The 113348-nt window shown below is 52.1% G+C and carries 116 protein-coding genes (1 of these 116 only partly in view); 30 read left to right on the forward strand and 86 right to left on the reverse strand.

Translation table 11 applies throughout. The features are described from left to right. Window positions 1-245: 245 nt before the first annotated feature. From EVJ24_RS01640 to EVJ24_RS01660, 5 genes are all read right to left on the reverse strand, one after another. Complete coding sequence (locus EVJ24_RS01640) at window positions 246-1556, reverse strand: arabinan endo-1,5-alpha-L-arabinosidase (protein WP_131439064.1); 1311 nt, start codon at window positions 1554-1556, stop codon at window positions 246-248. Window positions 1557-1572: 16 nt separating this feature from the next. After that, window positions 1573-2973: an arabinan endo-1,5-alpha-L-arabinosidase gene (locus tag EVJ24_RS01645; RefSeq protein ID WP_131439066.1), complete on the reverse strand. Its 1401-nt coding sequence runs from the start codon at window positions 2971-2973 to the stop codon at window positions 1573-1575. A gap of 71 nt (window positions 2974-3044) precedes the next feature. Next, window positions 3045-3887: a carbohydrate ABC transporter permease gene (locus EVJ24_RS01650; protein ID WP_084812969.1), complete on the reverse strand. Its 843-nt coding sequence runs from the start codon at window positions 3885-3887 to the stop codon at window positions 3045-3047. A 72-nt stretch (window positions 3888-3959) separates the two neighbouring features. Beyond that, the gene (locus tag EVJ24_RS01655) at window positions 3960-4856 is read right to left on the reverse strand and encodes a carbohydrate ABC transporter permease (protein WP_131439068.1); all 897 of its coding nucleotides are present in this window, start codon (window positions 4854-4856) and stop codon (window positions 3960-3962) included. Window positions 4857-4924: 68 nt separating this feature from the next. Continuing rightward, window positions 4925-6274, reverse strand: coding sequence for an ABC transporter substrate-binding protein (locus EVJ24_RS01660; protein ID WP_131439070.1), 1350 nt, complete (start codon window positions 6272-6274; stop codon window positions 4925-4927). A 367-nt stretch (window positions 6275-6641) separates the two neighbouring features. Between EVJ24_RS01660 and EVJ24_RS01665 the strand changes: the two genes are divergently transcribed. Next, window positions 6642-7766: a GntR family transcriptional regulator gene (locus EVJ24_RS01665; RefSeq protein ID WP_071398300.1), complete on the forward strand. Its 1125-nt coding sequence runs from the start codon at window positions 6642-6644 to the stop codon at window positions 7764-7766. Between the two features lie 27 nt (window positions 7767-7793). After that, the gene (locus tag EVJ24_RS01670; protein WP_131439072.1) at window positions 7794-8414 is read left to right on the forward strand and encodes a YesL family protein; all 621 of its coding nucleotides are present in this window, start codon (window positions 7794-7796) and stop codon (window positions 8412-8414) included. 50 nt (window positions 8415-8464) lie between these two features. On the opposite strand, the gene EVJ24_RS01675 is transcribed toward EVJ24_RS01670, so the two are convergent. Continuing rightward, window positions 8465-9061 carry an FMN-binding negative transcriptional regulator gene (locus EVJ24_RS01675; RefSeq protein ID WP_131439074.1) on the reverse strand — a complete coding sequence of 199 codons (597 nt, stop codon included), beginning with the start codon at window positions 9059-9061 and terminating at the stop codon, window positions 8465-8467. A 167-nt stretch (window positions 9062-9228) separates the two neighbouring features. Here EVJ24_RS01675 and EVJ24_RS01680 point away from each other — a divergent pair, with 167 nt between their 5' ends. The 5 genes from EVJ24_RS01680 to EVJ24_RS01700 all read left to right on the forward strand — a co-directional run bounded on the left by EVJ24_RS01680 (window position 9229) and on the right by EVJ24_RS01700 (window position 12193). Continuing rightward, window positions 9229-9900, forward strand: a complete 672-nt coding sequence (locus EVJ24_RS01680) for a haloacid dehalogenase type II (protein WP_131439076.1) — start codon at window positions 9229-9231, stop codon at window positions 9898-9900. 29 nt (window positions 9901-9929) lie between these two features. Further along, the gene (locus EVJ24_RS01685; protein WP_131439078.1) at window positions 9930-10544 is read left to right on the forward strand and encodes a flavodoxin family protein; all 615 of its coding nucleotides are present in this window, start codon (window positions 9930-9932) and stop codon (window positions 10542-10544) included. Between the two features lie 87 nt (window positions 10545-10631). Continuing rightward, window positions 10632-10991, forward strand: a complete 360-nt coding sequence (locus EVJ24_RS01690; RefSeq protein ID WP_131439614.1) for a DUF2200 domain-containing protein — start codon at window positions 10632-10634, stop codon at window positions 10989-10991. Next, window positions 10991-11419 carry a DUF1801 domain-containing protein gene (locus EVJ24_RS01695; protein ID WP_071398306.1) on the forward strand — a complete coding sequence of 143 codons (429 nt, stop codon included), beginning with the start codon at window positions 10991-10993 and terminating at the stop codon, window positions 11417-11419. Before EVJ24_RS01690 ends, EVJ24_RS01695 begins: the two co-directional genes overlap by 1 nt. 111 nt (window positions 11420-11530) lie before the next feature. Beyond that, on the forward strand, window positions 11531-12193 hold the full coding sequence (locus tag EVJ24_RS01700; RefSeq protein WP_071398307.1) for a TVP38/TMEM64 family protein: 663 nt from the start codon (window positions 11531-11533) through the stop codon (window positions 12191-12193). A gap of 23 nt (window positions 12194-12216) precedes the next feature. On the opposite strand, the gene EVJ24_RS01705 is transcribed toward EVJ24_RS01700, so the two are convergent. Beyond that, complete coding sequence (locus EVJ24_RS01705) at window positions 12217-13926, reverse strand: methyl-accepting chemotaxis protein (protein ID WP_071398308.1); 1710 nt, start codon at window positions 13924-13926, stop codon at window positions 12217-12219. A gap of 219 nt (window positions 13927-14145) precedes the next feature. On the opposite strand from EVJ24_RS01705, the gene EVJ24_RS01710 reads away from it, so the two are divergent. Then, a complete protein-coding gene (locus tag EVJ24_RS01710) occupies window positions 14146-15672 on the forward strand; it encodes a methyl-accepting chemotaxis protein (protein ID WP_161568720.1) in 1527 nt (508 codons plus the stop codon). A 37-nt stretch (window positions 15673-15709) separates the two neighbouring features. Here the strand turns inward: EVJ24_RS01710 and EVJ24_RS01715 are convergent, their stop codons facing one another. Next, the gene (locus tag EVJ24_RS01715; protein WP_131439081.1) at window positions 15710-16570 is read right to left on the reverse strand and encodes an SDR family oxidoreductase; all 861 of its coding nucleotides are present in this window, start codon (window positions 16568-16570) and stop codon (window positions 15710-15712) included. 148 nt (window positions 16571-16718) lie between these two features. On the opposite strand from EVJ24_RS01715, the gene EVJ24_RS01720 reads away from it, so the two are divergent. The 5 genes from EVJ24_RS01720 to EVJ24_RS01735 all read left to right on the forward strand — a co-directional run bounded on the left by EVJ24_RS01720 (window position 16719) and on the right by EVJ24_RS01735 (window position 19854). Next, a complete protein-coding gene (locus EVJ24_RS01720; protein ID WP_070328136.1) occupies window positions 16719-17156 on the forward strand; it encodes an Rrf2 family transcriptional regulator in 438 nt (145 codons plus the stop codon). Window positions 17157-17294: 138 nt separating this feature from the next. After that, on the forward strand, window positions 17295-17483 hold the full coding sequence (locus EVJ24_RS01725; protein ID WP_071398311.1) for a hypothetical protein: 189 nt from the start codon (window positions 17295-17297) through the stop codon (window positions 17481-17483). Window positions 17484-17684: 201 nt separating this feature from the next. Next, entirely contained in the window at window positions 17685-18602 is a 918-nt protein-coding gene (locus tag EVJ24_RS01730) for a TerC family protein (RefSeq protein WP_131439083.1), read from the forward strand. A 96-nt stretch (window positions 18603-18698) separates the two neighbouring features. Beyond that, window positions 18699-18872, forward strand: coding sequence for a hypothetical protein (locus EVJ24_RS15330; RefSeq protein ID WP_161568721.1), 174 nt, complete (start codon window positions 18699-18701; stop codon window positions 18870-18872). A 265-nt stretch (window positions 18873-19137) separates the two neighbouring features. Further along, the gene (locus EVJ24_RS01735; RefSeq protein ID WP_131439085.1) at window positions 19138-19854 is read left to right on the forward strand and encodes a peptidoglycan DD-metalloendopeptidase family protein; all 717 of its coding nucleotides are present in this window, start codon (window positions 19138-19140) and stop codon (window positions 19852-19854) included. 40 nt (window positions 19855-19894) lie between these two features. Here EVJ24_RS01735 and EVJ24_RS01740 read toward each other — a convergent pair whose 3' ends face one another. Then, window positions 19895-20758, reverse strand: coding sequence for an SDR family oxidoreductase (locus tag EVJ24_RS01740; protein WP_236637514.1), 864 nt, complete (start codon window positions 20756-20758; stop codon window positions 19895-19897). 178 nt (window positions 20759-20936) lie between these two features. On the opposite strand from EVJ24_RS01740, the gene EVJ24_RS01745 reads away from it, so the two are divergent. Further along, complete coding sequence (locus tag EVJ24_RS01745; protein WP_236637515.1) at window positions 20937-22064, forward strand: sensor histidine kinase; 1128 nt, start codon at window positions 20937-20939, stop codon at window positions 22062-22064. Window positions 22065-22105: 41 nt separating this feature from the next. Here EVJ24_RS01745 and EVJ24_RS01750 read toward each other — a convergent pair whose 3' ends face one another. Next, window positions 22106-23548: a carbon starvation CstA family protein gene (locus EVJ24_RS01750; RefSeq protein ID WP_131439088.1), complete on the reverse strand. Its 1443-nt coding sequence runs from the start codon at window positions 23546-23548 to the stop codon at window positions 22106-22108. A 247-nt stretch (window positions 23549-23795) separates the two neighbouring features. Here EVJ24_RS01750 and EVJ24_RS15405 point away from each other — a divergent pair, with 247 nt between their 5' ends. Further along, window positions 23796-23942 (forward strand): hypothetical protein, encoded by a 147-nt coding sequence (locus tag EVJ24_RS15405; protein WP_201740341.1) that lies wholly within the window; start codon window positions 23796-23798, stop codon window positions 23940-23942. Between the two features lie 49 nt (window positions 23943-23991). After that, window positions 23992-24144 carry a hypothetical protein gene (locus tag EVJ24_RS15335; RefSeq protein WP_161567338.1) on the forward strand — a complete coding sequence of 51 codons (153 nt, stop codon included), beginning with the start codon at window positions 23992-23994 and terminating at the stop codon, window positions 24142-24144. 11 nt (window positions 24145-24155) lie between these two features. Here EVJ24_RS15335 and EVJ24_RS01755 read toward each other — a convergent pair whose 3' ends face one another. Genes EVJ24_RS01755 through EVJ24_RS01775 form a run of 5 tightly spaced genes read right to left on the reverse strand, consistent with a single transcriptional unit; the run spans window position 24156 to window position 29620 of the window. Continuing rightward, the gene (locus EVJ24_RS01755) at window positions 24156-25769 is read right to left on the reverse strand and encodes an alpha-glucosidase (protein ID WP_131439091.1); all 1614 of its coding nucleotides are present in this window, start codon (window positions 25767-25769) and stop codon (window positions 24156-24158) included. Between the two features lie 50 nt (window positions 25770-25819). Next, entirely contained in the window at window positions 25820-26470 is a 651-nt protein-coding gene (gene pgmB / locus EVJ24_RS01760) for a beta-phosphoglucomutase (RefSeq protein WP_131439093.1), read from the reverse strand. 12 nt (window positions 26471-26482) lie between these two features. Next, window positions 26483-27307 (reverse strand): carbohydrate ABC transporter permease, encoded by an 825-nt coding sequence (locus EVJ24_RS01765; RefSeq protein WP_131439095.1) that lies wholly within the window; start codon window positions 27305-27307, stop codon window positions 26483-26485. 13 nt (window positions 27308-27320) lie between these two features. Continuing rightward, window positions 27321-28286, reverse strand: coding sequence for a carbohydrate ABC transporter permease (locus tag EVJ24_RS01770; RefSeq protein WP_131439098.1), 966 nt, complete (start codon window positions 28284-28286; stop codon window positions 27321-27323). 56 nt (window positions 28287-28342) lie between these two features. Further along, window positions 28343-29620 carry an ABC transporter substrate-binding protein gene (locus EVJ24_RS01775; protein WP_071398319.1) on the reverse strand — a complete coding sequence of 426 codons (1278 nt, stop codon included), beginning with the start codon at window positions 29618-29620 and terminating at the stop codon, window positions 28343-28345. Between the two features lie 232 nt (window positions 29621-29852). On the opposite strand from EVJ24_RS01775, the gene EVJ24_RS01780 reads away from it, so the two are divergent. Then, window positions 29853-30869 carry a LacI family DNA-binding transcriptional regulator gene (locus tag EVJ24_RS01780; RefSeq protein ID WP_131439100.1) on the forward strand — a complete coding sequence of 339 codons (1017 nt, stop codon included), beginning with the start codon at window positions 29853-29855 and terminating at the stop codon, window positions 30867-30869. Here the strand turns inward: EVJ24_RS01780 and EVJ24_RS01785 are convergent, their stop codons facing one another. After that, window positions 30870-31580: a DUF1189 family protein gene (locus tag EVJ24_RS01785; RefSeq protein ID WP_131439101.1), complete on the reverse strand. Its 711-nt coding sequence runs from the start codon at window positions 31578-31580 to the stop codon at window positions 30870-30872. A gap of 172 nt (window positions 31581-31752) precedes the next feature. On the opposite strand from EVJ24_RS01785, the gene EVJ24_RS01790 reads away from it, so the two are divergent. Together EVJ24_RS01790 and EVJ24_RS01795 are read left to right on the forward strand one after the other, a co-directional pair. Then, on the forward strand, window positions 31753-34092 hold the full coding sequence (locus EVJ24_RS01790) for a glycoside hydrolase family 65 protein (RefSeq protein WP_131439618.1): 2340 nt from the start codon (window positions 31753-31755) through the stop codon (window positions 34090-34092). Continuing rightward, window positions 34089-35366 carry a glycoside hydrolase family 32 protein gene (locus EVJ24_RS01795; protein ID WP_131439103.1) on the forward strand — a complete coding sequence of 426 codons (1278 nt, stop codon included), beginning with the start codon at window positions 34089-34091 and terminating at the stop codon, window positions 35364-35366. The genes EVJ24_RS01790 and EVJ24_RS01795 overlap by 4 nt, the downstream gene beginning before the upstream one ends. A gap of 30 nt (window positions 35367-35396) precedes the next feature. Here EVJ24_RS01795 and EVJ24_RS01800 read toward each other — a convergent pair whose 3' ends face one another. The 7 genes from EVJ24_RS01800 to EVJ24_RS01830 form a co-directional block, all read right to left on the reverse strand. Next, window positions 35397-36077 carry a glycerophosphodiester phosphodiesterase gene (locus tag EVJ24_RS01800; protein WP_131439105.1) on the reverse strand — a complete coding sequence of 227 codons (681 nt, stop codon included), beginning with the start codon at window positions 36075-36077 and terminating at the stop codon, window positions 35397-35399. A 1-nt stretch (window position 36078) separates the two neighbouring features. Then, window positions 36079-37386 carry an ABC transporter substrate-binding protein gene (locus EVJ24_RS01805; protein WP_131439107.1) on the reverse strand — a complete coding sequence of 436 codons (1308 nt, stop codon included), beginning with the start codon at window positions 37384-37386 and terminating at the stop codon, window positions 36079-36081. Window positions 37387-37401: 15 nt separating this feature from the next. Then, complete coding sequence (locus EVJ24_RS01810) at window positions 37402-38211, reverse strand: carbohydrate ABC transporter permease (RefSeq protein WP_131439109.1); 810 nt, start codon at window positions 38209-38211, stop codon at window positions 37402-37404. Further along, the gene (locus EVJ24_RS01815; RefSeq protein ID WP_131439111.1) at window positions 38208-39113 is read right to left on the reverse strand and encodes a carbohydrate ABC transporter permease; all 906 of its coding nucleotides are present in this window, start codon (window positions 39111-39113) and stop codon (window positions 38208-38210) included. Before EVJ24_RS01815 ends, EVJ24_RS01810 begins: the two co-directional genes overlap by 4 nt. Beyond that, complete coding sequence (locus EVJ24_RS01820; RefSeq protein ID WP_131439113.1) at window positions 39110-40201, reverse strand: ABC transporter ATP-binding protein; 1092 nt, start codon at window positions 40199-40201, stop codon at window positions 39110-39112. The genes EVJ24_RS01815 and EVJ24_RS01820 overlap by 4 nt, the downstream gene beginning before the upstream one ends. Then, window positions 40198-40785, reverse strand: coding sequence for a glycerol-3-phosphate responsive antiterminator (locus EVJ24_RS01825; RefSeq protein ID WP_236637516.1), 588 nt, complete (start codon window positions 40783-40785; stop codon window positions 40198-40200). Before EVJ24_RS01825 ends, EVJ24_RS01820 begins: the two co-directional genes overlap by 4 nt. 202 nt (window positions 40786-40987) lie before the next feature. Then, a complete protein-coding gene (locus tag EVJ24_RS01830; protein WP_131439117.1) occupies window positions 40988-42469 on the reverse strand; it encodes a cryptochrome/photolyase family protein in 1482 nt (493 codons plus the stop codon). Window positions 42470-42544: 75 nt separating this feature from the next. On the opposite strand from EVJ24_RS01830, the gene EVJ24_RS01835 reads away from it, so the two are divergent. After that, the gene (locus tag EVJ24_RS01835; protein WP_131439119.1) at window positions 42545-43174 is read left to right on the forward strand and encodes a class I SAM-dependent methyltransferase; all 630 of its coding nucleotides are present in this window, start codon (window positions 42545-42547) and stop codon (window positions 43172-43174) included. A gap of 81 nt (window positions 43175-43255) precedes the next feature. Here EVJ24_RS01835 and arcC read toward each other — a convergent pair whose 3' ends face one another. The 13 genes from arcC to EVJ24_RS01895 all read right to left on the reverse strand — a co-directional run bounded on the left by arcC (window position 43256) and on the right by EVJ24_RS01895 (window position 57158). Beyond that, window positions 43256-44218, reverse strand: a complete 963-nt coding sequence (arcC, locus tag EVJ24_RS01840; RefSeq protein ID WP_131439122.1) for a carbamate kinase — start codon at window positions 44216-44218, stop codon at window positions 43256-43258. Further along, window positions 44215-45015 carry a DUF2877 domain-containing protein gene (locus tag EVJ24_RS01845; RefSeq protein ID WP_071398328.1) on the reverse strand — a complete coding sequence of 267 codons (801 nt, stop codon included), beginning with the start codon at window positions 45013-45015 and terminating at the stop codon, window positions 44215-44217. The genes arcC and EVJ24_RS01845 overlap by 4 nt, the downstream gene beginning before the upstream one ends. Continuing rightward, entirely contained in the window at window positions 45012-46283 is a 1272-nt protein-coding gene (locus tag EVJ24_RS15410) for a DUF1116 domain-containing protein (protein ID WP_071398329.1), read from the reverse strand. Before EVJ24_RS15410 ends, EVJ24_RS01845 begins: the two co-directional genes overlap by 4 nt. Before the next feature lie 12 nt (window positions 46284-46295). Next, window positions 46296-47987, reverse strand: coding sequence for an acyl-CoA synthetase FdrA (gene fdrA, locus EVJ24_RS15415; RefSeq protein WP_201740333.1), 1692 nt, complete (start codon window positions 47985-47987; stop codon window positions 46296-46298). A 12-nt stretch (window positions 47988-47999) separates the two neighbouring features. Then, a complete protein-coding gene (locus tag EVJ24_RS01855) occupies window positions 48000-49241 on the reverse strand; it encodes an MFS transporter (RefSeq protein WP_051121426.1) in 1242 nt (413 codons plus the stop codon). A gap of 125 nt (window positions 49242-49366) precedes the next feature. Continuing rightward, window positions 49367-50050, reverse strand: a complete 684-nt coding sequence (locus tag EVJ24_RS01860; RefSeq protein ID WP_131439124.1) for a response regulator transcription factor — start codon at window positions 50048-50050, stop codon at window positions 49367-49369. Window positions 50051-50053: 3 nt separating this feature from the next. Further along, entirely contained in the window at window positions 50054-52543 is a 2490-nt protein-coding gene (locus tag EVJ24_RS01865; RefSeq protein WP_161568722.1) for a sensor histidine kinase, read from the reverse strand. Between the two features lie 180 nt (window positions 52544-52723). Next, complete coding sequence (locus tag EVJ24_RS01870) at window positions 52724-53002, reverse strand: hypothetical protein (protein ID WP_131439128.1); 279 nt, start codon at window positions 53000-53002, stop codon at window positions 52724-52726. Window positions 53003-53059: 57 nt separating this feature from the next. Next, the gene (locus tag EVJ24_RS01875; RefSeq protein WP_131439130.1) at window positions 53060-54109 is read right to left on the reverse strand and encodes a C45 family autoproteolytic acyltransferase/hydolase; all 1050 of its coding nucleotides are present in this window, start codon (window positions 54107-54109) and stop codon (window positions 53060-53062) included. A gap of 63 nt (window positions 54110-54172) precedes the next feature. Further along, complete coding sequence (locus EVJ24_RS01880) at window positions 54173-55912, reverse strand: methyl-accepting chemotaxis protein (RefSeq protein ID WP_201740334.1); 1740 nt, start codon at window positions 55910-55912, stop codon at window positions 54173-54175. A 94-nt stretch (window positions 55913-56006) separates the two neighbouring features. After that, entirely contained in the window at window positions 56007-56459 is a 453-nt protein-coding gene (locus EVJ24_RS01885) for a hypothetical protein (protein ID WP_131439132.1), read from the reverse strand. An 11-nt stretch (window positions 56460-56470) separates the two neighbouring features. Continuing rightward, a complete protein-coding gene (gene fabZ, locus EVJ24_RS01890) occupies window positions 56471-56893 on the reverse strand; it encodes a 3-hydroxyacyl-ACP dehydratase FabZ (protein WP_070328162.1) in 423 nt (140 codons plus the stop codon). Window positions 56894-56906: 13 nt separating this feature from the next. Further along, window positions 56907-57158 carry a DNA-directed RNA polymerase subunit beta gene (locus EVJ24_RS01895; RefSeq protein WP_131439134.1) on the reverse strand — a complete coding sequence of 84 codons (252 nt, stop codon included), beginning with the start codon at window positions 57156-57158 and terminating at the stop codon, window positions 56907-56909. A 203-nt stretch (window positions 57159-57361) separates the two neighbouring features. On the opposite strand from EVJ24_RS01895, the gene mscL reads away from it, so the two are divergent. Then, window positions 57362-57742 (forward strand): large-conductance mechanosensitive channel protein MscL, encoded by a 381-nt coding sequence (gene mscL, locus EVJ24_RS01900; RefSeq protein WP_131439136.1) that lies wholly within the window; start codon window positions 57362-57364, stop codon window positions 57740-57742. A gap of 17 nt (window positions 57743-57759) precedes the next feature. Here mscL and EVJ24_RS01905 read toward each other — a convergent pair whose 3' ends face one another. From EVJ24_RS01905 to EVJ24_RS01920, 4 genes are all read right to left on the reverse strand, one after another. Continuing rightward, on the reverse strand, window positions 57760-58863 hold the full coding sequence (locus EVJ24_RS01905) for a glycerate kinase (protein ID WP_236637517.1): 1104 nt from the start codon (window positions 58861-58863) through the stop codon (window positions 57760-57762). Window positions 58864-58926: 63 nt separating this feature from the next. Beyond that, window positions 58927-59712, reverse strand: coding sequence for a flagellar hook-basal body protein (locus tag EVJ24_RS01910; protein WP_070328166.1), 786 nt, complete (start codon window positions 59710-59712; stop codon window positions 58927-58929). A gap of 11 nt (window positions 59713-59723) precedes the next feature. Next, entirely contained in the window at window positions 59724-60497 is a 774-nt protein-coding gene (locus EVJ24_RS01915; RefSeq protein WP_236637519.1) for a flagellar hook-basal body protein, read from the reverse strand. Between the two features lie 158 nt (window positions 60498-60655). Further along, window positions 60656-62587 carry a sensor histidine kinase gene (locus EVJ24_RS01920; protein ID WP_131439140.1) on the reverse strand — a complete coding sequence of 644 codons (1932 nt, stop codon included), beginning with the start codon at window positions 62585-62587 and terminating at the stop codon, window positions 60656-60658. Between the two features lie 189 nt (window positions 62588-62776). Between EVJ24_RS01920 and EVJ24_RS01925 the strand changes: the two genes are divergently transcribed. Both EVJ24_RS01925 and EVJ24_RS01930 read left to right on the forward strand, forming a co-directional pair. Next, a complete protein-coding gene (locus EVJ24_RS01925) occupies window positions 62777-64585 on the forward strand; it encodes a sensor histidine kinase (protein ID WP_131439142.1) in 1809 nt (602 codons plus the stop codon). Continuing rightward, window positions 64566-65330, forward strand: coding sequence for a response regulator (locus EVJ24_RS01930; protein WP_131439144.1), 765 nt, complete (start codon window positions 64566-64568; stop codon window positions 65328-65330). The genes EVJ24_RS01925 and EVJ24_RS01930 overlap by 20 nt, the downstream gene beginning before the upstream one ends. Before the next feature lie 31 nt (window positions 65331-65361). On the opposite strand, the gene EVJ24_RS01935 is transcribed toward EVJ24_RS01930, so the two are convergent. From EVJ24_RS01935 to EVJ24_RS02010, 16 genes are all read right to left on the reverse strand, one after another. Beyond that, the gene (locus EVJ24_RS01935; RefSeq protein ID WP_131439146.1) at window positions 65362-66123 is read right to left on the reverse strand and encodes an SDR family oxidoreductase; all 762 of its coding nucleotides are present in this window, start codon (window positions 66121-66123) and stop codon (window positions 65362-65364) included. Between the two features lie 4 nt (window positions 66124-66127). Next, complete coding sequence (locus EVJ24_RS01940) at window positions 66128-66559, reverse strand: DUF4275 family protein (protein ID WP_161568723.1); 432 nt, start codon at window positions 66557-66559, stop codon at window positions 66128-66130. A 167-nt stretch (window positions 66560-66726) separates the two neighbouring features. Continuing rightward, window positions 66727-67713, reverse strand: a complete 987-nt coding sequence (mreB, locus tag EVJ24_RS01945; protein WP_071398347.1) for a rod shape-determining protein MreB — start codon at window positions 67711-67713, stop codon at window positions 66727-66729. A 75-nt stretch (window positions 67714-67788) separates the two neighbouring features. Next, the gene (murA, locus tag EVJ24_RS01950; protein WP_131439150.1) at window positions 67789-69090 is read right to left on the reverse strand and encodes a UDP-N-acetylglucosamine 1-carboxyvinyltransferase; all 1302 of its coding nucleotides are present in this window, start codon (window positions 69088-69090) and stop codon (window positions 67789-67791) included. Window positions 69091-69302: 212 nt separating this feature from the next. Next, complete coding sequence (locus EVJ24_RS01955; RefSeq protein ID WP_071398349.1) at window positions 69303-69548, reverse strand: DUF1146 family protein; 246 nt, start codon at window positions 69546-69548, stop codon at window positions 69303-69305. A gap of 204 nt (window positions 69549-69752) precedes the next feature. Then, window positions 69753-70943 (reverse strand): EAL and HDOD domain-containing protein, encoded by a 1191-nt coding sequence (locus tag EVJ24_RS01960; protein ID WP_236637520.1) that lies wholly within the window; start codon window positions 70941-70943, stop codon window positions 69753-69755. A gap of 188 nt (window positions 70944-71131) precedes the next feature. Next, window positions 71132-71542 carry a F0F1 ATP synthase subunit epsilon gene (locus tag EVJ24_RS01965; protein WP_071398351.1) on the reverse strand — a complete coding sequence of 137 codons (411 nt, stop codon included), beginning with the start codon at window positions 71540-71542 and terminating at the stop codon, window positions 71132-71134. A gap of 28 nt (window positions 71543-71570) precedes the next feature. After that, window positions 71571-72989: a F0F1 ATP synthase subunit beta gene (gene atpD, locus EVJ24_RS01970; protein WP_071398352.1), complete on the reverse strand. Its 1419-nt coding sequence runs from the start codon at window positions 72987-72989 to the stop codon at window positions 71571-71573. A 34-nt stretch (window positions 72990-73023) separates the two neighbouring features. Next, window positions 73024-73881 carry an ATP synthase F1 subunit gamma gene (atpG, locus tag EVJ24_RS01975; RefSeq protein WP_131439154.1) on the reverse strand — a complete coding sequence of 286 codons (858 nt, stop codon included), beginning with the start codon at window positions 73879-73881 and terminating at the stop codon, window positions 73024-73026. A 36-nt stretch (window positions 73882-73917) separates the two neighbouring features. Further along, the gene (gene atpA / locus EVJ24_RS01980) at window positions 73918-75426 is read right to left on the reverse strand and encodes a F0F1 ATP synthase subunit alpha (RefSeq protein WP_016510234.1); all 1509 of its coding nucleotides are present in this window, start codon (window positions 75424-75426) and stop codon (window positions 73918-73920) included. An 18-nt stretch (window positions 75427-75444) separates the two neighbouring features. Continuing rightward, window positions 75445-75978: a F0F1 ATP synthase subunit delta gene (locus EVJ24_RS01985; RefSeq protein ID WP_070328178.1), complete on the reverse strand. Its 534-nt coding sequence runs from the start codon at window positions 75976-75978 to the stop codon at window positions 75445-75447. After that, window positions 75978-76505: a F0F1 ATP synthase subunit B gene (gene atpF / locus EVJ24_RS01990; protein ID WP_016510248.1), complete on the reverse strand. Its 528-nt coding sequence runs from the start codon at window positions 76503-76505 to the stop codon at window positions 75978-75980. Before atpF ends, EVJ24_RS01985 begins: the two co-directional genes overlap by 1 nt. A 71-nt stretch (window positions 76506-76576) precedes the next feature. Further along, window positions 76577-76789, reverse strand: a complete 213-nt coding sequence (atpE, locus tag EVJ24_RS01995; RefSeq protein WP_035386543.1) for a F0F1 ATP synthase subunit C — start codon at window positions 76787-76789, stop codon at window positions 76577-76579. An 81-nt stretch (window positions 76790-76870) separates the two neighbouring features. Then, entirely contained in the window at window positions 76871-77608 is a 738-nt protein-coding gene (atpB, locus tag EVJ24_RS02000; RefSeq protein WP_016510243.1) for a F0F1 ATP synthase subunit A, read from the reverse strand. Continuing rightward, window positions 77608-78036, reverse strand: coding sequence for an ATP synthase subunit I (locus tag EVJ24_RS02005; RefSeq protein ID WP_070328179.1), 429 nt, complete (start codon window positions 78034-78036; stop codon window positions 77608-77610). The genes atpB and EVJ24_RS02005 overlap by 1 nt, the downstream gene beginning before the upstream one ends. Next, window positions 78033-78260, reverse strand: coding sequence for a hypothetical protein (locus EVJ24_RS02010; protein ID WP_071398354.1), 228 nt, complete (start codon window positions 78258-78260; stop codon window positions 78033-78035). The genes EVJ24_RS02005 and EVJ24_RS02010 overlap by 4 nt, the downstream gene beginning before the upstream one ends. Window positions 78261-79015: 755 nt before the next feature. Here EVJ24_RS02010 and EVJ24_RS02015 point away from each other — a divergent pair. Together EVJ24_RS02015 and EVJ24_RS02020 are read left to right on the forward strand one after the other, a co-directional pair. Continuing rightward, a complete protein-coding gene (locus EVJ24_RS02015) occupies window positions 79016-80140 on the forward strand; it encodes an ABC transporter ATP-binding protein (protein WP_131439156.1) in 1125 nt (374 codons plus the stop codon). Next, window positions 80137-81723 carry an ABC transporter permease/substrate-binding protein gene (locus tag EVJ24_RS02020; RefSeq protein ID WP_131439158.1) on the forward strand — a complete coding sequence of 529 codons (1587 nt, stop codon included), beginning with the start codon at window positions 80137-80139 and terminating at the stop codon, window positions 81721-81723. The genes EVJ24_RS02015 and EVJ24_RS02020 overlap by 4 nt, the downstream gene beginning before the upstream one ends. Window positions 81724-81815: 92 nt before the next feature. On the opposite strand, the gene EVJ24_RS02025 is transcribed toward EVJ24_RS02020, so the two are convergent. The 10 genes from EVJ24_RS02025 to glyA all read right to left on the reverse strand — a co-directional run bounded on the left by EVJ24_RS02025 (window position 81816) and on the right by glyA (window position 92323). Continuing rightward, entirely contained in the window at window positions 81816-82967 is a 1152-nt protein-coding gene (locus EVJ24_RS02025) for a GGDEF domain-containing protein (protein WP_236637521.1), read from the reverse strand. Between the two features lie 149 nt (window positions 82968-83116). Continuing rightward, entirely contained in the window at window positions 83117-83746 is a 630-nt protein-coding gene (gene upp, locus EVJ24_RS02030; RefSeq protein WP_035386536.1) for a uracil phosphoribosyltransferase, read from the reverse strand. Between the two features lie 142 nt (window positions 83747-83888). Beyond that, window positions 83889-85241: an endo alpha-1,4 polygalactosaminidase gene (locus EVJ24_RS02035; protein ID WP_161568724.1), complete on the reverse strand. Its 1353-nt coding sequence runs from the start codon at window positions 85239-85241 to the stop codon at window positions 83889-83891. 332 nt (window positions 85242-85573) lie between these two features. Continuing rightward, the gene (locus EVJ24_RS02040) at window positions 85574-86815 is read right to left on the reverse strand and encodes a hypothetical protein (protein WP_131439160.1); all 1242 of its coding nucleotides are present in this window, start codon (window positions 86813-86815) and stop codon (window positions 85574-85576) included. A gap of 155 nt (window positions 86816-86970) precedes the next feature. Further along, entirely contained in the window at window positions 86971-87642 is a 672-nt protein-coding gene (locus EVJ24_RS02045; RefSeq protein ID WP_236637522.1) for a hypothetical protein, read from the reverse strand. A 116-nt stretch (window positions 87643-87758) separates the two neighbouring features. Then, window positions 87759-88997, reverse strand: a complete 1239-nt coding sequence (locus EVJ24_RS02050; RefSeq protein ID WP_131439623.1) for a sensor histidine kinase — start codon at window positions 88995-88997, stop codon at window positions 87759-87761. 2 nt (window positions 88998-88999) lie between these two features. Continuing rightward, entirely contained in the window at window positions 89000-89677 is a 678-nt protein-coding gene (locus tag EVJ24_RS02055; RefSeq protein ID WP_131439626.1) for a response regulator transcription factor, read from the reverse strand. A 72-nt stretch (window positions 89678-89749) separates the two neighbouring features. Continuing rightward, on the reverse strand, window positions 89750-90019 hold the full coding sequence (locus EVJ24_RS02060; RefSeq protein ID WP_131439162.1) for a hypothetical protein: 270 nt from the start codon (window positions 90017-90019) through the stop codon (window positions 89750-89752). Window positions 90020-90127: 108 nt separating this feature from the next. Further along, entirely contained in the window at window positions 90128-91066 is a 939-nt protein-coding gene (locus EVJ24_RS02065; protein WP_131439164.1) for a hypothetical protein, read from the reverse strand. A gap of 3 nt (window positions 91067-91069) precedes the next feature. Continuing rightward, the gene (gene glyA / locus EVJ24_RS02070; protein WP_131439166.1) at window positions 91070-92323 is read right to left on the reverse strand and encodes a serine hydroxymethyltransferase; all 1254 of its coding nucleotides are present in this window, start codon (window positions 92321-92323) and stop codon (window positions 91070-91072) included. Between the two features lie 130 nt (window positions 92324-92453). On the opposite strand from glyA, the gene EVJ24_RS02075 reads away from it, so the two are divergent. Next, window positions 92454-93239, forward strand: a complete 786-nt coding sequence (locus EVJ24_RS02075) for an alpha/beta hydrolase (RefSeq protein WP_131439168.1) — start codon at window positions 92454-92456, stop codon at window positions 93237-93239. A gap of 39 nt (window positions 93240-93278) precedes the next feature. Here EVJ24_RS02075 and EVJ24_RS02080 read toward each other — a convergent pair whose 3' ends face one another. The 10 genes from EVJ24_RS02080 to rho all read right to left on the reverse strand — a co-directional run bounded on the left by EVJ24_RS02080 (window position 93279) and on the right by rho (window position 101532). After that, the gene (locus EVJ24_RS02080) at window positions 93279-93821 is read right to left on the reverse strand and encodes a TIGR01440 family protein (protein WP_199749328.1); all 543 of its coding nucleotides are present in this window, start codon (window positions 93819-93821) and stop codon (window positions 93279-93281) included. After that, window positions 93818-94258, reverse strand: coding sequence for a ribose 5-phosphate isomerase B (gene rpiB, locus EVJ24_RS02085; protein ID WP_070328195.1), 441 nt, complete (start codon window positions 94256-94258; stop codon window positions 93818-93820). The genes EVJ24_RS02080 and rpiB overlap by 4 nt, the downstream gene beginning before the upstream one ends. Before the next feature lie 4 nt (window positions 94259-94262). Next, on the reverse strand, window positions 94263-94763 hold the full coding sequence (locus EVJ24_RS02090) for a low molecular weight protein arginine phosphatase (protein WP_131439172.1): 501 nt from the start codon (window positions 94761-94763) through the stop codon (window positions 94263-94265). Window positions 94764-94784: 21 nt separating this feature from the next. Further along, window positions 94785-95795 (reverse strand): L-threonylcarbamoyladenylate synthase, encoded by a 1011-nt coding sequence (locus EVJ24_RS02095; RefSeq protein ID WP_131439174.1) that lies wholly within the window; start codon window positions 95793-95795, stop codon window positions 94785-94787. After that, window positions 95761-96633: a peptide chain release factor N(5)-glutamine methyltransferase gene (gene prmC / locus EVJ24_RS02100; protein ID WP_131439628.1), complete on the reverse strand. Its 873-nt coding sequence runs from the start codon at window positions 96631-96633 to the stop codon at window positions 95761-95763. Before prmC ends, EVJ24_RS02095 begins: the two co-directional genes overlap by 35 nt. Further along, entirely contained in the window at window positions 96633-97703 is a 1071-nt protein-coding gene (gene prfA / locus EVJ24_RS02105; protein WP_071398373.1) for a peptide chain release factor 1, read from the reverse strand. Before prfA ends, prmC begins: the two co-directional genes overlap by 1 nt. A 112-nt stretch (window positions 97704-97815) precedes the next feature. After that, window positions 97816-98427 carry a thymidine kinase gene (locus tag EVJ24_RS02110; RefSeq protein WP_070328199.1) on the reverse strand — a complete coding sequence of 204 codons (612 nt, stop codon included), beginning with the start codon at window positions 98425-98427 and terminating at the stop codon, window positions 97816-97818. 116 nt (window positions 98428-98543) lie between these two features. After that, a complete protein-coding gene (locus EVJ24_RS02115) occupies window positions 98544-99767 on the reverse strand; it encodes a cation:proton antiporter (protein ID WP_131439176.1) in 1224 nt (407 codons plus the stop codon). 99 nt (window positions 99768-99866) lie between these two features. Further along, window positions 99867-100109 carry a type B 50S ribosomal protein L31 gene (locus EVJ24_RS02120; RefSeq protein WP_021066109.1) on the reverse strand — a complete coding sequence of 81 codons (243 nt, stop codon included), beginning with the start codon at window positions 100107-100109 and terminating at the stop codon, window positions 99867-99869. An 82-nt stretch (window positions 100110-100191) separates the two neighbouring features. Beyond that, window positions 100192-101532: a transcription termination factor Rho gene (gene rho, locus EVJ24_RS02125; RefSeq protein WP_070328201.1), complete on the reverse strand. Its 1341-nt coding sequence runs from the start codon at window positions 101530-101532 to the stop codon at window positions 100192-100194. A gap of 378 nt (window positions 101533-101910) precedes the next feature. Between rho and EVJ24_RS02130 the strand changes: the two genes are divergently transcribed. Further along, entirely contained in the window at window positions 101911-102606 is a 696-nt protein-coding gene (locus EVJ24_RS02130) for a C40 family peptidase (RefSeq protein WP_131439178.1), read from the forward strand. Between the two features lie 47 nt (window positions 102607-102653). Here EVJ24_RS02130 and EVJ24_RS02135 read toward each other — a convergent pair whose 3' ends face one another. The 6 genes from EVJ24_RS02135 to fsa all read right to left on the reverse strand — a co-directional run bounded on the left by EVJ24_RS02135 (window position 102654) and on the right by fsa (window position 107901). Then, window positions 102654-103139, reverse strand: coding sequence for a DUF421 domain-containing protein (locus EVJ24_RS02135; protein WP_236637523.1), 486 nt, complete (start codon window positions 103137-103139; stop codon window positions 102654-102656). Between the two features lie 56 nt (window positions 103140-103195). Beyond that, on the reverse strand, window positions 103196-103966 hold the full coding sequence (locus EVJ24_RS02140) for an ABC transporter permease (RefSeq protein ID WP_131439182.1): 771 nt from the start codon (window positions 103964-103966) through the stop codon (window positions 103196-103198). Next, window positions 103956-104882: an ATP-binding cassette domain-containing protein gene (locus EVJ24_RS02145; RefSeq protein WP_131439184.1), complete on the reverse strand. Its 927-nt coding sequence runs from the start codon at window positions 104880-104882 to the stop codon at window positions 103956-103958. The genes EVJ24_RS02140 and EVJ24_RS02145 overlap by 11 nt, the downstream gene beginning before the upstream one ends. A gap of 102 nt (window positions 104883-104984) precedes the next feature. Further along, on the reverse strand, window positions 104985-105953 hold the full coding sequence (gene glpX / locus EVJ24_RS02150) for a class II fructose-bisphosphatase (protein WP_131439186.1): 969 nt from the start codon (window positions 105951-105953) through the stop codon (window positions 104985-104987). Window positions 105954-105970: 17 nt separating this feature from the next. After that, window positions 105971-107224 (reverse strand): UDP-N-acetylglucosamine 1-carboxyvinyltransferase, encoded by a 1254-nt coding sequence (gene murA / locus EVJ24_RS02155; protein ID WP_131439188.1) that lies wholly within the window; start codon window positions 107222-107224, stop codon window positions 105971-105973. Between the two features lie 26 nt (window positions 107225-107250). Then, the gene (gene fsa, locus EVJ24_RS02160; protein ID WP_131439190.1) at window positions 107251-107901 is read right to left on the reverse strand and encodes a fructose-6-phosphate aldolase; all 651 of its coding nucleotides are present in this window, start codon (window positions 107899-107901) and stop codon (window positions 107251-107253) included. Between the two features lie 46 nt (window positions 107902-107947). Here fsa and EVJ24_RS02165 point away from each other — a divergent pair, with 46 nt between their 5' ends. Next, complete coding sequence (locus EVJ24_RS02165; RefSeq protein ID WP_131439192.1) at window positions 107948-108136, forward strand: hypothetical protein; 189 nt, start codon at window positions 107948-107950, stop codon at window positions 108134-108136. On the opposite strand, the gene fba is transcribed toward EVJ24_RS02165, so the two are convergent. The 3 genes from fba to EVJ24_RS02180 form a co-directional block, all read right to left on the reverse strand. Continuing rightward, window positions 108119-108973 carry a class II fructose-1,6-bisphosphate aldolase gene (gene fba / locus EVJ24_RS02170; protein WP_131439194.1) on the reverse strand — a complete coding sequence of 285 codons (855 nt, stop codon included), beginning with the start codon at window positions 108971-108973 and terminating at the stop codon, window positions 108119-108121. The genes EVJ24_RS02165 and fba overlap by 18 nt on opposite strands. A 155-nt stretch (window positions 108974-109128) precedes the next feature. Beyond that, a complete protein-coding gene (locus EVJ24_RS02175) occupies window positions 109129-109491 on the reverse strand; it encodes a response regulator (RefSeq protein WP_236637524.1) in 363 nt (120 codons plus the stop codon). A gap of 107 nt (window positions 109492-109598) precedes the next feature. Continuing rightward, the gene (locus EVJ24_RS02180) at window positions 109599-109943 is read right to left on the reverse strand and encodes a YxeA family protein (protein ID WP_161568725.1); all 345 of its coding nucleotides are present in this window, start codon (window positions 109941-109943) and stop codon (window positions 109599-109601) included. A 111-nt stretch (window positions 109944-110054) separates the two neighbouring features. Between EVJ24_RS02180 and EVJ24_RS02185 the strand changes: the two genes are divergently transcribed. After that, on the forward strand, window positions 110055-110495 hold the full coding sequence (locus tag EVJ24_RS02185; RefSeq protein WP_131439198.1) for a hypothetical protein: 441 nt from the start codon (window positions 110055-110057) through the stop codon (window positions 110493-110495). A gap of 44 nt (window positions 110496-110539) precedes the next feature. Here EVJ24_RS02185 and EVJ24_RS02190 read toward each other — a convergent pair whose 3' ends face one another. Continuing rightward, a complete protein-coding gene (locus tag EVJ24_RS02190; RefSeq protein WP_131439200.1) occupies window positions 110540-112195 on the reverse strand; it encodes a glycerol-3-phosphate dehydrogenase/oxidase in 1656 nt (551 codons plus the stop codon). Between the two features lie 257 nt (window positions 112196-112452). Here EVJ24_RS02190 and EVJ24_RS02195 point away from each other — a divergent pair, with 257 nt between their 5' ends. After that, a protein-coding gene (locus EVJ24_RS02195; protein WP_131439202.1) for an NADH-dependent flavin oxidoreductase crosses the window boundary here: on the forward strand, window positions 112453-113348 show its 5' portion. Its footprint extends 220 nt past the window's final position; only the first 896 of its 1116 coding nucleotides appear in the window; its start codon is at window positions 112453-112455; the stop codon falls past the right edge of the window.

Raw genomic sequence — 113348 nt, forward strand, 5'->3', positions numbered from 1 at the left:
TGAAAAAAATAAAGTGTGTGGGCACTCCTCTCCCTTTCATCCGTACAACTATTCAAATAACGCGCTTGATTCATACAGAAAACAAAAAGATACAATCAAGTTGTACGTATAACTTACACCTTGATTGTATCAACTATTTTAAATTAATCAACTGTTTTCAACATTTCATTCGAACATTTTTGTAATGTTTCTGAGCAATTTGTGACATGCCGCTTAAAATGAATCGACAGAAGTTGTACGGATATTTATAACTTTTTGCCGATAAAGACATGACCTTGGTCAGACAATCCGGCAAATACGAGCGTCTCTCGCCAATTTTCCCAATCCCAGCCCGGTAACACATACCAAGTGATTCCTTCGGGACCGTAGAGCTTGATGCTCGCATCCGCCAGTTTTTCAAACCGTCCTCGTTCGCCATGCTCCGTCACGAACGTCCCGTCAGCCAGGAGTTCAATCTTACTCGAATGTAGGACGCCATGGTACGTCCGGTCCATGTAAATCCACTCCCACTCTCCGAAGAGTTCTTGCATCTCGACAGGACGTTCCGTTTCCCCGGCATATCGTTCCGGAGATACGAGCGGCCAGCCCGACTTCGTCCAGATGATTTTCCGGATATGCAGCTCGTGCCAATGCGGATCTTGCTCACCTCTGACGTGATGGACGAGATAATCATCGTCCCCGTCTTGTAAGACGGAGTTATGCCCAGGCCCGACCCAGCCCTCATTATCCCCGAACCGATAGCCGCCTAAAATCTTCATGCCAACTTGTTGCGGGTCGATCTCGAGGTCGGTCATGACGTTCCCATCAAAATCGACGTACGGTCCGGTGATCGAAGTCGATCGGGCCACACGGATGTGATAGTCCTTGAACAAGGAGTCGTAAGAGACGAACAAGTAGTAGTGACAATCTGTCTCTCGATAGACGATGTACGGTCCCTCGACCGCCCCTTCGACACGTTGATCTCGTTTCGCGATCAACGTCTCTTCACTCCCCGGACGTTTCTTCCCCGTCTCCGGGTCGACCGGGAACACGTACAGCCCACCGAAAAAACTACCGTAGACGAGCCACGGATCCCCATGCGCGTCGAACGTGATATTCGGGTCGATTGCATTCGGCCCCGACGTCCCGGCCTCACTTTTCACCACGAGCCCGTGATTCCGCCACGGTCCATCGATCGTTTCCGCGCTGGCGACACCGATATAAGAACGCGTCTGTCCGAACTGTGAAGCTGCATAATACATGACGTAGCGGCCACCCATGAATACGACTTCCGGCGCCCAAAGTCCCGGCGCACCGGTCCATTCCACAGCCTCGTGCGGAAGCTCTTCAAGCGCCAAGCCGACATATTCCCAGTGGATCAAGTCCCGCGAGCGACGCACTTGAATCCCGCCGTTGATTTGATGCCCATGGGCAGCGTCCGTCGAGAACACGTAATACCAGTCCCCGACTTTGATCGAGGCCGGGTCGTGGGCGTTGTGCGTGCCCCACATCGTTTCATTCGTCAATCGTTCCAACACATAGCGTTCTTCTCGGTTTGGACTGTTCAATTTTTGCATGGTCCCTCTTCTCCTCTTATCGTTTTTTGCCCCATACGGCGGTGCCATCCTCGCTCAGGCCAGTGAAGATGATTGTCGGTTCCCAAGTCTCCCAGTCCCAAGCCGCTCCGACTTGCGCCTCATACGTCTCCTGTCCGACTTGGACCTCGAGGACCGAATCATTCAATTCCCACGACCCGTCCCCGTCTTCGAGCGTTCCGCCTCGTTTCAACGTCAATACACTCGAGGTTTGCTGTCCGTCGTCAAACCGTGGGAACGTGATGACGTCCCAATCCCCGACCAGGTGCGTTTCGTCGACCTCGATATCGCTCTCCCCCGCATAGCGTTCGGGCGAGACGACCGGCCAACCGTCTTTCGTCCAATACACTTTCCGGACGTGCAGCTGTGACCAGTAGATATCTTCACTCGGCCGCGCCTGATGCAGCACGAACGTATCGGTCCCATCTTGTAAGAATGCGGAGTGACCGGTCCCGACGTATCCGTCATCTCCTTCGAAACGATACGGCCCAACGATTTTCATGCCCGTATCAAACGACTCATCCGATTCGTCTCGTAAGTCCCGGCCAACCGAATCGACGTACGGTCCCGCAATCGATTTCGAGCGACCGATCCGGACGTTGTACGTATCCTCCAACCATCCATACGACACCATCAAATAGTAATAGCCCGTCTCGCCGTTATATAAAATTTCTGGCCCTTCGATACCCATCGACATGTCTTTCCGCTTGGCGAGCAGTGTGCCTTCTGACGACTCATCCACTCGTTTTCCTGTGTCTGGGTCAATCTCCGTCAAAAAGATTCCGCCAAAGTACGAACCATACGTCATCCACCATTTGCCTTCCGCATCTTGCGTCACGTGAGGATCGATTGTATTGGCGACACCCCCGTCACCTTCTTTCGATGCGATGACGGCGCCCTCATCTTCCCAAGGTCCTTCAATCGTTGTCGCAGTCGCTAGCCCGATATACGACGTTCGACTCCCGACCCCTGAGACAGAATAGTATAAGTGGAATCGATCTCCGATTTTCGTGATCGCCGGGGCCCAAAATGTGTTCCCGCCGGCCCAAGCGAACGCCTCCTCAGACACTTGATCAAACACACGACCGACGAATTTCCAATGAACCAGGTCGGTCGATTTGCGGATTTGAATGCCGGGCGTCGGAGGACTTCCTACCATGTAATCCGTCGAAAAGACGTAATAGGTGTCTCCGTCTTTCAAAATCGCCCCGTCATGCGTGAAGTTCGTCGTCCACTCACGCTCTTTGTTGAGCACCTCCGGCGTCACATCGTCCACTTTCTTTTCAAACGGTGCTTTCGGGAGTGCTAAATCATTGATTGACGCACTCGTCGTCCGCCAGAAAAAGATTCCTCCGATTGCTACGGCGAGTAGTGTTAGCCATACCATCATTTTTCTCATGTTAAATCCCCTTTCTCCATCAAAAAGGCACCCGCCTTTTTAAAAGACGGGTGCCTCTGTCCTGTCACACCTCAGCCCTTCACACCAGAGATCGCAATCGACTCGATGATCTGTTTTTGGAAGATCATGAAGACGAGCAACATCGGGAGTAATGCCACGACAGACGCGGCCATGATTAACGGATAATCACTTTGAATTGCATAAGATGCGTTAAAGTTCGCGATGACAAGTTGAAGCGTCTGTTTCTCCGGCGAGTTCAAATAGAGAATCGGCCCAAGATAGTCGTTCCAAATTGCCATGAACCAAAGAATCAACTGCGCGGCCACGGCCGGCTTGATTAACGGGAAAATAATCTTGTAGAAGATTTGGAAGTACGAGCACCCATCAATCTTCGCTGCTTCGATAATCGAGTTCGGGATGCTGTTCAAAAATTGGCGCAAGAAGAAAATCATAAAGATGTTCCCGAATAACCCAGGCACAATTAACGGTAACAGCGTATCCACCCAGCCGATGCTCGAGAACATCATGAACTGGGGAATCATGAGCACCGGGTATGGGATCATGACAGAAGCGAACAAGAGAAGGAAGATTTTATTCTTGCCTCTGAAGTTCAACTTCGCGAAGGCGAACGCCGCCAAGCTTGACGTGAACGTCCCGACAATCGTGACGGATAATGCGACAATCAAACTGTTTGATATCCCTGACAACAGCGGACCCATACTCCAAATTTCCGTGTATTTACTAAACGAAATATCAGTCGGGATCCATACCGGCGGGAGCGCGAATACATCTTCTTTTGATTTTAGTGACGTCGACACCATCCAGAGCAGCGGCGCGATCATGACGACCGCTCCGATGGATAGGAAGATAAAAATGAAGAAATCCGTGATCCGATCCTTCTTCTTCACCGACATCGTTTCCACGTTCTCTTTTTTCCGTGAGAGAGCTAATTGCATGGTTATTCTCCTTTCCTATACGCGAATCGCTCAATCAAGATCGAACGATGATTTTTCATTCATCCGGAATTGGAGCAACGTGACGATGAAAATGAAGAGCCCAAGGACGAGCGCCATCGCCGAAGCGTAACCGAGTTGGAAGTTCCCGAACGATTTTTGCCAAATATAGAAGACCGCAGAGGCAGACGAGTACTCCGGACCCCCGGTTGGTGTCATGACGTTGATTTCCGTGAAAATTTGCGCTCCACCGATGATGTTCGTCACGATGATGAAGAACGTGACCGGTTTGACCATCGGAAGCGTGATGTGCCAAAAGCTTTGCCAAGCGTTAGCTCCATCCAGTTTTGCCGCTTCATAAAATGATTTCGGAACACTTTGGAGCGCCGCCAAATAAAGGAGCATCGTATAGCCGAGCCCTTTCCAAATTGCCATGAGGATAAGCGCCGGCTTGACGGTATCCGTATTTTGGAGCCAGTTCGGCCCATCGATGCCGATCAAAGCCAAAAATTGGTTCACCAATCCGTAGTCTCCGTTGTACGCCCATTGCCATAAAATCGATACGGCGGCAATCGACGAAATGACGGGAATGTAGTAAATCACGCGGAAGGTATTCGTCCCAAAAATCCCTCGATTCAACGCAAGAGCGAGCATGAGCGCGAGGGCGATTCCAATCGGGATCCCAATCATCATAAAGAGCGTGTTGTACATCGATTTATAAAAATATTCATCTTGGAACAAGTTAACAAAGTTCTCAAACCCGATAAATTTCATTTGACCGAGACCGTTCCAATTCGTGAAGGCGCCGTAAACAGAGTACATCAACGGGACGAACGCGAAGAGGAAAAACCCAATGACCGGTGCCGCAACGAACAGATAGGCGTATCGCTGCTCTGTTCGATATAACTTAGAAATCGATTTTGTCTTCATTGTTCTTCCATCCTTTCAACGTCAGAGACGCGGGTGGCGAACATCGCCACCCCGTTTCGACTCTCTGATCAGTTCGCCTGTTTCTCTTGTTCGATCGCCGCATCGAGCAATTTCTGCATCTTCGGCTGCGCCGTCTTCACATAGTCTTCAACCGACGTTTTGCCGTCGAGGACAGGCTGGATGTTTTTGAAGAACTCGTCATACCATTCTGCCGTGTATGTTTTCTCAGCTGGGAAGCCGCGGCCATAGTCATTGATCAAATCAAGGAACTCTTGTTTGTTTTCTGGTTTGATCGACGTGTCAGCCGCCCAGTTGTCTGCAATTTCCATACTGTTCGGCAATTGGACTTGCGCATCTACGAGCGCCTGTTGTCCTTCTTGGTCGGCAGACAAGTACATGGCTAGTTCCGCTGCTTCTTCTTTATGTTTCGTCGTTGAACCGACACCGATTCCGAGCGAACCGACCCATCCTGATGCTTTACCCGTCGAACCGGCTGGCCACGGAAGTAAATCATACTCAAATTTCAGCTGTTCTTTAAATGCCGCCATGTCCCAAGGACCGACCGGGAAGAAGGCAAGTTGTCCTTTCAACCAACGTTGGTACGTGTCGAGCGTCTGTGTTTCCCCGATCGACGGTGTGATACCATGTTTCAACTGCTGGTCGACGAAGAACTGTAACGCTTCGATGAATTTCGGATCATCGATCGTCACTTTCGTGCCGTCCTCGTTGATCCAGTCCGCCCCATTGCTCCAAACGAACGGCTGAAGTGCCCAGTTTACGTTGAAGCCAGTGCCGTATTGATCCATTTTTCCGTCACCGTTCGTATCTTTCGTCAACTGTTTGGCAACGTCCACGAACTCATCCCATGTGTACGGTTTGTCTTTATCCGGAAGCGCAATGCCCGCGTCTTCGAACATCGTCTTGTTGTAGCCGAGTGCGAACGGTCCTAAATCTTTCGGCAGTCCGTAAATTGCGCCTTCTCCAAGCGTCTCACCATCGAAGCGATACTTGTCGACACCCTTCTCCCAAATATCGTCCAACTTGACGTCTTCTGAATTTTCAACCGCCTCTGTGATATCGAGTAGCACACCCGAGTTTACGTATGCTTTCACTTGGGCAGGATTATAGAAGAAGACGTCCGGAATCTTCCGACCCGCGATGGCCGACTTGAGTTTTGTATCGTACTGATCAGGGGCCGTCTGGACCATCGTCACCTTCACGTCTTTGTTGGCTTCTTCAAAACGTTTCACCGTCGCTTGATAGGCTTTTAACTCTTCTGGATTTCCACGGAACATAAATGTCAGTTCAACTTTTCCATCAGCGCCTGCCTCATCTCCCGAACAGCCGGCGAGCGCCAAAGAAGTTGTCATCAGTGCTGACATCGTTAACGCAAACATTTTTTTCGATTTACGATTCATTGTGAATTCCTCCATCACTTTATATTCATGTGCAAAGCATGATAAAGATGTACGTACATGTTGAGTTAAATAAAAAAGCAAACTGTATAATGAAGCCCACACAACACTATACATTTACTCACCAACAAACCGATATAGTTAGTAATGAAAGCGTTTTCTGTACAATTTGAGTCTATTACACACGTTCGGACATGTCAATTCGATTTTTATGTATTTTTGTATTTCGTACGTACATATTCAAAGAAAATTCAGATGCTTTTTTTGCTTATTCATAGTAAATGGTACATTTGTTTGTTAGTATGTAAGTAAGATTATATCTTGTACGTATGAGTTTCCTGACGTACATGAAAGAAAGCAGGGACGCCAGATGGCACAACGCACAAAGTACAATATGGTCAAAGATCATATTCTTGAATGGATAAAAGATGGAACGGTACGACCAGGTGAAAAAATTCCTTCTGAAAATGAATTGGTCCAATCCTTTGGAGTGAGCCGTCACACGATTCGACAAGCTGTTGGGGAATTAGTGAACGAAGGCTATCTTTACCGTGAACAGGGCTCGGGCACGTACTGCTCCCTTGTCCTTCCGACCTCTACTCCCCAAACGATCGAACGTTCGGGCAATGGTAAAAACATCGGGGTCATCACAACCTATATGTCCGATTATATCTTCCCGTCTATTATCCGGGGGATTGAATCACATTTGGCTTCGAAAGGATATACGTTGACACTGTCTTGTACGGATAACAATGTCGAGAAAGAAAAGCAATGTCTCGAAATGATGTTAGATCGTCAAATCGACGGGCTGATTGTCGAGCCGACAAAGAGCAGTAGCTACAATCCGAATATCAAATATTATTTAGAACTCGAACAACAGCATACTCCTTATTTGATGATTAACCAATACTATTCGCAACTAACGCCTCCATACTTGATCATGGATGACGAAAAAGGCGGATTCTTGGCTGCTGAACACCTGATCAAACTCGGTCACGAGCGCATCATGGGACTTTTCAAAACGGACGACCTCCAGGGAGTCCACCGAATGCGTGGCTTCATTCGAGCGTTCCGGGAATACAACCTTCCCTTAGAGCCAGAATTAATTATAACGTATACGACAGAAGAACTTGTGCCTTCTTTTTATGACGTGATTCATCAAGTATTTCAAAACGCGGACGAGAGACCTAGTGCAATCGTCTGTTACAACGACCAACTCGCCCTCAACGTACTGGACCAACTAAGAAGCCTGCGTCTCTCTGTCCCGCAAGATGTCTCACTCGTCGGATATGATGATTCCGTACTCGCAGTCGCGACGGAAGTGAAATTGACTTCTATCGTCCATCCTAAACAAGAGCTGGGCCGTGCCGCAGCCGAGTGGATCATTGCGGCTGTCGAGAAAACAGAGACACCACCGTCACATACGTATGAACCTGAATTGATTGTCCGAAACTCGACCGCACCCTATAATCGTCTCGAATCTAAATTAGGCTGATTCACCCCTAACTTCTTGGAGGTCATCATGAACTTAAAGCATGAACACAACAAATTATTCCAAGTGCTCGAATTTGTCACCAGCCTGGTTCAACTGAACGTGGTCTTTTTACTGAGCATTTTGCCTCTCATCACACTGTTCCCAGCCTTATACGCCTTGAACGCTGTCACACGGCAATGGGCGGTCAACCAAGATTACAGCGTGTTCCGCGCCTACTTCCGCTTTTTTAACGAAGGAGTGCGCCGCCATTACAAGCTCGGTGCCGTCTGGACCTTGTTTCTGCTCATCTTGTTGATCGACTTTTTACTCATTCGTCAAATCGATGCGTGGCAAACGATGCTCTTTACGGGTCTGTTCGTGATCGGCTTTGTCTTCATCGCTCTTTCCTTGTTCCTGTTTCCGATTTTGACGCATTACGAAATGAAGACGATGGACGCTTTGAAATTGGCGCTATTCAGTATCATGCGATACGGATATATCATCGTGCTCGCGCTTCTGTTATTCACGGCACTCGGCATGCTCGCGTACCGGTCACCACTCTATTTGTTGTTCGGCTTTTCATTTATCGTGTTTTTGACGACGAAATTGTACCTTCACCAGTTAGACCGCACCATCACGAGCCAACATGCCGATCTCGAATCGTCATGAAACAAACCCTGACCTCATCTGCGTTTTCGGTCGCGCAGACGAGGTCAGGGTTATTTTTTATGTTCTCGCATCACGTCCGCTAGCGGACACCCTGCTTGCTCGAGCTCGGAGACGATGCGATTGTAGTCGGCTTCATTTCGATTTTGACTCAACTTGAACGCCGCCTGCATTTCATCGATATCGATACGGAAACCTACAACGCCATGCTTCTGTCGCTGCACGGACTCGGACAGCTCTTCCCAGATGACGGCGTTCTCTCTTTCCTTTTCATGGTCACGGAGTAGCCCGGCCAGATCTTCCTCGAGTTGTTCCGCGTTCAGGATAGTCGCCTGTCCATATGCATGGACGACCTGATAGTTCCACGTCGACACGTCCTCGTGGCCATACAAGGACGCCGAGATGTAGGCGTTCGACCCTTGAACGATGACGAGCACCGTCTGGTCTTCGATCGTCTGCCATTGCGGGTTGTTTTTGGCGACGTGCGTCGTGAACCAGATTCGACCGTCCGCTTCATGAAACCGGAGCGGCACGTGCGTCGCAATCGGCTTCTGTCCGTCATGCGTGACGACAGTACCGAACGGATGGGCTTTCAAAAAAGCGTGGACTTCTTCAGCGTCGTTGACGGCGTATAGCTTTGGGACGTACATCGAATTCCTCCTCCATTGTTAGCTAGCTTATAAACAAAGCGGCTCATCACATTAAGAACTAACACAAACTTACTCGACGAAGCCGCAGACTTCAACTTATCGGACGTGTTTCTAATCTGTCTGTCGGGTATAGGGAAAAGGACGACTGACACTATAGGAGGAATTTGATGAAACCGACAATTCAAGCATTCGTATTCGATGTGTACGGGACGCTGTTCGATGTCCATTCCGTCAAGGCGGCGTGTGACGAACAGTTCCCGGGGAAAGGTGACCAGATCAGTCAGACGTGGCGCACGAAGCAACTTGAATATTTCTTCATCCGTCAGATTTCGGGCCGCTACGAAGACTTCTCGGTCGTCACACGTGACGCCTTGCGTTACGCCTTAGCTACGGCCGACGTGAGCGCATCTAGCGACGTCGAGGATGCGCTCATCGCCACGTATGCGGAGCTCTCGCCATACGAGGAAGTCGAGGACGTGTTGAAGCAGCTGCGGGACACCCAGACCGTCGTCTTGTCGAACGGGACCGCTGACATGCTTGAACAATTGATTGCGAACGCGTCGTTCACCGAACTGTTCGACGAACTCGTCAGCATCGACGGCGTCAAACAGTTCAAGCCGTCACCTGCCGCCTATATGAGCTGGTTCAAGACGACCGACTTGAAGCGGGACGAGGTGCTGTTCATGTCTTCGAACGGCTGGGACATCATCGGCGCCAAGAACTTCGGCTTCCAGACGGCGTGGATCAATCGTGACGGCAAGCCTTTCGAAACGATGGATGTGCGTCCAGACGCGGTCTACGACGACTTGACCGGAATTTTGGAGTGGAGAACTTCCTAACGTCTTGCTTTTGAGAAGGAGGAATCGTGATGAAGGCACTATTTTTGAACTGTTCGTTGAAAGGCGAAGACACGGTATCACATACGGAAGGTCTGATGAAGGACATCATCCCCCACTTTGACAAACTCGGCGTCGAGTCAGAGATCGTCCGCGTCGTCGACTACGACATCGCTTTCGGGGTGACCGAGGACGAAGGGGCTGGCGACGAGTGGCCGCAACTCTTCGCCAAAGTGAAAGCCGCCGACATCCTCATCATCGGGACGCCGCTTTGGCTCGGGGAGAAGAGCAGTGTCGCCACCCAAGTGATCGAACGGCTATACGGCGGGAGCGGGCTGAAAAATGAACACGGTCAAGCCATCTACTACAACAAAGTCGGCGGTGTCGTCGTGACGGGCAACGAGGACGGGGCGAAGCACGCCTGTGCCTCAATCCTGTACGGTTTGTCCCATATCGGCTTCACTATCCCACCGAACGTCGACGCATACTGGGTCGGCGAAGCCGGTCCGGGCGACTCGTACCTCGACGCCGGCCGCGACAACGCCTTCACGAAAAAGAACGGACAGTTTTTAGCGTATAACCTTTATCATTTCGCGAATCTATTGAAACAACATCCAATCCCGGCCAAAGGAAACATCATGCCGTGACCGACCAAGGCGATGAATCCATGGACGGAGTGATCGTCTTTTGTCGTTTTGTGCGAAAGTAAAATATCATCTACGAAACGAGGAGATATTATGGCACACCGCATCTACACGACGAGCTTCGCGAGCGTCTATCCGAGTTACGTCGCGAAAGCCGAACGGAAAGGCCGGACGAAAGACGAGGTCGATACGATCATCCGCTGGCTGACCGGCTATGACGAGGCCGGGCTCGAGCGGCAACTCGAGGCCGAGGTCGACTTCGATACGTTCTTCGCATCGGCCCCTGACATGAACGAGGATCGCGCTCTCATCAAAGGCGTCGTCTGCGGCGTCCGCGTCGAGAATGTCGAGGAGCCGCTCATGCGCGAGATCCGTTACTTGGACAAACTCGTCGATGAACTGGCTAAGGGCAAGGCGATGGCGAAGATTTTGCGAGGGGGCGAACAGTAATGGACTATACGACACTCGTCGATGACAAACGGCTCGACAGCTTCATCCGCTTGATTGACGTGATTGATGCGAACTTACCGGACGGCTTTGAGAAGACGACCGACGGCAAAGGCGTTCATTATGTCGTGCCATTGTCGATGTACCCGCCCGGTTATCACGTGACGCCGGGTACCCCGTTGCCGTTTATAAGCGTCATCGCGCAAAAGAATCATGTCGCCTTGTATCATATGGGTGTCTACGCCGATGAAGACGTGTTGCATTGGTTCGAGCAGGCATACGCCGAACGAGTGCCGACGAAGCTCGACATGGGCAAGAGCTGCATCCGCTTCAAGAACGTGCTGCATATCCCATACGATTTGATCGGCGAGCTCGCCGCGAAGATGACGCCGGAGCGCTGGGTCGAGCTATATGGAGGAAACCGGGGATGACCGTAATGGTCGTCTCTTTTTTCGGCACATTTTGTAAGCTTGGTTACCGCTCTTGAATCGCCCGCTATTGTATGCTGAAAAGAGATACACTCGTCGAAAGGAGGACCCGTCATGCCACGCCCGCTCAAAATCAGTTTGATGCTCGTCCTGTTCGGGACGATCTTTTACATCACCCATTTCCATTACGAGCTTCGCCCGTCCGACGTCCGGGACATCGTCTTGTCGTTCGGCTGGTGGGGACCGCTCGTCTTCTTCTTGATCTATGCGATTGGCCCGCTCGTGTTCTTGCCGACGTCCGTCTTGTCGCTCGGCGCCGGTCTCGCATTCGGTGTCTGGCCCGGCGTCCTCTATATCCTGTTCGGTGCGACCGCGGCGGCGGTGACCGGCTACGTCATGGCTCGGCTGTTCGGGCGTTCGGTGCTCAAGGTCGAGAAGTATCCGTGGTCAGAGAAACTGTTCACCCAGATGGAGGCGCGCGGCTTTTTATACGTTTTCGTGCTGCGCCTGATTCCGCTCGTCAGTTTTGATCTACTCAGTTACGCCGGTGGCATCGCGAAAGTGCGGTTCAAGTCATTCCTGCTCGCAACCGTGTTCGGGATGATCCCCGGAACACTAGCCTACAGTTTTTTAGGGGCTAGCCTCGCTTCAGGGAGCGTGACGACGATCTTCATCGCCGCCCTCGTCTTCGTAAGTCTACTAGGCGTCACCTACTATTTCCGGACTCCGGTCAAGAAGTGGCTCGGGCTAACATCTGAATCAACAAAAAACGGATGAGGCGGCTGCCTCATCCGTTTGCTTTAGACGTTGAATCGTCTCGTCATCTCACGCATTTCGTCTGCCATATTCGACAGTTCTTGCGCCGACGCCGTGATTTCTTCCATTGATGCCATCTGTTCTTCCGTTGCCGCCGATGTGTTCTCGGTCTCGGTCGCCGTCGTCTCGGTGATGCCTTGAATCTCATGCACCGATGTCAACACTTCGGTCGCACCTGCCGCCATCTCTTCGACAGCACCAGACACTTCCTCGACTTTCCGGCTCACTTCTTCAATCGCAAGCTTAATCTCATCGAACGCCGTCCCTGCCTGTTGGACGTTCGTCACGCTATGCGCCATATCATCCTCGACGACATGCATCGTCTTGACGGCTTGTTTCGTCTCCGTCTGTGTGTCCGTAATCAGCGACGCGATCAACTTCGTTGCGACGGCCGACTCTTCGGCGAGTTTTTTCACTTCGGAGGCGACGACGGCGAACCCGCGTCCATGATCACCGGCCCGGGCCGCTTCGATGGCTGCATTCAACGCCAGCAAGTTCGTCTGCTCGGCGATGCCTGAAATCGTTCCGGTAATTGTTCCAATCTCTTGGGAACGGACGTCGAGTTGTCCGATGACGTGTTGGAGTGTTTTGACTTTCTCATTCATCTCCTCGAGCTGTGTCTCGAGCGTCTCGATCAAGTCATTCCCGGTACCGACTTTCCGGAGCGCCCCTTCCGAGAGCTCTGTCATCTGTTGGGCGCTGCCCGAGACGTGATGGATCCCGTTCGTCAGGTCAGTCAGTGTGCCGTTCGATTCTTTCACCCGCGTCAATTGACGGAGCGACCCTGACGCGATTTCTTCCATCGTGACCGCGACCATCTCGGTCGCTTTCGTCGTCTCTTCGACGTTCGATTTCAAATCATCGGACGACGTCGCGACGCGCCCGGCGGTCGAAGTGACATTCCCGATCAACTGACGGAGACTATCTTTCATTTCATTGAACGAAGTTGAGAGTGAACCCATCTCGTCCCGGGACACGTACGTGCTTTCGACCGTCAAATCACCGGCACCGGCCCGACTCATCAGTTTGTTCAACTCACGAATCGGTCGGACGATCAGTTGTGTGATGTAGATGCCGAGCGCCATCGATAACGCTCCGCCAATCGCGACGAGTGCCCAAAAGGTGAGGACGGATCGTTCGCGGTCTGCTTGCATCGTCGCACTCGCCGTCTCTGCTTCTTGATTGATCCCGTCCATGACGAACGTCGCGGTTTCGACTAATTTTTGTCGGACCGGTCTCAATTCATCCGTATAGACACGGTAAGCGGCCGTCTTCTCATTACGCAGTGCTGGTTGCGTCACCGCGTCCACACCTTCTAGGTAAGCTGCCGACTCCTCTTTCAAACGTTCCATAGCGGTTACGAGTTCTGGGTCATTGGACTGGAATGACGTCTCGAACGATTCTAAATTATTGAGGATGCTGTCGCGTCTCTCAGTAATGTTGCCTTGAAGTTCCTCGTTTCGAGCGCCCTCTGTGACCAACATGAGTTCTAGCAGATGACCATCAAGCGCCCGGTTGTCCGTCCGGATTTGTCCTAAATAGCGAATCGGCAACAGCCGTTCCTCATAAATTTCTTCGCCCGCGTCAGCCATACGTCCCATGAGGACGTGGCTGAGTGCTGCCACAATCACAAGAGTGGCGATAAACACGGTAATCAACACCGCTAACTTTTTTGACATATTCAAATTCTTCATGGTCATACCCCCTATTTGTTTTATCGTAGGTGAGGGGAGATTGTGAAGTTATTTCCTTAAAATGTTGACCTTTTTTAGCATTTTTAAAGCGATGAATGTGCTTTCTCCGTCTTTTCTGCCTGTATTTCTGTTGAGTCTGCAATTTGAGTATAAAAACGGGACGGCCGACCGATAATACATTAGCGCAAAAGAAACACATACAGAATGCGAGGAACCTACATGAATGTCCAAAAACGAAATCAATTGATGCTCATCATCACGTCCGCTATCGTCCTCACTTCGGTCATCGTCCATCTGCTCCACCGGTTCACTGATTTTGCCTATACGTACATCATATTGCGGAACGGCTCAATCGACTACGCTTATTCGACTGCGACGTGGATCCTGTTCACCATACCGATCTTCTTCTTTACGTTCATGCTTTTTAGCAATCGACTACGTCCAAACATATTCCCTTACTTGATGATGCTCACACTCACATTCTCAAGCATCTCAACCGTCGCAGGCGGTCAAGGGCTCGTCGAATATCACTTCTCAATTTTCGTCGTCCTCGCCATCCTCTCGTTTATGCGTCGAATCGACTTGGTCGTTTACAGCACGCTCATTTTTGCGGTCCAACACGTAGCCGGATTCTTCTTGTTCCCGGCACTCATTTGCGGGACGTCCGATTACCCGTTCAGCCTGCTGCTCGTCCACGCTATCTATCTCGTTCTCTTAAGCACCGTTCTTGTCGTGCAGATCCATTCACGCAACCTCGAGTCAGCACGCGTTAAACAGCAGGAGGACGAGACACGCACTTTGCTCAAACAGGCAGTCACCGACACAAGCCGGCTCGTCTCGGCGCTCAAGGACCACGCGACCGAACTTGAAGCCGCCGCGGCCCAGTCACTTCAGTCGGGTGAGCAAATCGCGGTCACAATCGACCCGATTGTGTCTCACGCGATGTCACAAGAATCGTCGATGCACCAAGGTGCTGATGAGATTCAATCGATTCGTTCGTTGACAAGAATCATCCAAGACCGAATGGCTCAAACCGCTGCTGCCTCATCACGGATTGCAGCCGACGCCAGTGCCGGGAATATTGATATGCGGCGTATGGAATCGAAAGTCGTCGAAATTATTGAAGAAGCGAACCGGCTCGAACAAGTCGTCACGACAATGTCGAACCGCTCGACCGAGATTCGTGCCATCCTGCAACACGTCGAGACAATCAGCGAGCAGACGAACATGCTCGCCTTGAACGCCTCTATCGAAGCAGCTCGGGCTGGTGACGCCGGCCGTGGTTTCGCCGTCGTTGCTTCCGAAGTCGGCAAGCTCGCCGTTCAGTCGCGCGAGTATGCGTCCGAGATGACACGTGTCCTCGGTGGACTTATGCAGGATACGACTGTCGTCCATGAGTCGTCACAATTGTTCAAACAAGCGACCGAGAATTGCCAAACCGTCTCAGCCGATGTAACCGCCGTTTTCCATCGCTTAACGGATGACGTCTCAGAAATCGATGCACAAATCGTCTCGATCCAACAGACACGCCAACACGTGACCGCTCAGATGGAGACGCTCGAGACACGGCTTGAGACGACGAAGCACACCGCGAACGAACTGCAACAGCAAATCCATCATGTCGCTGCCGCGACCGAAGAGCAAGTCGCTGTTCAGAAAGAACTGAGCTCCATGTCTGACCGCCTCGCTGCGACAGCGAATACGTTAGAAGACGTGACCGGTCAGCTCGAAGTGCGGGCCAACTAAAAAACAGACCGCGAATGTTGGATTCGCGGTCTGTTTTTTATAATGTCGAAACCAGTTTTTGAAGCGCCTCTTTGAGCGGTGTCACCGGACGACCGAGCACCAACTCAAAGTCATTTGATTCGACTTCGAGTGACCCGTTGCGGATACTGTCTTGAATACCGACGACGATCGGGATCGCCCCTTCCGGCACACCGGCACCTCGCATGACGTCGGCGTACGCCTCAGCACTAACTTCTTGGAGTTTGACCTCACGGCCGAGTACGTCACTGAGCGCTTCGACGAGTTCTGCTTGCGTATGGAGCGGTCCTGACAATTCGAAGATGTTTTGCTCGAAATCATCTGCCATGAGGACGTTCGCCGCTGCTTCGGCGTAGTCTTGTTGCAGCGCCCAACCGACTTTCCCGTCACGGGCCGCTGTCACCCAAGGGGCACCGGCGAGCACGCCTTGAATGCCACCGAGTTCGTTCTCTAAGTACCAGTTGTTGCGCAGGAACGCGTGCGGGATCCCGGTTCGTTCGATCGCGCCTTCCGTCTCGACGTGCGGTGGTGCCATGAGATTTTGACTCTCTGTCGCATCGGCGAGGCTCGTATAGGCGATGAACTTGACCCCGGCCCGCTTCGCTGCTTCGACCGCGTTCGCGTGTTGACGGATGCGCGTATCGTTGTCACCGTCCGCCGAGATGATGAGCAACCGCTCGACACCTTGGAACGCTTCGTCGAGCGTCTCCGGTTGATCGAAGTCGCCGTGACGAACGTCGACTCCTTTTGCTTTCAGCGCTCCCGCTTTCTCCGGGTTACGGACACTGACCGCAAGTTCGCTCGCCGGTATCGACTCGAGCAACACCTCGACGATTTTTGAACCGAGTTTCCCGGTCGCACCTGTGACTAAGTATTTCATGATTCGTTTCCTCCTTCTCAACCTGTAATTAAATCAGTTACATGTAATCATAATAGTTACAGCATCTTCATTTGTCAATTGTTTGTTCCCTGTTATACTGAAGATGTAACCAATCTGCTTACATGATTGTTCAGAAAGGTGGTGGCTTATGACCATCAGTAGCCGTTTTGCGGTCGGCATTCATATCTTGACGTTGATCGAGTTCAATCAAGACGGGGTCACTTCGTCTGACTTTTTAGCCGGGAGCGTCAATACGAATCCCGCCCTCATCCGTAAAATCATGGCGATGCTAAAAAAAGCCGGATTGATCGAGGTCAAACCCGGCGTAGCTGGTGCGAAGCTCGCTAAAGGCTTGACCGATATCTCGCTGTATGACGTCTATCGCGCCGTCAGCGTCGTCGAGGAGAATGAACTGTTCAGTATCCATGACAACCCGAACCCGGCATGTCCGGTTGGCCAAAATATCCAAGCGACAATCGAACCGATCTTCATCAACGCCCAAACGGCGATGGAATCTGTGTTGAAGCACGTGACACTCGCCGACGTCGTCCAAGACGTGGCAACACAAAGACAGGGAAACCACTGAGGCTTCCCTGTTTTTGTCAGTCTCGCTATCATTGAGATCCCCTTCATAAAAATAAGTTCTAACGACCTCAAAAGTTTAGATTGTTGCAAATTCGGTTATATTATTTATAAAGATTCGAAACGAGGAGGAATTAGACGTATGTCTGAAAATAAACAAAACGGTAAGTATGACCACATCATCGATCAAGTCGCGGCCAAGGCGAAAGAAGTCACCGGGAAAATGAACGATGATAAAACGACCAACCAACGAAGCGGTGAAGGACATTCCGACTCCTTGACGGATAAAGTCAAAGGCGTCTTCAACCAATTTCAAAAACGCAAAAAATAAGACGAAGGGCTTCCTAGCAAAACAGCTAAGAAGCCTTTTTTTATGTGACTGTGCCATTTTCCAGCCCTTCCCATAGCCCCAACAGGTTTGATTTCTCCTCGCTTTGTTTTAATGCGAAATACGAATCCTCTTTACTTTGAGTTCATATGAACTTATAATAATAATATAAAGTTCAAATGAACCTATAAGGAGGAATTATTGTTGACCCTACTCATCGCCTTTTTGGCACTCGTCATCTTCATGCTCGCGCTTGACCTCGGGGTGTTCCACCGCAAGGCACACGAAGTCTCGCTCCGTGAGGCATGGACATGGACGTTCGTTTGGATCGGGATCGCCCTTGCTTTCGGCGGTTGGTTGTTCTACTCGCAAGGCAGCACGGTCGCGATCGAATACGCAAGCGTCTACTTCATCGAAAAGGCACTTGCCATCGATAACGTGTTCGTCTTCTCGCTCGTCTTCGCCTATTTCGCGATCCCGCTCAAGTATCAGCACAAGGTGTTGTTCTGGGGTATCCTGGGCGCGATTTTCTTCCGGGCCGTCTTCATCGTCGCTGGTGTGTCACTTCTCGAGAACTTCGGTTGGGTCTACTACGTGTTCGGCGCCTTCCTCGTCTATACGGGCTGGATGATGTTTAAAAACATCGGCAAGGACGAGTCGCTCGAGAACAACAAGACGATCAACTGGTTGAAAAACCATTTGCCGATCACGCAAGACATGTCGTCCGGAAAGTTCACGAAACGGATCAACGGCAAGCTGTTCTTCACACCGCTCTTCATCGCCTTGATCTTTATCGAGCTATCGGACATCGTCTTCGCCGTCGACTCGGTCGCAGCAAGCTTCGCCTACTCGCGTGACCCGTATATCATCTTCTACGCGAATATCATGGCGATCCTTGGACTGCGTAGCCTCTACTTCGTCCTCGCCAACTTGATCGACCGCTTCTACTACTTGAAGCACGGGCTCAGCTTCATGCTCGTCTTCATCGGGACGAAGATGATTTTCGGCGATGTCTACAAGATGCCGATTTGGATGTCGCTCGGTGCGATCGTACTCGTCATCTTGATCAGCGTCGTCTATAGTTTCTACAAAACGAAACCTGGTCAGAAAAACAACGTATAACAAAAGGGAGACGTGCTAGGCCTTCCGAAACAGGTGTATCGCTTCTCGATTGTGGGTAAACCTTTAGTCTAGCAAACACAGAAAAGGTGGTAACGAATGTTTGACCGTATGGGTGATGTGAGTATTGGACTCGTCTTCGGGATCGTGTTGATGTTTCTGTTCAACAGTCTCTGGGGACTTGGCGTCGGCGTGATGTTAGGAATTTTCTTCCTCGTCGCACCGCGCTCGACAAACCGCCGTACTAGAAAATATATGCCGCAAATACACTAAGCCGAGGCGCCCGCCTCGGCTTTTTTCATGTCCGCTCAGTTTCGTGCACATGACATGCGACGCCCCCTCTCCTAGGTGATTCGAGTCTCAGATGAACTAATGCAACTTATTCTTTTACCCTATACGTAAAATTAAAATGTCAATATATTTTTTTGAAATATAAATGACATATTTAATTATATTTTTTGATGGTAAAATTTCTTGGAAGGTTAAGAAAAACATCGTTCTGTCGCCCTGTTACATAACCGAAAGGATTTACCAAAAAATGAAAAAACAATTAATGACATTTGCTCTCGGCGCCCTTCTCGTTTCCGGTTTGACGCTTCAAACCTCGACACCGGTAGAGGCAGCCACTTCTTATAAAGTTAAAGTCACGACGAACAGCTTGAACGTGCGGACGGGTCCATCGACCGCCTACAAAAAGGTCGGCAGCGCCAAGCTCGGTCAATCGTTCACATATCTAGGGGCGACCGGCTCATGGACGAAAATCAATTTCAACGGTAGCACGAAATATGTAGCGAGTACATATGTTAAAAAATATAGCGGTACGGCGTTACAAACGGCCACGGCAGCTAAATTCATCATGCCGGCGAAAGGCACGTTGTCGCAAGGATACGGCCCGGCGAGCGGAAAGTATGGTTATACGTTCCATAACGGTATCGACATCGCGGCCGCCAAAGGGACACCGATCCAAGCGGCCGCTTCCGGTCAAGTCATCGTCGCCCGAAACTATGGCGCCTACGGGAACCACGTCATGATCTCGCATACGATCAACGGCCAAGCGTACACGAGCGTCTATGCCCACATGGATCGGTTGAACGTCGTCAAAGGCCAATCGATCTCAAAAGGCGCGAACATCGGGACGATCGGGAATACCGGCAACTCGTTCGGGAGCCATCTCCACTTCGAGATTCATAAAAACAAGTACGTCTATAGCGGCTCGACAGCCGCCAACAGCGTCAACCCGTATACGTTATTCTAAAAAACACACTTTTATCCGTTAACGGATAAAAGTGTGTTTTTTAGCGTTGGAACGCATCTACATGATCACGTGCGAACTCAGCAAACGAACGTGGCTTCTCCCCGGTCAACCGTTCAAAGTCGTCCGTCACCGCCTTCGCCGTCCCGAGCCGTGTCATGAGGTAGAGCGCCATCGTCACATTCACATACGCTGGATCCAGACCACGTTCCTGAATATAGTGTGAGCGATAGCGCAGCATGCTCGGTTTGGCGTACGTGATGCGCCGCCCGGTCAGAATCGTCAATTGGTTGGCGATGTCGACATAATCGAGCGCCTCAGGTCCGGTGAGCGTATAGGCCGTGTTGCGATGTGACTCCGGGTCGGCCAAAACGTGCGCGATCGCCTTGCCGATATCCTCGGCGTCGATGAAGCTGACTTGACTGTTACCGGCCGGGATGAAGATCTCGTCGTCTTGACGGATCTCCTCGGCGTGGACGCCGGTCACGTTCTGCATGAAGAAACCCGGCCGGATATGAACGGATGGAACACCTGACTGCTCGATATACTTCTCGATCTTATAGTGGGGCGGGAACGGATTCGTCTCGACGCCCATGAGTGAAAGAAAAGCGACGAGTCGAATCGAACGTTCGGCCATCGCCTCAATGAACGGAACGAACACGTCCGCATCCCCGATCTGTGGCGGACGCATCAAAAAGACGCGATCGACCCCGTCGAGCGCCGCTTCGTACGTGTCCGGGTTTTCAAAATCGAGTTCGACGTGTCGTGCCGCCGTCGGGAAGCGCCGCTGTAGCTCGTCTAACTTACTCCCGGCAACGACGACTGCTTCTCCCCGTTCTTCTAAATACTTCACGACGTATTGTCCGACGTTCCCGGTCGCACCAGTCACTAAAATCGCTTGCTTCATAATAATCCCTCCTCTTTCCATTGTCTTATACGTTCACTTATCTGTGCTTGAACAATTTGTGCCGACCGTCCCAATTTCCTCTCATTTTTAGGTAGGTCCATGGACTATATAGGGAAATACTGCACAATGTCGTATAATAGAGACAAATCAATCGACATCGTAGAGAGGAGGCCGACGCATGGACCGAAACCGATTTTATCGTTCATCCGCAAGGCACGGCCGAACACGTCCAAAACGAGCCATCCCGAACTATTCAACACGACGCTTGCCGCACTTTCCCATCGCTTCGCTCATCGAGGAAGTGCAGGATGCCGTCTGTTATATCGATTTTACCCGCAACCACCTGTATACGAACCAACCGCTCCGTGCTTTCTGTCCGTCGCTGACGACGCGGCGCTTCACCGATTTCGAGACCTTGAGCCGCTTCTTCCATGACATGTTCGAACGGAACGAGGCCGACCCGGTTGCCGTGACGTCTTTTTGGGAAGAATTGCTCGACAATCGCTTCGGCTGCTGTCCGAGTATGGAACCCCACTACTTCCAACTCGGCGACCGGACGCTGCAACTCATCTTGAACTTCACCCACACCCCGCGCGGCGTGTTCATCCTCTGGCGCGACGAGACCGAAGCGCGCCGGTTCGAGGAGCAGAAAGACTCATTTTTGGCCGAGCTGTCGCATGAGTTCCGTTCCCCGCTCACCGCCATCAGCGGCTACACCGAACTACTCATGTACCAACATACCGATAACGAGAAGACGCACGGCATGCTGACGCTCGTGAAGCGAGAAGCGGAGCGGCTCGAACGGCTCGTCGACAACTTCCTCGACTATCAACGCGTCAACTACTCCGCGGACTTGCTGACGCTGTCGACGTTCGCACTCAAACCGGTTCTTGAAGGTATTGTCGCCCATTATGAGGCGACATCCCCCAATCACCAGGTCGTCTTATCCACATGCGACGCGACGGTCAAGGCCGACCAGGAGAAGTTGTTACAGCTGCTTCATAATTTGATTGGCAACGCCATCAAGTATTCCCCGAGAGGCGGGACGATCCGGATCACGGGCTCGATGGACGATACGACGCTCGTCTTGTCCGTGCGTGACCCAGGCATCGGTATCCCTCCTGAGTCCATCCCGTACATCTTTGACGAGTACTACCGGGTCGACTCCGACTCCCACCGCCCGATTAAAGGGACCGGGCTCGGCCTGCGCATCTGCAAACGGATCGCCGAGGCGCACGGTTGGGGCATCCACGCCGACTCCGTGTACGGAGAAGGGACGACGTTCTCGATTTACTTATATGACTGATCAACAAAGGGGCCTGGCAATGTATGCCAGGCCCCTGTTTGTTATGCGGCTTTTCGAACCGGTACGTCGCACTCGAGATCTTGGGCGCGCATCGCTTTGGCGTGCTTGAAAAACAATCCGAACAACGTCACCGTCCCGACCGTCGCGATGACGTACGGAATGATTCCGTCCATCTTGAAGCCGATCGGCGCCGTCAAGATATAGAACCAGACCGCATACAGCATGAACGTCCCCGGGACGAGCGCGATCCAGTAGTTGCGTCCTTTGATGTACAAGTACGTTGCCCCGACGAACAAGGCGATGACCGCCGTCGTCTGGTTGGCCCAGTTGAAATATTGCCAGAGGAGACGGAAGTCGACTTTCGTCAAGATGAACGAGATGGCGAACAACGGGAGTGCGATCCAAAGGCGCGACATGAACTTCTTCTGCGCGACTTTCATGTAGTCGGCGATGATCATCCGGGCGCTACGGAACGCCGTGTCACCTGACGTGATCGGCAAGACGATGACGCCGAGGATGGCGAGCGTGCCGCCGATGCTGCCGAGCATGAGCGTCGCCACTTCTTGGACGACGAGCGCCGGTGTGCCGGCGTTGATCATCGCGAGCAGTTCACCCGGCTCGAAGATGGCCATCGCGGCCGCTGCCCAGATCATGGCGATGACGGCCTCGACAATCATCATGCCGTAGAAGATGCTGCGACCATTGCTCTCTTTCATCGTCGTCCGCGAGATGATTGGCGACTGCGTCGCGTGGAATCCTGAGAGTGCGCCGCACGAGATCGTGAAGAACAAGAGGGGCCAGATCGGCAAGCCGTCCGGGTGCATGTTCGTCAATGTCATCTCTGGGATTTGATAGCCTTGGACGAACAGGCTGACCCCGATCCCGACGGCGCTGATCATGAGGAGCGCCCCGAAGAACGGATAGATGCGGCCGATAATCTTATCGACAGGTAAGAGCGTCGCCAAAATGTAGTAGCCGAAGATGGCGAGGAGCACCCAGGCGAGCGTCGACGCATTACCGTCGAACAAGTTGTTGATCATGTTGGCCGGTGACGTGACGAACACCGTCCCGACAAGCAGTAGCAGTAACAGGGCGAACCCGTTGACGACGTGGCGGAGCGAGCGACCGAGGAACTTCTCGGCGAGCTGCGGCAAGTGTGCGCCGTTGTTACGGAGAGAGATCATCCCGGTCAAGTAGTCGTGCACTGCCCCGGCAAAGATTGATCCGAAGACGATCCACAGGAAGGCGACCGGACCGTAGAGTGCCCCCATGATCGGACCGAAAATCGGACCGACACCGGCGATGTTCAACAGTTGGATCATCGAGTTACGTTTTTTTCCCATCGGTACATAGTCGACACCGTCCTGAGACGCATAGGCGGGTGTCGTCCGTTCCTCCTTGATGCCGAACGTCTTCTCGACGTAACGGCCGTAGACGAGGTACCCGACCAATAATAATCCTAGTGCAATAAAAAATGTAATCATCTTTTCTTCCTCCTATAATATGACCCATGTATGATTTCTTATTGTGAAGTTTATCACAATTAAAATATAACAGGCTTTCTTACGGGTGGATAGATGTGATTGATCACTATTTCACATGAAAATAACAATGTTCATTTTTTAGACAAACGTTGCTGTTGAGCCATTTTTATGAAAACGGTTACTTTTCGAATGAATTATTCTGCTTCCGGGAACAGTCAAAGAGAGACGTAGGGAAAGGATGAATAAAATGAAACAACAACGTGGATATTTAGCACTACCGGTCGCCGTCGCCTTTATCGTCATCTTCGGATTGTTGTTCGAAAATTGGTGGCTCGGTCTCGGCATCGGCATCGCAATGTTCTTCGCTTTTAAAGGAACGAAGAAGAAAGCCTGAAACTTTTTGAGGCGACACTCGTAGAAACTGGGCAAAGGAGGAGTTCTCCATGTCCAACAAACAGACGACGGGCAGCTATGCCTTTCCGCTTGCACTCGGCGTCGGCGTCACGTTTGCGATTGCTCTCGACAACTATCTTCTCGGGCTTGCCCTCGGGGTCGGTCTGTATTTTGCATTTAGCGATTCACCAAAGAAAACATGACACCGACCGCCTCATCGAGCGGTCGGTGTCATGTAAATTCGCGCTTCGTACGGAAGCAATCCGTCTGTTCCATTCTCCACATTTTGAAGAACGAGCGATTGAGCATCGATCGAAAATGGAAGAGTCCGTGTTTCGTGCGAATGATTCAAGACAATCACGAAACGGGCCTGTCCTAGTTTCCGTTCATAAGCGTGAAGTGACTCATCCTCTGGCAATAAATCGGTGAACTCTCCGTATATGAGCGCAGGATTGTTCTTCCGAAGTCGAATCAACTGTTGATAATAGTGAAACACCGAATCCTCTCGCGACAAATCTGTCTCGACATTCAAACGCTCATAATTCGGATTAACTGGCATCCAGGGCTTGCCGTCTGTAAAACCCCCATGCTTCTGTGCGTTCCACTGCATCGGCGTCCGTGAATTGTCCCGGCTGAGCAGTTGTAGACTCGCCAGCACGTCTTTCGGGTCACGTCCCTTCCCGATTTCCTCAACGTAGCGATTTTTCATGGCGATATCTTGATAGTCGTCAATCGAGTAAAATTTGACGCCGGTCATGCCGATCTCTTCCCCTTGATAAATATACGGCATCCCCGGTAGCGTATGCGTGAGCGTCGCGAGCAGTTTCGCCGAGGCGACGCGGTGCTCCCCATCGTTCCCGTAGCGGGTCACTTGACGCGTATGGTCGTGGTTGTTCAAAAATTGCGAGTTCCATCCTCGTCCGTTCAATCCTTTATACCAATCTCGTTGAATCTGTTTGAACCGAAGCATGTCCCACGTCGGCATCTCATCAGCAATTTGGAAGTGGAACAGCGTATCGAGCTCTCCACGTGCCTCGTCGACATACAGCAGTCCTTCTTCTGGAGTGACGAACGGAATCTCGCCGACTGTCATGCAGTCATAATGCTTGAGCACCTCATCACGCATTTCTTGCAAATAGTCGTGAATACCCGGATTGTTGGCCAAGTAACTCAAATCGTACGGGTTGTCAACATTCGACAAATCTTTGCGCTTCGCGAGCAAGTTGATGACGTCCATCCGGAATCCATCGATGCCTTTGTCGAGCCAGAAGCGCATCATGTTGTAGATTTCCTGTCGCAGCTCCCCATTCTCCCAATTGAGGTCCGGTTGCTCGACGGCGAACGAATGATAATAATATTGGTCGCTTCCTTCGTCATACTCCCAGCATGACGGTGCGAAGTACGATCGCCAATTGTTCGGGGCTGAGTCTTCGACCGGGTCATGCCAAATGTAATAATCTCGTTTCGGCGACGTTTTGGATGCTTTCGCTTCACGGAACCACGGGTGCTCATCTGATGTATGGTTGACGACGAGGTCTAAAATCACTTTTAAACCGAGCTCGTGTGCTTCCTTGAGCAGTCGCTCGAAGTCTCCCATTGTCCCTGCCTTGTCCATGACCCGATAATAGTCAGCGATGTCATAACCGTTGTCTTTGTCGGGTGAGACGTAAAACGGATTGAGCCAGATGACGTCAGCACCTAGTTCTTTGATGTAGCCTAGTTTTTGACGGACTCCTTCTAAATCTCCGTAGCCATCCCCGTTCGTATCCAAGAAACTGCGCCAATACACTTGATAGACGACTGCTTCTTTCCACCATGTTTGCTTCATTTTATCTCCCCCTATAGAAAGGCCTCGAGCGTTTTCACTCGAGGCAACATTCAAATATGTGTCAATACGTTGTCGAGCGTGAGTCCGGTCGTGTCTGTGAAGACAATATTCGCTTCTGTCAGGACGGCCGGGTCACCGATTCCGACAGCGAACATACCGGCCGCATGAATCGCTTCGACACCGGCCACCGCATCTTCGACTCCAATGCACGCTTTCGGTTCGACCCCGAGTGCTTCTGCCGCTTTCAAGAATACTTCAGGATCCGGTTTTGACTGCGCGACCGTCGCCGCGTCAACGATATGGTCGAACGCATCGAGCAGGCCGAGCTGACGCGTCACCATGAATGCGTTTTTTGAAGCCGAAGCCATGCCAATCTTATAGCCGGCTTGCTTCAACTCGCTCAAAAATGCCTCAATCCCTGGCAAGACGTCATCGGGCGTGATGTTTTTGATGAGTGATACATAGTGTTCATTCTTCTTCGCGGCCAATTGTTCCTTTTCTTCTGTCGAGAAATCGTTCTCCCGGCCACCGAGACGCAGAATTCGTTCGAGCGACTCCGTCCGGCTGACGCCTTTTAACGTCTCGTTGAACTCACGATCGAACGGGATCGACAGTTCTTCCCCGAGCGCTTTCCACGCCAAATAGTGATACTCAGCGCTGTCCGTAATGACACCATCCAAATCAAAAATAAAAGCTTTCATGTCCATCTCTCCTTATTTGTCCCCACCGATTCGTAAACCTTGCATGAAGTACTTGTTCAGCACGATGTACAAAATGATGATCGGGACGATACTGACGACTGAGGCCGCCATAATGTAGTTCCATTGTGTCGCGTTTTGGCTTTGGAACGACTGAAGTCCGAGCGTGAGCGTATACTTCTCTGGCGATGTGATATAGAGAAGCGGCTTCAAGAATTCGTTCCAGAAACCGAGAAAGACGAAGACGGCTTGCGTCGCGACCGAGGCTTTCGCCATCGGGAAGACGATGCGCCAAAACGTCTGGAATCGGTTCAATCCATCGACTTGAGCCGCCTCTTCGACTTCACGTGGGAAGTTGATGAAGAATTGCCGCATCAAGAAGATATAGGCAAAGTTTATCGCACCAGGTACGATCAGCGCCGCATACGTATCCAAAATGCCGAGCGAGCGCATGATGAGATAGTTCGGGATGAGCAAAATCTGTCCCGGGACCATCATGACCGCTAGAATCAGCAAGAACAAGTAGTTCCGACCTGGGAATCGCAAACGGGCAAGTGAATAACCGGCCATCGTATTAAAAATGACGTTGATGATTGTCCCCACTGTCGCGATGAAAAATGAGTTTAAGATCCAACGCGGAAACAACGGATCATTCGTGAAGATGTGTTCATAGTTCGCAAGCGTCGGATTTTCGGGCCAAAGTGTCAGACCACCTGCGACAATCTCGCTATACGGTTTAAACGATGCGAGCACTGCCCATAGGAATGGGTACATCGTGACGAGCGCGTATGAAACGAGAATGACATACATGAGAATCCGTGGCCATTTTCTCTTTTTCATATCCCATTCCTCCTTAGTAGTTGGATTCTTCTTTATTTAACTTCCGAGCAAGCATCGATACGGTAAAGATGATGATCGTCAAAATGATGGCGAGCGCCGAGGCGTAGCCCATCGTCCCGATCGTTTGGAACGCATATTGATAAATGATCAGTGAGAACGTGAGCGTCGCATTGTTCGGTCCACCTGTCCCACCAGATATGATATAGGCTTGGTCAAACAGTTGGAAACAACCGATGATCCCCATCAAAATGACGTAGTTCGTGACGGGTGTCAGGTTTGGGACCGTAATTTTCATCAGTTTCTGCCATGCGTTCGCGCCGTCTAGCGATGCCGCCTCATAAAGCGAATGCGGGATGTCTTGGAGTCCGGCGAGGTAAATCGTCATAAAAAATGGTACCGTCGACCAAATGTTCATGACCATGATCGTCGCTAGCGCAAAATCGGTCTCGTTGATAAAGTTGATCGGTGCCTCGAGCAAACCAAAGTTGACGAGCGCATTGTTAATCGGCCCGTTCAAACTGAACAGGAACATGAAAATCATCGTCAGTGCCGAGCTCGATGTGAGCGTCGGCAAGAAATAGATTGTCCGAAACGTATTTTGGAACCGAATTCCAGAGTTGAGGACCGCCGCCATGAGAAGAGCGACTGCCGTCTGAATTGGCACGACGAAGAGTGCGTAACGGAATGTGTTATTTAGTGCCGCCCAAACCCGGTCATCGTTCCAGGCGTTGACGTAGTTCGTGAATCCGACCCATTGAAAATCAATTCCGCCAAACAAGTTGACGCGCGTGAACGATAAGAATAACGAATAGAAGATTGGGAGTAACGTAAACGTCACTAAGAGGATAATTGTCGGCAACATGAACGTGACACCTTGCAGGGCTTCCCGACGATTACGCTCGTTCCCTTTCTTTTTTTGAGGACCTGGCGCCTGTGCCGCTGTGTCAGCACGACGATTTATCTCGAGTTGAGTGCCCATTTGACCCTTCCTTTCCGAACAAAAGTAGGCTCGCGGTTTCACGCGAGCCCTTCTTCTTACTGCAACTGCGTCTCGATATCTTTATTCGCGGCCTCTTCAGCGCGCTTCATCGCTTCTTCGAGTGTCATATCCCCTGTGAGGGCTGCCGGCAACAAGTTGTTGTATTCACGGGCAACAATCGAGAGTGAATCTCCTTTTTGCCACGGTGTCGCATAAGCTCCAGCCGCAACAAACGGTGCTTTCAATTCATCGTCTTGCAGGTTCAACTCTTCAGCGATCGACTTGAGCGATGGAAGGACACCGGCCCCTTCAGACCAAACCTTCATACCGTCTTTCGATGTCGCGTAGTTGATGAACTCCCAACCAGCCGCCTTCTCATCCGAATCACTGTTCAGTGAGTAAGACACTGTGAACATCATAGAACCGCTGTCGCCACCAATTGTCGGTACTTCTTTTGTTCCCATCTCAACGTCAGGGAAGTTTTGTTCGATATGCGAGATCGCCCAGTTTCCTTCAATCATAATGGCTGCTTTTTCAGCACCGAACGAGTCACCGGCCCAACCTTGACCAAGATCGGCTGGCCGTTGAACGAGCTTGTCTTGATACGCATCGACAAGCGGTTGAAGCGCTGCAATCTGATCAGGTTGTGATAAGACCGCTTTTCCATCACCGTCGACGACATCCGTACCGCCCGACTGCATGACGAACATATGACGTGCGAGTTCAGATGTTGTAATGGCTGGTGCGACACCCGAAGGTAACTTATCTTTTAATTCAGCGAGGAAAGCTGGAAGTTCTTCCATTTCGGCCGGAATATCCTCTGCCGTGAAGCCCGCATCCTCAATCATTTGTTTGTTATAGTAAAGACCGAGCGTCGAATAGTCTTTTGGCAATCCGAACAATTTATCATCCGACTTAAACGCGTTGATGGCCGGCTCGTAGAAATCACCAAGGTCTTTTTCAGCTTGTTCAACATACTGATCAATCGGTTCGAGGACACCTTGTTTCGATAACTCGGGTGCTAGAAACGCATCGACGTAGAAGACGTCAGGCGCTGTCCCACCGACCAGATCGGTCTGCAACTGGGTCTGATAGTCATTGTAGACTTTTTTCTTCACGGTGATGCCTGTTTCGTCGGTAAAGGCAGCAAGCATTTCGTCGAACGCCTTCACTTCAGCATCTGTTCCCTTCCAAGTCCCAACTGTGATTTCTTTTCCTTCGAGTTCTGTTGGGTCTGAAGCGACTTGAGCTTCTTCTTCTCCACCGCAAGCTGCCGTGAAGACAAGACCTGATAACATTAAAACTGATAATGGCTTCGAAACTTTCTTATTCATGCGTGATTTCCTCCTCATGGATGATTAATCAATAAACTTTAAGTAACCGCTTTCAACTCACAACTCGATTTTATACCCGAAACGTTTCGGAAAGCAAGCATTTTTTTATATTCGATATCCACCCTTGATAAATAAGGGTTTGCAGCTTTATGCATCAGCGACTAGAATAGATATATAATCATTCTACATGAAAACATTCATAACGTTTTCGGTGATAAGGAGTCTACTACCTATGGCAACTTTAAAAGACGTCTCGAAAGCTTCAGGTTTTTCGGTCACGACCGTCTCTCGAGCACTCAACGGGTACGATGACGTGAACAAAGAAACACGTGACAAAATATTAAGCATCGCCAAAGAGCTCGGATACAGCCCTAACATCTTGGCACGAAGCCTCGTCAAGAAGCAGTCAAAGACGATCGGCTTTCTCGTCACCGACCTAAAACGCGAGAGCGTCAAAGACAACTTCATGTTTGAGACGTTATGTGGCGTATCAGACGAACTAACAAAACTCGACTATGAATTCGTGTTATTGTCGACAACGACTTCAAAACAAAAAAATAAAACGTATGGTCAAATGTGCGCCGAGCGCCAACTCGACGGCGTCGTCATCCAAGGATTAAAACGCGACGACCCTTACTTGCTTGAGGCAATTGAAAGTACGGTCCCTTGTGTCTTAGTCGACATCCCAATCGAAGGTATAAACACCGGGTATGTGACGTCTAACCAACTAGAGAGTGCTAAACAAGCGGTCCGTTACTTGCTTCGCCTCGGTCACCGCCATGTCGCCTTTATGAACGGTTCCCCGCATGCCTACGTCTCGACCGTACGCTATGACGCCTACCGTCAAGTGCTTCAAGAGAACGGGGTCGATACATTTGACGACTACGTATTGAATGGTGATTTTGAAGAACTCGCCGCTAAAGAAGTCGCCTTACCGTTTTTATTGAACCACCCAGAAGTAACGGCCATCTTTTGTGCTTCTGACGTCATGGCACTCGGCGTTCTTCAAGCAACTCGCGAACTCGGTCTGAATGTGCCCGAGGACTTATCGATTATCGGTTTTGATAACATCTTGTTATCCCAATACGTATCGCCACCACTCACGACAATCGGTCAACAACCGTATGAAATGGGCCGAGCGGCAGCGGAGATGGTCGTTCATATTGTCGAAGGAAAAGACGTCCCCCACGAGGCGTTCGTCAATAACCAACTCGTTTTACGAGAATCAGTCACGAAAAATCGGCGATGATTAGTCATCGCCGATTTTTCGTATCGTCATAAATGCAAAGATTCCCACCGTAGCCCAATACAGCACCGCAAGCATCGGGACGTTGACCGGTAATAGGTCGATGATGGTACGAGCGACGAGCGGAGCTGTAATACCATACGCCGTGATCGTCCACGCTTCCTTATAGCGGATTGGCACGAAGCGTTTGAAGCTGAGACCAGCTAACGCCAACAAGGAAATCAAGATGAGATGAACAACAAGATCGAGCAGGACCGATCCATAAATATAGACTGGATAAAACCAGTTTAAGTCTTCTAATACACTTTGAACGTCACGCTCGGATAGTTCGCTGCTCCCGGTGAACGACAAGAGTGACGTGTAACCGTTCAATTCCGTCTCCACACCGCTCCGTTTGAAGACCCACCCCTCATCCGCTAGTAATAGCGTCTGTTTCGTGTTCGTCGGTATTTCCTCCCCGACCATGACTGTCAAATCAAGTACCGGCACGTCGAAAACGAACGCCTCATCATACTGCAATCCAGCATCCGTCACCGAAAAAGCCGGCAACTCGACCAGCTGAGTAGATTGATTCACCCACTTCACACCGTAAACAATCGTATTCGAGACCAACAGTGCGATCAAAACGTAAAAGACCGACTTCCAGATCGATTGGCCGCGCCACATTTTCACTTGATCGAATCTAAATCCCAAACTTGCAACTAATTGCTCCATGACAAACCTCTTTCCTAAAACGTTTCTAACCCCATTAAATCACGATTTATCATTCGAATAAACCCAATATATCAAAAATAGTGGTTGAACATCCGAAACGTTTCGGATAGAATGGGGTCGAATCAAGAAAGCGCTTTATCATACAGGAGGTTATACCGTGACAAACACACTGATGAACTATACGACTGGCACAGGTGATTTACAAAATTGGCTCGTCTCAGAGGACGGTTTCCGACCAGAGTGGCTCGGCAAAGGCGAAACGGTGTTTTCACTCGGAAACGGGTACATGGGGCTACGGTCCGTTACAGAAGAACATTATGCGAACGAGACACGAAACTTATTCGTCGCCGGAACGTTCAATAAATTTGCGGCGAACGAAGTGACAGAACTGCCAAATGCGGCGGATGTCTTATGGATGGAATTTAAATTGAACGGGGTTCGCTTCGATTTGACACAAGGAAAGATCCACGCCTATCGTCGCACCCTTAACCTAAAACAAGCGGAACTGATTCGAGAAGTGACGTGGGAAAGTCCAAACGGTGATGTGTTTGAACTCGTCTTCAAGCGGTTCGTCTCGATGGCGAACTTGCATAGTATCGCTCAGCGCGTATCTATCACGCCGAAGCAACAGACAGTACTCGCCCTTACGTCAGGCATAAACGGTCAAACGACAAACAGCGGGGTTCAACATTTCCTCGAGGGTGATAAACGCCTATACGACGGACGTTTCATGCAACAAATCCAGACGACGACCGAGTCAGGCATCGACTTCGCGTTCCATAGCGTGCACCACTTTATGCTCAATGATACAATCGAGCCCAAATCAATCATCAAGATGGACCGTCGTAAAATCTTCTTTGACTACTCGGACATGATCATCTCCCAAGACGAGACGTTGACGATTGAGAAGTATTCGACCATCTTCACATCGCGCGACAAAGATTTGACGGTCGAGACGACAGAAGAACTCGCGAATCACGCGCTCAACGTGACAAAAGAAATCGAGGCGATGGGATACGACCGCTTGCTCGAGGAGCATATCCAGGCTTGGAACGAACTTGTCTGGGAGCACGCCCCGATTGCAATCGAATCGAACGAGATGTTCGACCAGCTCGCAATCCGCTTCGCACAGTACCACTTGGCCGTCATGACACCGAAACATGATAATCGGATGAACGTCGGTGCGAAAGGTTTGTCGGGCGAAGGGTATAAAGGCCATACGTTCTGGGACACGGAAATATTTATTCTCCCGTATTACACGTATACGAACCCAAAAATCGCTCGCAGCCTGCTCGAGTACCGCTACCAATCACTTTCCGGCGCTCATCGCAAAGCGAAAGAGAACGGATACGAGGGTGCCATGTTCCCGTGGGAGTCGGCATGGCTTGATGATGGTGAAGTCACACCGATCTGGGGCGCGGCCGACATCGTCACAGGTGAAGCAACGAAAATTTGGTCGGGCTTCATCGAACAGCACATCACGTCAGACATCGCCTTCGCCGCTTGGCAGTATTACCATGTCACCGGTGACCAGGACTTTATGGATCGCTACGGGTATGAACTGCTTATCGACACAGCCAAGTTCTGGGCAAGCCGCTTAGAGTGGGATGAAGAAACAAAGCGCTATGAGATCAACGAAGTGGTTGGACCAGACGAGTATAAAGAGCACGTCGATAACAACGCCTTCACGAACTATACGGCACACTGGAACATCAACAAGGCAATCGAGTATGTCGAGTTGCTCCGTACGGATAAACCTGAACTTTTCGAGCAGTTGAACGATAAACTCGACCTGGAAACGGCGGACGAACGCTTCCGTCACGTGCTCGACTTAATTTACTTGCCGCAAGTACGCGAGGACGGGGTGTTGCCACAAGACGACACCTATTTACAAAAAGAGATCATCGACTTGACGAAGTATAAGAATCAAGAGAACGTCGGTTCGATGTTCCTCGACTATAACCTTGAACAAGTGAACGAGATTCAAGTGTCTAAACAAGCAGACGTTATGATTCTTATGTATTTGTTGGAAGATCTGTTCTCTGCGGACGTGAAACGCTCCAACTGGAACTATTATGAACCGAAAACGTTGCACGATTCGTCACTGTCTTTATCGACACATAGTGTTTTGGCATCTGATCTCGGCGATCAAGAATTGGCATACGATTTGTTCCGCCGCGCCTCTGAAATCGATCTCGGCCCGAACATGAAGACGTCAGACGCCGGTATCCATGCCGCTTCGCTTGGTGGCATTTGGCAAGCAGTCGTCAATGGCTTCGGCGGTGTCCGTATGACAGGCGGCAAGCTTCGCATTTCGCCGATGCTCCCGAAAGCTTGGACCTCACTCACGTTCTCAATCGACTGGCAAGGCGAGACGCTCGACGTGAAGGCGACGCAAGAAAAAGTGACGATCACTCGACGTCAACCAACAGATGATGCCGTCACAATCGAAGTATATGGCGAAGAACGTTTAATCGTAGACGCTTTCACGAGCGAAGTGCTGTCGGTATGACGTTTCGTCCCCACTATCACTTCGCCCCGCCGTTCGGTTGGATGAACGACCCGAATGGACTGTGCCAGTATAATGGTGTTTATCATCTGTTCTATCAGTACCATCCGTTCGGGGTAGACTGGGACGATATGCACTGGGGACATGCCACGTCGACCGACCTCATTCGTTGGGAGCACAAACCGATCGCCCTTCGTCCCGGTCTAGACTATGACCAGGACGGGGTCTTCTCAGGGAGTGCCCTCGTGAAAGACGGCGTACTTCACTTGTATTATACCGGCAACGTGTGGCTTGATGAGAAACGCGAGACGCTCAGACAAGTTCAATGTCTCGCCACGTCAGCAGATGGCAACACGTTCAAAAAGCATTTAGACAATCCGATCATCTCCGGCGAACCCGCACGGGGTAACGCTCACGTCCGCGACCCGAAAGTATGGGACCAAGAAGGGCGCTACTACATGGTCCTCGGTACGCGTGACGCGACAGACGGAAAAGTCGTCCTCTACGACTCGGACGATGCCATTCATTGGTCTGAGCGCGGCGTTATCGCTGGGGAGACGGGCGAACACGGTTGGATGTGGGAATGTCCCGACCTGTTTCACCTTGACGGTCACGACGTCTTGCTCCTTTCACCCCAAGGGATGGAGCAAGACGGTGATCGATATCATAACTTGCATCAGTGCGGATACTTCGTCGGTCACCTCGACTTGAACGCCCCGCTCTTCACACATGGCACTTTTACCGAGCTCGATTATGGCCACGATTTCTACGCCGCCCAAACGTTCCTTGACGAACGAGGACGACGTATTTTGATCGCGTGGAATGCCATGTGGGAACGTGATTGGCCGGAACAAGCCGAAGGATGGACGAATCAGATGACAATCCCGCGCGAGTTATCGCTTCGAAATGGACGACTGTACATGACTCCAATCGAAGAAATGGCATCGCTTCGGCAGACGAGCCAGCGCTTAGCTGGACCGAAATTTGAAGGAGACGCGTTCGAACTTTCTTTTGACACAGAAGCCGACTTTCAATTCGCCTGTTTCGGGGAGACCGCTACCTTCTCGAAATCTGGTAATACACTCGAATTGACACGCGGACATGAGGTACGTCGCCTACAAGCGAGCGGTCGTACATTCCGCATCTTCGTCGACGCTTCTTCAATCGAAGTGTTCGTCAATGACGGTGAGTTCGTCTTCTCAAGTCGGGTCTATCCGAGCGAGAAGCGCACGCATCAATTGACGGGAGACGTGACTGCGACGCTCCATCGCTACTAAAACAACCCGAGACTCATGTCTCGGGCTGTTTCAGTTTACATAGAACCTTTCGACCTCGTCCGTCATGATGGCGTCGACACCAGTCATGTCCGGCAGCTCGCTCGGGTCGTTGATCGTGTAGAGCCGAATCAAACGATTCTGTTCCCGAAGCGTCGTCCAGTCTCTCGTCCCGATAAACTCCGGTTGAGCATGGACAGCCTCGGCCCCAATCCGCTCGACGAAATCGACCAGTTTTGGATGTCCCTCCCCGGTCAAAACGGCGATCCTCGCTTCTCGGGCGATATCTCGTAACCGGATGAGCGTATCCGGATTGAATGACGAGAAGACGACACGTTGCTCGAGCTTGAACTCGGTGACAGCGAGCCATGTGAGATATTCAATCCCGTCATAATCGAATCGATCCGTCTTCAGTTCGATATTGAGCGTGACATCGGACGATTCAATCAATAAGAGTACTTCTTCGAGCGTCGGGATTCGTTCCCCGCTCTCGGTGCGGAGTAAACGAAGTTGGCGGAGCGTCATATCTTTGACGTATCCACTCCCGTCCGTCGTCCGGTCGACCGTCTCGTCATGGATGACGACGAGACGACCGTCGCGCGTCAATTGGACATCGAGCTCGATCCCGTCGGTGAAAGGTAACGCCGCTCGAAACGCCGACAACGTATTTTCTGGATACTTGGCGCTATAGCCGCGATGCGCGTAAATCAACATGTCACTGCCCCAAGGTGGAAGTCGTCTCGTCAGCTGCTCGCTTCAACGCCTCCTCGACCGATACGCCTTGGTACAGGCTCTCCATCGCGTTGACGACGCTCTGACGGGATTGCGGGAACGTCGAGATGAGCGCCCCTTGTGTTGCCGGCGAAGCTTTCGTCTCACTCAATTGATCGACCGTCACTTTCAGTTGCGGATACTCAGCCCACATCTCTTTGACAATCGGTTCGTTATACGCTTCTGGGTTGATGGCGAAGTAACCCGTCTCGACGTGCCACTTGGCCTGTGCTTCTTTTGAGGCCGCGTACTTCATGAACTCCCATGCGCCTTGCTTCGTCTCGTCGGCGATACCGTCACCCATCCAGAGCGAGGCGCCACCGATGATGACACCTTCCCGCTCGGCTTCGTTCGGGACCGGCAAGTATGACGCCCCGACCTCGAAGTCAGCGTTGTCCGCGACGGTGCGAATGCCGGCTGACGAGTCGAGATACATCGCGACTTTCCCTGATTGGAAGGCGGCACGCATATCGTCCCAGTTTTGGCCGACGTTCATAAACGTCTTCTCGTCGTACATGTCTTTGATCAAATTGAAGGCGTTCTGTCCTTCTTCTCCGTCAAATACCGCTTTTGTCGGCGCTCCGCTGCGCCCGTTATCGTTGTCGACATATAACCCGCCTTGCGCGGCGACGAGCTGTTCGAAGAACCAGCCGTAGTTGAGCATCGTGAAGCCGGTCTGCCCGTCGGTCGTGAGCGCCTTCGCCGCTTGCTTCAATTCGTCGTATGTCCGCGGCGCCTTCTCTGGGTCGAGTCCCGCTTTTTCAAACGCGTCCTTGTTGTAGATCAGTACCGGTGTCGACGAGTTGAACGGCATCGAGTACTGCTTGCCGTCGACTTGGTAATAACTCAAGATGTTCTCTTCCCAGACATTCGTGTCGAAGTCCTCTTTGTCGATGAACTCTTGGACCGGCGTGATTTTGTTCGTGTCGATCATATATTTCGTTCCGACCTCGAACGTCTGCATGATGGCCGGCGCGTCCGGTGACCCTGCGACGGCGTTGAACTTCGTGAGCGCTTCTTCATACGTACCTTGGAACACCGGTTTTACTTCATACTCCTCCTGCGACTCGTTGAAGGCGTCGACTTGGTTGTTGAGCGCGGTCTCTAAGTCCCCGCTCATCGCGTGCCAAAATACGACTTCCGTCTTCCCGTCCTCCGTCGCCGAAGCGGCCGGCTCCGCCTCCTCGCTACCACATGCCCCGAGCAACAATACCGAACTGGCCAACCCTGCGAATAATGCTTTCTTTTTCATCCTATATTCCCCCTTTTATTTAATCGCGCCTTGCGTCAAACCTTCTTGCAACTGTTTTTGTCCGGCGAATAACAGCATCAGCGTCGGGATGATGATCATGATGACCGCCGCCATGACGACACCCCAATCCGAGGCGACCTCATTTGACTGCATCTGTTTAATCCCGATCTGTACCGTGCGCGCCTGCTCCGTGTTCGTGACGAGGAGCGGCCATAAGTACATGTTCCACGTCGTCAAAAAACTGTAGACCGACAACGTGACGAGCGGCGTCTTCGAGACCGGTAAGACGATATTCCAAAAGAAACGGAAGCGGCTGACCCCGGCGATTTGTGACGCCTCATACATCTCGTGCGGGATTGTCTTGAACTGTTGCCGAAGCAGGAACGTCCCGAACGCAAGCGCGAAGAACGGGACCGACAGCCCCCATACCGAGTTCAACCACCCGAGTGACTGGATCGTCAAGAAGTTCGGCACCATCGTCGCTTCCCACGGCACCATCATCGTCGCGAGGAAAAGCATGAAGATAATCCCTTTCCCCTTGAAGTCGATGAAGACGAATGCGAACGCGGCAAGGCTTGACAAGGCGACTTGTCCGACCATGACGAGGAGTGCGACGACGAGGCTGTTCCACAAGTACGTCAACAGCGGCAGGCGCTCGAACGCGGCGACATAGTTGTCGAACGTCACGTCGCGCGGGATGAGGTTCCCTTTCAGCACTTCACTTCCGTCCATCAAACTGATCGAGAACGCATAGGCGATCGGGAACAGCATGATGAGCGTACTCAAGACGAGGAGCGTATACGTGACTGCTTTCCGAAGCGTCATTGGTAATGCACCTTCCTTTCGACGAGCTTGAACTGGAGCCACGTCAAGAGCAGCACCGTGACGAACAAGAGCACCGCCTGGGCGCTCGCCCCACCGACGTTATAGTTGATGAACGCGTCCTTGTAGATGGCGTAGACGATGACGTTCGTCGAATTCGTCGGACCGCCTTTCGTCAGTAGATCAATCTGTCCGAACGTTTGGAAGGCGTTGATGAGCGAAATGATACCGACGAAGAAGAGCGTCGGTGACAGCATCGGAATCGTGATTGACCGAAGCTGCGTCCCGTAACTCGTCCCAGCGATGTCCGCGCTCTCGTACAGCGTCCGGTCGATATTTTGCAGTCCCCCGAGAATGATCAAAAATGTGAAACCGATGTTCATCCAGACGGTCGCGAGCGATACGGACAGGAGTGCATACTGCGGGTCAAGTAGCCACTGTACCCCACTCGCCCCGACCGCTTCTAAGAAACGGTTGAAGATGCCGATCGACGGATTGTACATAAACATCCAAATGACCGATGATGCCGCGACGCTCATCCCCATCGTCGCCGAGAACGCCGTCCGGAAGAAACCGATACCGCGTAGTTTCTCATTAGCGAGCAGCGCTAATCCTAGCGCGATGATGATTGTGAGCGGAACGGTCAATAGAACGAAGCCGACCGTCGCTTGGATGCTTTGCCAAAACGAGGCGCTCGTGAACAGTTTCGCGTAGTGCTCACCCCCGACGAAGCTGAGCGGCGTCCCTTGCGTATCAGTCCGGAAAAAGCTCAAGTAGATCGTCCGGAACAACGGATAGACGAGGAAGATGCCAAACAGCGCAATCGAGGGCGATAAATACAAGACCCCGGCCGCTGCGTCCGAGAGGTGTGCCCGGACTCTCTGTTTCGGCAACGCGACCGTCATTGGAACACCTCCAGCGCCTCGAACAGTTTCGGTTGGCGCGGCTCGATGCGATCGCCGGCTGTATCAAACAGCGATATTTGTTTCGGATCGACGTAGCAAGCGATCTTCTCCCCGATTGAGAGCGGCCACTGTCCAGGCCATTTGGCGAGCCATTCGGTCCCACCCATATCGAACGCAAGAATCGTTTCGGTGCCGAGCACTTCGATGTTCTTCAGTTCGGCATAAAACGTCACCGTCTCCCCGGCCGGTGTGATTTGTTCCGGCCGAATACCGAGCGTTGCCACATCGTGTTTCGTCACCGTATTCGGATGGAACAGACGTCCATCCGCGGCAATCCAGCCTTTCTCCGCCCGTTTTACCTCGGTCAAGTTCATCGGAGGCGAGCCGATGAACGAGGCGACGAACGTATTCGCCGGTTTGTTGTACAGATCGAGCGGCTTGCCGACTTGTTGGACTTCCCCGTCGTTCAATAACATCATCCGATCGGCCATCGTCATCGCCTCGACTTGGTCGTGCGTCACGTAAATCATCGTCAAGTTCAGCTTGCGTTGCAGTTGGCGGATCTCCGAACGCATCTTGGCCCGGAGCTTGGCGTCAAGGTTCGAGAGCGGCTCGTCCATGAGGCAGATTGGCGCCTCGGTGACGATAGCCCGGGCCAGTGCGACCCGTTGCCGCTGACCACCTGATAATTGGCGGGGCTTACGCTTCAAATAGTCGGTCAGACCGAGTGTCTCGGCCGCCGCATCGCACCGTTCGCGCTGCTCGAGCTTCGTGAGCCCTTTCGTATGTAGTCCGAACGTAATATTTTTCTCGACCGTCATATGCGGATAGAGCGCATAGTTTTGGAATACCATCGACAGTTGCCGCTCGCTTGGCTTCAGCTCGTTCGCAGCGACGCCGTCAATCCGGAGCGTTCCGCTCGTGATCGACTCGAGACCGGCGATCATCCGGAGCATCGTGCTCTTGCCGCAACCCGACGGTCCGACGAGCGCGAAAAATTCGCCCGGCTCAATCGTGACATCGATGCCGCGGATGACCTCGGTGTCCCCGTATGATTTTTTGAGGTCTTGCAGTTGGATCGACTTCATGCCATTTCCTCCTTCGTCGCGTGTGACGCCCATAGCCGCTCGTCCCCTGTCGAGACGGCGAACGCCCCATGTGACAATGCTTGGTGAACTTCGATCGGTTTGCGGATCATCCCGCCCGTCACGATTGGGAGTGAGACGCTACCGGCGACATGTTCGATTACGCTCGGGATGAGACCGGGCATGAGTTCGAGTGCGTCCGGCTGTTGATTGTTCGCCATCTTGATGCCTGATGTGACGGCGTCCGAATCGACGAGGAACAGGCGTTGCACCGTCATCAGGCCAGCCCGTTTGGCGTGTTGGATGACGGACGCTTTCGTCGTAACGATACCGTCGGCGCCGACCCGTTTCGCCAAATAATCGATGCCTTCCCGGTCGAGACTAATGCCGTTGATTCGTTCCGCGTGCAGGAACACGGTCCGGTTCTCCCGCTTTAAATGGGTTACATAACGGTCGAGCGTGCTGAGCGTGCCCATCATAAGGAACGTCGTCGTGACGTCCGATTGCAGGAACTTCTCGAACTGTTTTGGCGACTTGATCGATGCGATCATCTTCTCTCGTCCAATCGTGCGAATTGTTGGATTCACTTGAATCATCCTCTCTTAAGAAAAAAGGACCAACAGAAACATGACGTCACGGACGTATGGGCTTCTGTTGGTCTCTCGAATGTTCTACCGAATGCTATTCACTTTGGATTGAGGGGTCTCACAAGTCATATCGTACCGAACGATTGTAAAGTGTCCGTGAACGCTCTGCAAAATTTCATTAAGGAAACGTAAAAAAACCGATTCACGGGGAATCGGTCAATGTTTGTCGCGCCTTCGCCAAGATGTCCGCTTTGACGTCGTCGTCACGCCCTTGCCAGTTGCGGACCATCATCTTCATACGTTGGTTGTTCGAGAAGCGTTCCTCGTGCTTGTCGATGAAGTTCCAGTACAGGGCGTTGAACGGACAGGCGTCAGCCTCGGTCGTCTGTTTTGGGTTATATTTGCAGCCTTTGCAATAGTCGCTCATCCGGTCGATGTATTTGCCCGAGGCGATGTACGGCTTCGTCGCAAGACGTCCCCCGTCCGCATGGAGCGCCATCCCGAGCACGTTCGGCAACACGACCCAGTCGTAGGCGTCGATATACATCTCGTTGAACCAGTCGCTCGTCTGTTGCGGCGAGATTTCGAACAGCGTCGCATAGTTACCGAGCACCATCAGCCGCTGGATGTGGTGGTTGTGCGCTCGCTCGACGACCGGCTTCAAGCTCTCGTGCATACAGTTCAGGTCCGTGTCCGCGTCCCAAAACAAGCCAGGTAAGTCACGCTCGTGGTTGAACGTGTTCACGTCTCGATAGTCGGGCATCAACGCCACATAGACGGCGCGCATGTATTCCCGCCAGCCGAGAATTTGGCGGACGAACCCTTCGACTGAAGCAAGGGGCGCGTCGGTCGCGCATGCCGCCTCGATGACTTCGTGCGGGGTCAGCAGTCCGACATTGATCGCCGCCGACAACAGACTGTGCGACATCTCCGGGTTTTCGGTCAACATCGCATCCTGATACGGACCGAACGTCTCGAGCCGCTCGTCGACGAAACGCTTGAGTGCTCGCCTTGCCTCGTCCCGCGTCACCGGCCAAGCGAACGGTTCGATTTGTCCGGGGTGGTCGGAAAACGTCGTCTCGACTTTTCGGATGACGTCTGTCGTGATGGCGTCAGGTCGGAAGTGGATGGCCGGTGGGAACGTGAGCCCGGACTTTGGCGGCTGGCGATTGTCCGCGTCGAACGACCATTTGCCGCCTTTTGCTTTCCCGTCTTCGAGCAACACGTCAAACCGTTTGCGCATATGACGGTAAAACCGGTCCATCCGCCACGGCTCGCTGCCGAGCGTGTCGACAGCCTCTTGCTTCGTTAAATAGAAGAGCGGCACGTCCGTATGTTCGATGAGCTCGTGCTGGTCTCCGAAATGCTTCAGCTTCCGCTCCATCGGCTCATCAGTGACGGCCGTGTAGTGAATCGCCTCGGGGTCGAATCTACTGAAGTGATCGTTCCACGCGTCTTGGAACGAGTCGGCCTCGTGGTAGTCGACGGTGAAGCCGCGATCGCGTAACTCAGCGGCGAAGTGTCGCATCGCCGAGAAGATGAGGACGAGTTTTTGTTTATGATACTTCCGCCACATCGCCCGTGACGTCGCCTCGATCATGACGATGACGTCGTCAGCTTTGACGTGGTCGAGCATCTCAAGGTCGTGTGATAGTTGATTGCCGAAGATCCAAAATGAGCGCACAGATTCATCCCCTCTCAAAATTTACATTGTGCTACACTCAATTTACATCTGCTTCATTTAGAAAGGAATGGTTCGATGCGCCCGAAACGTCTGCAAACATGGATCGACAGCCAATACGAGAACCCGCGCGGTATCGTCGGGACGTACATCGGCGAGAAGATGGTCCGCCAACACCGGGTCGAAGTCGACTGGACGATTGAACAGTTGGCGGTTCAGCCGGGCGACCGCATCCTCGACCTCGGTTGTGGAGCTGGTGACGCGATCGCGCAAATGCTTCGTAGCTTTGATGAGGTGCACGTGACCGGGCTCGACCGTTCCCCGACCATCGTCCGCTCGGCCTCAAAACGAAATCGAGCGGCCTTGCAAGCAGGGCGAGCCGAGGTCGTCGAAGGCGACCTCGAGACACTCCCGTTTCCGGAAGGAAGTTTCAATCACGTCTTCAGCATCCATACGCTCTACTTCTGGGACGACATGTCCAAGGTACTTGCCGAGATTGAACGCGTCTTAACGCCAGGCGGGTCGTTCGTCATCACGTACTGTGACGGGAAAGGCGACGTGACCTGGGACGGGATCACGACGCTCGTCCGGGAACAGTTCATCCCTTCCGCCAAGGCGCTCGGTATGACAGACGTCTCTGACCAGCGCGGACCTGATTCTCGCGATTATCGTACGGTCGCGGTGAGTGGACGCAAAACGCAATCCTAATTGAGCAGCCCCTCTCACAACAACAGCCCCTTTCTTTATTCGGTATAAAGAAAGGGGCTATTCATATATAGATGCAATCGGTCAATAGACAACATCCGCAGAAGCGATGTCGTACCGGATCCGCGTCCCTTCCGTTTCCGCAATCGCCCCTTTTAACGAAGCGACGTCTGTGATTACGGCTTCTCGATTCGAATCGGCTTCAACAAACTGGAGGGCCGCCTCTACTTTAGGCAACATACTGCCGGCCATAAAATGATTCTCCTCGATCAACTGTTCAAGACGAGACGTCGAGACGGTCTCCAATTTCTCTTGGTTCGGTTGATTGAAGTGGATGTAGACGTTAGATACTCCCGTGATGATCATCAAATGCGTTGCTTCAATCGACCGGGCCAGCTGCGCGGCGGCAAAGTCTTTGTCGATAACAGCTTCCACGCCTCGAAGCGTGTATTGCTCACGGACGACAGGGACGCCGCCCCCACCTGCAGCGATGACGAGATGGCCTGCATCAAGCAAGTCTTGAATGACCGGTGCCTCAACGATACGGATCGGCTTCGGACTGGCGACGACTTTTCGATATCCGCGTCCCGCATCCTCGACCATCACATCGCCTTTCATTCGCATCTCGATCGCTTCCTTCTCAGTATAAAACGGGCCAATCGGCTTTGTCGGATGATCGAATGCAGGGTCTGATAAGGCGACTTCCGATTGCGTGATCATCGCGACGACTTGTCGCTCCATGCCTCGACGGGCGAGTTCGTTCTTCAATAGCTGTTGGAACCAATATCCGATCATGCCTTGCGACATCGCTCCGCACGTCCCTAAATCCATCGCCGGCGTCTTCTCCGAATTCGCCATTTGTTGCTGAATCAAAATCGCACCGATTTGGGGGCCGTTCCCATGACTGAGCACGACTTCATGTCCTGCCTCGACCAAGTCGGCGATGTGACGCGCCGTTTCCATGATGGCGTGTCGTTGTGCTTCTGCCGTCCCATCGTCCGTTAAAATCGCATTCCCTCCGAGAGCAATGACAATTCGTTTTTTCATCTGTCTAGTTCCTCCATTTCTTGTTTCAATGCCAAATATATTCCGAGCGCAGTATCCTGTCCTGATGAACTCCCAAACGTGATCAGACGTTCCCATTCAACCTCACAGTTTGAGAACGATTCGGTCAACAGCACTGTAATCAGCCTTTTTAATTCGCTCGTATACTCTCCCCGCAGTGCCGCCTCATAAAAAGCGACAGAACTTCGTGTCGTTCGATATTTAGCTGTCATCACGTAATCGTTCTGCCATTTCATCGGCCGTCCCAATACCTCACATACGGCCATATAGCCAATTAAGACGTCATCGCCGCTCGGCGTCAGTCCTTTGCCGTAGCCGATCAGACGTTTCCCTTCTGCTTGACCGATGTTCGTCAAATATTCGTACAACGGTTCTCGTCTCTCTTCATAGGCGTAACTCCAGTCGTGACCGAGTTCGCGTAATCGTGCCTCCATCTGCCTGAGGTTTAAGGCCAGTTCATAGCGCTTTGGCTCGATACGTTCCATGTTCATTTTCAACACCTGGTCTGGATAGATCGTTATCCCGCTCGGTACGTGGTGAATCGTCGCACCGATGCCCGCCAATAGACAATCTCCTACTCTCCACTCCAATCGATCGACCGTCTTCACATGAATTCCAAAAGGCGTATGTCCGTTCTTCGTCGTACCGATGTAAATCAAGTGTCCCCCCATTCGCAGGTTATAACCGTTTCGAAAGACGGCCTCGACTTGTAACGCTTGGGGGAATTCTTGAAGGAGAGAGGCAGCATACGTACTGTACGCCGCCCCGATTTGTCTCATGCGTGTTGCACCAGTCCTAATTTTTCAGCGTATGCTTCGAGCGCCTTCTCGAAGCAGGCCAGTGGAGCACGAACCGTTCCCGCACCGACTTGGCCGATACCTGGCTCCCGGTGTGCGATTCCTGTATTGATGATTGGTGTGATCCCGGTCTCGACGACTTTCCGGATATCAATACCGACGCAGGCACCTTGGAAATCCCATGATGGAATACTCAAGTTCGGGTTATGTCGATCGCAAATTTCGTTCATCTCTTCACTGATCGCGAGCGCTTCGCTCGATCCTGCCCGGCCGAGGAACCGCGTAACACCTGGTGCAGCGACCATCGCCATCCCACCGACGCCATACGTTTCCGCAATCGCACTGTCACCGATGTCCGGGTTCGCATCGTCTTGGCTGTAGCCTGTGAAGAACAAGCCTTCTGGCATGTTGACGGGTGCCGTGAACCATTCGTCCCCCATACCGCTGATTCGAATTCCAAAATCTTTCCCGTTTCGGGTCATAGCCGTCACGATCGTGCCCGCTTCGTGCCGTCGAGCCTCGTCTAGGATTGCTTTTCCGGTCGCCATCATGACGTTTAAAAAGAACTGATCGGTATCGGCCAAGAACTGCAAGACGTCACGTCGTTCCGTTTCATCGATGTCCGCCAACATAAGGTAAGGTGCCAATTCTTTTAGCAACAACACCGAGGCCGCGATATTTCGTTGGTGGAACTCATCCCCCATCGTGATGGCTTTCGAGATGATGACGTTCAAGTTGATCCCATCGCCTGCTTGTTTCAACGTTTGTGAGAGGACCGGCCCCAGGACGTCTTTCATCCAGTGGAGGCGTGCGATGACTTCTGCATCGTTGGCACCAAACCGCATCACTTTTCCGATTCCTTCGTTCATCGTGCAGTACGCTTTCGCACTTCCGTTTCGGTTTTCGACAACGAGGACCGGCATATGTCCAGACGTGATCCCGCCCATCGGTCCGACCGCTTTCACATGATGACACGGGATGAACGTCACGTCTCCGCGCTCGAGCATCGCTTCCGCCTCTTCATAATCGTCGGTCCACTGCTCAAAGATGATCGCCCCTATGGCCGCTCCTTTCATCGGCCCCGTCATGTCTTGGTACGCAATCGGTGGGCCAGCATGGAGAAGTACTTTTTCTTTCAATTCTGGAATGACCGTGTGGGCTGGGACGACGTCCGTCAAAAACGGTTGTCCTCCGATAATCGTTTGAATCACCTTGTCATTTGCTTCTTGAATCATCGCTCCGATACTCATTTTATTTCCTCCTCAAGACATGAGCGCTAACAAGCGCTGAAGATGTGGTTTTCCGCCGGCTGTCGGTTGCCAGTTGTACTGAACGCTGTGACCGCCTTCACTAATTACGGCATCTGCGAACGAACGAAGTCCTAAGTTGACGACTTTAGGTGCGCGCAGCAACTGCTGGATTGCTTCTGACGACTCAATTTTATGTGTGCTCGGTTCTACAGATGGAACTGTTTTCTGTTTGAACTGTGGAACTTCTTTCCCAATCATTCGAAGTGCATATTCGACAGCTGCCACGTTACTCTCGGCGACGAGGATACCAGCTGCTTCAAAGAGTTGCTTTTGGGCACTGTAACGCTGTGGATCCTGTTCGGTACCACAAACGTTGACGATCACCTCTACGTTCGGACGAGTTGCTTGTAGTTCAGTTAACGTCGGGAGCAGTGCACCGGCCATATTCTCATGCGAACCATATCCGAGGACGTTATCCAACAGGAGCACGATTGAATCATCTGTATCACAATAGCGATTGATGAAATCGATTCGTGTCGACGGATCAATCATCGGGTGCGGCTTCCCTTGCGTGTAGACGTCATCCCCTAAATCGATGACGACGTTCCCATCATAGTCAAACGAGAAGCCGTCTCGGTGCTCACGGTCTGCCTCCACGCCGAACGAGAGGCCCATCAAGTCAGCCGTCTCCGCGGCCAACGTTCCGCCTGAGAACAGGCCGATGATTCGTGACGCCCCATTCGAGGTGACATCGGTCCGGTTCCGTTCCTGCGTCGACTTTCCAAGCGCAAGCAATGCCGCTTCTTCCGATGTGTCTGCATAGACGACGTGGTTGACAGGCGCGAGTCCGTGGTCTCCGACGAAGAAGGCCACGACCGGTTTGTTGACTTGTTGAAGCAGCTGCTCAATCTCTTCGCGCACTTCTTTCGCAGGTGGTTTTGAGATGACGACGATCGTGTCCGTTGTCACGTCCTCCGCAAGTGCCCGAATGCCGGCTTTCATCGAGATCCCGCCGATTTCGGTCGACAAGTCACGTCCACCCGTTCCGATTGCATGGGAGACCCCGCCACCGAGACGATCAATCAACGTTGCCACTTCTTGAATTCCTGTCCCTGAGGCTCCGACGATTCCGACACGTCCCTCCCGGACTACGTTGGTGAAGGCGAGCGGAATACCTGCGAGTGATGCGGTACCACAGTCAGGACCCATGACTAGCAGTCCTTTGTCATCGGCGAGCTGTTTCAGTTCACGTTCCACTTCGACAGGGACATTGTCACTAAAGATATGAACGTTCAAGCCTTGGTTCAGTGCTTTTCGTGTCTCGTATTCGACGTATTGTCCAGGAATCGACAACAGCGCCAAGTTCGCTCCCGGCAGTTCTTCGAGCGCCGCTTTCCACGACCGGACTTCTGCCTTATCCGCACCTGCTTGTTTCGTTTGGTTGTTCAGGAAGTCATGGATTGCTTTCAAAAGTGGTTCGGTCTGATCGGTTTCCGCATCGACGACGATACACATGTCTTGTGGCGTCGCCGCCTCTAACTCTTCTGTATAGAATCCTGTACTTTTAAAGATGTCGAGGTTGGCCGGTGTCCCCATCATGATCGAGACTTTATTGATGCCTTCGAGACTCGAGACGTGGTTCGATAACACCATCAACGTGACGGAGTCTTGATACGTGTTTGCTTGAATGATTGTTGTCAACATACGTTTCTCTCCTTATGCTTCCGCCGGTTTGACGGTTTCTTTTGTGAATAACATGGCGATCATTCCGATGACGAGTAAGACGGCTGCCAAGTAAAAGCCGGTTTGCATCGATCCCGATTGATCGACTAAATATCCAGTAAGATAAGGTGCCAGAATCGACGACGTCATCCCGACAAAGTTATAGACACCGAAGACGGTTCCGTACACTTTTTTCGGAGCGTTGTTCGCCACGAACGAGAGCAGGACCGGGTCAAGCGCTAACTTTCCAGTCAATCCATACAGGATGAGCGCAGCGAAGAGCAGTGGCGTGCTTTCAACGAAGACGACCGCCAAGATGGAGGCGATGGACAATGGGACGAGAACGAATACGAGTGGTTTTTTCTTGCCCATCTTGTCTGACAGATAACCGATCAATAGTGCCCCCGGAATAGACGCCCATGGGACGAGTGACGAGATGAAGCCGACATCACTGCCTTGGAAGCCACGCTCTACTTGTAAGTATTGCGGGAGCCAAGTGAGAATCATGAAGAATCCATAAAGTGAGCAGAACACCATGACAAATGTCGCGAGCAAGTTACGGTTTTTGAACAGGCTCATGATTGAGAAATCTGATTTTTCGACCGTGTTCGCGACACGTTCTGGTCGCTTCTCTTTGACGACGTACCAAATCAAAATCCCTGTTAAAATCGTCGGGATTGTCATGAAGTAAAATGGCGTTCGCCAACTCATGCCGAGCTCGAGTGTCAAATAACTCGATGAGATATAGCCGAGTGAGATACCGAGCGCCATACCACTGTTGATGATGGCAGTCCCAATCGTTAGAAACTGCTTCGGAATCGCCTCAGACGACAATGCGTATTGAGGACCGTAATACGTTCCTTCTCCGAGTCCTGTGATCGCTCGGGCGATCATGAATAAGAGAAATGTCGAAGCCAGTCCGGTGATCCCGGTGAATAGTCCGAACAAAATAAATCCAGGAACTAAAATTCGTTTGCGTCCAAACTTATCACCAAGTGAGCCCGAAGGAATTTGGGCGATGGCATAAGTGAGGAAGAATACACTGTTGACCAATCCGAGCTGGGCGTTGTTCAACCCGAACTCTTGGGCCAGGTTCGGCATGACCGGGTTCAAAATTGTTCGGTCGGCGTACATAAACATCCAACCTAAGAAAAATACCGCGATGACTTTCCACCAATACGGGATTCGTTCCTTCTTCGCTTCAAACGAAGGTTGAGACACTGGGGATGTACTCATGGGGTTACTTCCTTTCTGTATTTTGGTATCGCTTACAACCCCACTTTACGTGTCAGCCCATAAGAAACGCATAAACAGAACGGGTCTTGCCGTAACAATTCCATAAAAAAAGCACCCTAAGGCGCTTAAGAGAGTAACGCGTATCCGATACCGGGATACGTTTTTAGTTGATCGGCAGCCTCTAGAGCCCCGGCTGCTTTAAATTTCTTTCGGATGCGTCCAATCGTGACACGCAAATACTCGACTTCCCCGCCATATTCCGGTCCCCAAACAGCTTGAAGTAGCTCACGATGTTGGACTACTTGATCTAAATGCTTTACGAGTTCTGACAGGAGCGAGAACTCATTTTGGGTCAATTTGACTTCTTGCCCTTGATGAAACACTCGGTTGCGCAGACGATCGATTTCCAAGCCTTTTATCTCGACCGTATTCTCTAGCGCCTCACTCACCTTCGTTCGTCTCAATACGGCTTTCACCCGGGCGAACAGCTCGTCAAGCGCAAATGGTTTTGTTAAATAATCATCCGCTCCTAAATTTAGTCCATCCACCTTATCTTTTGCCTGACTCCGAGCAGTCAACAAAATGACCGGAACGTCCGAGACTGTCCGGAGACGGCGTAACACTTCAAATCCGTCCATATTAGGCATCATAATATCGAGCAGTACTAAATCGACTTGACGGCGATCGACATCCTCCAAAAAAGAGGAACCGCCTGGATACTCATAGACCGAGTAGCCGAGCGACGATAAATTGGCCGCCACGAATCGTGCAATTTTCTTCTCATCCTCTACAATCGCAATCGTCTGCATGCATCAATCTTCTCCTTTCGGTAGTTCAAGAAAGAATCGAGTCCCCCGCCCGAGTTCACTCTCAGCCCAAATCTTTCCGCCATGGGCTTCAATGATGCCTTGGCATATCGCCAATCCGAGCCCGGTTCCTCCTTTTCGCCGTGTCGACTTCATTTCGACTTGATAAAACCGGTCGAAAATCCGTTCCAAATGATCATGGCGAATGCCAATCCCTTGATCTTCAATGACGAGCGTCCAATCCGTATCTGATTCATAAGATTGGATGTGAATGGTTGGCGGGCCGTCACTATAACGAACCGAATTGGTCAACAAGTTGACGAGCACTTGACGGAATCGATGAAAATCGACTTCGACGACGGGCGGACCTTGCCAGTCATAAGTCGTATGCGCATCAATTTGTAGCTCATGAATGATTCTTTCCACGTAAGGCTTCAAGAGGACCGCCTCAATCTCGACCGGAAAGTTGCCCGATTCAAGCTTCGTGATGTCGAGCCAATCATCGATCAGCTGACGAATCCGTTGAGAATCTTCTTGAATCCCTTGCAGCAATTCATGACGGAAAGGCGCTTCCCACGTCACGTCTTTTCGCATCAGTGTCTCGACACTGCCACGGATGTTTGTGAGCGGTGTTTTGAACTCGTGTGAGGCGAGCGAGATCAGATTATCTTTTAACTGGTCAATCTCGACTTCACGCGTCACATTTCGGACGATATACCCTTGTCCGATCGAGTTAGCTGCATCGACTACAGAGAACGGCTGAATTTGAAAGATCTGCTCGTCCACTAATAACCGCAGAGGTTCTCTCTCCATCCTGTACTCGTCCATGAGCTTTTCCCAGTCTTCAGCCCGGCTCGATGCGTGGAGGTCGAAATAGACTTCCATAAAACGATTCACATATTCAATCTCACCGTCTTCATTCAATACGATGACACCTTCTGACATGCTGCTTAACGTCGCATGCCACAACGCATTTTGTTTCGTCGTTTCATCCACGAGGAGCTTATTGTCCAACAACATGGAGAAAGCATCCGCTAGCGTATGCAGAAAAATATCCTCCCGTTTCGAAATCGTCTGATTCATCGTTAATCCAACGAGTAACATCCCGCTGGCTTGCCCGCCATAGTAGAGCGCATTGACTTGGAAGCGATAGGCGTCTTGTTGCGTTTCGATGAATTCATATAAGCTTTCTTGGGATAAAATCGCGTCTTTTGATATGACCTGGTTCGGTAACGATACAAATAACGGATAAGGCAAGATTGATGATACCTCGCACAACGTACTCTGCACGAGCGCAATCGTGTCTGGCGCATGACGAAACGATGTCATAAATTGATTGAGTGCCTGTAACTCAAGATTGTTTTGTTCGAGTTCATGCGTCCGCAACTTAACTTTTTCTTCAAGCGCGTCGTTCAACTGCCTCAAGTTTTCTTGTCCGGACCGGACATCGTCTGCCATCACGGCAAACTGTCTGGCCAATCCAATGATCTCTTTTGGGGCATGAATTGATTTTAAATGAGCGACTACATCCGGCGCCTCGCCACGCTCGACCATCAACTCGGTCTGATTGACAAAATCGGCGAGCGATTGATTCAGTTTTCGGGAGAGGACCAATCCGAGCACGAGCATGATTGCCGCGACGATTAAAAACAGGATCGTATTTGGTAGTAACGTGTTGACTGTTGAAGCTAAAATACTGCCGACCGGACGCGCGATCCAAACCGTCCACTCATACTTCGGGACTTCCGCATAAGTAGCGAGCTGTGATTCTTTCTTTTCTTCATCATAAACACGCCATACATTTCCCCACAGTAATGCACCCGCCTCATTCGGGTTCGTTGAAATCGTTTTCACTTCAGTCGATGGGTATTCGTCCGGATGAAACACGACTTGATTCCGATCATCGACGACGACCGGATATTGCTGTTCGTTAAAATTGTTAGCAATGAGCGTTTCGCCAATCCCGTCCAAATTGAGTGCACCTAGCACATAACCTTCCATGTCCTCCCGTTCATTGAAAATCGGTGTCGCAATCACAATCAGTGGTTTTCGACTTCCGCCTCTTCCTTGAAACACATGTGACACGTAAGTCGTTTTACTCGATTGAATGCGTTCAAAGTAAAAGCGACTGCTAAAATCCAATCCGATATTCGAGACACCGTCCTCATTGTTCATCGGCGAAAATGAGGTCGTCTCCCCTTCCGAATCAGCAATATAGAGATTTTCGAAGCGTGGATTGTGTCGTTTAATATTGTCGAGCATCGCTTGCTCCCATTCTCCCGATCGAGCAGTCGCACGAGATAAACGGATATTGACCGCAGCCGTTTGAATGACTTGACGGCTTTGTTCAATATAATCGAACACAATCGATTGCATCTGTTTCGTCGCAACTTCTTGTTGAGTAAATTCATCTTTCACGTTTTGGACCGTGTCCGCCAAATAAATCACAAGTGAGAATAGGCCCGAAACGAGTATAAGTAATATGAAATCAAACAAAAGTCTTCCTCGAAATGTCTCTCGCATCACCCGAATCCGGTGTAGCATTTCCTATCACCACCTATAAAAAAAGAGTAGCACGGTTTATGCTTTTTTTAGATATTCCATCGGGTTTTTTATGTTTTTGTTATGGCGATGTCGTGACAAAAAGGTTGACCATAAATGGCCAACCCGGTTGTCTTATCCCCGACTCCTCCGTGTCACAGCGATCCCACCGAAACCGCTGATGATCGCGATATAGAATCCTAAATCATAAAACCAACCGGTGTTGTTCACTTCATAGACGCGATACGCGTCATTGAACAACCCTAAAATCAGTGACACCGGTGCGATCCAGCCGTGCCAGACACCCCAAAAGAAGCCGGCCGGGTCCGTCGTATAGGAGCCGTCACCCGGCACGCATCCGCCGAGGACGACAACCAACCCGAGCATGATGGCCAATAAACCGATTCGTTTCATATAAATCCCTCCTCGTATTCCTATTCCCCGTTTCCATAAAAAAAGCACTGACCGAAGTCAGCGCCAAAGTTGGACCGTGTTGGCGAACTCTATATCGGTCGCGATCTCACCGTCGAGGGCGTGCAAGTCGAAATCCTCCCCGTCGAGCCACGTCTGAAAATCAAAGATGACCGGGTCGCGGTCGCCGCCGAGGGCGAACCACGTCTCGAGCGTCTCCGGGAAATAGGCGGCCGTATGGATCGTCCCGGCCCAACTTTTATACAGCTCCGAAAAGACACCTTTATCCGAGTCGTTCATGAGCCGGAACGCGCTCTCGGCGTCTTGGACGATATGTTGATACATCTTGATCTCCATCATCCGCCGCGTCGAGTCGTCGAGATGGTAACGGTTCTCGTGCTGCAACAGCTCGAAGTGGTTCGTGCAAATGTTCGATTCGCGGACACGGATGTCGCGCGGGGTCGCTTCGATGACACGTGTATTTGACGACTTGTCATGGACGACATACGTGAACGAGCCACGGTGCGGAATGTCTTTCAACAGATCGACCGCTTCTTCGACCGTCGCGCACGTCTCGAGGATCATCCGTCCGATCATCTGGCAGACGAAACCGTCCCCGGGACGGCGGCGGTTGATGAAGTTGTAGCCCATGGCGAGGCCGCGTTCGTTCATCCCGTCCATCCGCCCGGTGACGCGCGAGACGGGTCCGATGACGGCGTAGCCCTCGTCCGGTTGGAACACGTTGTAGCGCCCATCATATGTCATCGGATGATAGTCGTAGTTGCGGACGAGGAAGTTGTCCCCTGTCAAAATCGAGCAGCCGCTGATCGGGTTATTGACCCGGAAATGACCGAAATGAAGGAGCGTATCGCCGAGCGTCAGTTCGAGCTCATCCTGCAGGCCGAGCAGTTCTTCCCAAATCCTCGGGGCGAACCGGTCGAACGCTTGTTTCGCCTCGCGCTCATCAATCTCAAACCGGGGGACGCGCAGCTTCCACTGATCGGTCCGGTTCTCGAGCAGCTTGCTGCGCTTGATATATTCACCTTGAAAGCGGCCAAAGTCATAATGACTGCCGCGGAATTGTGTAAGTTCGCTTGAGACACGTTGCATGAAAAAACCTCCCTTGCGCCCATTATAGCGGACGCGCGGGAGGGATGTCTGACTTGAAGCTGTTCATAGTTTAAACTGGCGGCTCATCTGTTGCATATCTTCCGCGGTGAGCGACAAGTCTTTGACGAGACGGTTCATCGTCTCGCTCGTCGCCGACATCTGTTCGGTCGAGGCGGCCACTTCCTCGTTACCGGCCGTGCTCTCTTCAGAGATCGAGGCAATGTCTGAAAGACCGCGCTTGATGTCTTCTTGGTTCGTCTTGACGCGACCGAGCTGTCCTTGCATCGACCCGGTCAGCCGCTGCATCTCACGGACACTCGCCTCGATCTCGTTAAACGCTTGCTTCGTCGCTTCGAGCGTCCGTCTGCCGTCTTCGGCGGCGTGCATGCTGTCAGTGAACGTCTCGCCGAGCGCGATCGAGTTCCGTTTGACGCTGCCGACGATCTCTGAGATCTCACTGACCGACTGGGCGACGCTGTTCGACAGACCGCGAATCTCGGAGGCGACGACGGCGAACCCTTTCCCGTGCTCCCCTGCACGGGCCGCCTCGATGGCCGCGTTCAAGGCGAGTAAGTTCGTCTGTTGCGAAATCTGCCGGATAATCGTGACGAGCGCCGTCACTTCGTCCGCCTGTTGCTCAAAGTCTTTCACTTGGCCTTGCGACTCATTTACTTGCGCATGGATGTTCGTCATCTTCCCGACCGCGTCTTCCATGAGTTGCAGCCCTTCTGCTGTCGCCCGACTGACGACTTCCGCTTGCGTGCTCACGCCGTGCCCGTCCGTCGCCGTTTGTTCGACAAGTTCCGAAAACTCGTTCATATGTCCGTACAGCTTCATCGTGAGCACACTCTGATTCTCGACCCCCCCAGCGATTTCTTCCATTGTGAACGCAATCTGTCGCGATGCGTCGTTCACTTCTTCCGAGATGCTCGCGACGTTGCCACTCTCATCCCGGACCGTCTGTGCTGACGTCTGTAGGTTTGAGATCAATCCTTTCAACATCTTCGTCATTTGGTCCATCGACGCGGTGAGACGCTTGATCTCATCGTTGGCGTGCAATTGAATGTTATCCATCTCAATCGACGCCGTTGCCAAGTCCCCGTCAGCGATATGCGTCGCGACGCGTTCAAGGTCACGGAGCGGCCGCAATTTCCAACCGAGGTAACGCCAGATGATGACCGAGGCGAGACCGAGCAAGATGACGAGACCGATGAGTACCGGGGGCAGACTTTCACGTAATACGTCAGTCGTGACCGCCGCAACATCGTCTGCGCTTTTATCGATGCCGATGACACCAATGACTTCATCCCCTTGCTTGATGGGGACGAGCACCGTCATATAGGTCCCAAACTCCGGGTCTTCGACAATCGGCGTCGTGCCGGTCCCGCCTTCAAACGCCGGCTGTGCGTCTTCGAGCGAAGTTGCAGACACCGGTTCCCCAATCTCGGACGCGTCTGTCCCACTCATTCCATCTACAATAATTTGTAGCTCCTCACCGTCCAATGCGAGCGTGTAGACGTACATCGCCCCGATTTGCGTGCGGTACGTATCGAGTTGTTCCCGAAACTGCTCGAATTGTTCATTCTTTTCCGGATTTTGTAAAAACGCCGCATACGCGTCCGCATCTATCGCCTCACTGATTCGAGCGGCGTCTTCTAGCAAGACGGCCTGCATCGAACTGAGCACCGTATTTTTCGTACTCACGTATTGAGTGACCCCGAATATGACGATGAGTAGCGTCACAAAGGCGAGCATCACCGCGAGAATCCGATTCTGTAGTGACTGTGGTTTATTTTGTTTCATAAATTCCCCTCCTAGTTCCTTATTGGTTATATCGGAGGAAACTAAAAAAGAGTAAACAAAAAACGGATGATTTTCGACAAAATCATCCGTTTTTTTATTTATTTGTCGAATTAACGGCTTCGAGCGGCATCGAGACTTCCGCCTCACCTTCTTCTCCGATTTGGAACAATGGGAGTGTCGTCGGCACGAACAATTCTGGGTTCATGTCGGCTTGATAGACGTATGTCCGCACGTCACCTTCCCGCTCGGCGACAAGTTCACCGAACGGGATCGGTACGCGCGTGCCATCGACTTCGTAGCTGATCACCGTCGTCGGGTCGAGCCGGCGATCTTCGAGCATCCGAATCGTGAACAGCATCGTCGAGCTGTTCGTCCGCTCAAGCGACACGGCGATCGACTCAGACTGTCCGGCCCGCTTGTCGATCATCGAATCGCCCGCCGTCTGTTCGAAGACGACGTTCTCTTCTGTCGCTTCTTTCGTCTGCATCTGTTGGCATCCGACGATTGTCGCTAATCCAAGCATCAAGGCAATCACTAATACACGCATCTCGTTTCCCCTCACTTCAAGGCGAAAGTCAGTTCTGCAACACACGCCACTTCTCCGTCGACCGTCGCTACGGCACGTCCTTTACCGATCGGACCACGCACCTTCAAGATCTCGACCTCGAGGCGCAACTGGTCGCCCGGGACGACTTGACGTTTGAAGCGACAGTTGTCGATGCCGGCGAAGAACGCGAGCTTACCTCGGTTCGACTCTTGTTTGAGCATCGCGAACGCACCGACTTGGGCCAGTGCTTCGACGATCAAAACGCCCGGCATGACGTTATAGTCTGGGAAATGTCCGTTGAAGAATTCTTCGTTCGCCGTCACATTTTTTAAACCGACGGCCCGTTCGCCTTCTTCGACCTCGAGAATCCGGTCGATGAGCAAGAACGGGTACCGATGCGGGATCACTTCTTTAATCTGTTCAATCGTGTACATGGTTCCACCACCCTTATGATGTTAGCCAGAAATCGGTGATATGGCGCCACGTGTCGATGTCGAACACGTCTCTCCACTCGCCTCCGCCAATCACGCTGTACCCGATAATGGCACCGATCGCGAGCATCGCGGCGGCCAAGATCAAGACAACGATGATGCGTAACAAGATCGGGAAACGGCGGTTGTTCGACAAGCGCTTTCGCTCCGTCCGCTCTTTAGGCTCTTTTTCTTCCGAGCCCTTCTGTTCTTCGTTCGTCACGTCCATTCATCCTTTCAGCTGATCTGATTATAACATATTAGTACCAGGTATTAAAATCGTTTCATAAGTTCTTTATAAGTGTAACGTATCTAGAAATGTCGAACAAGCGCCCCGTCCTATAGCATTCAGGCCTTCAGCAAAAAAACGTCACTCACCCGCCATATATATGCTACCGTTAGAGTATTCATTTTTTAGGAGGTATCATACTCATGTGGAAAGAATTCAAAGACTTTGCCATCAAAGGCAATATTATCGATCTTGCTGTCGCCTTCATCCTCGGGGCCGCCTTCACGGCGATCGTCACGTCGCTCGTTAACGATATTTTCATGCCGTTCCTCGGTATCCTCATTGGCGGCATCGATTTCTCGACGCTCGCCGTCACCGTGCTCGGCGTAAGCGTTACATACGGCAACTTCTTGCAAGAGATCGTCAAGTTTTTCCTGATCGCCTTCGCCTTATTCATGATGGTCAAAGGGATCAATCGCCTAAAGCGCGAGCAAGCGATCGAAGAGACGCCAGAGCCAGAGTTGTCGCGCGAAGAACAGCTGCTCTCCGAGATTCGCGATCTGCTTAAAAACCGTCCGCTATGAGTCATTCGTCTGAACCGTCACGGTTTAGACGTTTTTTCAATTAGTCGAAACACACGACTGACCGCGTTCGTCAAGAGCGGTGCCGCTTCCAACATCGCCGTCTCAAGCGGCATGACCCGGGAAATGATCGGGAAAATGGCTTCAATCCCGACTTCCGGGAGTACCGTCATGTCGGTCTGGCCGGTGAAGACGAGTGTCGGGACGCCATGTTCGTGCGCAAAACGAGCCAAACCATACGGGGCTTTCCCATGAAGCGATTGTTCATCGAAGCGACCTTCTCCTGTGATCAGCCAATCGGCCCCATGCAGTTGCTCGTCAAACGATGACCAACGCATCACTTCCTCGATGCCATTCACGTACGTCGCCCCGAGTTGGTACATCGCAAAACCGATGCCACCAGCAGCTCCCGCCCCGGCGACCGTCGTATCGGCGCGATCGAAACAAGCAGCGTAAGCGCTCATCAAGTCGTCATAGCGGGCGATGTCACTTGGTGCCAGACCTTTTTGTGGACCGAACACGGCCGCCGCGCCCGCATGTCCGAGGAGCGGGTTCGTCACGTCCGAGGCGATTCGCCACGTGACGTGCTTCGCCTCCGGCATCAGACCGGACCAGTCGACGCGCTTCACGCGCTCGAGTCCGTGTGGGAACGGTCCGAGCACTCGTCCGGACTCATCGAGGAAACGGACGCCTAGCGCTTCGAGCACGCCCTTGCCACCATCGACGGTCGCACTGCCGCCGAGACCGATCGTGATGCGCCCCGCTCCGCGTTCGATCGCTTGTCTGAGTTGCATCCCCGTCCCGTAAGAACTGTACCGCCACGGGTCGAACCGATCGACGAGCGTCAATCCGGACGCTTCCGCCACTTCGACGACCGCTTCTCGTGTTGCTTCATGCCATCCGTAGCGCGCCTGACGGACCCGTCCGTCGAGCGCAGTCACTTCCTGTTCGACCGCATTTGCTTCCGGATGTGTCGCCAGCCAGGCGTCGAGAAACCCTTCGCCCCCGTCCGATACGGGGATCTCTACGACGTCATGTCCCGCAAGCGCCCGTCGCACCGCCCGATTCGCTTCCTGACTCGTCAGCGAGCCTTTGAATGAATCCATCGCCACAACAATTCTCATACCGTTCCCTCCTTCACTTCATTATAAAATAAAAACCGCTCCTCCGAAGAGAAGCGGTCAATGTTATGGGCGAAGTGACGTCACGAGCCCCATCATCTGGTCGCTCATCGACAGCGCCCGGGAGTTCATCTGGTAGGCACGCTGTGTGATCGTCATATCGGTCATCTCTTTCATCAAGTCGACGTTCGATGATTCGAGCGTCCCTTCTAATAAGAGATTCCCGACTGGACGGTCGACTTCGATATCGAGATCAGCCGAATAGACGTTGTTCCCAAGCGGACGAAGTTCCGACGTGTTGCGCACCTCGACGATGTCGAGGCGCCCGAACTCTTCTTCGACGCCGTTCACGCTGGCGACGAGGACCCCGTCTTGACGGACGCGATGATTCGTCGCTTCGTTCGGCGTGACGATACGGTTGCCATCTGCACCGAGAAGTGCGTTGCCGTTCACGTCAGAAAGTGTCGTCCCGTCATTGCCGACCGAGAGCTGCATGTTGCCGCTCCGGGTCACACCAATCCCGTCTTCCGTCTCGACGACGAAAAACTGACGGCTTGCCTGCAAGAAGACGTCAAGACCTCGGTCCGTCTTCTTGATTTGGCCGATGTTGAACTGTTGGGAGATGTCACCGACATGACCGCCGACACCGATGCGGATCCCGTTCGGTGTATCGCGGCCGACTTCAAGTTCGGCCCGAGGTTGATTGTCATACGCTTGCGAAAGGAGCGAGGCGAAGTGACCTTGCTGGCGTTTAAAGCCGACCGTGTCGACGTTCGCGATGTTGTGGCCGGTCACATCGAGCTGGCGTTGAAGCTGGGCTAGTGACGAGACCGAGTTATAAATGGACTGCATGGGTTTCCTCCTTATCGAATCCGAGCGATTTCGATGGCCCGCTCGGCACTCTTGTCATACGCCTGGACGACTTTTTGGTTTGCCTCGAACTGACGGTACGTCACCATGAGGTCAGCCATCGTCCGGTCGAGGTCAACGTTTGCTTCTTCGATATAGCCTTGTTGGAACTGGACGTTCACAGCGGGATTTGCTCCCCCGTTGACGCGATAGTCGTTCCCGACTTGTTCGAGCGTGGCCAAATCATCGATTTGAACCGCCCCGAGCGTCGCTACGTCCTGACCGAGCGAAGTGATTTGACCGTCGCCTGACAATTCGAAGTCACTAGACGGCAACTGGATGCGTTCACCCGTATCCGACAAGATGTACCCACCATCCGCCGAGCGGAGGAACCGCTCATCGTCGACCGAAAAGCGGCCGTTCGTCGTATAGAGCGCCTCCCCGTTCTGTTCGACCGCGAACATGGCGGCGCCTGTAAAGTCAGCCGGAACTTTCAAATATACGTCGGTCGGGCTATCCGTCGCCGTGACGCTGCCAGCAGAGAAGCGTGGCATCGTTTCCTGCAAATACACGCCGGTCGAGAGCGTGCCGACCTCGCCTTGGACGTGCGAACGGTCGTTACCAGGATGGCTCACCTCGGCGAGTAATAGTTCAGGGAACGACCGGACGACACCGTTTGATGCTTTGAAGCCCGGAGTCCGAACGTTTCCAAGGTTGTTGCTCAATATCTCTTGTTGCCGCTGAAGCGCGTTCATCGCACCCGCCGCCGTATAAAGTCCACGTAACATGTTCGTCTTCCCTTCATCCTTAAAGTTTCTACTCTTTATATCGTACCAAAGGAAGGAATCATTCACCCTTTTTCGAAAAAATGCATAAAAAACTCCTTAGTCGTCAATACGAGACAAAGCCCACTTCAGTTTGACAGAAGTGGGCTTTGTCTATGCAATCATTCAACAATCGGCAATTCGACGATGATCGTCGTCCCTTGTTCTGGTTTAGAACGGACTGAAATCGTTCCGCCGTGTGACTCTATGATTTCTTTACAGATGGCGAGCCCAAGGCCGGTGCCTCCAATGTTGCGGCTCTGTTCATTCTGTACGCGATAAAACTTTTCGAATAGTCGCTCGGCGTCTTCTGCTGTCACCCCGATGCCCTCGTCTTCGATGGCGACGCGGATGACGTCCCCTTCACACGATACGTTGACGGCAATATTCCCGCCGTCGGGTGAATACTTGATGGCGTTGTTCAAGATGTTCGAGAACACTTGGCGTAGTTGGGCTGGGTCTCCTGAGACGCGTATCTCCTCGTCACACTCGAAATGGAACGCGTGCAGCTCGGTCGACCCCGCATGAACCTCAAGGACGTCCGAGAGAAGCTCGAACAGACTCTCGACTTTAAAGTCTTGCTCGACTTTTCCCGCTTCCATCTTTTGAACGTCAAGCAGGTCGCTGACGAGCCGTTCGAGCCGTCTCGTCTCGCTGTTGATCATCCCCAGGTAACGCTTGCGTTTCAGTTCATCGACGTGACGGTGCTCGAGGAGCTCCGTGAAGCCGAGGATGGATGTCAAAGGCGTCCGTAGTTCGTGAGATACGGTTGCGACCAATTCGGTTTTCAAGCGGTCGATCTCAATCTCTTTCGTCACGTCTCGCGACACAAAGATTACACCAGCGCGTTCGTCCTGCAGTTCGATCGGTTCGGCGTACATCCGTATGATACGTGTTCCCTCTTGCATCGAGTACGTAAACGTCTCATCGAATATTCCTTCATGCTTCGCTCGATTCGTGAACCGGCTCAGGCCTTCTTGATCATCGACCTGATCCATGAACGGCCGGTAGAACGTTTCGATCGGATAAAGACTTTGGCGGTCATCAAACGGAATCGGTTGTTCGTACAGATCAAACAACGCCGCATTGGCGAACCGTTGCTCGGTCCCCGTCTCGACGAATACGATCGCGTCCCGCATCGTATGCACGATGCGAGCCGTCTTCTCTCGTTCCCGCTCCAATTCATCGTGCTGTCGGATGAGCGAGCTTGACATCACGTTGAATGATCTCGAAAGCTGACCCACCTCATTTCGAAGCGGGTCGACCGGGACGAGCCGTGCATGCGGATCGACCGCTAAACGTTCGCTGTTCGTGATGAGTGCCTGGAGCTGGTTCGTCACCCGGACGATGTACGGTTGAAGCCCGATAAAGAGTGCAAACAGCGCACCGAGTAAGATGATGAGCCAACTCCATTGGGCTTTGGCGAGCTGTTCAGATAACGACTCACGCAGTCCGGTCTCTTGGAAGTCAAGTTCGGACCGATAATCGGTGAACACCGATTCCATGTCGACGATGCTCGCGCTCATATCGGCCGCGTTAGTCGGCTTCAATTTGAATCGTGTCTGGTCCGAGCTCGCGTTTTGCGGCATGAGTTGGCCAAGGGTCGCCATCTGCAAGAATGGCTCATCGACCTCCCCGCTCGCCTTGGCAATCACGTAACGCTCGAGTCCTGGCATGACCCGGGACGTATAGATTGTGAACAGGAGACGGGCGTCAGTCGCGAACGTTACTTCCTCTGCGCTCGCGGCGCTTTGTTCGAACCACGTCGTCTGTTCGTCGATCCGGACTTGTGCCGCTCGTGCTTCGTCTAACAGTGACTCCTCACCGAGCAGGACGTGCCCGCGCATCTCATACTGCATCGATTGCCATGTCTCGAACAAATCGGTCGCGCGCGCGCGTTGTTCACTGATTCGTTCGAGTTCAACCGTCGTCTCACCGATCGCCTGTTGCGTATAAAAATAAGTCCCGAGCGAGGTGACGATAATTAAAGCGATGAGAACGTAGAACACCGTGAGGACTTGCCGGCTAATCCGTTGTGCGATCCAGCGTTTCATATATTTCCTTCTTTCCGTATCAGTTATATTTCATTTATTTAAGTTCGCTATTCACATAAGGCAGATTCGTGTACTATAATTAGATGTTAGTCACTATTATTCTAAAAAATGTAGTTTTTTTCCTGACATAGTAACAGTATAGCGATGACTTCTCACAAGAAACTCACAAATAGCGAAGGGAACATGCTGATGACCCCTAAATATATCGGGCTGACGCTGTTGATCCTCCTCCTGGCATTGACAGGTGGACTCACGTTCACACGTGGGCAATCGATTGACAGTACAGCTACCGTCATCCAAGGAACTGCCGACTTGAGCGCTTCCGAAGTGACCGACACGATCATACGTCTTGACGGGACTTGGCGTTTTCAATCGAGCTTGCTCGACCAAGTCGATCGTCAGACGTATCGCAACGTCCCGCACGTAACCCCACATCAAGTGGCAACGTACGAAGTCGACGTCTCTCTCCCGCCTGGCCAGTACGCGTTACGCGTCCCGAGAAACCACCCGCACATCCGTCTCGCAATCGATGGTGAAGCGGTGTCTCCCGTCTATTCGTCGACACCCGATTCACGGAACGCCTATCTCGTCTTACTCGATACGTATACGCCCAACTTTCGCTTGACGATGCAAGTGACCGGATCGGACGAACGCTCACCCGGTATCCAAGATAGTCTGCTCATCGGTCCGACGAGCAGTATCATGGCCCTCCAAAATAAATTTTTCAGCTACGATTTTATTATTATTTTGATTTCACTTTTAATTTTTTCATTCTATGCGATCGTCTTTATGTTCCACCAAAAAGAGTCGCTCTATCTATACGGTGCCGCCTTCTTTTTCTTGATCGGCTTGTCGCTGTTGACACGTGATCAAATGATCGTATTCGAATTCATCCCGGCCATGACTTATGTCGTCGCCCATAAGTTCAGCTTGATCACAGGATTCCTTAGCCTGACCATGCTGATTGGATTCGCACTCCGGCTCGAGCAAGTCCCGTTCAGCCGTTTCCTCTCCATCGCATCTTACCCACTTTACGCGTTCAGCTTGATCGCACTCATCATTCCGTATAGTGTACACGCGACGTTTGATTATGTTGCCTGGATTTATATACTCGTAATCGCCTTTTTTTGGACAGGACTCAATATCAATTGGCTGTTCGAACGAAAAGACGATGGGTATCCGTTTGAATTTCTAATCTTTACGCTCGCGTTGGTCATCGGCTATATCGGCCAGCTCATCAACGTGTTCATCACGCATCCGAACCAAGTATTGTATTCGAGCGTCCTATCGCTTATCTACTTTTTACTCATGTTCATGTTGCTGCCGGTTCATTTATCGACCGACAAAAAGCAAAAGCGAGAAGTGCAAACGTTCGCCACACAAAGCGAGATCTCATTCTTCAACTCTCAAATCAAGCCGCATTTCTTGTACAATACGTTCGGGAACGTGATCGCACTCTGCTACACCGCACCGAACGAAGCCGCACGACTTCTTAGCCATTTGAGCACGTACGTCCGCTTCATCTTCGAGAACGGACGCACGGAGACAGATATTTCACTCCGCCAAGAACTCGGGGTGATCGATTCTTATTTGATGATCGAGCAGACGCGGTTCGACGGCGCCTTCACCATCATCAAAGAGATTGACGAGACCGTTCTCGACGCTCTCATCCCTCCACTCTTGATCCAACCGCTCGTTGAGAACGCGGTCCAACATGGGTTGATGAAACAAGACGGCGTCAAACGGCTCCTGTTATCCGTCCAAGACGCCGGCGATATGATTGATATTCGCATCTCGGATAACGGGGTCGGCTTTGACCCGAAGGCAGTGCTTCACGAAGTGAGCGGTATCGGTATCCCGAACGTCAAAAGCCGAATCGGTTACCTTCCTGACGCCACGTTTAAATTGAATTCTGAACACGGGGTCGGCACGAACGTGCACATTCGGCTTCCGAAACGAGAGAGGATGACAGTAACACATGCGGACAATCCTAATTGAAGACGAGCCCCATATTTTGAGGATGATGGAACGATTCATCCAAGCAGAGCCGAATTTGAAATGGATGGGCTCGTTCCACGACCCCGTCCAGGCACTCGAATTTTTAACGACGCAAGAAGTCGATCTCGTCTTTCTTGACGTCGAAATGCCAAAGATGAACGGACTTGACCTCGCTAAGCGCCTCCCTGAGACGACACAAGTCGTTTTTACAACGGCACACAGCCAATATGCGGTCGAGGCGTTCGGGTTACAGGCGACCCACTATCTGCTCAAACCGATTACCGAAGAAATGATTCACGACCTCGTCCCGCGCGTCTCGAAACGGTATACAGAATCGCTTCAGTCCAAGCATCATCGGACGTGTACGATCCAATGTTTCGACAATTTCTCCGTCAAGACGCAAGACGGCGACCTCGTCAAATGGCCGACCCAAAAGACCGAAGAGCTGTTCGCCTACTTGATCTATCATCGTGACAAGGTCGTCAATAAATGGCTCATCGCCGAGACGCTCTATCCCGATATCGATGATCCGCAACGGGCACTCCATAACGTCTACAACCTCATCTATCGCTTAAAGAAGACGCTCGCCGATCATGACTTGAGCATCACGGTCCAAACGATCAACAACGGTTATTCGCTTCACTTAGACGACGTTTGTTCGTGTGACTACCACGACTGGTTGAATACCGGTCAGACGGAAGCAAACACGCGCCTGTTCGTCGACAAAGATTACAAGTGGCACTAAAAAACTTCTTCCCGCCCGGGGAAGAAGTTTTTTATCGTCCGATGAATCCGCCATCGACATGCAGATGCTGACCGTTGACCCACATTCCGTCACGTCCCATGAGAAATGAGACGTAGCGAGCCGTATCTTCCGGTGTGCCGACCCGCCCGTGAGGGAACAACGGCACGAGTTCGTCACGAAATGCGGCGTCGATCCAACCCGAGTCGGTCGGACCCGGGTCGAGCGCGTTGACCGAGATGCCGAACTGGCCGACCCCGTTCGCAAGTGCTGGGGTGATGGCGATGAGTGCCCCTTTCGACGCGATGTAGGCCAGGTTCGATGCATCCGCCCCACCCGACACTAAAAACAGGATGCGCCCGTCCGTATGTCCCGCTCTCCGATACCGTTCGACGAATTCGAACGTCAAACCGAGCGTCCCTTCGTTGTTGACTTGATAGTGGCGCCTTAGCGTCTCTGTCGTGAACGTGTCGACGCTCACGTGCCGCTCGTACGTCGCGTTGTTGATCAGACGGCTCGGTATGCCGAGCGCTCGTTCGACACGGCCGAGAAGACCCGCTTCGTCCCCTGAAGCCAAATCATACGCCTCATGCGCGACACGGGCCCCTAACCGCTCTAATTCGTCGACAAAACGTTCGATGAAGCCCTCGTCTTCCCCAATCCCTTCCGTGCCGTCAAACGGGCTCCAGTGTGTCAAATACAGATCATGGCCTGTCGTCGCAAGCTGGCGGGCGATGGCCGCACCGATCCCTTGGCCGCGGCTGACGCCGGTGATGAGCGTAAGTGGTCGTGTCATTCAGTTATCCCCGTTTCATTGTTGATTTGATTAGAAAATATGGTCCCCAGTCTGCTTCGTGCGGGATGACGTATGTCCATGTATAGGCCGGGTCGACGATATACACGTCCGCATAGTCACCTGCCGCGACCGTCAAATCTTTCCGCACGAACGTTTGTGCTTGACTCAACTCGAGCTCGATCACATCGTTGGAGTGTTCAAAAAACAAGAGGCACTTCCATTTCGCGGTATGGTGCAAGGCGACATCTGCCTCTTTTCCAACGAGACAGCCATCCATCTCTTCGACGAGATACTCCCAAAGATACGGTCGGTATTGACTCCGCTCTTCAATCAATACGAAACAATTCTTCCATTCTTCTCGTGCTTGTTCCCCTCGATTTTCGTACTCTGTGACCACAACCCCCTTAGCGGTCAGTCGCTCAATCAATGGATTCATCTTCGTTCCCCCTGGTCTCCTCCTCAGTTTATCCATTTTAAGGACAAGAGACCAACTTCTCCTGCAAATCGAAGCGATGCCCTCAGTAAAAAAGAGAGGTACGACGCCCTTAAAAGACGTCGTACCTCTCTATTTCTAGATTTTATAATTTGTACTGATTGGTTCGCTTATTTCAAACGGTCTAAATTCTCAAGCATGATGCCTGTACCGTGCGCGACGCTAAGCGTCGGCTCGTCGGCGATCATGACTGGCAAACCGACTCGTTCAGCAACGAGCTGGTCGATGCCGTGAAGGAGCGATCCGCCGCCTGTCATGATGATGCCGCGGTCGATGATGTCGGCCGCAAGTTCTGGTGGCGTCTGTTCGAGGACGCGCTTCGTCGCTTCGACGATCTCGTTCGCCGACTCGGCCATCGCTTCACGGAGTTCTTCTGATGTGATCGTTACTGTACGTGGAAGCCCACGCACCATGTCTCGGCCTCGGATATCCATCGTCTCGTTGCGTCCACCCGGGAATACGGTCGCGATCTCTTTTTTGATCTGCTCGGCCGTACGCTCACCGATGATGAGCTTGTGCTTGTCTTTGATGGCACGGAGAATGTCCGTATCAAAACGGTCTCCGGCAATCTTGATCGTTTCACCGCAGACGATGTCGCCCATCGAGAGGATGGCGACGTCGGTCGTCCCGCCCCCGATATCGACGATCATATGTCCAGCAGGCTTCCAGATATCCATGCCCGAACCGACAGCTGCTGCTTTTGGTTCCACTTCGAGGAAGACTTCTTTGGCGCCAGCTTTCTCAGCGGCCTCACGAATCGCTTTCGCCTCGACCGGTGTCACGTTGGCCGGTGTACAGATCAGCATCCGGATGCCACCGAAGAAGCCACGGACTTGAATCTTCTCGACGAAGTGGCGAAGCATCGCTTCTGTCGTCGCGAAGTCGGCAATGACCCCGTCACGGAGTGGACGGATGGCAACGATGTCGCCAGGCGTACGCCCGACCATCTGATACGCTTCCGAACCAACGGCGAGTACTTTCCCTGTCGAACGCTTGATGGCCACGACAGAAGGCTCGTCGAGGACGATGCCTCGGCCTTTCACGTGGATGACGACGTTTGCTGTTCCTAAATCAATCCCGATATCTTTTGAAAACATGGTGTGTAGGTTCCTCCGTTCGTTACTTCATTGAAAAGAGCGAGAAGAATCTCCTCGCTCCTATGAGTCTATTAATTAGTTGTTGACCAGTTCTTCAGCGATTTCGACAGTTCCTTCAATTCGCTCGATGTCGGCACCGAGTGCTTTAAGTTTCTTGTGGAAATCGACGTATCCGCGGTCGATATGGTATAAGTCACCGACACGAGTCTCCTCGTCGGCGATAAGTCCTGCGAGGACGAGCGCTGCCCCGGCACGAAGGTCTGTCGAAACGACTTCGGCACCTTGGAGGCGGACGCCACCTTTAATGATTGCTGAACGACCTTCAATCTTAATGTCTGCGTTCATGCGACGGAATTCTTCGACATGCATGAAGCGGTTTTCAAACACAGTCTCTGTAATAACTGACGTGCCACCCGCTTTTAAGACGAGGGCCATCATTTGCGCCTGCATATCTGTCGGGAAGCCAGGGTGTGGCATCGTCTTCAAGTCGATTGGTTTCAATACTTCTGGTCCAATGACACGCATACCTTCTGTTGTCTCTTCGAACTTGACGCCCATCTCTTCCATCTTCGAGATAAGTGGACGTAGATGTTCGCGCTCAGCTCCGATGACTTCAATGTCGCTGGCTGTGATCGCAGCAGCGACGAGGAACGTGCCAGCTTCGATACGGTCCGGGATGATCGAATGCTCAGCACCATGCAACTTGTCCACGCCTTCGATGCGGATCGTTTCCGTTCCAGCACCGCGGACGTGAGCGCCCATACCGTTCAAGAAGTTCGCGAGGTCGACGATTTCCGGTTCTTTCGCAACGTTCTCGATAACAGTCGTTCCTTCAGCGAGAACCGCCGCCATCATGATGTTTTCTGTCGCACCGACCGATGGGAAGTCAAGATAGATCTTCGCACCTTGCAAGCGACCTTCAACTGATGCTTCGACGAAACCGTTGCCAATCACTGTCTTCGCGCCCATTGCTTCAAATCCTTTTAAATGGAGGTCGATCGGACGTGATCCAATCGAACATCCGCCTGGCATTGCGACACGCGCATGGCCAAGACGAGCAAGGAGAGGACCCATGACAAGGATCGAGGCACGCATTTTGCGAACGTACTCAAGCGGCGCCTCGTCTTTGATTGTGCCCGAGGCATCGACAGTGACTTCGTTGTTTGCTTCATCGAACGTGACTTCTGCACCGAGGTGACGAAGCACTTTATTAATCGTGTAAACATCAGCAAGACGTGGCACGTTTTGAAGTACCGATTTTCCTTCGCCTGCTAAAAGAGTGGCAACCAATGTTTTCAGTACGGCGTTTTTAGCTCCTTCAACACGCACAATACCTGACAATTTACGTCCTCCACGGACTACAATCAAATCCTTCATATCTCTCTTTGTCCTCCAGCTTCGTTGTTTTTTTATTTTATGCGTCGATATCCGTTTCCGGATGTGGTTATGTCGATTACTATGATGTTTTTTTAACGTGACGCCTCATCAGAAAAAAATAAAAATAAAATCATAATCTGTCCTGATGATTGGTCGTCATGTCAGACGAGTTTATCCTACATGATATACATATAGGAGTCGTTACAACAGGATTACAGTTTGTTAATGATTTGGAAAATCGACTGTAATGGTACGAGCGCCTGAGCTAATCGGATATACTCCAAAAAGAACTGGGCGATCAGAGAACCGAAGACGACGGCCACGAGGACACGCAAGACAGCGGCTTGCGGACTTCTCACTTGGTTGAGCACGCGCTCCCATTTAACTGGCATGAGTGCCCACCAGGCGACGTAAATCGCTACGACATAGATGACGAGCGATAAGACGGTGTTTAACATCCTCGATTCCCCTCTTTTCGAAATTTTGTACCATTTTTAATCATAGCACGTTGCGACAGAGAAAAAAAGACTTAGCATGATGATGATCAATCGAATCGTCTCATCCTATCAGCTCACTCTCTTTAAATAAACCGCATATAAAAGGGACGTCATCGGCGCATAGCCTTTACTACAGTAATTGACGTCCCACCAAATTTTCAAACATTATTCCTTTTTTTCGTCCTGTGCGAGCGCCCAGCGGATCGATTCGATATAGTAACGAGACCAATCTAGCGCCGTCTCGTCGACTGGCACAGTTAACTGCTCATATGCCTTCACCGACTCGAGCAATTCATGCAACTTGTTCGGCTTACCGAGAAGTGCATCTTTGACAATCGGTTCGACTGGGAGTTCGGCGATCAGCGTTTGCATCGTCTCGTCCAAAATGACGTCGAGTGAAGAGAAAATTCCGGTGATGAACGCATCAAACGGAGCAACCCCTGGAATTGTCTCATCGGCAATCAACTCCATCATCTTCCCACGGATAACGCTTTGCTTGATCAATTCTTTCGATTCAGACGTCTGCATCTCCCGAAGCAACATCAAATACGACCAACGCCGCATCTCGTCAAGTCCGATACGGGCAACGGCTTGTTCGATCGATTGAATCGTCGTACGACCCTTTTGATAGACCGTGTTCACCGACCGGAGCATCTTGTAGGACAGATCGACACTTCGTTCGATTTGCCCGGCGATGCGGCGGAAGTTCGGTTCTGGTTTATCGAGCTCTTTCAGCACCTCGACGAGCGTATTACGGAGCGGATGGACTTCCGCCCCATGAATGACTGTCGGACGACTGAAGAAATAACCTTGGAACATTTTATAGCCAAGCTCTTTCGCGATATCATATTCAAGCTTCGTCTCTATCTTTTCCGCAAGAAATTCGATCCGGTGTCCGAGCGCATCGATCAAGCGTTTCTGTTGGTCGACCGGCGTCGCCTGATAATCGATTTTAATAATATCCGCAAGCCCGATCAACGGGCGGTATTTCTCTTCGAAGACGAAATCGTCTAAGGCGATCGTATAACCTTTCCGCCGAAGTGATCGCAGGGCGGCAAGTACTTTCTCGGTCGGTTCGACGTGTTCAAGCACTTCGATGACGAGAGATTGCCGCGGCAATAATGAAGGCACTTCCCCTTCGATCAAGTTCTGTGGAAAGTTGATGAACGCCCGCGTCCCTTCGGTCAATTCCCGAAAATTAAAGACGAGGTAGGCGTTATGGATCACGTCGGCGGTCGCAAGCGCATCGTCGACATGTTCGAACATATTTTTCTCGCTGCGGCGATACAACAGTTCGTAGCCGCAGACACGTAGTTTTTGGTCAAAGATTGGTTGACGCGCAACGTAAACTTTCATCCCTTTAGCTCCTTTACTATAGTTCCCACCTATATTATCGGACGACCCGATCTTTCGTTCCACTATTTGAATGCGAAAAATCTGATTCTTTTGACCTACAATTAAATGAAGGAAGCTGGTTCAATCGTCTGATTCAAAATGGAGGAACAAAAAAATCCTCTCTCACGAAACGTGAGAGAGGATTTTCATCATTCTTTAATATCGCGAATGCTCAAGCGGTTGACCGCTTTCTTGAGCGCTAACTCCGCACGTCGGAATTCAGTATCCGAAATCTTCGAATCTTGAAGGCGACGTTCGGCGCGGAATTTCGCCGCAGAGGCGCGGTCGTAGTCGATCTTATCCGCCATTTCGGCCGTTTCAGCTAAGATCGTCACCATATCGGGACGAACTTCCATGAAACCGCCGCTGAGTGCGATCAGCGTGCGTCCACCATCTTCGTGGCGCAGTTTAAGGACCGAGACGTCGAGTGGCGTCACCATCGGGATGTGTTTCGGCAAGATACCGAGTTCACCTGTCACCGATTTGGCGATGACCATTCGTGCCTCGCCCTCGTAAGCTGCACCATCCGGGGTGACGACGTTGACGTGAAGAGTATTCATCGTCTAGTTTCCCCCTTCCGTGTAGGTCTTAGACCAACGTCTTCGCTTTTTCGATGACGTCTTCGATTGGACCAACGAGACGGAATGCGTCTTCTGGGAGATCATCGTGTTTACCATCGAGGATCTCTTTAAAGCCACGGACTGTCTCTTTAACTGGTACGTACGAACCTTGTTGGCCAGTGAACTGCTCAGCCACGTGGAAGTTTTGTGACAAGAAGAACTGAATCCGACGGGCACGGTGAACCGTGAGCTTATCGTCTTCAGACAACTCGTCCATACCGAGGATTGCGATGATATCTTGAAGCTCTTTGTAACGCTGAAGCGTCTGCTGGACGTTACGCGCGATTTCATAGTGCTCAGGTCCGACGATGTCAGGCGAGAGGGCACGTGAAGTCGATGCGAGCGGGTCAACGGCTGGGTAAATCCCCATCTCCGAGAGACGACGCTCAAGGTTGGTCGTTGCATCAAGGTGGGCGAACGTTGTCGCTGGAGCCGGGTCAGTATAGTCATCGGCTGGTACGTAAACCGCTTGGATCGATGTGACCGATCCTTTAGCTGTCGACGTGATCCGCTCTTGAAGCATACCCATTTCCGTCGCGAGTGTCGGCTGGTAACCTACGGCAGATGGCATCCGACCGAGAAGGGCCGATACTTCAGAACCTGCCTGTGTGAAGCGGAAGATGTTATCGACGAAGAGAAGAACGTCTTGTCCTTGCTCATCGCGGAAGTATTCTGCCATCGTAAGACCCGTCAAGGCAACGCGTAGACGCGCGCCCGGCGGCTCGTTCATCTGACCGAATACCATCGCCGTCTGCTTGATAACGCCTGATTCCGTCATCTCGTGGAACAAGTCATTTCCTTCACGCGTACGCTCGCCGACTCCTGCGAATACAGAAATCCCGCTATGCTCTTGCGCGATGTTGTTGATGAGTTCCTGGATGAGGACAGTTTTACCTACACCGGCACCACCGAAGAGGCCGATTTTACCACCTTTGATGTATGGTGCGAGAAGGTCGACGACTTTGATCCCTGTTTCCAAGATCTCAACATTTGTCGACAATTCATCAAACGTAGGTGCGAGACGGTGAATCGGTGCCCGACGTACAGTCGGTGAAACTTCTTTATCGTCGATTGGGTTACCGAGTACGTTGAAGACACGACCGAGCGTCTCTTCTCCGACTGGTACTGAAATCGGTGAACCTAAGTCAAGTACTTCCATGCCGCGGCGAACGCCGTCCGTTGAGTCCATCGCAATCGTACGGACCGTGTCATCCCCAAGGTGAATCGCCACCTCGAGCGTCAAGTCGACACTGACATCTTGCGCCGTCTCTGCCACGTACGTGACTTTGAGGGCGTTGTAGATGTTCGGTAAGTGGTTCTCGAACTTAACGTCGATAACTGGGCCCATGACTGCGACTACGCGGCCTTTTGTGCCGTATTCGTTCATCGTGTTAGCCTCCTACAATCTAGAGGGCGTGCGCTTATTCAAGCGCAGCCGCACCTCCGACAATCTCTGTGATTTCTTGTGTGATCGCCGCTTGGCGCGCGCGGTTGAACTTGAGCTTGAGTCCGCGGATGAGATCATCCGCATTGTCTGTCGCGTTCGCCATCGCCGTCATCCGAGCCGCGTGCTCCGATACTTTCGCATCGAGAAGCGCGCCGTAGATGAGCCCTTCCGCGTAACGCGGGAGGAGCGCTGCTAAGATCGTTTCTTCTTCTGGTTCGTATTCATACATCACATTAGATGCGGTCTGTTCGATATTCCCAAGCGGAAGCAATTGATCCATCTTCACTTCTTGGCTGATGACAGAGATGAACGAGTTGAAGCAGAGCTTCAATTCATCGATCTCGCCTTCACTGAACGCGCCGACCGTCTGTTTGACGATCTCCGCGACTTCAACGAATGTTGGCTGGTCGTTAAGTCCTGTCATCGCACTGTACACCGGAATGTTACGTGTCTTGAAGAACTGAACGCCGACCTTCCCGATCACGTACAGACGGTACTCGTCTGTCGAATCGTGTTTGGCTTTCAACTCGCGGTACACGTCGCGAAGGACGCTGGCGTTGTATCCACCAGCAAGTCCGCGGTCCGACGTGATGACGATGTAGCCGGTCCGTTTGACGGGACGGACTTGAAGCATCGGGTGTGTTGCGCCTGAAGTACCGCCGGCAATCGACGAGATGACTTCTTGCAACTTGGTCATGTACGGCTTGAAGTTGGCGTTGCTCCCTTGAGCGCGGTTCAACTTCGAGGCCGACACCATGTTCATCGCTTTCGTGATTTGCTTCGTGCTTTGGGTCGAGGTGATCCGCATCTGGATCTCACGTAATGATGCCATTTCGATTCACCACCTTAATAGACGCTCGTCACCGGATTAAACCGATGGCGAGAATGTCTTTTTGAATTCCGCAATTGCATCGACCATCGCCTCGTCAGCAGGAAGGTTTCCTGTTTGACGGATTTCACGGCAGAGGTCCGCACGGTTTTGGTCGAGCCATGCGTTCATGTCTTTTTCGAAACGACGGATGTCTTCGACTGGGACGTCATCGAGATGACCTTTCGTGAGAGCGTAGATGATGAACACTTGCTTGTCGACCGAGAGCGGTGCGTTCAATTCTTGCTTCAAGACTTCAACCGTCCGTTGTCCACGGTTCAACTTCGCTTGTGTCGCTTTGTCGAGGTCTGACCCGAACTGGGCGAACGCCTCGAGCTCACGGTATGACGCGAGGTCAAGACGGAGCGTACCGGCAACTTTCTTCATCGCTTTCACTTGAGCCGCACCACCTACACGCGATACCGAGAGACCGGCGTTGATCGCGGGACGTACCCCTGAGAAGAAGAGGTCTGACTGAAGGAAGATTTGACCGTCTGTGATCGAGATAACGTTCGTCGGGATGTAAGCCGAGATATCCGACGCTTGTGTCTCGATGAACGGAAGAGCTGTCAGCGAGCCGCCACCGAGTTCGTCGTTCAACTTCGCCGCACGCTCAAGAAGGCGTGAGTGGAGGTAGAAGACGTCACCTGGGTAGGCTTCGCGGCCTGGAGGACGACGGAGAAGAAGCGAGAGCTCACGATAAGCTGCCGCTTGTTTCGAGAGATCATCATACACGACGAGGACGTGTTGTCCGCGGTCCATGAAGTACTCACCCATCGATACCCCTGCAAACGGCGCGAGGTAAAGAAGTGGGGCTGGCTGTGAAGCCGAAGCCGAAACGATGATTGTGTAATCGAGGGCACCATTTTTACGGAGCGTCTCAACTACGCCACGGACAGTTGATTCTTTCTGACCGATTGCGACGTAGATACAAACCATGTTTTCTTCTTTTTGGTTGATGATCGCATCGATTGCGACCGATGTCTTACCAGTTTGACGGTCACCGATGATGAGCTCACGCTGACCGCGACCGATTGGTACGAGGGCGTCAATCGCCTTGATCCCAGTTTGGAGCGGTTCGTGAACTGACTTACGGGCCATAACGCCGTAAGCTTTACGTTCGATCGGGTTGTATGTGTCCGTCACGATCGGTCCAAGACCGTCGATTGGTTGTCCGAGCGGGTTGACGACGCGTCCGAGGAGCGCATCACCGACTGGTACTTCCATGATGCGGCCCGTACGTTTAACCGAGTCGCCTTCTTTGATACCTTTGTAGTCGCCGAGGATGATAATCCCGACGTTGCCTTCTTCTAAGTTTTGCGCCAAGCCCATTATGCCGTTTGAGAACTCTACGAGTTCTCCTGCCATAACGTTATCGAGTCCGAATGCACGAGCGATACCGTCACCTACTTGAATGACTGTACCTGTCTCACTAACTTCGATTTCAGAACCGTACGAAGCGATTCGCTCTTTTAGCAGGGCGCTGATTTCTTCAGCTTTGATCGTCATTGAATTCACCCCTATTTCTTACGCATTCAACAATTCACGCTCGAGGCGTGTTAGTTTAGTTTCGATTGTGTCATCATACGTCGTGTAACCGATCTGGACACGAAGTCCACCGATAACCTGTTCATCGACGACGTTCTTCAATTGAAGCGTCTTGTTCATCTTCTGACCGAAGACGAGTTCGACTTCTTTCAACTCTGCTGCCGACAACGGGTAAGCACTTGTGACGAACCCTTCAGCGATGCCGCGGAAGTCGTTGATGTAATCTAAGACGTAACGCGGCAACCCGCGAACTTCGCTCGCACGGTCGTTCTCGACCATGACGAGAAGTGTGTTAAGCACGATTTCTGTCATATCACCAAAGCTGTGTGTTAAAAGCTGTGCAAGCTCGCTGTCGCTGACTGCAGGATTCGTTAAGAGATCCGTCAGTTCAGGCGTCGCGTGGAGCACTTCATCGAGCAGACGCACTTCCGCTTCGACTTGGTCGAGCGTGCCTTGCTCCCGCGCTAAGTCGAAGAGCGCTTTGGCATAGCGTTTTGCTAACGATATGTTCATCAGTTAGCGCCTTTCGCTTTAGACAGGAAGTCTGTGACGAGGGCACGTTGTTTCACTTCGTCGCCTTTAAGGTCTGACTGAAGGACGTGGCGTGCTGCCGAGAGCGCCTGTGTGACGACTTCGGTTTGAAGCGACTGTTTCGCGAGCTCGCGCTCACGCTCGATCGCTTTTCCAGCCTCGATCTTGATTTTTTCGGCTTCCAAACGCGCCTGCTCCACCAAGCGTGCTTGTTCGGCTTCAGCTTGACGACGGCTTGAGTCAAGCATCTCTTTTGATTCTGTACGTGCGGCGCTTAAAGCGTCACGTTGTTCGACGACATATGTCTCCGCGTCTTTGCGGCTCTTTTCAGCAAGCTCGATTTCGTTCGCTACATACTCTTCACGCTGTCTCATCATTCCAAGGAGTGGTCCCCAAGCAAATTTCTTCAACAGGGCCAAGAGTACGAGGAATGTGAAAAGTGTAAAGATCATATCCAGGATGCGGAGGCCTTCGCCACCAGCACCAGCTGCAATCATCATCGTATCCATGCATACCCTCCTCTTGACTAAATAAGTGAGGGAGACTTGCTCCCTCGTTTGTTGTTCTCGTTAACTCGTAATCAAGAGTTGAGGAGAAGGAAACCGACAGCCACACCGATGATCGGGAGGGCCTCAACCAAACCGATACCGATGAACATTGTTTGACGAAGTTCGTTTTTAAGTTCTGGCTGACGTGCTTGTCCTTGTACTGTTCCGTATACGATGAGACCGTTACCGATACCAGCCGCGAGTGCTCCGAGACCGATAACGATTGCTGTTGCGAGAAGATTCATTTGTTCCATTGTGTATGTTCCTCCTAAAAGTAAGTAAATAGTTTTTTTGTTCAACGCTTTGGCGAGGCCAGCTTATCCGAATCAATGCTCGGCTGAAGCTTTATGCCCGATGTACACCATTGCAAGCGTCAGGAAAATGTAGGATTGGATAACCCCGATAAAGATTGAGAAACCTTGCCATAAAATCATCGGCAGGATTGCGAACACAGCACCAAGCGGGTTAAGTGCCCCTTGTGCGGTAATTGCGAGTCCCAAGATGATGGTAATCATGATTTCACCGGCAAAGATGTTACCGTAAAGACGCAGACCGAGCGTCAAGGTGTTCGCGAACTCCTCGATAAGCTTGATCGGCAATAAGAACCAGACCGGCTTCACGAATTCCGCCGAATAGTGCTTGAAACCGTGTAGCTTCACGCCGTAATAGTGTGACATTGCAACGACGAGTGTCGACAACGCCAATGTGACGTAAGGATCGGCCGTCGGTGAGTTGAACCATAGATAGTGACCGGAAATGACGTTGAACGGCAGACCCATCAAGTTCGAAATCAGAATGAACAAAATCAACGTCATCCCAAACCCGATAAAGCGGCCTCCTGTTTTCCAGTCCATCGCACTCGAGATGATCCCGCGTACGAATTCCGCGAAGAATTCCATCAAGTTCTGCTTACCTGTCGGCTTCATGGCCAAGCGTCGTGTTCCCCAAACGGCGAACGCAAAGACGAGCAATGATGCGATTAGCACCGTAATGACGTTCGTCCAGCTCCCATATAACGTATAGTCTCCAAGTTGTAGAGAATATGTGGGAAACTCATGACCCATTAGTATTCACCTCTTTTCCTGCTGAGCTGGGCAAGTGTGAACTCGCCAAATTGTATGATGTGGCCGGCGATTAGACCAGTTACCACCGCAATCAGCGATACTCGATCCTCGTAGAAGAGACCGACTATCACGGCTAACGCACCGACTGCCATTCTTGAAACAGTCCCGTGCGATTTCGGGCGTCGCCCATGTTCGATCACGTCAAACATTCGAATGACGCTGCGATTCTGCATATGTAGAATGATCAGACTGGCGACCCCACCCAGGAACAAGCCGAGAAATACCGGTTTGTACACAGGGACGATGAGCGCTCCGACGAGGAGAATGGCGAACCATCCGACAAACCACTTCGTATAGCGTTTCATCAACTCTTGTTGTGCTTTTCTGTCTGCTTGCACTTGTTGTAGTTCCGTTTGTTCTAGCTTCATTCGTCCTCTCCTGTCATTAAACTTCGAAGGGTGAGTACGAGCGCGGTGATCCCGATAAACATTCCGAGAAACACCGACACATTCCAACCAAACGTGCCCCAAAATTCACGTCTCGCCCCGTATTGGCCGACGAGATAACCGATGACGATCGGTCCAGCGAGCGCGGTCGAGATTTGCGAGGCAAGTGAGGCGTAGGATAGGTAACGATTGTCTTTTTTCGTCATCCTAGTCCCCCTTTCTAACTGGCAGCCAGCACTTCATCGTCTTCGATTCACACTCGCGTGACCATCAAAAGTCACACAAGTTCAGAGTACTGGAAATAGCATAAGAAGTCAATTGATTTCACAATTATAAAAGCGCTTTAAACCGAGTCGTATCAAGGCTTTTACGCACTTCACAAACTAAATTAAAATCACTAAATTTTAAATAAGTGTGAAGGAACGGTGAAATAAAAATGTTGACTTTATAATATTTCACAAACCGAATCAGATGAGGAATAGTTCAGTTATACATCCGCGTATTGGAAAATACAACGTAAACCGCCCCACGTTCACAAAAGGTTTTAAAACGGACGCTGATTTCGTATTGAAATCGTTTTCATTATCCTGTACCAGTATACCGATTATCTTTTTGCTGTGTCGAGCGATTCTGATAAATTTGTAGTGATGAATCTCACATCATCATTTTTCAGCATGAATCGGCTGAAAACCCAACGCTATCAAGCCGGAACCGATGCCAATCTTTGTGGGGAGTCTAGAATTAAGATGTAAGCGCCATCTATATTTGTGTCCATTTTGTGACTTCAAAACCGATAATCGCGTCCCACTTGCCATGAGCGGCTCTTCGTATTGTTAAATAGCAAGTAATAATCCCCCCTTTTACAACCTGTTAAACACTTTTTTCAAAAATAATGTTTACAATCCTTCGACAACGGGGAAATAAGGTTATGTGAAAATAATTTTTGAAAAGAGTTGAGTCAATGATTGAGTTTAAAAATGTAGAGAAGACCTTCAAAAGTACGACTGTACTGAAGGAAATGAACTTGACGATTAACAAAGGCGAACTCGTCGTCTTTATCGGCCCGTCCGGTTGCGGTAAGACGACGTCGCTTAAAATGATCAACCGTTTGATCGAACCGACGTCTGGGACGATTATCGTCAACGGTCAAGACACACGTAAGATGGACCCGATCGAACTGAGACGCCAAATGGGTTACGTCATTCAACAGACTGGCCTCTTCCCTCATATGACGATCCGCGAGAATATCCAATTGATCGCCAGTCTCGAAGGACACGCCGAACAGGATATGGACGCCCGGACCGAGCACTTGCTCCGCATGGTCGGCCTCGACCCGGACCAATTCATCGATCGCTATCCGAGCGAACTGAGCGGCGGTCAACAGCAGCGCATCGGCTTCGCCCGCGCCCTCATGAACGACCCGGAAGTCATCTTGATGGACGAGCCATTCAGCGCCCTCGACCCTGTGACGCGGAACGATCTCCAAGAAGAGCTGTTTAACCTGCAAGAAGAAGTCAAGAAAACGATTGTATTCGTCACCCACGATATGGATGAGGCGATCAAGCTGGCTGATCGTATTTGTATCATGCGTGACGGGGAAATCGTTCAGTTCGATACGCCGGAACAGATTCTCCGTAATCCGCAGGACGAGTACGTCGAAGCGTTCATCGGCAAAAATCGAATTTGGAACAGCCCTGAATACATTAAAGCGAAAGATATCATGATCACGGACCCTGTCTCAATCAGCGGCAAACGCACAGTGTTGCAGGCGATTGAAATCATGCGTTCACGAAAAGTCGACAGTCTCCTGATCACGGACCGCGATCGCGTCCTTCAAGGACTCATCAAATTGAAAGACGTCCACGGGATCCAAGATAAGACGAGACGACTCGAGGAAGTCATGAACGTGAACTACGCTTTCGTCTCGAGCGAGGACTCGCTCCTCGATATTTTAGACGTCATGAACACGAGCGACCAAGGCTATCTGCCGGTCGTGACCGGACCTACCCTTAACGGACTCATCACACGCAGCAGTTTGCTTTCCGTCCTCAGTGAGCAATTCATGCAAGAGGAGGAAACAATATGAATACGATTCAATCTTTTTTCAATTACGTCGCAGGCAACACCGACCAAATCGGTACGCTCTTGCTTGAACACTTGCAACTGACCGTCTTCGCCGTCTCGCTCGCAGTACTGATCGGTGTCCCGCTCGGTATTTTGATTCTCCGGATGCCGCGCCTCGCCAAACCGATCCTCGGTCTGACGAGCGTCGTTCAGGCTGTGCCAAGTCTTGCCTTGCTCGGTTTCCTCATCCCGTTCATCGGGATTGGATCGACACCAGCCATCATCATGGTCGTCCTGTATTCACTGCTCCCGATCGTGAAGAACACGTATACGGGTCTGTCGAGCATTCCAGGTGACACGCTTGAATCCGCTAAAGGGATCGGCCTCACCGATCGCCAAATTTTAAGCAAGATCCAATTGCCGCTCGCCTTGCCGATCATCATGGCCGGGATTCGAATCTCAGCCGTCACGGCGGTCGGTCTCATGACGATTTCAGCGTTCGTCGGAGCAGGTGGCCTCGGTTACCTCGTCTTCGCCGGTATCCAGACAGTCGACAACAACCAGATCTTAGCAGGTGCCATTCCGGCCGGATTACTTGCGCTCTTGATCGACTTCATTGTCAGCCGCATCGAGTATAAAGTCGCTCCGAACGGGATCGTCCTCGCCGACGGACGGATGAAGAAGAAAAAACACCGTCCCGCTAGAAAAGTGGCGAAGCCGCTCATCGTAATCGCGACAGCGTTCACCTTACTGCTTGCCGGTTCGATCTACGCCTTCACCCGTGAAGACGATACAATCGTCGTCGGTTCGAAGAACTTTACTGAACAGCTAATCCTCGGCAACATGGTCGCCGATTTGATTGAAGACAAAACCGATCTCGACGTGAAACGTCAACTCAATCTTGGCGGTACACAAGTCGCATTCAGCGCACTTCGTACCGGTGAGATTGACACATATGTCGAGTACACCGGCACGCTCTTCGTCGACGTCTTGAAGCAAGAAGTCAATAACGACCCGGACCTCGTCTACGAACAAGTCCAGTCACAGATAAAAGAACGTTTTGACATTCGTACGCTTGACCCAATCGGCTTTAACAATACGTATGCGATCGCCGTCAAGCAAGAAGATGTAGACAAGTATAATCTGACTACTGTGTCTGACCTCGCCGCAGTGAGTGACGAGCTCATCTTCGGTCCTACAATCGAGTTCTCGAACCGGGAAGACGGTTATCTCGGGTTAAAAGAAGCTTATTCGTTTAATTTCCAAGACGTGAAGCCCGTTGATGGCGGACTCCGTTATACGGCACTTATGAACGATGAAAGTAACGCCATCGACAGCTTCTCGACGGACGGTTTATTAAAGCGATTTGAACTCGTCGTCCTTGAAGACGATCAACAGTTTTTCCCGCCTTACTACGCCGTCCCGATCGTCAGTGAAGAAACACTCAACGAACATCCTGAGCTCGCTGACGTGTTGAACTTGCTCAACGGCAAAATCACGGACGAAATCATGCAAGAGTTGAACTACCTCGCCGACGTCGAAAAACAACGTCCCGAGAAAGTCGCTCACGACTTCCTCGTCTCTGAAGGTTTGATTGAACAGTAAGACAAACGAATCCCGCCCCTCGAAAAGGGCGGGATTTTGTCTATCCGTTTGTTGACCACGTTGGTCGTTTTCGGCGCCTCGAATCGAACGGCCTACATCGCTTTCCCCATCGAAACGCGGTTGCGCCCGCTTTGCTTCGCCTGATAGAGCGCTCGGTCAGCCGCTTCGATCAAATCAGACTTCTCGACGTCTAGTCCGGGGATGTGTTCTGCGACACCGATGCTGACACTCACTTTTCGGAGCGGCTGATACGCTTCATGTAAAATGTTCAGCTTAAGAACCGCTTGGCGAATCCGTTCAGCGACTTCTTTTGACTGACGGGCATGGCGCGGCCGAAGTAACACTGCGAACTCCTCGCCGCCGTAGCGTGCGACCATACCATCTTCCCCGACCGCTTTATCAACGGCGTGCGCGACCCGTTCGAGACAGGCATCCCCCGCCAAATGACCGTACGTATCGTTATACAGTTTGAACGCATCGATGTCGAGCAGGAGGAGCGCGACATCCGTACTTGATTCTTCCGTCTCATCCCAAAGTCGCTCGAGCTTTTCATCGAAGGCACGACGATTCCAAACGCCGGTCAAAGCGTCATGAAGCGATCGATGGATCAGCGCTTGCTTGCTGCGCTCGAGCCGGAACGTGTGCACGAATGCGAGCAACAAGAGGATGGCGATCGCGACGACGATGACAATCACCCACGTCGCCGAATTCGAGGCACTGACACTTCGCTGTGACGCCTCTTGAATAATTTTGTCGATGTCCTCCCGGATGTCGGCGTCAACGTCTCGAAATTGATTGATGTAATCAATCCCGCTATAGCGCCGCGCGTTCGCTTCCACAATTTTGCCCGCATCGACGAGGGCAAGCTGCGACTCATAAAACATCTCCATCTCATTGATGAGCGGAAGCGCCTCTCCTTGAATGATTTCCTGCATAACCGGATGGCGATGGTCAAGCTCGTGGATGACTTGAATCGTCTCCGCAAGAGCATGCTTCGTTTCATTATATTGTCGGAGCGACAACATATCTTGATTATATGTATAGCCACGGACCGATAACTCTTGATCGAGCAGGAGCGCGAACAGTTCAGACGCCGCGTTCGCGATCGGAATCGCCTCTTCGACGATACGCTCGTTCTGCCGTTCGATGTTTTGGAAGGCGCTGTAGCTCCATAGACTCGTCAAAAACAGCGCTAATAACGCAATCAACAGGTAGGCTTGCAAAAGTGACAGTTTTGGCCTCATGGTCGTTCTCTTCCTCATTTCAACAGATGACATTCGCTTCTGTCTTCACTATCGGTTGTTGCTTCGGTTTTCTCAACTATTATGGATTGGTTTCCACAGATTGAGCGCACAAAAAAGGAGGATCCGACTGGAGCCTCCTTTCGTTTTGCTTATTTCGTTCCGAACAAACGGTCACCTGCGTCACCGAGTCCTGGCACGATGTAGCCATGTTCGTTCAACTTCTCGTCGAGTGCGGCGAGATAGATTTCAACGTCTGGGTGCTCGGCTTGAACGCGTTCGACACCTTCTGGCGCTGCGCAGAGACAAGCAAGCTTGATCGACTTCGCGCCGTGTTTTTTAAGGGCTGCGATCGCATCAGCTGCAGATCCGCCAGTCGCAAGCATCGGGTCGACGACGATGAAGTCACGCTCGGTAATATCTGTCGGCAACTTGAGATAGTATTCGTGTGGCTCGAGCGTCTCCGGGTCACGGTAAAGACCGATGTGACCGACTTTGACGTTCGGCATCATTTTGAGGAAGCCATCCACCATGCCGAGGCCTGCCCGTAAAATTGGGACGATTCCCAATTTCTTGCCGGCAATCATCTTTTGTGTCGATACTGAGACCGGTGTCTCAATCTCCACATCAGTAAGCGGAAGGTCGCGTGTAATTTCATATGCCATAAGTGAAGAAACCTCTTCTACGAGTTCGCGGAACTGCTTCGTCCCCGTCTCTACTTTGCGCATAATCGTCATCTTGTGCTGAATCAATGGGTGATCATAAACGTGTACTTTTCCCATTTTGCTTCACTCCTCTCTAAATCTCTCTCGAGCATTGTACCCCAACTTCTCTTAGAAAGGTAGGGTCAACTTCCGTTTTTGAAGAGGTCAGACGAAACCCCAAGGGCCAGTTTGACACCTTGGGGTTGATCTACCTTCTAGATTAGAATTTGAAGAAGTTCAAAAAGCCGGCTGTCTTGTGCTTTGCTTTTGCACACATGTCGCCTTTGGCTTTTTCATGCTTCACGAACTTGGCATGCTTAGCAGCATGTTTTTTCGCGTGCTTCTTCGCTTTCTTTTTCTCTTTTTTCAGTTCTTTTTCTGTTTTCTGCTTCGGCTCAGCTTGCTTCGAGTCTTCTGGCTCGACTGGCTTCGTTGTCGTGCTCGTCGATGCAGCAGGCTTCGTCGGCGCTGTTGTCGGTTTTGACGCCGTCGACGTTTCTGTCGCCGGTTTCGTCGCTACCGGTTTTGGCGCAGTCGATGTTTCCGTCGCTGGCTTCGTTGCTTCCGGTTTTGGCGCAGTCGATGTTTCCGTCGTCGGTTTCGTTGCTTCCGGTTTTGTTGCAGTCGATGTTTCCGTCGTCGGTTTCGTTGCTTCCGGTTTTGGTGCAGTCGTTGTTTCCGTCGTCGGTTTCGTTGCTTCCGGTTTTGTTGCTGTTGACGTCTCTGTCGTTGGTGCTACTACGACAGGTGCCGGAGTCGGTGCCGTGTCTTTCGTCCGTGTCACAAGACCTGCGTTCCAGTTCACATAAGCGTCTGCTTCATGGAAGTGGATAAACTTCGAGTCAGCGGCAAGTTTGTGGCTCTCCGCACTTTGACGCGTTGAGATCGTGAGCGTTTTGACCGAATGTTTCGTGTCGACTGCTTGAAGTTTTTTGATCATGTTTTGTGACCAGGCGTCGCTTTTGATCGTGTCGGCGTTGAAGCTCTCCCACATGATGCCATCGACGTAAGGTGCTGTCGACGTTTCGAGTGTGTCAAAGCCCCAGTTTTGGACCATAGCGATGTTGCCGTAACGGGCACGCGCTTCTTTCAAGAAGTTGACGAGACCGTCACGTTGCTGCTTGAGCACGGTCGGGTTGTTCAAATGTTCGTTGTCGATATCGCCGACCGTATCCATGAACACGCCATCGATTCCTTTAGCGATGACTTGGTTTTGGATTTCCGTGAGCAAGAGCCCTTGGAAGTGCGGTGAAGCGATGTTCGTCAAGTAAGAATCCCATTCCGAGTAGTGGACACGTTGTCCGTTACGCGTGAAGAAATCACCTGACTGAAGTTTTGACATGAGACCGGTGTTCCACGTCGCGACTTCCATGACACTAATATAACCGAGTACTTTCGTACCGCGTGACTTGATCTGTTCAACTTGAGCTTTTGTATAATGAAGCGGCTCGATGATGACGAGATCATAGTTTTGCATATCTTTGATGATCGTTTCGTTCGGATGACCATAATACACTTGATAGTTCTTCACACCGTCGAGTGGGTTCATCGTTTGCGCCCCCGTTTTTGACATGTTCAGACTAACAATCAACAACACTACCGTTAGAGACATAATAAACTTTTTCAATTTCAATACCTATTCCTCTCCTGATGACTGACAAAACTTGGTGACAGACAATGATGGTTGAATTGAGATGTGTCTCTCCGTTCCCCCTTTTCTTCATAATTTGATGACGAGAAGGTTAGTGCTGTGTGTTTTATCGATGTATCGGATTCATGTATGTAATGTTGAACCTTCGCAAAAAAAATTATAGGATAGTTTTCTAGCAAAATATAGTGTCAATTTGACGACAAAAAAACCGCTTCATGACATAGTCTTGTCATAAAGCGGGTATTGTATTTAGTTCAGCTATTATATCGAATCGATCGATTCAACAATTCCTCGAGCCGCATCAGGTCGATTGCGTACGTTTGTTTCGTCGTCAGGTCGATGAGGTAGACCCGCTGATCCCCAGGCTCGACCCAAACCTCGAAATGTTGCTCTTGTAAGTGTTCATACAAGGAGAGCGTCCCGTGTTGGACGGCTGCTTCTGACTTGTCTCCGCCTGCCACATGCGTCAGGAGTTCGAACAGCGCTTGCGTATTCGGTCCATCTAGATGTGACGTCTTCCCCTTCGTCTCGTACGTGGCGAGCTTCGTCTTCACCGAACGAGCGGACGAACTCATCAGCTTCGTGGTCATCGGCCGTCTGACACTGCCCCACACTTCGATGACCGCATCATATTGTTTAGACAATGTGAGCGAGGTGGCGTCGCTTACGTCTCCAATCGGCTGTTCAGCAAGCACGACTCGTTTCAACAGTTGGCGTTTTGAATGATCGAGCGTGAACACATCAGTTGTCGAATCGGTATATACATACTTTCCGGTGAAGGCGCTTGGAAGAACGGTGCGTTCCCATGACGATTCCGTACCCATCTGTAGCGCGACCCTGTCATCCGCTAACTTCGTGAGGAAAGCGTATCCGTCATTCTTTCCGCTCTTGAATACGAACAGCCCCGGTTCAATCGTCCGGTCAAGCGTCCGGCCGTTCTGCATCACCTCATACGTCACGTACAACGAACCGCTGTCCGGCGTCTGGTAGCGAAATGTCGATCCCGGGACGATTGTTTCATGTACTTGATTGATCCGGAACAAGTTGACGATTTTTGCGACATCGGGCTCCGGATAAAACGAGACCGCCTCTCCGACATCGGTCTCGACTAGTTCACTCGAGATGAGCGACTCGAATTCGTCGACGGGATCAACCCGGAACGTCCGCTCGATTTGTTCGTGGCTGTTCGCACAGGACAAATAACGGTCGTCGCCGCTCACCCAATACTTAATCGTCTGGCTACCGAGCTCTGCATACAGCGGATGCCGAAACGTCACTTCAGTCACCTCACCTCGGCGTGACGGGAGCCGTTCCGTCGTTTGTTGTCGACAATAAGCCAGCAGTCGCTTCTCTGTTCCCGGTAAAATGTGTTCCTGCTCATCTTGATTCGTCACGTACGCTTCGAGCGGACGTAACGCGAGGGCGTTCATCTCTTCTTTCGAACCACAACCGCTGAGGCAACAGAGGGCGAGCAGGGCAGTCCAACTCAGTCTCATCACTCGTCTCCCCCTCTCCCTACATTGTCGTTATATGTATTATGTTATACTGGCATAAATTCCCTCTCCATCATATCATAAGATACGAATCGATTATGTTTGCAGAAATATTACGAATCAAAAACGGGTGCCTCCATCGGGCACCCGTTCGTTCATCAATTGTCGTCATCTTGGTCGTCATCCCGACCGTCGTCACTATCATCGCTATCGTCTGCACTGTCACGGTCATCATCACGTTCGATCTCTTTGACTTGCTCTTGCATGTTCAATTCAAGTTTGACGCGATCACCGGCTGTTGGCATCTCATCATCGATTTCATAGCGAGCGGCGAGTGGGTACGTCACTTGCTTCCCGTCACGCTCAATGACGACGTCTCGATCTGAGAGGCTGACGAAACTACCGTAAATGTCGAAGTCGTCGCTCTCCCGGTCGACTTCTTTCACTTCATTGTTTTGATTGAATTCGAGTTTGACACGGTCACCGGCTTTCGGGGTGTCATCATCAATCTCATGGCGTGAAGCAAGTGGGTACGTCGATTCTTTTCCGCTAAAGCTGATCGTCACGTCCTGATCTGACAAGCTGACGAGCGTCCCGTATAGTTCATAGTCGTCATCGTCGACCGAACGGACGGGCACGTCACTTGAAGATGCGTTCGATTCGGAAGTAGCGGCAGCTTCCTTCGCAGCGTCGTCGGTTCCACTAGTGGCACTATCGATGGCGCGTGGGATGATGACCGTATCCGTCTTGTCGTTCGCGACATACAATCCGATTCCTGCGACAGCGAGTACGGCCAGGCCGACCCCTAAAATCCATCCAAGTAATTTCATGATGTTTCCTCCTCGTTCCATGTGCTGTTCCTTCTCTACACCTTCATCATAGAACGTTGACGTTAGAGCACCACGAGGATTTCATTAGAAAATGATGAGTGACTGAGAAACTTTCCTCATTTGGTGACGAAGAATACGCTCCCGTCCGGCGCGTTCGCGTAACTCCCAACCTTCCAACCGTTCAAATCGGCGACTTCTTTGGCGATGGCAAGCCCGAGACCGCTACCGCTCCGGTCGCGCGCCTCATCAAGCCGATAGAACCGGTCGAACAACCGCGCACGCGCCTCCTCGGTCATTGCCGTCCCATGGTCACGCACCTCAATCCGATTTGGTGTCATCGTTACGCTCGTGTCGGTCGCATACTTCAAGCTGTTATCGATGAAGATGACAATCAATCGTTGCAACGAGTCACGATGTCCAGCCCAGATTCCTTCCGCCTCGATCGGGACGTGTTTTCCGTGCGACCGCTCGAACCGTTCCACGAGTTGGGAAGCGAGCTCGCTCAAGTCGATCTGTTCGACTTCGATGTCCCCTAAAGCGGCGAAGCGGCTCAGTTCGAGCATCGGTTCAATCAAGTCCTCCCGCATCTGTCTCGACTCGGTCAAAATATGATCGATCGCCTCGTCGCGCACGACGGGGTCGTTTTGCCCCCAACGTCTGAGCAATTTGGCGTACCCTTCAATGACGGTGAGTGGGGTTTTGAGTTCATGTGAAACATCCGCTACGAAACGGCGTTGTTGCTCCATCGACCCTTCGACACGGGCAATCATCTGATTGAATCCGGTCGCGAGCGTTGACACCTCATCTTGATTCGGGCCAACGTCAATCGTCTCGAGCGTCCCTGACTCGGTAATTCGAGCCATCGTCGACTCGAGCCGCCGAAGCGGATTGAGTCCTTGGCGCACAATCCATAAACTTCCGACGAACGTCATCGCCACCGCGATCAAGAAAATGACGAGGAAAATCGTCGCGAGCGTCTGTAACGTCTCGCTTACCGCCGCGTCTTGAAAGGCAAAGCCGAGACCGTTCGACGTGGCGATGACGAACCAGTCATCAATCAGTGCCGGCTCCCCAAAATTGACGGGAAAGCTCAAACCCTCTGCCGCCTGTCCGCCAATGATGCCCCAATCGCCATTGCTCTGTCGCTCGAGGACGACACTGTCCTCATGCAGTGACAGCACGGCCTGACGGTTCCGCTCATCCTCTTCGAGCAGACTGAGCGCTTGACGGAGCACGTCATAGCGAGCGTCGACGATTTGCTGGCGCGAGACGAGCCATGCGACCCCGAACGACGTGATGAGTAAAAACAACATGAACCCGGCCATCGCGAGGGCGATCTTCGTCCGTAATTTCATACTCACTCACCCCGCTTCAGCATATAGCCGACGCCTCGTACCGTCTGAATCCAAGAACCTCCGAGTTTCTTCCGTAAGTAACGCACGTATACGTCGACGACGTTCGTGTCCCCATAATAGTCGAAACCCCAGACGTGCTCGACGAGTTGGTCGCGCGTGAGCACACGTTCTGGATGCTCGAGCAAATAGACGATCAAATCGAATTCACGACGAGTCAACTCGACTTTCTGTCCCTCGCACGTCACCTCATGCCGGTTAACGTCGACCGTGAGTCCCTCATAGGACAAAACACGTTCAGTCGCATCGACATGGACGTGCTGGCGCATCCGCAAAAATGCACGGATCCGGGCAAGCAGTTCCTCCATCTCGAACGGCTTTGTGATGTAATCATCCGCCCCAAGGTCGAGTCCGCTCACTTTATCATACCGGTCGCCCCGTGCTGTCACCATCAAGACCGGGAGCAACGGTTGTTCTTCCTTCACCCGACGGACGACCTCGAGCCCGCTCATTTGCGGAAGCATCACGTCTAAAAGCATCAAGTCGATTCCCCCGGCGAGCACTCGTTCAAGCCCGCTGCGTCCGTCGTGGGTGACCTCGACTTGATAGCCGGCGTGCATCAGTTCAAGTTCAAGCAGTCTGGCAATTTTGGCATCGTCTTCTACGACGAGGATTGTCGGCATATAGTTCATCCTTTCTTGAAAAAAAGCGCCGAGCAGTCCGCCCGACGCATCCTTATTCTGTTCCCGGATTCATCAGTCGAAAAACGGACGAACCGCTTCTGGAATCGCCTGTTCGATGCGAAGCTCGATCGAGTCGCTGAATCGTTCAAACGAGGATTCGATTCCCCCCGCTTGGAACGACACGTCAGTACCGAATTGAACGATTTGGTCGAGCCAGGCGTTTCCGGTCAGCGTGAAAATCAAAAATCCTGCCACTCCGGCTGCCATCAATGTGAGTGCGAGCACCCCGATGATAGCGCCTTTCATGAATCGGGCGAATTTACCTGTTGTACTGCGTTGCATGTGCCTCTCCCCCTACTTCTTTTTCTTTACTGTACGGGAGCGGGTTGAGAAACGTTGGTGAATCAGATTAGAATTTGATGAGAAAAAGGTTGCGGCATGGCCGCAACCTCATTCGTCTTCTAGTACTGATTTTGCAATCGGTGCCCAATATGTGCCTTCCATCGCGGCGACTTCGGCGAGCGTCGTCCGGTACGCTTCGTCCCCGGCCTTCTTCTCAGCGATGCCCTTCATCCACAGGACGTCTGTCTTGTATCCTGATTCCGGGTACGTTTCGACGTACGCCGCATAGTCCGACACTTCTGCTTCCCCGAGCTTGTTGTCGACGAGGAGGCGATAGAAGCCGACGGCCTGTTCTTGCCCGGCTTTCGGCGTGCCTTCGAGAAGGGCGTCCGCCTCTTTATAGCGTTTGTCTTGGACGAGCGTCTCGACATCCGCAAGCGGAATGACTTGTTGTGCCGGTGTCGTCGACGCTTCCTCTTCGACCGGCGCTTCTTCCGTCTGCAACGACTCGTTCGCTTCCTCGAGACGGGCGACTTCTTGCTCAAGCTCTTCTAGCCGTTTGGCGAGCGCCTCGTCCTCGGTCACCGTCTCGACCCGTGGCGCGTCTTCAGTCACCGGTGCGACGGGTGGAGTCGCATCGGGCCAAAATGCGAGAGCGACAAGCGCCAACGCGACAACAGCCGGTAGTCCGAGCCACTTCTTGTCCCATTTAAAGACATCACGCCATGGCGAGAGGTCCGCATGCTGCATGACTGCTGGCGACAACGAACGAAAGCGGCGCTTGGCCGCCTTCTTTCCGTTCGCTTTCATTTCGAGCGCGAGTCCGAGCCGATGGAACGCCGCCGGCACTTTCATCCCGAGAAGCGGCACAATCCGTTCGCTCGCCTCGACGTAATAGCCGTGGTCAAGGAGCGTCATCACGACGCCAAACTCGTTCGCGACGAGACGGAACGTCGGGTCATGCTCTCCTTTTCGGATTAGCCATTCCGTCATATCGATGAGCGGCAGTTCTGCAAGTTCCCGTTCTGCTAGTGTCCGTGCGTCCATTCGTCAGCCTCGTTCAGGATAGAGCGGGAATTTCGCCGTCAAGGCACGTACGTCTTCGTGCGCCTCGGCGAGCACTGCTTCATCTTCATGGTTTGTCAGGACACGACCGATCAGACGGGCGACTTCACGCATGTCGTCTTCTTTCAAACCGCGTGTCGTCATCGCTGCCGTCCCGAGACGGATCCCACTCGTGACGAACGGTGACGCCGGGTCGAACGGGATCGTGTTCTTGTTGACCGTGATACCGGCTGCATCAAGCGCATGCTCGGCCGCTTTACCGGTAATGTCGATGCCACGGAGGTCGACGAGGAGGAGGTGGTTGTCCGTACCGCCCGATACGATGCGGAGCCCTTCTTCTTCTAAACCTTGCGCGAGCACTTGCGCGTTTTTGATGACTTGCGCCTGATAGTCTTTAAACTCCGGTTGGAGCGCCTCTCCGAACGCCACCGCTTTCGCGGCGATGACGTGCATGAGCGGGCCGCCTTGAATACCAGGGAAAATCGACTTGTCGATCGCTTTGGCGAACTCTTCTTTACAAAGGATCATCCCGCCACGCGGGCCGCGAAGCGTCTTGTGCGTCGTCGTCGTCACGAAGTGCGCGTGCTCGACCGGGTTCGGATGTAGTCCGGCCGCGACGAGTCCGGCGATGTGGGCCATATCGACCATGAGATAGGCGTCGACGCTGTCGGCGATTTCACGGAACTTGGCGAAATCGATCGTCCGCGGGTATGCTGACGCTCCGGCGACGATCAGTTTTGGTTTATGTTCTTTCGCGAGGGCTGCGACGACGTCATAGTCGATGTGTTCTGTATCTTTGTCCACACCGTACTCGACGAAGTTGTACTGGACGCCCGAGAAGTTGACCGGACTTCCGTGCGTCAAATGGCCACCGTGCGACAAGTTCATGCCGAGCACCGTGTCGCCCGCTTCAAGCACCGTGAAGTAGACAGCCATGTTCGCTTGCGCACCCGAATGTGGCTGGACGTTGGCGTGTTCTGCACCGAACAGTTCCTTCGCCCGGTCGCGTGCCAAGTTTTCGGCCACGTCGACGAACTCACAACCACCGTAGTAACGGCGACCTGGGTAACCTTCGGCGTATTTGTTCGTGAGAACCCCGCCTTGCGCTTCCATGACCGCTTCTGAGACAAAGTTCTCCGAGGCGATTAGTTCGATGTTCTCCCGTTGACGGGTGAGCTCGTGTTGCATCGCTTCAAACAATTCTGCATCCTGCACTTTCAACTTCGTCGTGTTTACCATGTTGAAACCCCCTCTGAATGTCTAAAAATCAACAACCCCATCGTACCATATGCTCGTTTTTTTGGGTATCGTCATAATCGGGCTCAAAGTTGGGTATGGTATTGAAGAAGAACATTAGAGGAGGACAATTATGATTGAGACGAGACAAGTGACGATTACCCCGTTCGAGCGCGAGCGGACGGTGCGGATTTATACGCCTAACGACTACGAGCTGACGGACAAGCGCTACCCGGTGCTCTACATGCACGACGGACAGAACGCGTTCGACGACGCGGACGCGAGCTACAATATGAGCTGGCGCGTCGGAGAGTATTTGGACGCCTCAAAGCGCGACTTGATCGTCGTCGCCATCGATAGCGCACCGGGTGAGATGCGCCTCGACGAATACGGTCCTTGGGAAAATCCGTTCGTCGGGGAAGCGCTCTATGGTCGAGAATTGACATTAGGCGGCCAAGGCTCGGCCTACATCGAATATATCGCCCAAGAGCTGAAGCCGATGATTGACGACGCGTATCGGACGAAACCGGACGAGACCGGGATGATTGGCAGTTCGATGGGCGGCCTCATCTCAGTCTATGCCGCTTGCGTCTATCCAGACATCTTCAAACGCGTCGCTTCCTTGTCGTCAGCGTTCTGGTTCAACCAGACCGAACTCGAGCAGTTGATCGAGTCGAGTGATTTGAAAGGTATCGAGCGTCTATATATGGACGTCGGCCGCAAAGAAGTCGAGCAGCCGTCAGAGGATGGGCCGACGAACGAGATGTATCTCGAGTCGAGCGAGCGCGTCTACGCCTTACTACGCGACAAAGTCGATCACTTGCGCTTCGAAGTCATCGAAGAAGGTGTGCATAACGAACTCGCCTGGCGCGAACGTTTCCCGATGGTCATCTCGTATCTGTTCAGTGAAGACGTATAACGCAAAAGACAGCCGGTCATAAGCGACCGGCTGTCTTTGTTATTTCGCTGGATAGTGTGCCCGTGGCCCACCGATTAGTTTCGGTCTTGTGACGGCGAACGTGACGTACGCCTCGCCGAGCTGTTTCGCCGATAACCGGACCGGGATAGCGACCGGCTTCAAGTGCATGCCGATCAACGTCGAGCCGATGTCGATCCCAGCGTCCGCTTGAATCGATTCGACGACGCACGGCGCGTTGAGGCGCTCATACGCTTTCTCCGCCATCGCCCCGCCCGCTGAGCGGACCGGGACGACGGTCACTTCGGTCAGACCGAACTGCTTCTGCGTCCGACGCTCGACGGTGAGGGCACGGTTAATGTGCTCGCACCCTTGAAACGCCAGATGGACGCCCGTCTTGTCACGAAACGCGAGAAACGCTTCGATGAATTCCGACGCCACATCGATCGACCCGGCTTTCCCAATCGTCTTGCCGATGACTTCGCTCGTCGAACAGCCGATGACGAGGATTTTGTCCTCATCAAGCGGAAAGCGTTCGTGCAGCTCCAACAGCAGGTTCGAAAGTTCAGCTTTCATCACGGTCACTTCGTTTCGTAAGCGCTCATTTTGTCGACACGGTTCGAGTGACGTCCGCCCTCGAAATCTGTATCGAGCCACGTCGCCACCAAGTCAATCGCGAGCCCCGGTCCGACGACACGCTCGCCCATCGTCATGATGTTCGAGTCGTTGTGTTGACGTGTCGCCTTGGCGCTGAATGAGTCATGAACGAGTGCTGCGCGGATCCCTTTGACTTTGTTCGCCGCAATGCCGATACCGATCCCTGTGCCGCAAATCAAGATGCCGCGGTCGAACTCGCCGGCAGCGACAGCCTCAGCGACCGGGATTGCTACGTCTGGATAATCGATCGACTCGGCCGAGTGTGTCCCGAAATCTTTATACTCGTGACCAAGCTCTTCTAGTAATCCAATGATGTCTTTTTTCAAGTTGAATCCGCCGTGGTCGGCGCCGATTGCAATTTTCATGTGTTCATTCCCCCGTCTTCTTTGGTAGGCGTCTCGGTGGTTTCGTCACCTTTGACCCGTCATTCGTCAATTTTAGCACAAGTCGATTGACGAGTGGTTCGAGTTCGTTTCGGACTTGGCGATAGACGTTCATCGAGCCTCCGAACGGGTCGTTAATGTCACGTTCGAGCCCGGTCACGAACTCATATAATGTGAACGTACGATCGGCCAAATCCGGATACGTATCCCGAATCTGTTCGCGGTGTGCCCGCGTCATCGTCAAAATGACGTCTGCCCAACGTCCGAGTACGTCATCGAACGTCTGCGTCACGTGTTCGAGTTCAATCCCTCGTTCACGTAATACTTGAAGAGCGTTTTCTGAGGCATCAAACCCTTGCATCGTCCGAACTCCAGCCGAACGAATATCAAATTCGTCGCCTGTCACTTTCGAGCGGAGCAGGGCCATCGCCATCGGGCTTCGGCATGTGTTCCCACTACATATGAATAATACGCGTTTCATTGACATCGCGTGATCCTCCTCATGTCCTTAAGCCTCTTCCTCTAGACGGATGATTTTCCCGCCTGCCGCTTTATACAAGCGATTATATACGGCAAGGGCGACTCCCGTCGGTTCAATCCGATTCACGTAAATCTCTTCTACATCTGTCTCATCGAATTTGCGCAACGCCTCGTAAAGTCGCTGGGCCGCCATCTCCATCGTGTCACCGAGAGAAAGGGTGACGTCAGCCGGGGTCGTTGCTTCATCAAATACGAGCGCGCCGATCCGTTTGCCCGCCGCCTGCCGCATCGTGATGGCACGGACGAGATCATCGCGTCCGCCATCGACTAAATACAAAGGTGCAGTCGGGGCATAGTGGGTGTACTTCATTCCTGGTGATCTGGGCGCGGCCGCTTCATCGCTCAAATTCGCATCGAGCGCAACTGGCCCGATGACGGCCTCGATCGCTTCTTTCGTCACGCCACCGGGACGCAAAATCGTCACCGGTTCCGTCGTACAGTCGATCACAGTCGACTCGACGCCGATGCCTGTCGGTCCCCCATCCATAATACCCGCGATCCGACCGGTCAAATCATCGGCTACGTGCTGTGCCGATGTCGGTGACGGTCGTCCTGAACGGTTCGCACTCGGCGCCGCGAGACCGAGACCGGACGTGCGGATGAGTTCGAGTGCGGCCGGATGGTCCGGCATGCGGATTCCGATCGAGTCGAGCCCGGCCGTCACGAGTGACGACGCTCGACCGTTCGACGGTAAGATGATCGTCAAGGCACCGGGCCAAAACGCTTCCATCAAGCGTTTGGCTACCGGCGGGATGGTTTGCGCGAAATGTTCGGCCTGTTCGACCGTAGCTACGTGGACGATGAGCGGGTTGTCCGATGGTCTTCCTTTCGCCTCGAAAATCTTACGGATGGCGATATCGTTCGTCGCATCCCCGGCGAGGCCATACACCGTCTCTGTCGGAATCGCGATCACCTCGCCCATCTTCAAGAGACGAACCCCTTCCTCAACTTCTGTTGGCTTGATCCATTTCGTTTCCATGCGCAATCCCTTCCCTCACGGCGTAGACAATTCGGTCTTTACCGTTTATATCTTTTAAAATACCCGTTTCTGCTTCAGGATAACGTTCGGACAGGTACGATTTCACAACTTGTCCTTGACTATACCCGATTTCAAACGCAATCAATTGCCAATCGGCACGTAGCACGCGTGTTGAGTCCGCGATGATTTTCCGGTAGAACTCGAGACCGTCCGCCCCCCCGAATAATGCGAGGTGCGGTTCGTACCCTGCGACCGTCTCATCGAGCAGTTCATCAGCTTCGATGTAAGGCGGATTTGAGACAAGCACCCGAATCGAGTCGTCCGCGACCGGACCGAGGCAATCCCCTTCATGAAACGTCACATCGGCACGAAGCACTTCCGCGTTACGTTTTGCCATCGCAATCGCTTCCCGGGAAATATCGACCGTTTGGACGCGGACACCGAGCTCGAGACTGAGCGTGATAGCGATGGCGCCACTGCCCGTGCCGACGTCGACGATCGCGTCGTCTTCAATCGGTCCGACGTGCTCAACGACCCATTCGATCAACTCTTCGGTCTCCGGTCGCGGGATAAGTACATCCCGGTTCACAGCGAATGACCGACCGTAGAACGGGGCCTGGCCAATCAAATGTTGGACCGGCTCACCGGCAAGCAGTCGCTCGAGCCCGGACTCGAACGCAGTTGTTTCGTCGTCCGAGAGTTCTTCGGATAACCGAACGATCAGACCCGTCCGGTCGACGCCGAGCACGTGCATGAGCCACCATTCGGCGGTCGATGGGTCACGACCCGCGTCAACGAGCATGCGTTCCGCTTGTTTCAACCTTGCAGCAATCCGCATCACTCCATACCCTCCATCAAGCCGGCCTGATCTTCCATGACGAGCGCATCAATGATGTCTTCAAGCTCCCCGGCGAGAACCCGGTCGAGTTTTTGAAGCGTGAGGCCGATACGGTGGTCTGTCACGCGGCTTTGCGGGAAGTTATACGTCCGGATCCGCTCCGAACGGTCACCCGTCCCGACGGCCGACTTCCGCTGCGCCGACAGTTCTTCGAGATGTTCGCGCTGCATCTTGTCATACAGGCGGGCCCGCAATACTTTCATCGCCCGATCTTTGTTTTTATGCTGAGATTTCTCGTCTTGGCATGACACGACGAGTCCTGACGGGATGTGTGTCAACCGCACGGCCGACTGGGTCGTGTTGACCGATTGACCACCAGGACCTGACGACGTGAACGTGTCGACGCGGACATCTTTCATGTCGATGTGCACTTCGACGTCTTCCGCTTCCGGCAAGACCGCGACAGTGGCTGTCGACGTGTGAATCCGTCCACCCGACTCCGTCGACGGGACGCGTTGCACGCGGTGTGCCCCATTCTCGAATTTCAGTTTCGAGTAGGCACCGGCACCGTTGATCAAAAACGTCACTTCTTTAAAGCCACCGAGTTCCGTATAGTTGGCGTCGATCAGCTCTGCTTTCCAGTTTTGACGCTCGGCAAATCGGGTGTACATCTTATACAAGTCGACCGCAAACAGTGCCGCCTCGTCACCACCGGCCGCCCCGCGAATCTCGACGATGACGTTCTTGTCGTCGTTCGGGTCTTTCGGGATGAGCAGGACGCGCAGCTTCGCTTCGAGCGCTTTCACAACAGGTTCGAGCAGCGCCATCTCTTCTTTCGCGAGTTCGCGCATATCGGACTCGAGCGTTCGGTCTTCTAACATCGCTTTCGCTTCTTTGTAGGCCGTACTCGCCTCTTTATAGCGTCGATAAGCTTGTACCGTCTCCTCGAGTTGAGACTGTTCTTTTGAATATTGACGCAGTTTATTCGAGTCGCTGAGCACTTCCGGGTCAGCGAGCATCTCATTCAGTTGCATATATCGTTCTTCTAAAACGCTTAAACGGTCAAACATCATGATCCGTCCTTTCTGTTCACCAAATCGTTCTCTTCATTATACCAAAAAACGAACCGAGCTAGCTCGGTTCGTCGACAAATTGAATACTTAGAGCGAACCGACAAAATCCTCAATCCGCTACTGTATGACGGATCGGGCGTGGTTTGTTCGGGACGTCATGACAATGGCGGCAACGCGGTTCGTACGACTCGGCGGCACCGACTAAGATGACCGGGTCCTCAAAGCGAGCCGGTTCTCCATTGATCAAGCGCTGCGTCCGAGACGCCGGGGCGCCGCACGACAGACAAATCGCCTGCAGCTTCGTGACGAACTCGGCACGCGACAAGAGCTCCGGCATCATCGTGAACGGTTCGCCACGGAAGTCCATATCGAGTCCGGCGCAGATGACACGTTTGTCTTCTGACGCCAACTGCTCGATGACGTCGACGATCCCCTCATCAAAGAACTGCACCTCGTCGATGGCGATGACTTGCGTCTCTTCGCGCACCGCATCGTACACATCTTGACTCGTTCGAGTCGGGACGGCCACGACCGAGTTGCCGCTATGGGAGACGACGTTCTCTTCGTGGTAGCGGTCATCGATGGCCGGCTTGAACACTTGGACCGGGATCTTCCCGTAGTGCGCCCGACGGACACGGCGGATCAATTCCTCCGACTTCCCAGAAAACATACTGCCACAAATCACTTCTATCCAACCGTAACGGTTCGTCACATGCATCATTCTACTTCGCCCTCTCCATCGTTAATCGCTTTCCGATTATAACCATCTTTCAGTCATAGGAAAAGGGTTGACTTCTAACAAAAATCGGAACGGCATCATCCCGTCCCGATTTCTCTTCACTCTTCCGCTGCTTCTTCTTTTTTATAATCGATCAAGTTCAATTTGCGCGCGAGCGGTCGAATCGTCAGCCCGTGCAACGTCACCGAGGTAAAGACGAGTCCGATCGTGAGCGGTAGCATCTGTGACGCATCCTCAATCCCAAGACCAGCCACTTCCTCCGCGAAAAAACCTGCGACCGTCATCGCGACGATGCCGCGTGGCGCGATCCAGCCGATGAACCCACGCTCCTTGAGCGGAAGCCCCACACCAAGCGTCGATACATAGATTGCCAGTGGTCGAACGAGAAACAAGATGCCGGCAATCGTCAACAGCAATGGCCACTGGAAGATATTCAATAGTTCTTCACGCGACAGCGACGCCGTCAGCAAGATGAATACGGATGAGATTAGCAAGATCGAGATGTCTTCCTTGAACGACTGCAGTTCCTCGATGATCTGTTCATCGCGAAGTTTCGTGTTCGCCATCGTCATGCCCATCGCCGTCACGGCAAGGAGACCGACTTCATGCATCATAAACTCGCTTAAAGAGAATAAGATCAAGACGGCCGTAAGCGTCACCGAGGCGCGTAAGTAACGCGGAATCTTCTCACCTACGAACCAGCCCATCAAGACGTGACCGAACACGTAACCGAGACCGATACCGACGAGACAAGCTCCCGCAAAGAGCAATTGCACCCACAAGTCCATGCCTTCATAGACGATGTAGCCGATTCGAATCACGAACAGGCCGAGCAACGCACCGACCGGGTCGACAATAATCCCTTCCCACTTTAAGATGGCACCGACCCGATCTTTCAGATGGGCTTGCCTGAGCAACGGGATGACGACCGTCGGGCCGGTGACGACGAATAGCGCTCCCATCGTCCAAGCGACGACCCAATGGAGACCGCCGACGTATTGAATCAACAGCGAAGCCCCAACGAACGACAACGTCACACCCGCTGTCACGATGCGGACGATCGAACGCCGGAATTGGTTGATCTCGCTGAAATGAAGCCCTAAACTACCTTCAAATAATATGATCGCGACCGCAAACGAGATGATCGGGCTGTATAAATTACCGAGCAACTCTCGCGGTTCAAACAAACCAAAAATCGGGCCGGCCAACACGCCGGCAACTGTCATGATGATAATCGCCGGAATTTGGTAGCGCCACGCCAACCATTGCGAGACGATCCCGACGCCAACCAACAAGCTGATGCTAATCAATATATACTCCATGGAAGCCCCCTCACGTCAGTCTTCCGTCTCTTTACCCTCGCTTGGACAACAAAAAACCGCCAAGGGCAATCCCTAGGCGGTGTGCATACAACTTGACGATTAACGTTGGTACTTCTTGTTGAAGCGCTCGATACGACCGTCCGCAGATGCGAATTTCTGGCGACCTGTGTAGAACGGGTGCGAATCAGAAGATACATCGACACGGATGAGTGGGTATTCGTTACCATCTTCCATCGTGATCGTTTCGTTAGAGTAACGAGTCGAACCACTGATGAATTTAAACTCAGTCGTTGAGTCCATGAATACGACTTTACGGTATTCTGGGTGGATTCCTTGTTTCATTGCTTTTCAACTCCTTCTGCCCTAAGTATTCTTTCAACCTAGAGAAAGTTCACTAGAATATAATAGCACCCGGTTCACGGATTTACAAGTCCGTTTTCGTTTTTTTAACCGGGCGACGACTCTTTTTCTTATCGGCCTCGAGCGCCGCAAAAAAGTCGAGATTTGTTTGCGTCTCACGCACACGACGCAAGAACTGATCGACGAAGTCCGGCGACTCGTTCATCGTGCGACGAATCGTCCAAAGCGAGTCGAGCTCGTCCTTGCCGAGGAGGAGTTCTTCTTTCCGCGTACCTGAACGACGGATATCGATGGCCGGGAAGATACGGCGTTCCGCGAGCTTCCGGTCGAGATGGAGCTCCATGTTGCCGGTCCCTTTGAACTCTTCATAGATGACGTCATCCATCCGCGAACCGGTATCGATGAGCGCCGTCCCGAGAATCGTCAAACTTCCGCCGTCCTCGATGTTCCGGGCCGCCCCGAAGAATTTCTTCGGTTTGTGGAACGCTGCCGGGTCGATTCCGCCCGAGAGCGTACGCCCGCTCGGCGGGACGGACAGGTTATACGCACGCGTCAACCGAGTGATCGAGTCGAGCAAGATGACGACGTCTTTCTTATGTTCGACGAGGCGCATCGCCCGCTCTAGCACGAGCTCCGAGATGCGAGTGTGATTCTCCGGTGTCTCGTCAAACGTCGAATAGGCGACGTCTGCACCCGGCACCGAACGTTGGATGTCCGTCACTTCTTCCGGACGTTCGTCGATCAATAGGATGATCAGTTCAACGTTCGGATGGTTCGTCGTGATGGAATTGGCGACTTCTTTCAATAGAGATGTCTTCCCGGCTTTCGGTGGGGCGACGATCAAACCACGTTGCCCGAAGCCGACCGGTGCGATCATATCCATGACACGGACCGATAGATGGTTCGGCTCCGTCTCGAGCACCATTTGCTTTTCCGGATAGATCGGCGTGAGCGCAGGGAAATAGTCGCGGTTCCGGGTCGAATCGGTCGTTTCCCCGTTGACCGCCTCGACGCTCAAGAGCCCTTGGAAACGTTCATTTTCTTTCGGTTTCCGGACTTTCCCGGTGACGAGATCCCCGTTCCGCAAACTAAAGCGGCGGATCTGTGAAGCGGCGATATAGATGTCTTCGGACGATTGGGAGTAGTTGATCGGTCGGAGGAAACCGAAGCCACCTTCATTTTGTGACTGCGGGTTCGGAGGGATGATCTCAAGGACGCCTTCGAGGAAATAAAGGTCCTTCGATTCGGCTTGCGATTTTAAGATTCGGAACATGAGTTCACGTTTCCGTGCTTCCCGATATTGAGGCACATTCACTTCTTTTGCGATTTCATACAATTCTTTCAACGTCTTCGTCTCGAGTTCACGAAGCGTATAGTTTTTAGCTGGTTCTGTACTTTGCGTCATAAACGTCACCTGTCTTTCTTGTGATTCTATATTTGAAAAGTAATTGTAAAGTTCTTATTCATCTAATCACAATTCAATCATGCCGTCACTTTATATAAACGGCTACATATCAGTCTATTCCCTTGATTTTTAAAAGTTAACGTCCGGTACTCTTCCTTATGTAACAAAAAGGTCTCTATGCCTCCATATTGTTTCAAATATGTTACAAGAAAACTATTTTTGACTTGTGATTGAAAAATGCCATCGGTCTTACGCATGATATAGTTTATTTGCAGAGGAAACCGGGTAACAAACTCGCCTTTTGCTCAACTATCGTAAACACACATCGATCATATACACTCACAGGGTTTTATTTTAAAAAACGGAGGGAATTATACTATGTTGAAGCGTTTCGCATCTATCATCGTCGCCGCCACTATCGCTTTCTCGGGTCTTGCATTCACAACAGGTGAACAAGCAGAAGCAGCTACTGGAACATTCGCTTACTCGAAAGTCAACGGCTTGAACATTCGGACATCAGCATCACTCAGCTCGTCAGTCGTTACGAAGATGAATAAAGGTCAACGCTATACATACCTCGGTAAAGTTGGCTCGTTCTACAAGATCAACTACAAAGGGACTCACCGTTACATCTCAGCGTCATCGACTTACACGTACTTGAAAGCAAACACAGCAACGGCTACACAAGTAGCAACGACTTCTTCTTCAAGCGCGCGTACGAAACTTGTCGCTGAATCGAAGAAATACCTTGGTACACCGTACCGTTACGGCGGAACGACAACAGCTGGATTTGACTGCTCTGGTTACACAGGACATGTTTACAAGAAAGCGATCAACAAGTCAATCCCACGTGATTCACGCTCACAATACTCAAGCTCGAAAAAATTGTCGAAGTCAGCGATTCAAGCAGGCGACCTCGTGTTCTTCTCACATAACGGCGGCACGATCCAACACGTCGGTATGGCAATCAGCAAGACACAAATGATCAACTCAGAAACAGGCGGCGTTAAATACGCGAGCTTCACATCTGGTTACTGGGCACCACGTTACGTCGGTGCTGGAACGTACCTCTAATTCAATAAAACCTCAAACGACTCGGTTCCGCGGAACCGAGTCGTTTTTCATTTACGCACGTTTTGCAAAACGGCTTCCGTGCTCGTCAACACCGAGAACGTCCCGTCTGTCTCAAGGATGACCGCCTCGACTTTATCGTGAGCGGTCCCACTCGAGCGGATGGCTTGGAGCACTTCGATCTCGAGCACGCGTTCTTTACGCATCTCCGCTTCTAAGTAACTCCCCCGATAATATAGCATCGTCGGTGTCGATTTGATCAGCTCGTTCACTCGTTTTGACCGATTGGCCAGCTTCGCCATGACGTATTGCAACGCGACGAGTGTGGCAAAAGCGACGAGCCCATTCAGTAGCGGTGTCTGTCGGCTCGTGAGCGTCGTCGCTAAGATCGAACCGAGGGCAACGGTCACGATGAAATCGAATGCGTTCATTTTCGAGAGCGTCCGTTTTCCTGATACACGTAATATGAAAATGATCGAGAAGTAAGCCCCGATCCCTGTCAAGATGATTTGCCCCATCGTTTTGAGTTGATCCATCGTCTCCCCCCTTTTCTGTTTTTGAACAATCACTTCGAAAGCTCACTCGTCGTTCATCATTTTTGTTTCAAGGCCCCACGCGCGTTCGTCGCCGCGAAGACGACCATGATGACACTCATCCCTCCAGCCACGGCAAGGCCGGCCGACAAAGCGCCCCAGTCAATCGTCGGTTGGGTCAACACGGCCCGCATGCCCTCAAAGATGTACGTCGTCGGATTGAACGTCGCCGCCACTTTGAGCCATTCCGCCTCGATCAACTCTTTCGGGACGAACGTCGTCGACAAGAAGATGAGCGGGAAGAAGAGAAGTGTCCCGGCCTGTGCGGCTTGGGCGTTCCGTGTCTTCAAGGCGACCCCGACCGAATATCCGGCAAAGCCAAGTCCGAATCCGAGCGCGAGCAGGACCGTGAACAAGAAGCCGACCACACCGACCGGAATCGATAACCCGAGTAAGAACGCGACGGAAAAGATGAGCAGCGTTTGAACGAACAGCTGCAGCATCCCGGCAATCATCGGTCCGAGCACGATGGCAGTCCGTGTCGAAGGCGTGAGCAGCAATCGGGCGAAATAGCCGCTCTCGATGTCACGCACTAACGCTTGGCCGGCACCCCCGGCCCCGCCGACAGCACCTGAGACGATTGATACCGGCAAGATGAAATTCAAGTAGTCGCCGCCACCGAACTGCGGCAATGCGGACACACTCGACAGCCCGCTCGTATAGACGAGCAAGAAAAAGACAGAGATCATCAAGTTCGGGATAAATGAAAATGGGTTGCGGATCGTCGTCACCAGACTCCGCTTTGTAAACAACCACGTTTCAGTCCACACTCGGCACACCTCCTTCGTACGATTCGCCCGTCACTTTCAAGAACACGTCGTCAAGCGACGGCTGTTTCACCATGAGCCGCTCCGGCTGTAACGCCTGCTCATCGAGTTTCCGGACGACGTCGGTCAACGTGTAGTCGCGAAGTTCGAAGACGAGGCTCGGTCCGGTCGCGGCTTGTCCGAACAGCTCAGCGGCGGCCCGTGCTTCTGAATCGGTATGAAACACTAGAGAAATCGACTCGCCTCCGACGGTCTGCTTCAATTCTTCTGCTGTCCCTTCGACGACAATCTTACCGTGATGGATGATGGCGATGCGATCGGCCAGCTCGTCCGCCTCCTCTAAATATTGTGTCGTCAAAAAGATGGTCGTCCCGAACTCTTGATTGAGACGCCGAACTTCTTTCCAAATTTCGATTCGACTCGCCGGGTCAAGCCCGGTCGTCGGTTCATCTAAAAACAGTACGATCGGACGATGGACGAGCGTGAGCGCCAAATCAAGCCGACGCCGCATCCCGCCGGAGTAAGTGCCACTCTTTCGGTCAGCCGCTTCCGTGAGCGAGACGACCGACAGCAGTTCCTCGGCCCGTGCTTCTGCTTCACGTTTCGTCATCTTGAACAGCCGTCCTTGAAGGACGAGCAATTCCCGGCCGGTCAACACTTTATCGATGCCCGTCTCCTGGAGGGCGACACCGATGGATAACCGGACGTCCTTCTCCCGCTTGACGACATCAAACCCGTTCACGCGCGCCGACCCACTCGTCGGTCGAATGAGTGTCGTCAACATCTGTATAGCCGTCGATTTCCCGGCCCCGTTCGGACCAAGAAACGCAAAGATTTCTCCTTGTTTGACTGAAAACGATATTCCATCGACGGCCGGAACATCCCCGAACGTCTTGACGAGTGACTCCACTTCGATCATTAAACCCACCTCCTGCCTTTCTCATTCCCGTTCTGTTCATATCTTAAATATGAAAGAACGCATCAAAAAAAAGCTGCAGAGAGAATCTGCAGCTCGAGAGAATTAAGGTTTCATGACCATTTTCGGTTTTTTCTTCAATGAATGAATCCCTTCGACGAAACGGACCGTACCCGATTTGGCGCGCATGACGACCGAGTGTGTCTGACCGCCCTGACCCGTGAATTGGACACCACGGAGCAGTTCACCGTCTGTCACACCCGTCGCCGCGAAGATACAATCCTCGCCTTTGACGAGATCGTCAAGAAGCAGGATGCGTCCTGTGTCGGCGATGCCCATATCTTGGCATCGTTGTTCCTGGGCCGCGTCTTCCGGCAACAAGCGTCCCTGGAAGTCACCACCGAGACACTTCATGGCGACGGCTGCGATGACGCCTTCCGGCGCCCCGCCCGAGCCGAGCAAGAGATCGACACCGGTTTTCGGGAACGCTGTATTGATGGCAGCCGCGACATCGCCGTCCGGAATCAACTTGATGCGGGCTCCAGTCGCCCGGACCCGTTGAATCATCTCTTCATGACGGTCACGGTGCAAAATCGTGACGACGACGTCTTCGACGTTCTTGCCTTTAGCCTTGGCGACGATGGCGATGTTTTCTTCAATCGAATTGTCGAGGCTGATGAGTCCAGCCGCTTCCGGACCGACTGCAATCTTATCCATATACATGTCTGGCGCGTGAAGAAGATCACCTGCGTCCGCGACCGCGAGCACCGCGAGCGCGCCCCATGTTCCCGTCGCGACGATGCTCGTCCCTTCGAGCGGGTCAACAGCGACGTCGAGGCGTGAGCCGTAACCGTTCCCGACTTTCTCGCCGATGTAGAGCATTGGTGCCTCGTCCATCTCACCTTCCCCGATGACGACGATCCCTTTCATCGGAATCGTATCGAACACTTCGCGCATCGCTGTTGTGGCTGCGTCGTCCGCTTCTTCTTTCAAGCCTTTTCCCATCCATCGGGCCGAAGACAGCGCTGCCGCTTCTGTGACCCGGACCAATTCCATTGATAAACTACGTTCCACCCGAATTCTCCCCTTTGTTACTCGGACATCTCATCGACCCAGACGAGGGCGCCGAGTTGTTTTAGTTTGCCGACGAAGTCGACATACGAGTCGTTCAGACGTTCCGCATAGAGAACCGTCGACTCGCCCGTTGCCTGTAGACCGGCCAAGACGAGTGCCGCGGCGCTTCGCGCGTCGGCAGACTCCATCTCAGCGTTCGCAAGCGTCGTCCCGCCACGAATGACGGCCGATGAATCTTCAAGCGTGATTTGCGCGTTCATCCGCCGCATTTCGGCGATATGACGGAAGCGCTGGACGTATAGCTTGTCCGTCACGACGCTCGTCCCGTTCGCTTTCAACAAGGCGGCTGACATGATCGGTTGCAAATCGGTCGGATAACCCGAGTAGTGGAAGACGCGAATATCAATCGGCTCAAAAGCTTTCGCCCGAACCGTGATCGTTTCTTCCCCGACCTCGATTTCAGCACCGTAATCCATCAATTTTTGGATGACACCTTCTAAATGGGTCGGAATAACGTTTCGAACCGTCACTTCCCCTGCAACCGCACCGTAAATCATAAACGTTCCGGCTTCAAGGCGGTCTGGTATGAGCGTATGTGTACAGCCGTGCAAGCGTTCGACTCCTTTAATTCGAATCTCATCAGTCCCGGCGCCGATGACGTATGCGCCCATCGATGTCAGCATCGTCGCGACGTCGACGACTTCCGGATCAGTCGCGGCATTTTCAATGACGGTCGTCCCTTCGGCAAGGACCGCGGCGAGCATCGCGCTAACCGTCGCCCCGAATGAACGAAGGTCGAGGTAGATCCGGTTGCCGGCCAACTTGTCGGCGTTGACGTGATAGAGACCCGACTCGTTCTCGACTTTGATACCGAGACGTTCTAACGCTTTTAAATGTAAATCGATCGGTCGTGGACCAATCGCATATCCCCCTGGTAATCCAACGGCCCCTTTCCCAAAACGAGCTGCGAACACACCAAGTAAGTAGACAGCGGCCCGGACTTTCCGAGTTTCTGAGCCGAGCAGCGGCATGGCGACGGCATCTTTTGCATGAAGCGTCATCCGCTCCCCGTCCCGCTCGATTGTCACCCCGAGTTCTTGTAATAGGCTGAGCATCACTTCAACATCTTCGATGACGGGGACGTTCTCGATTGTCACCGGTTCTTCGGTAAGAAGTGCTGCGACGAGACAAGGCAAGGCACTCTGTTTGGCGCCACTAATGTCAACTGTTCCTTCAAGTTTCTGCTGTCCAACGATATGGAGAATTTCCACGATGATCAAACCTTTCTACGACGAACTTATTTGGATTGAGCGTTATTCCAATCCGCTAAGAACTGCTCAATCCCTTTGTCAGTGAGCGGATGATTCATCATCTGTTCGATGACTTTGTACGGTACCGTGGCGATATTAGCACCAAGTAGAGCTGCTTTCGTCACGTGGACCGGATGGCGAACGGACGCGGCGATGATTTCCGTATCGATGCCATGGATGGCAAAGATATTCGCAATCGTCTCGACGAGGTCGAGACCATCGTGGCCGATGTCGTCAAGGCGTCCGATGAACGGCGAGACGTATGACGCACCCGCCCGAGCTGCTAAGAGCGCTTGGTTGGCGTTAAAAATGAGCGTCACGTTCGTCTTAATGCCAAGCTTCGAAAACTCATTGACAGCGACCATACCGGCTGCTGTCATTGGCACCTTAACTGTAATATTCGGCGCGATCGCCGCGAGTTCCTTTCCTTCTTTGACCATACCCTCTGCGTCGAGCGCAATAACTTCCGCGCTGACTGAAAGGTCCCCGACGACCTCACAAATCTCACGGAGCCGCGTATGGAAATCGACGCCTTCTTTCGCGACGAGCGATGGATTCGTCGTCACGCCCCCGATGACGCCCATTTTGTGAGCTTTCTTGATGTCTTCCACATTTGCTGTGTCAATGAAAAAACGCATGTACATGTCCTCCTCGAATCGGATTGTAATCGCTTACTCTCTTATTATGAGGAAATCGACACAGAATTGCTATACCCTTTACGTCAAGGCGGCGATGCCGAGCATCGAAGCGGCAAGCAAAATCATCCCGGCGAGCGTCCCGACGGCCCATGACTTCCTATATTTTTTTCAACAAAAAAGCCAGTTCTCACGAGGAGAACCGACTGATGTGACAGGATTACGCTTGGTTGCTTGAACCGAACTCACGCATCTTACCAGAAACGACGTTGTAAATCGCTTCGATACCAGGTCCGATGATTTTACGTGGGTCATATACTTTCGAGTCAGCAGCGACTTTCTCACGTACGGCACGAGTCCATTCTTGTTGGCACTCAGTGTTAACGTTGATTTTGCTGTGGCCGAGCTCGATTGCTTTTTTGATTTGGTGTTCAGGGATTCCTGAACCGCCGTGAAGAACGAGTGGCGTTTTAGTCGCTTCCGCGATTTCTTCCATCTCTTTGAAGCCAAGGTTTGGCTCGCCTGCGTATTCTCCGTGTACAGAACCGAGTGCCGCTGCAAGAGCGTCAACTTTCGCTTCTTTAACAACACGGACACACTCGTTAAGGTCAGCGTATTGTACGCCGCCGATGACGCCGTCTTCTTCGCCGCCGACTGTGCCGACTTCCGCTTCAACTGAAGCACCTTTAGCGTGTGCATATTCAACGACTTGTTTCGTCATTTCGATGTTTTCTTCGATCGGGTGGTGTGAACCGTCGATCATAACAGACGTGAAACCAGCGTCGATCGCTGCTTTACACTTGTCGAATGAAGAACCGTGGTCGAGGTGGATTGCAACTGGAACAGTGATGTTGTAGTCGTGCATGAGACCTTCAGTCATTTTAACAACTGTTGTGAAGCCCCCCATGTATTTTGCTGCACCTTCTGATACACCGAGGATAACTGGTGATTTCTCGTCTTCCGCAGCGCGAAGAATCGCTTGCGTCCACTCGAGGTTGTTGATGTTGAATTGGCCGACTGCATACTTGCCTTCGAATGCTTTGTTAAGCATTTCTGTCATTGATACTAATGGCATAATGATGTCCTCCTCTGTTCGCTGTTGTGCACTGTGGGAAAAGTGACCCTGTGCAATTCGTTCCCATTATAACACACGTCAAAACTTGTGCCTATGCTATTCGCATATAGAAATGGCTCCACGCAAGCGTTTACATATGTCATCTTCGTGACGATTCACTGAATGTCGAGCACTTCTTTCACTTTCTCGATCATGCCATAAATATCGAACGGCTTCTCGAACTGAGCCGTGATCCCAAGGCGGCGCACTTCTTCGATTGTCGATTTTTCCCCAAATGCGGTCATGATCATGACCGGTGTGTCGATGTCGTTGTTCCGCATGTTCCGTAACACTTCATGCCCGAACATGCGCGGCATGTTCATATCGAGCAGCACCAAATCGTAAGTACTTTGTTCTAGCTGTTCCCAAGCGCTCAAGCCGTCCTGGGCCGTGTCGACCTCGATACCCAGATTTTTAAACACTTGGGCGAGCATCAAGCGAATTCCATCTTGGTCGTCTGCGATTAGCATGCGTGACATCTAGTTACCTTCTTTCCGTAGCTTCTATAACTTTGTGCGATAATATAACCATACCAAAATCGTTTTCGTTTGGCGACGCGTCATTTTCTAAAACAAGGAAACGAGGCTCATGTCCCCGCCTCCCCTGCTTGCTCCATTTTCAATTCAAAGGGAACGTCTCGTTCGTCGGCGATTTCATACGACGTCACCGTCCCTTCATCTTTCACGTACAATTGCAAAAAATCACCTTCTGCGAGCCGTGAGTCAGACGTGAATGTGAGCGAACGCTTTTTTCGTTCCTCATCATAGCCGATTGTCGTATACACATAGTCCGTCCCATCTCGCTCTGCCGTCTCTGCCTTCGGTATTTTCACATAATATGTATCCGCGAACAGACGGTCCAAATCGATGACGAACCATCCGGCAAAGACCGCGAGACAGACTGTGACGATGAGTACTCGGTTCCGTTGCATGGGCATCCCTCACTTCTATTGATCGCTATCTTCCAATACCATATCTGAGCGATTCCTAAACGCAACGCTTCTTGTTATACTCGACGTACAAGACATGATGGGAGACACGACATGAAGCATTTATTCGGATTTTTACTTTTTTTAGTGACGCTTGCCGGAGGTGTCGCCATCACGGCTGGGACGTTCGGAGAAGAGCCGGTCGCCGACGCGTATGAAGACGATATACCGCTCGCTACTTCAATAGATGCGGAATTAGAAGACGTGCCCGAGACGTTCAAACTCATCTCCGAGGTTTTCGACGAACCGATTTCAGCAAAAGACGTAAAGCGCATATATCTACTTGTCTCCAATCCAGATTTAGACGAGGCGACCGTGCATCCGCTCGGTGAACTAGAAGTCACGTATGACGGACAGCCGACAACGCTCATCGTCGAAGCGGAAGTGGATCGCGAGGACGGAACGTATATCGTCTTCTATTTTTCGGGCGACGAGGAGATGGTCTTCGCAATCGATGACCGGATCACAGCGTACTATGAAGAATTAGGCATATGAAAAGGAACTTCGCTCGCTTGAGCGAAGTTCCTTTTGGTATACGTTTAGTCGATCGTGACCGGGACAACGGCGAGTTCGATTTCTTTCTCGACTTCTTCCCTCTCCTCGGTGAGACGTGCATCCGACCATTTGAAGACATCGGCCATACAGCGCAAGACACCGTCTTTATAGTCTCTGACGAAGTCGATGTCGAAGAACATCGCCCCTGTCCGACGGACGAGGAAGTCGATGGCACGGACGACCGACTCTTCTTCGATGCCGTACATCAACTGCGCGTAGACGATCTCAGGCAGGTCATAAGCGTTCGTATCCATCCGCTCGACGACGCGATCGATGTTCGATCCGTAGAGACGGACTAACTGCTCCGCTTTCACGTCATCGAAACCAAGGTTTTTCAGCTCGTCTGTCTTCTTCGTCAAGAAGTCGTCAAAGCCGTTCGAACCGCCCACATGTCCACCCGACATCGGCATATGTTTCGTCCGCGAGGCGAGGAAGACGATGCCCTCTTCTTGTTTGAGTAGCTTCGCGACGAGATCGACGACCGTCTCAGACATCTTCCGGTAGCCTGTCAACTTACCGCCGGCGATTGTGATCAGGCCGCTGTCCGATTGCCAGATCTCATCTTTCCGTGAGATCTCGGACGGATCTTTGCCTTCCTCATAGATGAGCGGACGGATGCCGGCCCAGCTTGACTCGACGTCATCTTCCGTCAACGACACATCCGGGAACATATAGTGGATCGCGCCCAAGATATAGTCGCGGTCTTCTGTCGTCATGCGCGGATGCGCCTTATCCTTATCGAAGAACGTGTCAGTCGTCCCGACGTACGCTTTGCCGTCACGCGGGATGGCGAACACCATTCGACCATCTGGTGTATCGAAGTAAGTCGCTTGTTTGAGCGGGAACTTCGATTGATCGATGACGAGATGAATCCCTTTCGTCAGACGAAGCATCTTGCCTTTATTCGAGCCGTCCTGCTCACGGAGCACGTCGACCCATGGGCCGGTTGCGTTGATGACTTTTTTCGCATAAATTTCATACGTCTTCCCGTCGATTTGATCTTCGACGTTCACGCCGACGACTTTTCCCTGCTCGTATAGGAGACCGGTCACTTTCGAGTAGTTTAAGAGGAGTGCGCCATGGTTCGCCGCTTCTTTCGCGACTTCGATCGTCATGCGCGCATCGTCCGTCCGATACTCGACGTAATAACCGCCACCGACGAGCCCGTCTTTTTTGACGAGCGGTGACTTCTCGATCACTTCTTCCGGCTTCAACATCAAACGGCGCTCCGCTCGTTTGACGCCGGCCAAGAAGTCATACACCATCAGCCCGAGCGCTGTCGAGAGCGGTCCGAACGTGCCGCCTTTGTGCATCGGAAGCAGCATGCGCTCTGGCGTCGTGACGTGCGGTCCGTTCTCATAGACGATGGCGCGTTCTTTCCCGACCTCAGCGACGAGCGCGACTTCGAACTGTTTCAAATAGCGCAAGCCACCGTGGACAAGTTTCGTCGAGCGGCTCGATGTTCCGGCCGCGAAGTCTTGCATTTCAAGCACAGCCGTCTTCATTCCCCTTGAAGCGGCGTCGAGGGCGATCCCGGCACCGGTGATACCCCCACCGACGACGAGGATGTCATGACGCTCACTCGTCAATTGTTCGTATCGCTTGGCACGTTCTTTTGCTGAGAAGTTTCTGATTTCCATCTTATTCCCTCCTATAATGAATCCGGTTCGTATAAACAAAGAGACCACAACAAAACAAGGCTTCGCCCTCTATGTCGTGGTCTCTCTGTAATCTCCAACCGGTTATCAACTTTTCTCCTATATTATACCCTATTCTCAATTCTTCAACCATCGACCGGCTCACTAGACACGCAACCTGCCCGACCGAAAGCGTCACGCTCGCAATTTGAAATTCAGAAGACTAGACTTCAAAGTATCACTACAAAGGAGGAGTTTTCATGAAACGCATGTTACAATCTTTTCAATTTAAAAACGGCGTCGAGCTTCATAACCGGCTCGTCCTTGCGCCGATGACCCATTATTCGTCCGAGCCGACAGGTGAGGTTTCGGAGCACGAACTCGCCTACTATCGGAAGCGAGCGAAAAATGTCGGTCTCGCCATCACGGCGTGTGCCTATGTGACAGAAGACGGTAAAGGATTCCCGAACGCGTTTGGCGCGAGCGACGATCACTTCATCACCGGTCTCCGTCAACTCGCTGAAAGTTTGAAGGCGGAAGGTGCCAAAGCCGTTCTGCAAATCTTCCACGCTGGACGTATGTCTCCTCCAGAGCTCGTCCCGAACGAACAACCTGTGAGCGCAAGCGCGGTCGCACCCGTCCGTGAAGGTGCCGCCACACCGCGTGCCCTCGAGACAGAAGAAGTCGAGGCGATCATCGAAGCATTCGGTGAAGCGACACGCCGTGCCATCGAAGCCGGATTTGACGGCGTCGAGATTCACGGAGCGAACACGTACTTGATCCAGCAGTTCTTCTCACCGCACTCAAACCGCCGAGACGACCGCTTCGGAGGCGACGTACAGGCGCGTCTCACGTTCCCGCGTGAAGTCATCCGGTCTGTGAAAGCCGCGGCGAAAGACGCTGACGATTTCTTGATTGGCTACCGCTTCTCACCAGAAGAAGTCGAAGAGCCAGGTATCACGCTCGACGACACGGACGTATTGATCGACATGTTGCTCGAGGAAGGACTCGACTACCTTCACGCCTCGCTTTGGAACTTCAATATCGGTTCGATGCGCAACGAGAACGTGATGGAACGCTCGATCGACCGGATCGCGAAACGCATCAACGGTGCCGTCCCGCTCATCGGAGTCGGACAACTTCAGCGCCCAGGTCA

The organism is Exiguobacterium sp. SH1S21 (assembly GCF_004337175.1).
GTDB lineage: Bacteria > Bacillota > Bacilli > Exiguobacteriales > Exiguobacteriaceae > Exiguobacterium > Exiguobacterium aurantiacum_A.

What these genes read in the sequence shown, in the direction of transcription:
- EVJ24_RS01695 (WP_071398306.1), top strand. Translation starts at nt 10,991, where the DNA reads ATGGACTATACGACACTCGTCGATGACAAACGGCTCGACAGCTTCATC.
- EVJ24_RS02060 (WP_131439162.1), bottom strand. Translation starts at nt 90,019, where the DNA reads ATGCAACGCAGTACAACAGGTAAATTCGCCCGATTCATGAAAGGCGCT.
- fsa (WP_131439190.1), bottom strand. Translation starts at nt 107,901, where the DNA reads ATGCGTTTTTTCATTGACACAGCAAATGTGGAAGACATCAAGAAAGCT.
- EVJ24_RS01775 (WP_071398319.1), bottom strand. Translation starts at nt 29,620, where the DNA reads ATGAATAAGAAAGTTTCGAAGCCATTATCAGTTTTAATGTTATCAGGT.
- prmC (WP_131439628.1), bottom strand. Translation starts at nt 96,633, where the DNA reads ATGCGGATTGCTGCAAGGTTGAAACAAGCGGAACGCATGCTCGTTGAC.
- EVJ24_RS01925 (WP_131439142.1), top strand. Translation starts at nt 62,777, where the DNA reads ATGACCCCTAAATATATCGGGCTGACGCTGTTGATCCTCCTCCTGGCA.
- EVJ24_RS02175 (WP_236637524.1), bottom strand. Translation starts at nt 109,491, where the DNA reads ATGTCACGCATGCTAATCGCAGACGACCAAGATGGAATTCGCTTGATG.
- EVJ24_RS01790 (WP_131439618.1), top strand. Translation starts at nt 31,753, where the DNA reads ATGAACTATACGACTGGCACAGGTGATTTACAAAATTGGCTCGTCTCA.
- EVJ24_RS01885 (WP_131439132.1), bottom strand. Translation starts at nt 56,459, where the DNA reads ATGCGTGTATTAGTGATTGCCTTGATGCTTGGATTAGCGACAATCGTC.
- arcC (WP_131439122.1), bottom strand. Translation starts at nt 44,218, where the DNA reads ATGAAAAAACGAATTGTCATTGCTCTCGGAGGGAATGCGATTTTAACG.
- EVJ24_RS02015 (WP_131439156.1), top strand. Translation starts at nt 79,016, where the DNA reads ATGATTGAGTTTAAAAATGTAGAGAAGACCTTCAAAAGTACGACTGTA.
- EVJ24_RS01755 (WP_131439091.1), bottom strand. Translation starts at nt 25,769, where the DNA reads ATGAAGCAAACATGGTGGAAAGAAGCAGTCGTCTATCAAGTGTATTGG.
- atpD (WP_071398352.1), bottom strand. Translation starts at nt 72,989, where the DNA reads ATGAACGAATACGGCACAAAAGGCCGCGTAGTCGCAGTCATGGGCCCA.
- pgmB (WP_131439093.1), bottom strand. Translation starts at nt 26,470, where the DNA reads ATGAAAGCTTTTATTTTTGATTTGGATGGTGTCATTACGGACAGCGCT.
- rho (WP_070328201.1), bottom strand. Translation starts at nt 101,532, where the DNA reads ATGACGCAAAGTACAGAACCAGCTAAAAACTATACGCTTCGTGAACTC.
- EVJ24_RS01645 (WP_131439066.1), bottom strand. Translation starts at nt 2,973, where the DNA reads ATGAGAAAAATGATGGTATGGCTAACACTACTCGCCGTAGCAATCGGA.
- EVJ24_RS01660 (WP_131439070.1), bottom strand. Translation starts at nt 6,274, where the DNA reads ATGAATCGTAAATCGAAAAAAATGTTTGCGTTAACGATGTCAGCACTG.
- fba (WP_131439194.1), bottom strand. Translation starts at nt 108,973, where the DNA reads ATGCCATTAGTATCAATGACAGAAATGCTTAACAAAGCATTCGAAGGC.
- EVJ24_RS02035 (WP_161568724.1), bottom strand. Translation starts at nt 85,241, where the DNA reads ATGTCAAAAACGGGGGCGCAAACGATGAACCCACTCGACGGTGTGAAG.
- EVJ24_RS01800 (WP_131439105.1), bottom strand. Translation starts at nt 36,077, where the DNA reads ATGTTGATTTACGCGCATCGCGGCTATAGCGCCAAGTATCCAGAAAAT.
- fdrA (WP_201740333.1), bottom strand. Translation starts at nt 47,987, where the DNA reads ATGTTGACAACAATCATTCAAGCAAACACGTATCAAGACTCCGTCACG.
- EVJ24_RS01935 (WP_131439146.1), bottom strand. Translation starts at nt 66,123, where the DNA reads ATGACACGACCACTTACGCTCATCACCGGCGTCAGCCGCGGCCAAGGG.
- EVJ24_RS01910 (WP_070328166.1), bottom strand. Translation starts at nt 59,712, where the DNA reads ATGCAGTCCATTTATAACTCGGTCTCGTCACTAGCCCAGCTTCAACGC.
- EVJ24_RS01715 (WP_131439081.1), bottom strand. Translation starts at nt 16,570, where the DNA reads ATGAAATACTTAGTCACAGGTGCGACCGGGAAACTCGGTTCAAAAATC.
- EVJ24_RS01735 (WP_131439085.1), top strand. Translation starts at nt 19,138, where the DNA reads ATGAAAAAACAATTAATGACATTTGCTCTCGGCGCCCTTCTCGTTTCC.
- mreB (WP_071398347.1), bottom strand. Translation starts at nt 67,713, where the DNA reads ATGTTTTCAAAAGATATCGGGATTGATTTAGGAACAGCAAACGTCGTC.
- EVJ24_RS02135 (WP_236637523.1), bottom strand. Translation starts at nt 103,139, where the DNA reads ATGGATCAACTCAAAACGATGGGGCAAATCATCTTGACAGGGATCGGG.
- EVJ24_RS01815 (WP_131439111.1), bottom strand. Translation starts at nt 39,113, where the DNA reads ATGACGGTCGCGTTGCCGAAACAGAGAGTCCGGGCACACCTCTCGGAC.
- EVJ24_RS01870 (WP_131439128.1), bottom strand. Translation starts at nt 53,002, where the DNA reads ATGAAACGAATCGGTTTATTGGCCATCATGCTCGGGTTGGTTGTCGTC.
- EVJ24_RS01720 (WP_070328136.1), top strand. Translation starts at nt 16,719, where the DNA reads ATGACCATCAGTAGCCGTTTTGCGGTCGGCATTCATATCTTGACGTTG.
- EVJ24_RS02065 (WP_131439164.1), bottom strand. Translation starts at nt 91,066, where the DNA reads ATGGACGCACGGACACTAGCAGAACGGGAACTTGCAGAACTGCCGCTC.
- atpA (WP_016510234.1), bottom strand. Translation starts at nt 75,426, where the DNA reads ATGACGATCAAAGCTGAAGAAATCAGCGCCCTGCTAAAAGAGCGAATC.
- EVJ24_RS15335 (WP_161567338.1), top strand. Translation starts at nt 23,992, where the DNA reads ATGTCCAACAAACAGACGACGGGCAGCTATGCCTTTCCGCTTGCACTC.
- EVJ24_RS02145 (WP_131439184.1), bottom strand. Translation starts at nt 104,882, where the DNA reads ATGATCGAAGTGGAGTCACTCGTCAAGACGTTCGGGGATGTTCCGGCC.
- EVJ24_RS01820 (WP_131439113.1), bottom strand. Translation starts at nt 40,201, where the DNA reads ATGAAGTCGATCCAACTGCAAGACCTCAAAAAATCATACGGGGACACC.
- fabZ (WP_070328162.1), bottom strand. Translation starts at nt 56,893, where the DNA reads ATGTACACGATTGAACAGATTAAAGAAGTGATCCCGCATCGGTACCCG.
- upp (WP_035386536.1), bottom strand. Translation starts at nt 83,746, where the DNA reads ATGGGAAAAGTACACGTTTATGATCACCCATTGATTCAGCACAAGATG.
- EVJ24_RS01650 (WP_084812969.1), bottom strand. Translation starts at nt 3,887, where the DNA reads ATGTCGGTGAAGAAGAAGGATCGGATCACGGATTTCTTCATTTTTATC.
- EVJ24_RS01680 (WP_131439076.1), top strand. Translation starts at nt 9,229, where the DNA reads ATGAAACCGACAATTCAAGCATTCGTATTCGATGTGTACGGGACGCTG.
- EVJ24_RS01845 (WP_071398328.1), bottom strand. Translation starts at nt 45,015, where the DNA reads ATGAGACAAATCGGGGCGGCGTACAGTACGTATGCTGCCTCTCTCCTT.
- murA (WP_131439150.1), bottom strand. Translation starts at nt 69,090, where the DNA reads ATGAAGGATTTGATTGTAGTCCGTGGAGGACGTAAATTGTCAGGTATT.
- mscL (WP_131439136.1), top strand. Translation starts at nt 57,362, where the DNA reads ATGTGGAAAGAATTCAAAGACTTTGCCATCAAAGGCAATATTATCGAT.
- EVJ24_RS01985 (WP_070328178.1), bottom strand. Translation starts at nt 75,978, where the DNA reads ATGAACATATCGTTAGCAAAACGCTATGCCAAAGCGCTCTTCGACTTA.
- EVJ24_RS01795 (WP_131439103.1), top strand. Translation starts at nt 34,089, where the DNA reads ATGACGTTTCGTCCCCACTATCACTTCGCCCCGCCGTTCGGTTGGATG.
- EVJ24_RS01675 (WP_131439074.1), bottom strand. Translation starts at nt 9,061, where the DNA reads ATGTACGTCCCAAAGCTATACGCCGTCAACGACGCTGAAGAAGTCCAC.
- EVJ24_RS02055 (WP_131439626.1), bottom strand. Translation starts at nt 89,677, where the DNA reads ATGCCGACAATCCTCGTCGTAGAAGACGATGCCAAAATTGCCAGACTG.
- EVJ24_RS02180 (WP_161568725.1), bottom strand. Translation starts at nt 109,943, where the DNA reads ATGCAACGGAACCGAGTACTCATCGTCACAGTCTGTCTCGCGGTCTTT.
- EVJ24_RS02040 (WP_131439160.1), bottom strand. Translation starts at nt 86,815, where the DNA reads ATGAGACTGAGTTGGACTGCCCTGCTCGCCCTCTGTTGCCTCAGCGGT.
- EVJ24_RS01765 (WP_131439095.1), bottom strand. Translation starts at nt 27,307, where the DNA reads ATGAAAAAGAGAAAATGGCCACGGATTCTCATGTATGTCATTCTCGTT.
- EVJ24_RS01915 (WP_236637519.1), bottom strand. Translation starts at nt 60,497, where the DNA reads ATGTTACGTGGACTTTATACGGCGGCGGGTGCGATGAACGCGCTTCAG.
- EVJ24_RS01780 (WP_131439100.1), top strand. Translation starts at nt 29,853, where the DNA reads ATGGCAACTTTAAAAGACGTCTCGAAAGCTTCAGGTTTTTCGGTCACG.
- EVJ24_RS02185 (WP_131439198.1), top strand. Translation starts at nt 110,055, where the DNA reads ATGAAGCATTTATTCGGATTTTTACTTTTTTTAGTGACGCTTGCCGGA.
- atpG (WP_131439154.1), bottom strand. Translation starts at nt 73,881, where the DNA reads ATGGCATCATTACGTGAGATCCAGATGCGGATCACCTCGACCCAAAGC.
- EVJ24_RS02010 (WP_071398354.1), bottom strand. Translation starts at nt 78,260, where the DNA reads ATGACGAAAAAAGACAATCGTTACCTATCCTACGCCTCACTTGCCTCG.
- EVJ24_RS01920 (WP_131439140.1), bottom strand. Translation starts at nt 62,587, where the DNA reads ATGAAACGCTGGATCGCACAACGGATTAGCCGGCAAGTCCTCACGGTG.
- EVJ24_RS01835 (WP_131439119.1), top strand. Translation starts at nt 42,545, where the DNA reads ATGCGCCCGAAACGTCTGCAAACATGGATCGACAGCCAATACGAGAAC.
- EVJ24_RS01705 (WP_071398308.1), bottom strand. Translation starts at nt 13,926, where the DNA reads ATGAAGAATTTGAATATGTCAAAAAAGTTAGCGGTGTTGATTACCGTG.
- EVJ24_RS01770 (WP_131439098.1), bottom strand. Translation starts at nt 28,286, where the DNA reads ATGGGCACTCAACTCGAGATAAATCGTCGTGCTGACACAGCGGCACAG.
- EVJ24_RS01930 (WP_131439144.1), top strand. Translation starts at nt 64,566, where the DNA reads ATGCGGACAATCCTAATTGAAGACGAGCCCCATATTTTGAGGATGATG.
- EVJ24_RS15405 (WP_201740341.1), top strand. Translation starts at nt 23,796, where the DNA reads ATGAAACAACAACGTGGATATTTAGCACTACCGGTCGCCGTCGCCTTT.
- EVJ24_RS02020 (WP_131439158.1), top strand. Translation starts at nt 80,137, where the DNA reads ATGAATACGATTCAATCTTTTTTCAATTACGTCGCAGGCAACACCGAC.
- EVJ24_RS01655 (WP_131439068.1), bottom strand. Translation starts at nt 4,856, where the DNA reads ATGAAGACAAAATCGATTTCTAAGTTATATCGAACAGAGCAGCGATAC.
- EVJ24_RS02115 (WP_131439176.1), bottom strand. Translation starts at nt 99,767, where the DNA reads ATGGAGTATATATTGATTAGCATCAGCTTGTTGGTTGGCGTCGGGATC.
- EVJ24_RS01685 (WP_131439078.1), top strand. Translation starts at nt 9,930, where the DNA reads ATGAAGGCACTATTTTTGAACTGTTCGTTGAAAGGCGAAGACACGGTA.
- EVJ24_RS01940 (WP_161568723.1), bottom strand. Translation starts at nt 66,559, where the DNA reads ATGAATCCATTGATTGAGCGACTGACCGCTAAGGGGGTTGTGGTCACA.
- EVJ24_RS15410 (WP_071398329.1), bottom strand. Translation starts at nt 46,283, where the DNA reads ATGAGTATCGGAGCGATGATTCAAGAAGCAAATGACAAGGTGATTCAA.
- EVJ24_RS01805 (WP_131439107.1), bottom strand. Translation starts at nt 37,386, where the DNA reads ATGAAAAAGAAAGCATTATTCGCAGGGTTGGCCAGTTCGGTATTGTTG.
- EVJ24_RS01725 (WP_071398311.1), top strand. Translation starts at nt 17,295, where the DNA reads ATGTCTGAAAATAAACAAAACGGTAAGTATGACCACATCATCGATCAA.
- EVJ24_RS15330 (WP_161568721.1), top strand. Translation starts at nt 18,699, where the DNA reads ATGTTTGACCGTATGGGTGATGTGAGTATTGGACTCGTCTTCGGGATC.
- EVJ24_RS02190 (WP_131439200.1), bottom strand. Translation starts at nt 112,195, where the DNA reads ATGGAAATCAGAAACTTCTCAGCAAAAGAACGTGCCAAGCGATACGAA.
- EVJ24_RS01860 (WP_131439124.1), bottom strand. Translation starts at nt 50,050, where the DNA reads ATGCAGACGATTGCGATTGTAGAGGATGAGAAGAAAATTGCACGATTC.
- EVJ24_RS02130 (WP_131439178.1), top strand. Translation starts at nt 101,911, where the DNA reads ATGTTGAAGCGTTTCGCATCTATCATCGTCGCCGCCACTATCGCTTTC.
- EVJ24_RS02165 (WP_131439192.1), top strand. Translation starts at nt 107,948, where the DNA reads ATGAGGAAATCGACACAGAATTGCTATACCCTTTACGTCAAGGCGGCG.
- EVJ24_RS01640 (WP_131439064.1), bottom strand. Translation starts at nt 1,556, where the DNA reads ATGCAAAAATTGAACAGTCCAAACCGAGAAGAACGCTATGTGTTGGAA.
- EVJ24_RS02025 (WP_236637521.1), bottom strand. Translation starts at nt 82,967, where the DNA reads ATGAGGCCAAAACTGTCACTTTTGCAAGCCTACCTGTTGATTGCGTTA.
- EVJ24_RS01880 (WP_201740334.1), bottom strand. Translation starts at nt 55,912, where the DNA reads ATGAAACAAAATAAACCACAGTCACTACAGAATCGGATTCTCGCGGTG.
- atpE (WP_035386543.1), bottom strand. Translation starts at nt 76,789, where the DNA reads ATGAATCTTCTCGCAACAGCAATCGTTATCGGTCTCGGAGCACTCGCG.
- EVJ24_RS01895 (WP_131439134.1), bottom strand. Translation starts at nt 57,158, where the DNA reads ATGGACGTGACGAACGAAGAACAGAAGGGCTCGGAAGAAAAAGAGCCT.
- atpF (WP_016510248.1), bottom strand. Translation starts at nt 76,505, where the DNA reads ATGGATACGATGATGATTGCAGCTGGTGCTGGTGGCGAAGGCCTCCGC.
- glyA (WP_131439166.1), bottom strand. Translation starts at nt 92,323, where the DNA reads ATGGTAAACACGACGAAGTTGAAAGTGCAGGATGCAGAATTGTTTGAA.
- EVJ24_RS01750 (WP_131439088.1), bottom strand. Translation starts at nt 23,548, where the DNA reads ATGATTACATTTTTTATTGCACTAGGATTATTATTGGTCGGGTACCTC.
- EVJ24_RS02090 (WP_131439172.1), bottom strand. Translation starts at nt 94,763, where the DNA reads ATGTCAATGAAACGCGTATTATTCATATGTAGTGGGAACACATGCCGA.
- EVJ24_RS01710 (WP_161568720.1), top strand. Translation starts at nt 14,146, where the DNA reads ATGAATGTCCAAAAACGAAATCAATTGATGCTCATCATCACGTCCGCT.
- EVJ24_RS01810 (WP_131439109.1), bottom strand. Translation starts at nt 38,211, where the DNA reads ATGACGCTTCGGAAAGCAGTCACGTATACGCTCCTCGTCTTGAGTACG.
- EVJ24_RS01665 (WP_071398300.1), top strand. Translation starts at nt 6,642, where the DNA reads ATGGCACAACGCACAAAGTACAATATGGTCAAAGATCATATTCTTGAA.
- EVJ24_RS01875 (WP_131439130.1), bottom strand. Translation starts at nt 54,109, where the DNA reads ATGCAACGTGTCTCAAGCGAACTTACACAATTCCGCGGCAGTCATTAT.
- EVJ24_RS01965 (WP_071398351.1), bottom strand. Translation starts at nt 71,542, where the DNA reads ATGAATACTCTTCACGTCAACGTCGTCACCCCGGATGGTGCAGCTTAC.
- EVJ24_RS02120 (WP_021066109.1), bottom strand. Translation starts at nt 100,109, where the DNA reads ATGAAACAAGGAATCCACCCAGAATACCGTAAAGTCGTATTCATGGAC.
- EVJ24_RS02110 (WP_070328199.1), bottom strand. Translation starts at nt 98,427, where the DNA reads ATGATGCATGTGACGAACCGTTACGGTTGGATAGAAGTGATTTGTGGC.
- EVJ24_RS02045 (WP_236637522.1), bottom strand. Translation starts at nt 87,642, where the DNA reads ATGAAATTACTTGGATGGATTTTAGGGGTCGGCCTGGCCGTACTCGCT.
- EVJ24_RS01670 (WP_131439072.1), top strand. Translation starts at nt 7,794, where the DNA reads ATGAACTTAAAGCATGAACACAACAAATTATTCCAAGTGCTCGAATTT.
- EVJ24_RS01855 (WP_051121426.1), bottom strand. Translation starts at nt 49,241, where the DNA reads ATGAGTACATCCCCAGTGTCTCAACCTTCGTTTGAAGCGAAGAAGGAA.
- rpiB (WP_070328195.1), bottom strand. Translation starts at nt 94,258, where the DNA reads ATGAAAATTGCAATCGGCGCCGACCACGGCGGATTCAACTTGAAAAAA.
- EVJ24_RS01955 (WP_071398349.1), bottom strand. Translation starts at nt 69,548, where the DNA reads ATGTTAAACACCGTCTTATCGCTCGTCATCTATGTCGTAGCGATTTAC.
- EVJ24_RS01700 (WP_071398307.1), top strand. Translation starts at nt 11,531, where the DNA reads ATGCCACGCCCGCTCAAAATCAGTTTGATGCTCGTCCTGTTCGGGACG.
- EVJ24_RS01745 (WP_236637515.1), top strand. Translation starts at nt 20,937, where the DNA reads ATGGACCGAAACCGATTTTATCGTTCATCCGCAAGGCACGGCCGAACA.
- EVJ24_RS02050 (WP_131439623.1), bottom strand. Translation starts at nt 88,997, where the DNA reads ATGAAATTACGGACGAAGATCGCCCTCGCGATGGCCGGGTTCATGTTG.
- EVJ24_RS01740 (WP_236637514.1), bottom strand. Translation starts at nt 20,758, where the DNA reads ATGAAGCAAGCGATTTTAGTGACTGGTGCGACCGGGAACGTCGGACAA.
- EVJ24_RS02005 (WP_070328179.1), bottom strand. Translation starts at nt 78,036, where the DNA reads ATGAAGCTAGAACAAACGGAACTACAACAAGTGCAAGCAGACAGAAAA.
- EVJ24_RS01960 (WP_236637520.1), bottom strand. Translation starts at nt 70,943, where the DNA reads ATGAAAGTTTACGTTGCGCGTCAACCAATCTTTGACCAAAAACTACGT.
- EVJ24_RS02095 (WP_131439174.1), bottom strand. Translation starts at nt 95,795, where the DNA reads ATGGAAACGAAATGGATCAAGCCAACAGAAGTTGAGGAAGGGGTTCGT.
- EVJ24_RS02075 (WP_131439168.1), top strand. Translation starts at nt 92,454, where the DNA reads ATGATTGAGACGAGACAAGTGACGATTACCCCGTTCGAGCGCGAGCGG.
- prfA (WP_071398373.1), bottom strand. Translation starts at nt 97,703, where the DNA reads ATGTTTGACCGTTTAAGCGTTTTAGAAGAACGATATATGCAACTGAAT.
- EVJ24_RS01905 (WP_236637517.1), bottom strand. Translation starts at nt 58,863, where the DNA reads ATGAGAATTGTTGTGGCGATGGATTCATTCAAAGGCTCGCTGACGAGT.
- EVJ24_RS01785 (WP_131439101.1), bottom strand. Translation starts at nt 31,580, where the DNA reads ATGGAGCAATTAGTTGCAAGTTTGGGATTTAGATTCGATCAAGTGAAA.
- atpB (WP_016510243.1), bottom strand. Translation starts at nt 77,608, where the DNA reads ATGGGTCATGAGTTTCCCACATATTCTCTACAACTTGGAGACTATACG.